A 93,095-nucleotide genomic window follows, 5' to 3' on the forward strand; every position below is an offset into this window, starting at 1 on the left:
CAGCCGCGCCGGCGTCGTGGCATAGGGAACCCACCGCGATTTCATGCGATCGATCACAGCACACAGAGCGCCCACGATGGCCCGATAGGCTGACCCGATGCGTCCCGCTCTGTCCGACTACCAGCACCTGGCCAGCGGCAAGGTTCGTGAGCTCTACCGGGTCGACGAGGGACACCTGCTGTTCGTCGCGACCGACCGCATCTCGGCCTACGACTACATCCTCGACAGTCAGATCCCGGACAAGGGCCGCATCCTCACCGCGATGAGCGTGTTCTTCTTCGACTTCCTGCCGGTACCCAACCATCTCGCCGGCCCGCCCGACGATCCGCGGATCCCCGAGGACGTGCTGGGCCGCGCGCTGCTGGTGCGCCAACTCGACATGCTGCCCGTGGAGGCCGTCGCGCGTGGCTACCTGACCGGCTCGGGGCTGATCGACTACCAGAAGACCGGCAGCGTCTGCGGGATCGACCTGCCCCCGGGTCTGATGGAGGCCAGCCGCTTCGCCGAGGCGCTGTTCACCCCGGCGACCAAGGCCGACCTGGGCGACCACGACGTCAACATCAGCTACGACGACGTCGTCGACCTCGTCGGCAGCGCACGGGCCGAGGAGCTGCGCGACCTGACCTTGCAGACCTACCGCCACGGCGCCGAGCACGCACTCACCACAGGCATCATCGTCGCCGACACCAAGTTCGAGTTCGGGGTCGACGCCGACGGTGTGCTGACCCTCGCCGACGAGGTGTTCACCCCCGACTCGTCGCGCTACTGGCGCGCCGACGACTACACCGAAGGTGCCGTGCAGAACAGTTTCGACAAGCAATTCGTCCGCAACTGGCTCACCGGCCCGGACTCGGGATGGGACCGGCACGGCGACCGACCGCCACCGCCGTTGCCGTCGGACATCGTCGAGGCGACCCGAGCACGATACATCGAAGCCTACGAACGCATTTCGGGTCGAAGCTTCGCGGACTGGATCGGAGGACAGCGGTGAAGCCGCCGGTGGCGAAACGTGTCGAGCATCGACGAGAGCACCACGGTGACGTGTTCGTCGACCCCTACGAGTGGCTGCGGGAGAAGGACAGCGCCGAGGTGATCGACCTCCTCGAAGCGGAGAACGCCTTCACCGAGCACGTCACCGCAGATCTGGCTCCGCTGCGGCAGTCGATCTTCGACGAGATCAAGGCCCGCACCAAGGAGACCGATCTGTCGGTGCCGACGCGGCGCGGCGACTGGTGGTACTACGGACGCAGCTTCGCCGGCAAGCAGTACGGCGTGCACTGCCGGTGCCCTGTCACCGATCCTGACGACTGGACGCCGCCGCACCTGACCGAAGACGCCGACATCCCGGGGGAGCAGGTCCTGCTCGACGAGAACGTTGAAGCCGAAGGGCACGACTTCTTCTCCCTCGGTGCCGCCAGCGTCAGCGTCGACGGCAACGTGCTCGCCTATTCCGTCGACGTCGTCGGGGATGAGCGATACACGTTGCGGTTCAAGGATTTACGGACCGGAGAGCGTTACGACGATGAGATCGTCGGGATCGGCGCCGGGGCCACCTGGGCTGCCGACAACAAGACCGTCTACTACGTGACCGTCGACGACGCATGGCGGCCCGACACCGTGTGGCGACACCGGCTGGGCGCCGGCCTGCCCGCCGAGAAGGTGTATCACGAACCGGACGAACGGTTCTGGGTAGCCTGCGGGCGCACACGCAGCAACCGGTACGTGATGATCGCGGCGGGCAGCGCGATCACCTCCGAGATGCGTTACGCCGACGCGGCCGACGCGGACGCGGACTTCACCATCGTGTGGCCCCGTCGCGACGGTGTCGAGTACTCCGTCGAACACGCCGTCGTCGCCGACGAGGACCGGTTCCTGATCCTGCACAACGACGGTGCGGAGAACTTCACTCTTGTCGAGGCGCCAGTCGCCGACCTGTCGGCCACGCGCACCCTGATCGAACATCGTGACGATGTCCGCCTCGATGCCGTCGACGCGTTCGCCGATCTGCTGGTGGTGAGCTACCGCAGCGAGGCGCTGCCGCGGATTCAACTGTGGCCCCTACAGGGTCGCGGCTACGGTGAGGCGCGCGAGGTGAGCTTCGACTCCGAACTGATGTCGGTGGGGCTGTCCGCCAACCCCAACTGGTCGGCGCCGCGCTTGCGGATCGGGTCGACATCGTTCGTCACGCCGGTACGGATCTACGACCTCGACCTGACCACCGGTGAGCGAGTTCTGCTGCGCGAGCAACCGGTGCTCGGCGACTACCGGCCCGAGGAGTACGTCGAACGCCGAGACTGGGCGATCGCCGAAGACGGTGCGCGCGTGCCGTTGTCGATCATCCACCGGGTCGGTGTCAGCACGCCCGCACCGCTGCTGCTCTACGGCTACGGCGCCTACGAATCGTGCGAGGACCCGCGGTTCTCGATCGCCCGGCTCTCACTGCTCGACCGCGGCATGGTGTACGCGGTCGCACACGTACGCGGCGGCGGCGAACTGGGCAGGCCGTGGTACGAGCACGGCAAGCTGCTGGAGAAGCGGAACACGTTCACCGACTTCATCTCCGCGGGAAAGCATCTCGTCGACACAGGCGTCACGACAGCCGAGACGATGGTGGCCTACGGCGGCAGCGCGGGAGGCCTGCTGATGGGCGCGGTCGCCAACATGGCGCCCGACCTGTTCGCCGGCATCCTGGCCGCCGTGCCGTTCGTCGATCCGCTCACCACGATCCTCGATCCGTCGCTACCGCTGACGGTCACCGAGTGGGACGAATGGGGCAACCCCCTCGATGATGCCGAGGTCTATCGGTACATGAAGTCCTACGCGCCGTACGAGAACGTCGAAGCCAAGCGCTATCCCGCGATCCTGGCGATGACGTCGCTCAACGACACCCGCGTCTACTACGTCGAACCCGCGAAGTGGGTGGCCGCGCTGCGTCACGCGCAGCTCGACCCCGACAGCGACGGAGCCCGCGTGCTGCTGAAGACCGAGATGAACGCCGGTCACGGAGGCATCAGCGGACGCTACGAACGCTGGAAAGAGACCGCATTCCAGTACGCGTGGATGCTCGATGTGGCGGGATTGCGGGGAGCCGACGTAGCGTCGGCTCCATGAGCATCACTGACACTGCCCTCACCACTCTCGACGGCGAAACCACCACGCTGGGTGAATTGGCCGGCGGCGCCGCGCTGGTGGTCAACGTCGCCTCCAAGTGCGGCCTCACGCCGCACTACAGCGCTCTGGAGCAACTCGTCAAGGACTACCGCGACCGCGGTCTGACGGTGATCGGGGTGCCCTGCAACCAGTTCATGGGACAGGAGCCCGGCACCGCCGAAGAGATCCAGACGTTCTGCTCGACGACGTACGGTGTGACGTTCCCGCTGCTGGCCAAGACCGACGTCAACGGGCCCGACCGGCATCCGCTCTACGCAACGCTGACCGAGACCCCCGACGGCAGCGGCGAGGCAGGTGACGTGCAGTGGAACTTCGAGAAGTTCCTGCTCGCGCCCGGCGGCGAGGTGGTCGCACGGTTCCGGCCCCGAACCGCACCCGACGCGCCGGAGGTCATCGCGGCGATCGAGCGCCTCCTCGGGTAGCCGCCATAGTTCAGCAACACGAGTCGTGGAGTTGTCCATCGTGACACCTGACGTTGCGACACTGCTGCAGTGGCAGGACAACTGATCGTCTCGATCTCCGGAGTCAGCGACCGCACCATCGACGACGTCGCGGCATTCCACGGGCAGCTCGCGCGGCGCGGCGTGCCGGCATCGTTTCTGGTGGCGCCACGGCTGAAAGGCGGGTACCGGCTCGACCGTGATCCCAGTACCGTCGAATGGCTCGGCCGGCGCCGTGACGCCGGTGACGCGATCGTGCTGCACGGCTACGACGAGGCCGCCACCAAAGCGCGGCGCGGGGAGTTCGCGACGCTGCCCGCGCACGAAGCCAACCTGAGATTGATGGCGGCCGACCGGGTCCTCGAACATCTCGGGCTGCGCACCCGATTGTTCGCCGCGCCCGGCTGGAACGTCTCCGACGGTGCCATAACCGCGTTGCCGCGCAATGGATTTCGGGTGATGGCAGGGCTGGGCGGCATCACCGATCTGGTCCGCGGTACGACGGAGCGAGGGCGAGTGCTCGGCATCGGTGAGGGATTCCTGACGGAACCGTGGTGGTGCCGCACCGTCGTGCTCGCCGCCGAGCGCACCGCCCGCCGAGGCGGCATCGTCCGGGTCGCGGTCGCCGCGCGACATCTGCGCCGGCCCGGTCCCCGGCAGGCCATGCTCGACGCCGCCGACCTGGCGTTGATGCACGGCTGCGCACCCACTGTGTACGCGTGGCGCACCCCGGAAGCGCTGTCCGACGCCGCCTGAGGGGTTCCGCTCGCTACATTGGCCGCATGGCAGATGATGCTGACGTCATCGTGGTCGGCGCCGGCCTTGCTGGTCTGGTCGCGGCATGCGAGCTGGTCGAGCGGGGCCGTCGCGTGCTCATCGTCGACCAGGAGAACGCCGCCAACGTCGGCGGCCAGGCGTTCTGGTCCTTCGGCGGGCTCTTCTTCGTCGACAGTCCCGAGCAGCGGCGCCTGGGCATCCGGGACAGTCACGAGCTGGCGCTGCAGGACTGGCTGGGCACCGCCGGCTTCGACCGCCCCGAGGACCACTGGCCGAAGCAGTGGGCGCACGCCTACGTCGACTTCGCAGCCGGCGAGAAGCGCCGCTGGTTGGGAGACCGGGGGCTCAAGGTCTTCCCGCTCGTCGGATGGGCCGAGCGCGGCGGCTACGGCGCCCAAGGCCACGGCAACTCCGTGCCCCGGTTCCACATCACCTGGGGCACCGGGCCCGGTCTGGTCGAGATCTTCGCGCACAGGCTCACCGGGCCGCGGGTGCGTTTCGCCCACCGTCACCGCGTGGACGAGCTCATCGTCGAGAACGGTGCCGTCGTCGGGGTACGCGGTGAGGTGCTGGAGTCGTCATCCGCGGTTCGTGGCGCCCCGTCGTCACGAAACAGCGTCGGCGAGTTCGCGTTTCGCGCTCAGGCGGTCATCGTCGCCAGCGGAGGCATCGGCGGCAACCACGACCTGGTGCGGGCGAACTGGCCGGCCCGGATGGGTCGGGTCCCCGAGCAGCTCCTCAGCGGTGTGCCCGAGCACGTGGACGGGCGGATGCTCGGGATCGCCACGGCGGCCGGCGCCCACATGATCAACAGCGACCGGATGTGGCACTACACCGAGGGCATCACCAACTACGACCCGATCTGGGCGCGCCACGGAATCCGCATCCTGCCCGGCCCGTCGTCGCTGTGGCTCGACGCCACTGGCCGGCGATTGCCGGTCCCGCTGTATCCGGGCTTCGACACCCTCGGCACGCTGGAGTACATCTGCCAGACCGGACAGGACTACACCTGGTTTGTCCTGAACAAGCGCATCATCGACAAGGAGTTCGGCCTCTCCGGGCAGGAGCAGAATCCGGACCTGACCGGTCGCAGCGTGCGCCTGGTCCTCGAGCGCGGTCGCAAGGGCCCCGCGCCGGTGCACGCGTTCGTCGACAAGGGCGTCGACTTCGTCACCGCCGACACGCTGGGTGAGCTGGTGGCGAAGATGAACGCGGTGCCCGACGTGGTGCCGCTGGACTTCGCGACGGTCGAGGCCGAGGTGACCGCACGCGACCGGGAGGTGACGAACAAGTTCACCAAGGACAGCCAGATCACCGCGATCCGTGGGGCGCGCGCCTACCTGCCCGACCGGGTGAGCCGCGTCGTCGCGCCGCACCGGCTGACCGACCCCAAGGCCGGCCCGCTGATCGCGGTGAAGCTGCACATTTTGACCCGAAAGTCGTTGGGCGGCCTGCAAACCGATCTCGACTCCCGGGCCCTGGGGGCGGACGGCGCCGCGGTGCCCGGGCTGTACGCCGCCGGTGAGGCCGCCGGTTTCGGCGGCGGCGGGGTGCACGGGTACCGCTCGCTGGAGGGCACGTTCCTCGGCGGCTGCGTGTTCTCCGGACGCGCCGCCGGCCGTGCCGCAGCCCGCGACGTGCGCTAGATATACGCCCTTATGCTGATGTAAAGCCCTGCACAGACGTCACACGCTGATTAGCATGAGCGCGACTGAGTGGGGCGAACCTGGCGTGACCGAGCTGCCGACCGGAACCGTGACGCTGTTGCTGGCAGACGTCGAGGGGTCGACACGGCTCTGGGAGACCCAGCCCGACCAGATCAAACCGGCGATCGCCCTGCTCGACGAGGTGCTGCGGGACCTCACCGGTGTTCATCGAGGCGTCCGACCGGTGGAGCAGGGGGAAGGTGACAGCTTCGTCCTCGCGTTCGACCGGGCCAGCGACGCCGTCGCCTGCGCGGTGGACCTCCAGCGCGCACCGCTGGCGCCGTTGCGGCTCCGCATCGGTGTGCACACCGGTGAGGTCGAACTGCGCGACGAAGGAAACTACGTCGGGCCCACCATCAATCGCACCGCCCGCCTGCGAGATCTGGCGCATGGTGGTCAGACGGTCATCTCGTCGGCAACCGAAGCGATGGTCGTCGATCACCTGCCCGCCGGTGTCTGGCTGAACGATCTGGGCACCCACCTGCTGCGCGACCTTCCTCGCCCCGAGCGGGTCATCCAGCTCTGCCACCCCGACCTGTGCAACGAGTTCGCGCCCCTGCGTGCGACCACCAGCACATCCCAGCGGCTCCCCAGACCCCTGACGACTTTTGTCGGCCGGAGTGGCGAAAAGGCAGAAGTGGTCGATCTCGTGACGAGCAACCGACTCGTCACGTTGACCGGCGCCGGCGGGGTGGGGAAGACGCGGATCGCCCTCGAGGTCGCAGCAGACGTCGTGCCGGTGTTCACCGACGGCGTGTGGTGGGTGGATCTCGCGTCGTTGACCGATTCTCGCGTTGCGCCGCTGGCGGTCGCGCGGACGGTGGGTCTACCCGATCAGCCTGGCCGCTCGGCCGCCGACACCCTCGTCACGTTCTGCGGTGAGCGACGGATACTGCTCGCCCTCGACAACTGCGAGCATCTGCTGGACGCCTGCAGCGAGTTGGTGGCCACGCTCATCGAGCGCTGCCCAGGCGTCACGGTCCTGGCCACCAGTCGCGAACCCCTCGGCTTCACCGGCGAGGTGGTGTGGCGCGTCCCCTCGTTGCCCTTCGACACCGAAGCGGTGGAGCTGTTCGTCGACCGCGCACAACGGGCGAGACCGGACTTTCGCCTCGTCGAGGGTTCGTCGGATGTGGTGACAGAGATCTGCCGCCGCCTCGACGGCATGCCACTGGCCGTGGAACTCGCGGCCGCACGTGTCCGGACACTCACTCCGATGCAGATCCGGGACGGCCTCCATGATCGGTTCCGGCTGCTGACGGGCGGCGCGCGCTCGGCGGTACGACGTCAGCAAACGTTGCGAGCGTCTGTCGAATGGTCGCATGCACTGTTGACCGATCTGGAACGCACCCTGCTGCAGCGGCTTTCGGTGTTCATGAACGGGTTCGACCTCGATGCGGCAGAGGCAGTGGGTGCGGGCGGCGGCGTCGACTCTGGCATCGAGCGCGTGCACGTGCTGGATCTGCTGTCGCTTCTGGTGGACAAGTCGCTGGTGATCGCGGAAGACAACGACGGTGCGATGCGCTATCGGCTTCTCGAGACGGTGCGCCAGTACGCACTCGAAAAGCTCGGCGAGTCCGGTGAAGCGGACAGCGTCCGGACACGGCATCGAGACCATTATTCCTCCGTGGCAAAGCATCTCGAGTCGACCGATGCCCCCGGACGCCTGCAGCTGATCGCGTGGGCGGAGCGTGAGATCGACAACCTGCGGGCGGCCTTCATGTGGAGCCGCGAGAACCACGACTTCGTCGCGAGCCTGGAACTGGTGACCTCCCTGCACGACCTGTGGTTCCGCCGCGGGCGACAGAACGAGGGGGTGGTTGCGCTGACCGCCTTGCTCGAGGACCCGCTCTGTCGGGGCGCGGTGCCCGCCGACCTGTGGGTGCGCGGCGTCGTGGATCACGCCATCTTGGCTGCCGCGGTGGCCGTGCCAGTCGACGAGGAGCGTGCATGGGAGGCGCTGGCTTGTGCGCGTGACCTCGGCAATGCCGCCCTGGTGTCACGCGCTCTGCTGGCCTGCGGGATGGTGACGTTCTACGACCTCGCGCGGGCGCACGCGTGCCTCACCGAAGCGACCGAGCTGGCCGAGATTTCTGGTCACCGAGAACAGATCGGCCCCATCCGCATCATGGAGGCCATCACCAAAGTCTTCGCAGGCGATCCCGTCGCAGCCGAAGAAGCCGCGGTGGCGGGCGCGGTGGCGGCGGAGGACGTGGGCGACCATTTCTTCGCGGCGCACGGCCGCATCTGGCTGGGGGTGGCGCTCTGGCATCAGGGCAGGCTGGCCGAGGCGCAGTCTGCGTTCGGTGAGTTCGATTCCGGTGTCGCCTGCGAGGACCCGGTCACAAAGCTCTTCTGGCTCGTCGGGCGGGCTGGGCTTGCAAGCCACGCCGGTGACCGCTACACCGCATCCGCGATCGCGGCGGAGGCGATAGCGGCGTCGCAGGACGCCGGGGGCCTCTTCGCTGACACGGTCTACACCGTGGACGCGCAGATCGCACTGCTCACCGGTGACGGTGAAAGAGCTCTGGAGGCCTGCGAAACCGCGTGGGCCAATACGAATCCACTGCGGGAGGCCTACGTTCGATCTGCCAATCCGATGCCGTTGGCTCTGCTCGCCACCGGCGACGTCACCGCCGCCCATCGGTGGGTGGATGAGGCGGTCGCCTGCGTTCCCGGCTACTTCCAGGCGCCGGCACTGCTGGGACGTGCGCTGATCGCCCTCGCGGAGGGCCGGCCGGCTAGTGCCCTCGACGACCTCTGTGCTGCACTGACCGTCGTGGCGTCGTTCCGGGCCTATCTGCGCTTACCCGACATACTGGAGTGTCTGGCCCGCGTGCTCGCCGACAACGGGGAGTCGACGGTGGCTGTCCGACTGCTGGGTGGTGCGAACGGGGCGCGTGAGCGGTCGGGAGAAGTCCGCTGGCCGCACTTTCGGCCCAACTTCGAGGGCGCCGAGCAGGCGTGTCGAGATACCTTGTCTGACAATGAGTTCGACACATTGTGGGCTGAAGGGATGGCCCTGACGCCCGATGAGATCATCGCCTATGCGTTGCGCGGTCGCGGGCGTCGCCGTCGTGCGTCGTCCGGGTGGTCGGCATTGACCCGTGCCGAAGTCGACGTGGTCCGTCTGGTCGCAGAAGGATTGACCAACAAGGACATCGGTAAGCGGCTGTTCGTGTCACCGCGCACGGTGCAGACCCATCTCACGCACGTCTACGCGAAACTGGGTGTGTCCTCGCGGGTGCAGCTCGCACAGCAGTACCGGCCGGTCACACCGGTGTCGCGCTGACCTGGTACTGCTGGATACGCCAGCCGTCGGTCCCGAGGGTCAGCGCCACACCGAGCCTCAGCGCGACCACCGTGCCGTCGGGCCGGTGGAAGTCGGCGGAGCCGTAGCCGAGCACCACCCGCTCGGCGGGGCGACGGACTTCGTCGACGCGGTAGCGGACCGTCATACCGAAGGGTTGCCCGTCGTAGTAGCGCCGCACCCCGTCGCGGCCCACCGTGTAGGGGGCCAGCCCCTGGAAGACAGCGTCCTCGGAGAACAGCGCGGCAACCCGATCGCCATCGTGTGCGTCGATCCCGGCCTGCCACTCGTCGAGGACGGCGCACAGGATGTCGTGGTCAGCGTCGTCGTCAGTGTCCGGCACTTTGTCCTCCGTCGACGTGCAGGATCTCCCCGGTGACGAATCCTGCCTTTTCCAAATACATCACGGCGTCGACCACATCGTCGAGGGTTCCGAGTCGGCCGACCGGCTGCAGCGCGGCGAGGAAGTCGTGCGTCGACGGATCGTGCATCGGTGTGTCGATGGTGCCCAGGGCCACGGCATTGACCCGGATGCTCCGCTCGGCGAACTCGATGGCCAGCGATCTGGTCGCGGCGTCCAGTCCTCCTTTCGTCAAGGACGCGAGGACCGACGGGACCTGCTTGTCGGCCTGATCGACGAGGCTCGTCGAGATGTTCACGACGTGCCCACCGTGCTCGATCATCGCCGCGACGGCGGCCCGGGTGACTTCGAAGAACCCTCGGGTGTTCACCCCGACCACCGCGTCGAAGTCGGCGTCTGTGTACTCCGTGAACGGTTTGGCAATGAAGATGCCCGCGTTGTTGACGACGGTGTCCACCCGCCCGAAACGGGCGAGTGCGGCGTCGACGAGGTCGGCCCCGACGCCCGGCTGGGCGATGTCGCCCGGCACGGCCAGGACCATGGGATCGGCACTGGGGGAGATGGTGCGCGAGTTGGCGACGACGGCGTAGCCGAGCCGGCGGTATCCGGCGACGAGCGCCGCTCCGATGCCCTGGGAGGCGCCGGTGATGACTGCTACTGGAGACGTGTTTGTCATGTCCTGCTCAACGTGGCGTCGGCGCCGTCCATGTCCTCGGGGCAGGACCGGTTTCCTCGTTGCTGAGAGGAGCTGGCTATTACGCTGCCGAAGGTGGAGCTGCGTCAGTTGCGCTACTTCGTCGCCGTGGCCGAGGAACTGAACTTCGGCAGGGCGGCCGAACGGCTGCGTATCGCGGGTCCGTCGCTCTCCCAGCAGATCAAGGCGCTCGAACGCGATCTGAGAGTCCAGCTGTTCGACCGCGACCGCCGATCCGTCGCGCTGACCCCGGCCGGCGCAGCACTCGTGGCCGACGCGCGTGCACTGATCGATCAGGCCGACGCATTACGCAGACGCGCAACAGGTTTGGCCGTGTCGGAACCGGTCCGGATCGGGTGGGTCAACTGGTGTCCGACTGACTGGGTCGAACGCGCGGCCGGTGTCGCGCAGCTGCGGGTGGACACGTGGGTGCTGCCCTCGCACACCCAGGCCGCGCGCGTGGCCGATGGCGTCCTCGACCTGGCGATCTGCTGGGTCCAGAGCGACGATCTCGCTGCGCTGTCGCTGCAGGCCCGGCTCGTCGGCATCGATCGCTTGCAGGCCCTGTGCCTCGGAACCGACGAATCGCCGGTGTCGGTCTCCGACACCGTCGTACTGGTGGACAGCGACACCGCGAGTTGGTCGTCGTGGAACCGGTACGCCGAAGAACTCGCCGAGACCACCGGCGTACGCGTCGTACGCACCGACGACGGTGGACTCACCGGCCCGACGTTCTTCGAACACGTCCGCCGTCTGCGCCGGCCCGTTCTCGTCAACCCGAGGGGGCAGCGCGATCCCGCTCCTCGAGACCTCGTGCGACGTGCGGTGATCCAGCCGACCCCGTTGTGGACGTGGTCACTGGTGTGGCGTTCGGGAGAAGACCGACCTGCAGTGCGCGCCGTCGTCGACGAATTCACCCGTGACACTGGCGATCTGACTGTCGACGAACCGGGTACGTGGGTGCCTGCCACGGAGCCACACCGCGGCGGTGGCCAGCGCGGCCGCTGACACGGTGATCGCCGACACCGCGAGCGCCGTCCGGTACCCGTCCGCCGTCAGCGGCGCCACCAGCAGCGGTCCGGCGATCTGCCCGACGGAGTAGCCGACGGTCAACAGCGCCACCGCCGAACGGATCCCCAGCAGTCGTCCCTCGGCCACCGCCAGCGTGCTCACGCCGATGAAGGTGCCACCGAACAGCAAGGCGCCGAGCAGGCTGGCCGGGCCGGTACCGAGACAGGCCAGCGCGATACCGACGGCCTGCACGGTCAGCGCGGCGGTCAGCATCGCGGGTTGGCCGAGCCGCGTTCCCAGTCGCGCCCACAGAGCCGCCGACGGGACGGCGGCCAGCCCGACCACCAGCCAGGCGCCGGCGCCGAGCGCACCGGGAGAGTGCTCGGCGACCGCAGCCACCAGGAAGGTTCCGGCGATGATGTAGCCGACGCCCTCCAACGTGTATCCGGTGAACAGGAGCAGGAATCGAGTGCTGCCGGCTCGATGCGTGTGCGCGTCCGGGTGGGCTTTGTGCGAGTCGCGCTGCGGGTGTACCGACCACCCGGCGACCCCCAACAGCGCGGCCAGGCAGGCTGCCGTCCACCAGGCGGTGTGCCAGTCGTTCGTCGGCAGGGCGAGGACCAACGCCGAGGAGAGCGCGATACCGACACCCACCCCGCCGAACCCCCACCCGGCTTTCTCCGGCAGCCGCTCCAGCAGCGCGTTGACCGCGACGACGAAGACCACCGCGCTGGCGAACCCTGCGATGGCACGTGCCGACAACCACACCAGCAGCTGCGTGGTCATCGGCATCGCGGCCAGGCTGATCACGATGGCGATCAGCCCCGTTCGGCACGCTGCCCCGGAACGCGCGAGCCGTGAGGACAGCGTGGTGGCCACTGCGCCGGCCAGATACCCGACGTAGTTGGCCGTCGCCAGGTGCCCGGCGTCCTGGGCCGTCAGACCAGCCTGCGCTGTCATCAGCGGCAGGATCGGGGTGTACACGAATCGCCCGACGCCCATGGCGGCAGCCAGCGCGGCGGCGGTGGGCAGCACCGGATTGTGCAGATGTCGTCGCATGACACCCAGCGTGGTCGCCGTGTCATCTCACGGCCAGGACCGGAATCCTCCCAGCTGGCAGGCTTTTCCTCCCACACTCAGAACTCGGTGCCGCTCTCCGGCTCGAGGACCTGGAAGTCGGCGTTCGTCATCTCCTTGAGCCGGCCGTAGAAGATCGGCCGCGCGATGGGGTCGACGATCGCCTGATGGATCGGCACCGCGTGCGTCGGATTCACTGCACGCAGATAGTCCACGGCTTCGGAGATCTTCATCCACGGCGCGGCCGCCGGGGTGGCGAGCACGTCGACCGGCTCGTCCGGAACGAACAGCGCATCACCCGGGTGCATCAACCGGGCCGCGTGCCCGTCGTCACCCACGAGATAGGAGATGTTGTCGATCACCGGGATCTCCGGGTGGATCACCGCGTGTCGACCGCCCACCCCGCGCACGCTGAGATGCCCGATCGAGAGCGTGTCCCCGACGTGCACGGCCCGCCACGGCTCGCCCAACTGCGCCGCGGTCTGCGGATCGGCGTACAGCGCGGCCTGCGGATTGGCCTCCACCAGCGCGGGCAGCCGCTCGGGGTCGGCGTGATCGGGATGCTGATGGGTGATCAGGATCGCCGACAACCCAGTGATGCCCTCGAAGCCGTGGGAGAAATTGCCCGGATCGAACAGGATCGTCGTGTCGCCACCGGGCTGAGCACCGTCAGAAAAGCTCGCCAACAGGCAGGAATGGCCGAAGTGTGTGAGCTGCATGCCTATAGTCTGGCGCGCACAGGGGAGCGGGGGTAGTGCGGATGCGGTGGATGCTCACACTGGTAGTGGCGTTCTCGGGGGTGTTCTTGGCGCCCGGCGGGGCGCATGCGGTGCCGGGATTCTGCCCGCCCACCTGCGACGCGATCCCGGATTCAGCGTGGGTCGAGCCGAGTTCGTTGCCGTTGGCCTCGATCTACCGATGGCCGACGCTGCCCGGTCTGGCGGTCACCGCCCCGGCACCCCGGTTTGAATTCGAGTCATGGTGCGTCACCCCGGACTCATCATCCGATCCGCGCCGTTACGCCGTCGCCGCGCGCGCCACGGTGCCCAATCCGGACGGTCAGTGGAACCTGCAGGTGCAGGTCCTCCACTGGCGCGGGGACACCGTCACCGGCGGCCAGACCGCACTCGAAGTGCTGGAGAAGGCGCGCATCGCCCTGGCGACCTGCGGGGATGGGGTGTCTCCGTCACTGACCACCAACGAGGTGGACCGAATCGCCGCCGTGATCAGCGAGACCGGTAGCCGAGTCATGCACCTCTACCTGCTGGCGGACCCGGCCAACAGCACCATCGTCGAGGTCGCACTATGGACCACGCTGCCCGCGCGGGTCGAGTGGCGTGCGGTGCCGGACGCGCAGGTCTTCGAGACGATGGCGGCGCCGCTGTGCGCCGCCTACCTGGGCTCGTGCCGGTGAGGCGGGCTTGAGGTCGTCGCAGGTAGAGTGACCGCGTGGCAAAAGTGGTGGTTCACGTCATGCCGAAGACCGAGATCCTCGACCCGCAGGGGCAGGCGATCGTCGGCGCCCTGGGTCGGCTCGGCTTCGACGGCATCTCAGATGTGCGGCAGGGCAAGCGCTTCGAGCTCGAGGTCGACGACGCGGTCGACGACGAGAAGCTCGCCGCGATCGCCGAATCGCTGCTCGCCAACACCGTGATCGAGGACTGGACGGTCACCCGGGAGGACGGCGCATGACCCGAGTGGGCGTGATCACGTTCCCCGGCACGCTCGACGACATCGACGCGGCCCGGGCGGTGCGCCTGGCCGGCGGCGAGGCGGTGAACCTGTGGCACGCCGACGCCGACCTCAAAGGCGTGGACGCCGTGATCGTGCCCGGCGGCTTCTCCTACGGCGACTACCTGCGATGCGGTGCGATCGCGCGCTTCGCGCCGGTGATGGGCGAGGTGGTGGCCGCAGCCGAGCGTGGGATGCCCGTCCTGGGGATCTGCAACGGCTTCCAGGTGTTGTGCGAAGCCGGCCTGCTGCCCGGTGCGCTCACCCGCAACATCGGTCTGCACTTCGTCTGCCGCGACGTGTGGCTCGAGGTCGCATCGAACACGTCCGCGTGGTCGACGCGCTACGAACAGGGCGCGGATCTGCTGGTGCCGTTGAAGTCCGGCGAAGGCCGGTACGTCGCCAGCAACGAAGTACTCGACGAACTCGAAGGTGAGGGTCGGGTGGTCTTCCGGTACCGGGAGAACATCAACGGCTCGATGCGCGACATCGCCGGTATCAGCTCGGCCAATGGCCGCGTGGTCGGCCTGATGCCGCACCCCGAGCACGCCACCGAGGCGCTGACCGGTCCGTCCGACGACGGGCTCGGCATGTTCTACTCGGCGCTGGACGCGATTCTGGTCTCCTGACCCCGGTGCCCGTCCGCTGGCGCGAACGCAGCCGATTGGTGCGCGCGGTGCGCCTGTGGCGGACGCGGAACCCACGCACGTTCCGCGAGAAGGTGCGGTACAAGATGCTGCGCGACCACCGCCCCCTGATCGTCACGTTCGCCGACAAGGCTGCGGTACGCGCATACGTCGCTGGCGTCGTGGGTGACCGCTACCTCCCGCGGGTGTACGCGATCGTCGACGATCCGGAAGCGTTGCGCGACATCGCGTTACCGAGCGCCTATGTCGTGAAACCGACCCACGGCAGCGGGGCGGCGATCGTCGTTTCCGATCGAGCGTCGCCTGCGGCACGGCTGCCGACCGAGCCGCACAGTTGGGTGTACTCGCATGTGCGGCCGGAGGCGGCGCCGCTATCCGATCTGATCCGCATTGCGACGGGCTGGTTGGCGCAGCTCTACGGCCAAGGGCCGAACCGGGAGTGGGTGTACGGGCGCGTTCCGCGGCGGGTGATCGTCGAAGAGATGCTCGCCGCTGGTGACGGCTCGGTGCCGGACGACTACAAGTTCTTCGTCTTCCACGGCGTGTGCAGGTTCGTTCAGGTGGACAGGGGCCGATTCGGTTCGCGCACCCAGGATTTCTTCACGGCAGAGTGGAAGCACCTCGCGCTACGCGGCAGCGCGCCGTGCGCTGACGTCGAGATTATTCGGCCTGTTCGTCTGTCCGAGATGATCGACGTTGCCGAAAAGCTGGGTGCGGAAACGGATTTCGTCAGGGTCGACCTGTACGACGTGGACGGACGAGTGGTGTTCGGGGAGTTGACGAGCTTTCCTGCGGGCGGAGACAGCCCGTTCGATCCCGATTCGTTCAACCTCGAGTTCGGGCGCCCGTGGACGGTTCCGCGTCGGTACTAGCGTGCACATTTCGGTGCGCGGGCACCCCTGCACTGTGCGTTAGCGTTGTTCCGTGCTGGTTGATCCAGAGGTGTTGCGGGCCTTCGCGGGACAGGTGGAGGAAGCCTCAAGCGCCATCAAAGCCGTCAACGCAGGGCACACGGCGTCTACGTCCGCGGACGGACTTCCCGGGTCGACGACGCAGTGGGCGATGCGGTTGGTGGGTGCGCACATGACGACGCTTGCGGAAGCGATTGCCACCAACGTCACGAAGATGGGAGTCGCTGTACGCGGGGCGGGCGACACGTTCCAGGTTGAGGACACCGCGTTGGCCGGCTCCTTCGACAAGCTGTTCTGATCAATGCTGCCATCCCGGTCCCGCCTTCAAGGCTGGCGCCCAGATTCGATGAGGGCGGCTGCCGACACGCTGTCGAAAGCGGGGGAGTCGGTGTACGCAGCGGTTCGCGACCTCGACGACGGCGTCGACCGCATGCCCGCTGCCGAGCAGTGGAGTGGCGCATCGCACAAGGCGGCGGCCGCGATGTTCACCCGGGCCACGGACAAGGCTTCGACGTTCAAGCACTACGCCGAGGCAGTCGCCCAGGCGTTGTCGCACGGAGCGGGAACGATCGGTACGGCCCGCACCGCGCTGCTGAACCACGCCGACGAGGTCGACCGGGGAGAGTTGTCGGTCAACGACATGTGGGTCGTGCTGATCAAACCGGCGCGTGTGTCCGCGGAGAAAGCGGCTGCGCTGCAGGCTCAGGCCAAAGCGGAGCAGGCGGCGATCAACCGTCTGTTGACGGCCGTTGGTGAGGCCGACGCGGGCACAGCCCGCAAAGTGCAATCGGCCGGTGAGCGTTTTGGCTTCGCCATGCCGGGGCCTGGTGACATGCGTCGGCTCGATCCGACATCAGGCTTTGTGGCGCCCGGTGACGAGGTGCCCAACCCCATGTCATTGACCGGGATCGTGCAGCAAGGAGTGTTGCGTGACAACGACATAGCGCAAACTGTGAGGGACTACAAAGAGTGGGAGACCGAAGACGGTCAGTACCGACGGACGCTGACGATGATGGACGGCAGCCGACACGAGATCTATGAGTGGGGCGACATGCTGCCCAGTGTCGAGGACGAATACTACGACAAGGACGGCAATCTCATCTCGAGCACCTATTCACAAGACAGGATGTCCTACGACGGAACCCAGTACACCTCCATCAAATTCAGGGACGGCACCGAGGTGACGATGACGAGATCCGCTGATGGCAAGACTTCTGGTGGCGTTACGACAGGCGATGGGCGACACGGAGTCCTGCCCGACGAGTTCTTCACCCACCCCGTCATCACCGTCACCGGAGGTGTGCTGACCGGCTTGGAGAAGCAGGCAGAGCGCGGCATTCCCATGCTGACCGAGGAGTCCGTCGAAAACCTCGGCAAGGCAGGCAAATACGGCGGCCCCGCTCTCGGGGTCGCGACCGCCCTGTATGACACGGTCACTGCGAAGACATTTCAGGATGCGTGCGTGGCTGCTATCTCGGGGACGGCGGGAATTGCCGGAGGCTATGCGACTGGTGGGGCGCTCGCCGCGGCGTCGGCCGAGGCGCCGGCGTTGGTACCGTGGGCCGCGGCCGCCGGAGACGCCATCGGTAGCTGGACGTTCGGCTATCTCGGCGGCATCATCGGCAATGTAGTGTGCCGCTGATGCATTCGCGGGGCAAAAAGATTCTTGCGTTTTCTTGGCTGGGCGGCCTCGGAGTTTTCATCTCATTCGTGGCAGTTCACTACTTTCTGGGCGGAGAGGTGCCGAGCGGGCTGGTGGCGCTGGGGGGATCGATCTTCTGCCTGGGGTTCGTCATTCCCGCTTTCAAGAACGTTCCTGGCCGGGTGAAGCCACGCGTGCACTCCGCTGGTGACGGAACGACGTTCTTGCCTGATCGAGGGATCGAGACTCCCCTACAGGTGGGTATGGCCGGTGCCCTCATGTCTTCGGTACTGATTTTGATACTTCTTCCCGCGGGGCGCCTCGCGATTCCGGTCCCACCGAACATGCGCTATGCCCTGCCCTTCACGGCGTCTTTCCTCGTGGTAGGGATCGCGCCGATGTTGTGGCGAAACCTGCGCCGCGGCAGTATGAGTCGTCTACGGCTAACCGAGCAAGGGTTCGAATTCCTGGAGGGTTGGCGCCCGCGATCGGCTGATTGGTCTTCGGTGGAGGACGTGACTTCACAAGCGCCTCAACCGAAGAAGTCCCCGCCGAGTGCGATTGTGTTCATCCTGTCGGATGGCACGGTGTTGTCGTTCACGGCCTCTGCCTACACCCCCGGCGGTGTTGCATTGCGGAATCTGGTGCAGTTCTACTGGCGCCATCCCGAGGCCCGTGAGGAATTGACCGACGGGCGCGCGGCGCAACGCCTTCGCGATCAATTGGCGCCGTCTGACTCTCTGAGCCCCCGTGAGCGTGCGCGAAATGCCACATTAGAGCGGCGTTTTGCGTGCAGACACGTACGCTCGCGGCCGGGGGTTAGTCGTCGGAGGCGGTGCCGTTTTTGCCGTCACTGCCCGACTTCGAGCCACCTTTGCCGCCGGTGCCTGGCGTGCCTGCGGCGCCCGTATCGCCACCGTCGCCGCCGTTCCCGCGTTCTCCGGCGTTACCGCCATTGCCGCCGTTGTCGCTGCCGTCGCCGCCGTCCCCACCGTCACCCGTGCGGCTTCCTCCGTGGCCGCCGGCACCGCCGGACCCTGATCCGCCGTCGCCTCGCCCGCCTCTGCCCCCGTTGCCCTGTCGGCCGGCGTCGCCGCCGTCGCCGCCGCCTCCGATGCCGAGTTCTGAATCGCCAATGCCCGCGCCGCCGAAGCCGCCGTTGCCGGACCGGGTGCCGCCGTTGCCGCCGTCGCCACCGACACCCGCGTAGATGCCACGGCCGGTGCCACCGATGCCGCCGTTGCCGACACGACCGCCGTCACCTCCGTCGCCGCCGACGGCCACCCCGTTGTCGGGGTCGACGGCGTAGGCGTTGCCCCCGTTGCCGCCGCGCCCGACACCGAGTGCGTCGCCGCCCCAACCGGCCACTGCTGTCGATGCTGCGTAGGCGTTGCCGCCACGGCCGCCCTGGCCGGACACCGAGCCGCCGCTACCGCCGTCGCCGCCGTACGCACCGTTCGCTGTCTCCGATCCGGCCGCGCCACCCTCGCCGCCGTCACCGCGAGAGCCGGCGTCGCCGCCGTCGCCTCCCGTGCCGTAGTAGCTTCCGCCTTGGCCGCCGTCGCCGCCGTTGCCTCCGAGGCGACCACCCCTGCCCCCGTTGCCGCCGGTCCCGTCATCGGCCTCGCCGGCGCTGCCGCCGTCACCCCCGGTTCCGTACAGCCCTGCATCACCGCCGTTGCCTGCGGTCGTGAAATCGTCGTTGGCGTCTCCGCCCTTGCCGCCCTTGCCCGCTAGGGTTCCGCCTCGACCGCCGTCACCACCGTTGCCCCAGAGCAGGCCGCCGGCACCACCGTTGCAGGCGTCGCCGGTGCAGTCCTGTGCGGCGTCGGCCCCGTTGCCGAACAGGCGAACTCGTTGATCGGCGGCGACGAGAGGGGCGGGGGAGCCGACCCGGTCTCGTGCTGCGGCGGACGAGCCGGAGACGCAGCCCGGGCTCCAGCAGACGCGCCCGTCACTGAAGGTCCAGAAGACCTGGCGGAGGTTGTAGCCGACGACCGACACCACATTTGAGTCTCCGGTGAGGGTCATGTGGAACCCCTGCGAGTTGATGCCGACGGAGTTGCCGTCTCCGGTGATTTGCGAGTACGAGAAGTCTCCGTTGTTCAGGACTTTATTGTTGTCGCCAGTCACGAGCACGGTCACCCTGTCGCCGATCGCGCGGACGGCATTGCCGGTCCCGTCGAGGATGACCCGGGTGCCGTCACCGTTTGCCTCGGCGCGCGAGTCGCCGCTGGAGAGCGTCGCTTCGGCTCCCAGGCCGATGGCGAGGGCGAAAGAGTCGGCACCGGTGGACACGGCAAGGGCCCGTCCTTCTTGATGCTTGACCTCACCGTTGATCGAAATCGAGAGGTTTCCCGACGTCGGCTTGGTCGGTGTGGCCGCATTCGCCACCAGTGGTGACACCACCCCCAAGCTCATCGCAGCCGCCGCAACCCCGACACGTCCCAACGATGTACGACGCACAGATTCCCCCACCTAGTCGACCCGACACTTTGCTCGCATGCGGCCTGAACCGCAGGTGTGTTCACCCGCGGTTGAGTGGTGCGAAGCTGTTCCCCCAGCTCCTTGCGCATTCAAGCAGCTGTCAAAAGCTATCAGCCACTGCGCGCGCGTGCCAGAGTTTTGGTAAACGAGTGTGCTCAGGGCTCCCTGTCGACGGGTCGCGAGCGTGCGTGAGACGCCATATTGCGGCGGCGTGTTGCGTGCAGACTCGCGCGCTCGCCGGACGGGCTATGGGGTCAGGGCGACCGAGGCTTCGGCGGTGTAGCAGAGGAACGTCAGCGTCTCCTCCAGGTACAGTTGCACCGTCTCGGCGTCGTGGGCCAGGTATCCGATCGCGACGTCGGTGCCCAGTTGCAGGTCGAAATCGCCGCCACGCGTGGACAACACGAACGCACCGTCGATCGCGGGGGCCCAGATGATGTCACCGTCGACCAGGCGGTTGATGTGCTCGAGGATCGGATAGCCGTGGGCCGTCGTCTCGGCGACCCGGGTGTACACCTCAGCCGACAGCAGCACCGCATACGGCCCGTCGACTCCCGCTAACCGCAGCGCGCTCACCGCGCGGGCGATCACGTCGGGGATCTCGCGCGGGTCCTCGGGCAGCGATAGCGCCGGATTGGAACTGCACTTGCGGATTCCGCTGATCGACGCCGCGCCGTAGCCCTCGAAGATCGCCCTGTCCTCGGCGAAGGCCAGCTTGCGGGCCGCCTCCTTGACCGGGTCCCAGTCCGAGTCCTGCGAGCCGCGCTCGACGTCGTCGACGTCGATCCGCTTGACGCTGAACGGAACTCGCAGCCGAACCAGCGGACGCGCCTCACGCAGATGCGCGATCACCCCGTCACCCGGTGTCACCACGTCGATCAGGTGGCCTGTGCTCACCGCCGCCGTCACCGCACCGCCGGGCTCGCTGACGTCCACCACGCGACGTCCCGCGATGTGCCGCTTGAACGTTCGCGTCGCCTCGTGCTCGATCTCGCCCCACGCGGCGTCGGTGATCGGAGCCAGCTCCCGGTACAGGTTGTTCATTGCGGTTGTCCTTTCAGGCTGCCGATGGCCAGAGACCCGGTGGAGCGCTCCGGTGCCGAAACAGGAAGTGGGGGTGGGTCGTCGAGGAAGTCCTGGATCGGAGTGAAGAACAGCGACCCCGTGATCGCCGTCGAGAACTCCAGGATGTGATCGGTGGTGCCGGGCGGCGAACCGATGAACATGTTGCTCAGCATGCGTTCGGTGACCGCGGCCGAGCGGGAGTATCCGATGAAGTAGGTGCCGAACTCGCCGCGCCCGATCTGCCCGAACGGCATGTTGTGCCGCACGATCTTCAGTTCGGTGCCGTCGGCGTCTTCGATCACGTTGAGCGCCACATGCGAATTCGCGGGCTTGACCGCGTCGTCGAGCTCGATGTCGTCGAGTTTGGTGCGGCCGATCACCTGCTCCTGTTCCTCGGTGGACAGCGCATTCCACGAGGCCATGTCGTGCAGGTACTTCTGAACGTGCACATAGCAACCGCCCGCGAAATCAGGGTCCTCGTCACCGATCCGCGTCGCGGAGTCAGCCAGCGGACCGTCGGGGTTCTCGGTGCCGTCGACGAATCCGAGAAGGTCACGGTTGTCGAAGAACCGGAAGCCGTGCGTCTCGTCGACAATGGTGATCGGACCCATCGCGGCGACGATCTTGGTCGCCAGCTCGAAGCAGACGTCCATCGTCTCCGCGCGGATGTGGAACAGCAGATCGCCCGGTGTGGACGGGGCCTGGTGCCGGCCTCCGTCGAGTGCGACGAACGGATGCAGTTCGGCCGGCCGGGGGCCGGAGAACAGCCGATCCCACGCCTCGGAGCCGATCGACGTGACCACCGACAGGTGCTTGCTCGGGTCGCGGAAGCCGATCGCGCGCACCAGCCCCGCGATGTCGCCCAGCGCGTCGTGCACCGCCTGCTCGCCGCCCTCGTCGATGGTCGCGACGAGAAAGATCGCCGCCGGGGTCAGCGGCGCGAGCACCGGCTGCGGGAGAGGGGCGGGCACACAGCGACCCTAGATCATGATCAGTACCGACGATCGACGAAGATGGGCAACCATGTCGGCACGTGCTGAAGACCTCTGCGCATTCATCGACGCGTCTCCGTCGCCGTTCCACGCCTGCCGGACCGCCGCCGCGCGGCTCCTCGACGCCGGTTTCACCGAACTGTCCGAGCGCGACGCGTGGACCGGCGAGGGCGACTTCTTCGTCATCCGCGCCGGGTCCCTGATCGCCTGGCGCTCGACGGGCGAACCCCACCAGCCGTTCCGCATCGTCGGCGCGCACACCGACAGCCCGAACCTGCGGGTCAAGCAGCATCCGGACCGGACCGTCGCAGGCTGCCAGGTAGTGGCGCTGCAGCCCTACGGCGGCGCATGGCTGAACTCCTGGCTAGACCGCGACCTCGGCCTCAGCGGCCGCCTCTCCGTCCGCACCGGCACCTCCGCCGAAGACGTCCTCGTGCGCATCGACGACCCGATCCTGCGTGTCCCGCAGCTGGCCATCCATCTCTCCGAGGACCGCAAGGGTGTCGAGCTGAACCCGCAGCGGCACGTGAACGCGGTCTGGGGGATCGGCGGGCCGCGCTCGTTCCTCGACTACGTCGCCGGGCAGGTCGACGTCGATGCCGACGCGGTGCTCGGCTTCGACCTGATGACCCACGACCTGACCCCCTCGCGGCTGACCGGCGTCGAGAACGAATTCGTCAGCGCGCCGCGCCTGGACAACCAGGCGACCTGTTACGCCGGGCTGGAGGCGTTTCTTGCGGCACCGGCGTCGACCGTGATCCCGGTCCTGGTGCTTTTCGACCACGAGGAGGTCGGCTCGCAATCCGATCACGGCGCGCAGTCCGATCTGCTGCTGACGGTGCTCGAGCGGATCACCCTGGCCGCCGGTGGCGGCCGGGAAGACTTCCTGCGTCGCTGCTCGACCTCGATGGTCGCCTCCGGCGACATGGCGCACGCCACCCATCCCAACTATCCGGAGCGCCACGAACCCGGCCACCTGATCGAGGTCAACGCCGGGCCCGTACTCAAGGTGCAACCCAACCTGCGCTACGCCACCGACGGACGGACCGCTGCGGCGTTCGCGCTGGCGTGCGAGCAGGCCGGGGTCCCGCTGCAGCGCTATGAGCACCGGGCCGACCTGCCCTGCGGCTCGACGATCGGACCGATGACCGCCGCGCGCACCGGCATTCCGACCGTCGACGTGGGCGCCGCGCAGTTGGCCATGCACTCGGCGCGCGAAGTCATGGGCGCCGCAGACGTCGCGGACTACTCGGCCGCGCTCGCGGCGTTCTTGTCACCCGCCTGACCTAGGGTCTGCGACATGTCACTCGATGTCGCGATGATCACCTTCGACTGTTCGGATCCCGACGCGCTGGCCGGCTGGTGGGCCCAGGCGCTCGGCAGCGAGGTGAATGCCGTTGCGCCAGGCGAATTCGTCATGGTCGCGCAGGACGACGGCCCCACCTTGGGATTCCAGAAGGTGCCCGACCCGACGCCCGGCAAGAACAGGGTGCACCTAGACCTGCACGCCGCCGACAAGGACGCCGAGGTGAAGCGCCTGGTCGAACTGGGCGCGCGGGAGACCGGGCGGCACAGCTTCGGCCCCGAGTTCGACTGGGTGGTTCTCGCCGACCCCGACGGCAACGCGTTCTGCGTCGCGGACGGGTGACCGCTGGCAAGATCGCCGTGTGCTGATCTCGCTGATCGCCTTCGCGGCGGTGTTCGCCGCATGGGCGCTCGGCGCGGGCCGGCTCGAACGGGCCCGGGTGACGGCGCCGATCGTGTTGATCCTGGCCGGCGTGGCTGCGGGCTTCACCACCTCCGACGCGCTGGCCGTCGCGCTCAACGCCGACGTCGCCCAGCACGGCGCCGAGATCATCCTCGCGGTGCTGCTGTTCGTCGATGCCACCGACGTCCGCGGCGGGCTGTTCGGCCGGGAGCCCCGCGCGGCCCTGCGCGTGCTGTTCCTCGCCATGCCCCTGAGCCTCGGATTGTCGGTGCTGCTCGGGGCGTGGATGCTGCCCGAGCTGTCCTTCGCCGTGCTGCTGGTCATCGCCTGCACGGTGGTGCCGACCGATTTCGCGCCCGCGGCGACGATCCTGCGCGACGCACGGGTGCCGGAGCGGGTGCGCAACGTCCTCAACGTCGAAGCCGGCTACAACGACGGCATCGTCGCCCCGGTGTTCATCTTCGCGCTGGCCCTGGCTGGCGGGGACCTGCGCACCGAGACACCGCTGCGCGCACTGGGGTCGGCCGTGCCCCAGGCCCTGACCGCGATCGTCGTCGGTGGCGCTGTCGGTGCGCTGCTCGCGCTCGCCATCAACGGCGCCACCCGGCGCCGCTGGATGACGGACCAGAGCGTGCGGATGATCTTGGTCACTGCGCCGATGCTGGCCTACGGGCTGAGCCTCGCGTTCGACGGCAACGGGTTCGTCTCGGCGTTCGTCTGCGGGATCGCGTTCCACTATCTGCGACACACCTCGTCCTGGCACGAGGAACTGGAGTTCGTCGACGACATCGGGTTCCTGCTCTCGGCGATCATGTGGTTCGTCGTGGGCGCCGTCGCCGTCCTCGCCGTCGAACGTGGAGTGTCCTGGCAGACGGTGGTTTTCTGTCTGCTGGCACTGACCGTGGTGCGGGTGGTTCCTGTCGCGCTGGCGATGCTGCGATCGCGGTTCTCCTGGCGGGAACGGATGATGTTGGCCTGGCTGGGTCCGCGCGGAACGTCGACCGTCGTGTTCGGCCTGCTGGCCTACAACGTGCTCGACGGGGCCGAAGAGCACGACGCGCTGGCCGTCATGGTGGTGGTGGTGCTGGGCAGCGTCGTCATCCACGGGTTGATCGCGCCGTCCGCCGCGGCACGCTTGTCGCAGGCCGCGAACTAGACTGTCGGGCGTGACGTCCGGGCTCACCCACGAAGTCGACACGGTCGACCACGCCGCTTCCACCCCCGATCAGCCGCAGCCGTTCCGCGAGCTCGGCCTCAAGGACGACGAGTACGCGCGGATCCGCGAGATCCTCGGTCGTCGCCCCACCGACGCCGAACTCGCGATGTACTCGGTGATGTGGAGTGAGCACTGCTCGTACAAGTCCTCGAAGGTGCATCTGCGGTACTTCGGGGAGACGACCACCGCGAAGATGCGCGAGGCGATGCTCGCAGGCATCGGGGAGAACGCCGGCGTCGTCGACATCGGCGACGGCTGGGCGGCGACGTTCAAGGTCGAGTCCCACAACCACCCCTCCTACATCGAGCCGTACCAGGGCGCGGCCACCGGCGTCGGAGGCATCGTCCGCGACATCATGGCGATGGGCGCCCGCCCGGTCGCGGTGATGGATCAGCTCCGCTTCGGCGCCGCCGACGCCCCCGACACGCGCCGCGTGCTCGACGGTGTGGTGCGCGGTGTCGGCGGCTACGGCAACTCGCTCGGACTGCCCAACATCGGCGGCGAGACCGTGTTCGACGCGAGCTACTCCGGCAACCCACTGGTCAACGCGCTGTGCGTCGGCGTGCTCCGGACCGAGGACCTCAAACTCGCCTTTGCCTCAGGTGCGGGCAACAAGATCATCCTGTTCGGCGCGCGCACCGGCCTCGACGGTATCGGCGGGGTGTCGGTGCTGGCGTCAGAGACCTTCGGTGGTGACGAATCCGGCGCAGGCAGGAAGAAGCTGCCCAGCGTGCAGGTGGGCGATCCGTTCACCGAGAAGGTGCTCATCGAGTGCTGCCTCGAGCTCTACGCCGCCGACCTCGTGGTGGGTATCCAGGACCTGGGCGGCGCCGGATTGTCCTGCGCGACATCGGAATTGGCGTCGGCGGGCGACGGCGGAATGCGCGTCGAGCTGGATCGGGTGCCGCTGCGTGCGGCCAACATGACCCCCGCGGAGATCCTGTCCAGCGAGTCGCAGGAACGCATGTGCGCGGTGGTGACCCCCGAGAACGTCGACGCGTTCCTCGCCGTGTGCCGCAAGTGGGACGTGCTGGCCACCGTGATCGGCGAGGTGACCGACGGCGACCGACTCGAAATCACCTGGCACGGTGCGACTGTCGTCGACGTTCCGCCGCGTACCGTCGCCCACGAGGGACCGGTCTACGAACGGCCCGTGCAGCGTCCCGACACCCAGGACGCGCTCAATGCCGACACCTCCGCGACGCTGCCGCGGCCCGCGACCGGCGACGAGCTGCGCTCGACGCTGCTGGCGATGATCGGCAGTCCGCACCTGTGCAGCCGGGCGTTCATCACCGAGCAGTACGACCGCTACGTGCGGGGCAACACCGTGCTGGCCGAGAACGCCGACGGCGGAGTGCTGCGCGTCGACGAGGAGACCGGCCGCGGAATCGCGATCTCCACCGACGCGTCCGGCCGCTACACCGCGCTCGATCCCTACGCGGGTGCCCAGCTGGCCCTGGCCGAGGCGTACCGCAACGTCGCGGTCACCGGCGCCACGCCCGTCGCCGTCACCAACTGCCTGAACTTCGGCTCACCCGAGGATCCGGGCGTGATGTGGCAGTTCTCCCAAGCTGTCCGCGGTCTCGCCGATGGCGCTGCGGCACTGGGTATTCCGGTCACGGGCGGCAACGTCAGCTTCTACAACCAGACCGGCACGACGCCGATCCTGCCGACCCCGGTCGTCGGCATCCTCGGCGTCATCGACGACGTGAAGCGGCGCATCCCCACCGGATTCGGCACCGAACCGGGCGAGTCGCTGATCCTGCTCGGCGACACCCACGACGAGTTCGACGGCTCCATCTGGGCGCAGGTCACCGCCGACCACCTCGGCGGCGTACCACCCCGTGTCGACCTCGAACGCGAACGGCTGCTGGCCGAGGTGCTGACCGCCGCCTCCCGCGACGGTCTGGTCTCGGCGGCCCATGATCTGTCGGAGGGCGGTCTGATGCAGGCGGCCGTCGAAGGCGCGCTGACCGGCGAAACCGGCTGCCGCCTCATCCTTCCCGACGGATCGGACCCATTCGTCTACCTGTTCTCCGAGTCGGCGGGCCGCGTCCTGGTGGCGGTGCCGCGCACCGAGGAGAGCAGATTCACCGCGATGTGCGAGGCCCGCGGGTTGCCGGCCACCCGCGTCGGCGTCGTCGACCAGGGCCCCGACGGCGGTGAGCCCTCCGTCGAGGTGCAAGGGCTGTTCACGGTCACCCTGCAGGAGCTGCGGCAGACGTCGGAAGGTGTGTTGCCCGGGTTGTTCGGGTGACCTCTCGGGAGTCCACCAAACACCCCCTCTACGTCTGGGCGTGGGGCCTGCTGCGGTTGGACTTCACCGGCATCGCATTCGCCGCGCTGTTCTTCTGCCTGTCGCTGACACCCTCTTTGCTGCCGCGCGACTGGCTGTTCCAAGGGCTGATCGGCGGCGTCAACGCCGCGATCGGCTACGGAATCGGAGTCTTTCTCGCGCGGATGGTGCGCCGGTTCGTCCTCGCCGGCCGCTCCTGGTGGCCGCCGTCGCTCACGGTGTCCTCGGCGCTCAAGACGGGCACTGTGGTGCTGTCGCTGCTGGCCTGCGTGCTGATGGTGATCCCGGCGGCGGGCTGGCAGCGCCAGGTGTCGGCGCTGATGGGCCTGCCCGGCCCCAGCACCGCGAGCTATCTGCGAACCCTGGTGCTCGCCGCGGTCATCGGTGGCCTCTGCGTTGCGATCACCCGCGCGCTCATCGACCTGATCCGCACGCTCGCGCGCTACCTGATCCGGCGTTGGCGCATCTCCGACGAACTCGCCCTGTTCATCGGCACCGCGATCGTCGTGGTGCTGGTGATCACGCTGGTCAACGGTGTGCTGCTGCGCGGGTTCCTGGCCGGCGCCAATCGGGTCTTCCAGCCCCAGAACGCCACCACCATGGCCGGTATCAGCCAGCCGCAGGCGCCGGAAAGATCGGGTAGCCCAGAGTCGTTCGCGCCCTGGGACACCCTGGGCTACCAGGGCCGCAGCTTCGTGGCCACCGGGCCGAGCGCCGCCGAGCTCACCGCCATCAACGGCAGGCCGGCGAGAGAACCGGTCCGGGTCTACGTCGGGCTGGAGACCGCAGACGACGACCAGGCCAGGATGGCGGTGCTGCTGAGCGAACTCGAACGCAGCGGCGCCTTCGACCGCAAAGTGCTCGTGATCGCCCCCACCACCGGCACCGGATGGATCAATCCGATCGCCGCGCGGTCGCTGGAGATGATGTACAACGGCGACACCGCGATCGTCGGATCGCAGTACTCCTTTCTGCCGAGCTGGATTTCGTTCATCGGCGATCAGCGCAAGTCGGTGGAATTCGGCCGGCTGATGATCGACGCCATCCACGACCGCTGGGCGAAACTGCCTCCGCAGCGCCGCCCGCAGCTGCTGCTGTACGGCGAAAGCCTGGGCTCGATGGCCGGTCAGGGCGCGTTCGACTGGCTGCCCGACATCTCCCGCATGGGTTTCTCGTCTGTGCTGTGGGTAGGACCGCCCAACGCGAGCTCACTGTGGCACGCGATCACGGTCCGCCGTGATCCCGGCACCCCCGAAGTGCACCCCCGCTACGACAACGGCCGCACCGTGCGGTTCTCGATGGGCAACGACGCGGCTCAGATCGCCCGCGACGCCGCCGAACCGTGGGAGGGCACCAGAGTGCTGTTCCTGCAACACCCCTCGGACCCGATCGTGTGGTGGTCGCAGGACCTCCTGTTCAGCCGGCCCGACTGGCTGGCCGAACCGCCAGGCCGAGATCGGACGGCCTCCATGCGGTGGTACCCGATCATCACGTTCTGGCAGGTCGCCGCCGATATGACCAACGCCTCCTCGGTGCCCGGCGGGCACGGCCACAACTACGGCGACTTCATCCTCGACGGGTGGGCAGCAGTGGCGCCACCTCCCGGGTGGACACCGTCGGACACCGAACGCATCCGGGCCGCGATGCAACGCACCGAGTCCGAGGATGGTCAGTGAAGGGCGAACGCCGCCAAGCACTCTCGCTCGCCGGCATACTCCTGGGGTGGAGTCTGGTGGCCCCGCGGATTCCACGGCGCTGGAATCCTGCTCCGCACCTGCTGCTCGGCACCGCCGCCGTGATGTCGACCGGCGCCCCGCTCGGTCTGCGTCCGCCCGCCCTGCTGCGCGGGCTGCGGTGGGGGAGTGCCGCGGGCGGCTTTGTCGTTGCAGCAGTCGCACTTTCGACGACACTGGCTCCGGTGCGCGTGGGAATCGCCGCGCGCACACCGCCTTCGTCGCCCGCGAGGTGGCTGCTGCTGCAGATCCCGCTCGGCACCGTGTGGTCGGAGGAGGCGGGCTACCGCGCTGCGCTGGGCTCCACGGCGGCACGTGCGTTCGGCGTCGCCGGCGGACGCTGGTTCACCGCCGCGGTGTTCGGCCTCTCCCATGTTCCGGACGCTCGCGCCGCCGGCGAATCGGTGCCTGGCACGGTGCTCATCACCGGGGCGGCGGGCTGGGTCTTCTCCTGGCTGCGGGACAGGTCGGGCAGCCTGGCGGCGCCGATGCTGGCCCACCTGGCTGTCAACGAATCCGGAGCCGTTGCGGCGGTGGTGTTTTCGCGCCAGGTCAGGGATTGATCGTGTTCTCGCCGACCTGCCTGCCCCAGACGTAGTCGACGAGCAGCGGCTGGCCCAGGTCCAGGTGGTTGTAGGGCGCCAGGTTGAAGCCGGTGTCCATCACCAGATACGGATTCGGCCACAGCTCACGGGTGATCTTCTGCCAGCAGCCGGGCCGGCCCTCGGGGCCGCCCCGCGCATTGACCCGGGGCAGATTGTCCGGGTAGACGAACGGATTACCGGCCCCGGTGATGGTGCCCGCCGAGCGCAGCGAATAGCCGTTGTCGCCGCCCAGGACCCGGGTGATCTCCGGGGCCACCTCGGCGTAGTTGCGAATCGTGCAGAACATCATGCCGCGGTAGTCGTCGAGCAGCTTCGAGGTGGGCAGCAGGTCGGCCGCGCCCCGGATCAGGTAGGGGCCGCCGCGATCGAACGCCGCGGTCGCCGGCTCCGCGAAGCCGACCGCCGCCATCAACGCGGCGTCGATGTCGGCCGACCGCGCGTTCACCGTGCGCGCGGTGGTGACTGCCGCGGTGAGCCCGTCCAACAGATCCGGCGCGGCATCGGCGTAGATGTCGGCAAGGGACATGAGGGCGCGGACATCCGAGCGCCACTGAGGCATCAGGTCGTCGAATTCCGTGAGGATGCGGTTGCCGTCCTCCAGGGACGCGCCGAAGCGGTTGCCCAGCCCGTGCAACGCCTCGGCGGTCGCGTTCAGCGTCTGGTTCAGCTTCACCGGATCGACCTGCTCGGCGATCTCGGTGACCGTCTCGAACAATGTGTTGAACTCCGTCGTCACCGCCGCGGCCTGTAGCACGCTTCCGTCGGAAAGTCGTTGTGCCGCAGGCTTTTGCGGCGACATCAGCGAGATGTACTTGTTGCCGAACACCGTCGTCGCCCTGATCTGGGCCCCCGCGTTGGCGGGGATGACGGTCATCAGGTCGGGATCGACGTCCAACGTGAGGCGGGCGCCGGCGGGATCGGGCACGATCTGCGCCACCCGGCCGATCTCCACCCCGTTGAACGTGACCTTGGCGCCGCGTTCGACGACCAGCCCGGCCCGGTCAGAGACGAGGGTGACCGTCGACGACGCCGTGAAGTCACCCCGGAACTGCAGGAAGAGCGCTGCGCCGAGGACAGCGATCGCCACGAGCATCAGCGCGCCCAGCCGCCGATAGGGCGGTGCGTCCCGGGCTACAGACACTTTGAGAACCTAGATCATGGCCGTTCGCCGTGCTGCCGATCCGGAAAAGACCCGCGCCGCCGTGGCGGCGGTGGCGCAGTGGCTGCGCGATGAGCACGCCGAAGCCCCGCCGCGCCCCCAGCTGGCGGAAGCGGTGCGCGCAACGGCCAGAACGCTCGCGGCCGTGGCGCCCGGTGCATCCGTCGAAGTCAGAGTTCCGCCGTTCGTCGCGGTCCAGTGTGTCGACGGGCCACGCCACACCCGCGGCAACCCGCCCAACATCGTCGAAACGGACCCCCGCACCTGGCTGTTGCTCGCCACCGGGCTGTGCACCCTCGACGACGCGGCCGCTGCCGGTGCGATCGCGCTGTCCGGCTCACGAGCTCGCGAGATCGCGGCGGCGCTACCGATCGTCGCGCTGCCGCAGTGACAGGGGAATCGGCGCGCGCTCAGGGTGGTTGACGTGTACGGCGCGGCGAGATTCCGCGTTTGGCCTCGGTTCACCGTAGACTGACGGCCGTCACCCACCGCCCCTAGGGAGCAGCGACGATCGTGACCGCCGAGCAGCCCGAGCAGCAAGAGAACGAGCCTCGAGAAGAGTGCGGAGTCTTCGGAGTCTGGGCACCCGGCGAGGAAGTGGCCAAACTCACGTACTACGGCCTGTATGCCCTGCAGCACAGGGGCCAGGAAGCAGCGGGCATCGCGGTGGCCGATGGCTCACAGGTGCTGGTCTTCAAGGATCTCGGTCTGGTGAGTCAGGTCTTCGACGAGCAGACGCTCGCCGCGATGCCCGGGCACGTCGCCGTCGGACACTGCCGGTACTCCACCACCGGCTCCACCACGTGGGAGAACGCCCAGCCGGTGTTCCGTAACACCGCTGCGGGTACCGGCGTCGCGCTGGGGCACAACGGCAACCTCGTCAACACCGCCGAGTTGGCCGCGCGGGCCCGCGACGAAGGCCTGATGGGCAACCGCGGCACGGTGGCGGCCACCACCGACTCCGACATCCTCGGCGCGTTGCTGGCGCACGGCGCGGCGGACTCCTCGCTCGAACAGGCCGCGCTGGAGCTGCTGCCGACGGTGCGCGGCGCCTTCTGCTTGACCTTCATGGACGAGAACACCCTGTACGCCGCGCGCGACCCTTACGGCGTGCGTCCGCTGTCTCTCGGCCGGCTCGACCGCGGCTGGGTGGTCGCCTCGGAGACCGCCGCTCTCGACATCGTCGGCGCGTCCTTCGTGCGTGACATCGAACCCGGCGAGCTGCTCGCCATCGACGCCGACGGCGTGCGGTCCGCCCGGTTCGCCAATCCCACACCCAAGGGCTGCGTGTTCGAGTACGTCTACCTGGCCCGGCCCGACAGCACCCTCGTCGGCCGCTCAGTGCACGCGACCCGCGTCGACATCGGCCGCCGGCTCGCGCGCGAGAGCGCCGTCGACGCCGACCTCGTGATCGGCGTGCCCGAGTCGGGGACGCCGGCCGCTGTCGGTTACGCCCAGGAATCCGGCATCCCCTACGGCCAGGGCCTGATGAAGAACGCCTACGTCGGCCGTACCTTCATCCAGCCGTCCCAGACCATCCGTCAGCTCGGTATCCGGCTCAAGCTCAATCCGCTCAAAGACGTGATCCGCGGTAAGCGGCTCATCGTCGTCGACGACTCCATCGTCCGCGGCAACACCCAGCGCGCCCTGATCCGGATGCTGCGCGAGGCGGGCGCCGTCGAGGTGCACGTGCGGATCGCCTCCCCGCCGGTGAAATGGCCCTGCTTCTACGGCATCGACTTCGCGACCCCGGCCGAGCTGATCGCCAACGCGGCGAACGCCGACGGCGCCGGCGAGGAGATGCTCGACGCGGTCCGCCACGCGATCGGCGCCGACACCCTGGCCTACATCTCCCAGCAGGGCATGATCTCGGCCACCGAGCAGCCCGCAACGCGTCTGTGCTCGGCCTGCTTCGACGGCAACTACCCGATCGAACTGCCCGGCGAGACCGCGCTCGGCAAGAACGTGATCGAGCACATGCTCGCCACCGCGGCGCGCAGCGGCATCCCGCTCACGCCGGAGAACGACAACGCCTCGGCGCTTCGTCGGCCTTGACGCCTCCGGCGTCGTGCTGCCGTTGACGCCTCCGGCGTCGAAAATCACTGCGGCGCAGTAACCTTACTGAAGCGCAGCAGGTGCCTGCGTCCGGTGTGATCCTCTTTCAACGCGGCCACCACGGCATCGCGGTAGGAGGTCAACCCGGCCGCCGGCGGCGGGATCACCGCGTCGATGTCCCGCTCGTGGCAGATCGCGTCGCATTCCAACGACTCCACCAAAGGACGCGCCAAGCCCGCCTTGATCGGCGTCACCAGACCCACCCACAGACTCGCGATCGTCGGCGTCAAGAACGGCAGCACCACCATCACGCGCCGGCGCAGACCCGCGACATCGGCGTAGGTCTGCATCGCATCCCCGTACTCCATGACGTCGGGCCCGCCCACATCCCACGTGCGCGACTCCGGCACATCCGCGCCGGCCGCTTCGGCGAGGTAGTACAGCACGTCGTCGATCGAGATCGGCTGGATCTTGTTGTGCACCCACTTCGGCGTCGTCATCACCGGCAACCTGTCGGTGAGGTGACGCACCATCTCGAAGGACGCCGAACCCGACCCGATCACGATGCCTGCCTGCAACACCACCGTCTCGATCGACGAGGCCAGCAGGATCTCCCCGACCTCGACCCGCGACCCCAAGTGGCGCGACAGGTCGGCACCCTCGGGATGCAGACCGCTCAGATACACAATGCGGCGCACACCCGCCTTCTCGGCCGCGGCCACCACATTGCGCGCCGATTCGGCCTCCTCGGCGACGAAATCCTTGGACGTGCCCATCGAATGCACCAGGTAGTAGACGACGTCCATCCCGTCGAACGCCGCCACCAACGATTCCCGCTTGGTCAGATCGCCCGTTACCACCTCGACCTGGCCGCGCCACGGCGCGGTGTCCAGCTTCGCCGGCTTGCGCGCCATCGCCCTCACCACATGACCCCGCCCGAGCAGCTCGGGCACCAACAGCCCGCCGATGTACCCGGTCGCACCCGTCACCAGGGACTTGATCTGCTCAGCCGACACCAGCACTCCGTTCGTCGCCGACACTCACAAGGTCTTCGGTGCCGATGCGTAGCTGGATGCCCCGTAACAGCCGAATCAACCGGAACCGGGAAGCGCGCAGCCCGGATCGGGCGCGTCGACGACGAGCGCGAGGTCCGGCGGATCCGCCGGGTTCGCGTACAGCACCCACATGACCAGCGGGTCCGGACCGTCGTTGCGGCCGGCGTGCACGTACCCCGGGCCGCTGCGCTCCGTGGTCGTCGACCCGGTGGGGTAAACCCCGTCGACCGAGCAGTCCGCGGAATAGTGGGTCAGCGTGCCGGAACGCACCACCCCGAACACGTTGCCCGGGTGGTAATGCCAGCCAGTGCCCCCACCCGGGGCGATCGTCAGCAGCTTGGCGACATAGTGGCTGCCTTCGGCCGTCGAATCCGACAGAGTGACGGCGTCGACACCGACACCGGGCGTTGCCCCCGCTGCGCCCGGAGTGACCACCACCGCGGCCAGTGCGGCGATCGCCGGCACCACCGCACACCATCGCCGCATTCGTGCCACGGTCGTCAGGGTCGCACGGCAGAGACCACCACGAGTGCAAGACCGCACACGTCGGCCGGCGACGTACCGGCCACGGTCGCCGAGCGGTAGCCTTATGGCCGATGACCGATCGCGCCGAACAACACGGCATTTCCTACGCGTCGGCAGGGGTCGACATCGAAGCAGGCGACCGCGCCGTCGAGCTGTTCAAACCCCTCGCCAAAAAGGCCACCCGACCCGAGGTCCTGGGTGGCCTCGGCGGGTTCGCCGGCCTGTTCGCCCTCCGCGGCGGCTACCGCGAACCACTGCTCGCCTCTTCGACCGACGGCGTCGGCACCAAGCTCGCCGTAGCCCAGGCGATGGACAAGCACGACACCGTGGGCATCGACCTCGTCGCGATGGTGGTCGACGACCTCGTGGTGTGCGGAGCCGAACCGCTGTTCCTGCAGGACTACATCGCCGTCGGGCGCACCGTCCCCGAACGCGTCGCCGAGCTGGTGGGCGGCATCGCGGAGGGCTGCGTCGCGGCCGGATGCGCGCTTCTCGGCGGTGAGACGGCAGAGCATCCCGGCCTGATGGCGCCGGACCACTACGACATCTCCGCGACCGGCATCGGCGTCGTCGAGGCCGACGACGTGCTGGGCCCTGACCGTGTCCGCCCCGGCGACGTGGTCATCGCGATGGCGTCGACCGGCCTGCACTCCAACGGGTACTCCCTGGCCCGGCACGTGCTGCTGGAGATCGACCACATGAACCTGGCCGGCCACGTCGAAGAGTTCGGCCGCACCCTCGGCGAAGAGCTGCTGGAGCCCACGCGCATCTACGCCAAGGACTGTCTGGCGCTGGCCGCCGAAACGCAGGTGCGCACGTTCTGCCACGTCACCGGCGGTGGACTGGCCGGAAACCTGGAACGGGTCATCCCGCCCGGTCTGGTCGCCCATCTGGACCGCGGTACCTGGACACCAGCACCCGTGTTCGCCATGATCGCCCAGCGCGGCCGCATCGAACGCGTCGAAATGGAGAAGACGTTCAACATGGGCGTCGGGATGGTGGCCGTTGTCGCGCCGGAGGACACCGACCGCGCATTGGCCGTACTGACCGCTCGTCACCTGAGCTGCTGGACCCTCGGAACTATCGAGAAGGGCAGCAAGGACGCGTCACGAGCGGTGCTCGTGGGCCAACACCCCCGATTCTGACCAGGGGCGTGGGACACACCGGCGGCTAGGGCCGCCAGTCGTCCTCGTCTACCCAGCGATCGTCCGATGGGACGTCACCGCCGAGGCGGTCGTCGTCACCACCGGCCAGCTCGCGCTGGAGCCGCTCGAAATCAGTCTGCGGTGAGCTGTACTTGAGCTCACGAGCAACCTTGGTCTGCTTTGCCTTTGCCCGGCCGCGGCCCATGGGGGAACCCCCTCGCGCAATAACGGAGCGGCCTAATTGCTAGGCGGCTCCGATCTGAGTGTGTCTATTGTCCTGCTGACACTTTACCGTGCCGAACGCCGCAGCGCTGGCAGGCCCCGTTTTGGCTCGGTCACCGCGCGGCGCCCCGCAGCCGGTCGACCGCCAACCTGCCTGCTCCCGCCACATCGGCGGCCGGCAGGGAATCGGGATCGATGGCCGCCGACACCGCCACCTCGCCGCCGGTCACCAGCTCGGTGTCCGCCGTGAGGCCACGCTTGAGCAGCGCCAGCGCGATCGGCCCCTCGTCGACGTGCTCGACCACGGTGCCCAGCCGGCCCACGGTGCGGCCACCGGCCAGCACCGGGTCGCCCGTCTCCGGCCGATCACCGGCACCGTCGAGATGCAGCAGCACGAGCATGCGCGGCGGCTTGCCGAGGTTGTGCACCCGCGCGACGGTCTCCTGGCCCCGGTAGCACCCCTTGTCCAAATGCACCGCCGATCCGATCCACCCCACCTCGTGCGGGATCGTGCGCTCGTCGGTGTCCACGCCCAGGCGCGGCTGCAGCGCCGCCACCCGATGCGCTTCGTACGCCCACACCCCGGCGCGGCGCACGCCGGCCGCCTCCAGCCGCTGCAGATACGCTGCCGCCTGATCACGCGGCACGACGAGGTCGACCTCGTCGGTGGCGCCCGGCAGCGCGCGCAGGAAGCCGCCGTCCGGCAATGCGACGGCCGTACCGGGGACCGGCAACGCCGGCACCCCGATCGCCTCGAGGACCGCTGTCTCGGCCACCGCGGGGCCCACCAGCGACAACACCGCAAGGTCCGCGGGCTCCACGACCACGTCGGCCCAGAAGACCATCCTGCGCAGGAAGGTCAACAGCGGCTCGCCACGCCACGGTTCGGTGTCGAGGATCGTGACGCCGTCGAGCTGCGTCTGCAGCCAGTGATCTTCGACACGCCCCTGCCCGTCGAGACTGAGATTCTCCGTCACCGCACCGTCGGGGAGATCGCTGACGTGCTGGCTGGAAATGGTGTGCAGCCAGCTCCTGCGCTCCGCTCCGGTGAGTTTCAGTACGGCCCGGTGCGACCGGTCCACCACGATCGCACCCTGGGCGGCCGCGCGCTGCTCACCCAGCGGATCGCCGTGATGCCAGACCGCGCCGGAATCGGGTCCGTTCTCGGGCGCGGGAACCGCGGAGGTGTGGGAAGACATACCTCAACTCTACGAGCCGGCGGTTCACGCGCGCGGCTACGCTGATGCCCCATGGCCGGACTCAGCGTGGTGGTCTCCCTCGACGCCGGCGTCGTCGATCCGTCTGCGCCGCTGCTGCACGCCGACGACCTCGCCGCGGTGCGCGGCGACGGGATCTTCGAGACGCTGCTGATCCGCGAGGGCAGACCCTGCCTGCTCGAGGCGCATCTCGCGCGACTCACGCACTCGGCGCACCTGATGGACCTGCCCGCCCCCGACCTGCCGGCGTGGAGGTCTGCGATCGACCAGGCCGTGACCCGATGGCTCACCGGCGGCGGCGACGAAGGCGTGCTGCGCCTGGTGTACAGCCGCGGCAGGGAAAGCGAGCCGACCGGAACCTCCTACGCGACCATCGGCCCGCTGGCCCCGCGTGTGGCCGAGGCTCGCCGCGCCGGCGTGGCCGCGCTGACGCTCGACCGCGGCCTCGCCTCGAACGCTGACGAGAGCATGCCGTGGCTCGTCGCCGGAGCCAAGACGCTGTCCTACGCCGTCAACATGGCCGCCCTGCGCCACGCCGAGCGGAACGGTGCCGGCGACGTCATCTTCGTCAGCACCGACGGCAACGTCCTCGAAGGCCCCCGCTCGACTGTCGTCATCGCCACGACCTCCGACGACGGCCGGCCCTGCCTGCTGACGCCACCGCCCTGGTATCCGATCCTGCGCGGCACCACGCAGCGGGCGCTGTTCGAGGTGGCGCGCACGGCCGGCTACGACTGCGACTACCAGGCCCTGAGGCCCGCCGATCTGTTGACCGCACAGGGGGTGTGGCTGGTATCGAGCATCACGCTGGCGGCGCGTGTACACACCCTGGACGGCACTGCGCTGGCTCCTGCACCGATGGCCGCCGACGTCGCTGCTCTGGTCGACGCCGCCATCCTCAGCGATCGCTGACAGAGTAATTCCCTTGTCGCGCAGCCGGAGCGCGAGTACCTTCGCCTGTACACAGGGAAGGAGGTGGTCCGACAAATTGATTGACTTATGGACATGTGAGGTGGCTGCGAGCTAGCAGCGCCGGGGAGCGCTTGACGCCTACTGCGCGCGCTGGCGAATTCCCCGCGGCCACCCGGCCCCCGAGCCCCTCGGTTGAGTCCGACCGAGGACAACGGCTCGGGGGCTGCTCCGTTTCTGGGGCCGGCTATCCACGTCAGGCGAGCAGGAGGATCAGTTCGGCCTGCAGATGTCCGAAGACGAATCCAAGGGCTGCGCCCAGCACGACGATTATCCATTCGTCGTCCTTGAACGCCGGCCGCAGAAGGTTCTCGTAGGCCTGAGAATCGAGATCCTTCATCTTCTCGATCATCGTCTCCTCCAGCGCAAGCCGCTCCCGCAGGTAACCCTCCATGTAGCTGGATGTCTCAGGCAGCGTGGCGATCACCGCGGCCGCGACGTCGCGCTTCATCTCCTGGTACTGCCGGCTCCCGACCAAGTTGATCACCCTGACCGCCGGCCCCAGTTGATTGTCGATGGTCTTACGGACCTCGCCGTCGATGATGTCGTAGAACTTGTCCGACATCGGGCCGGTCAGCATGCTCTCCATGATCGCCTGCGGGGTGAAGATCTCTCGGGCCATGAGCCCCGCGTAGCCGCGGATCACGTCGTCGCGTTCGGCCTGGAATACGCCCTGCCACTTGATGCCAGGGAAAACGGTGCGACGCTGCAGCGGACGGAAGATCATCTGCAGCGCCACATAGTCGGTCAGGCCGCCGGTGATCAGTCCGAACAGGGGCAGGGTCCAGGTCCAGCCCGTCACGCCGAAAACGACGACCTGGACCAGTCCGATGATGAAGCCGAACCACAGACCTGCGCGCACCAGAAAGCGGAACGCCGATCGGCCGATGTCCTGGAAGACGTTGTTCAGCTTGACCTTGTCGCGGACGAGGTTCGTCACGACCATGTGCTTGATATCGAAGATCTGGTCGACCCGACCGCGCAGTTCGTCGAACATGTCGCGCGCCAGCGAGGGGATGCGCTTGTCGACGTTGGCCACGATGAGGTCTTTGACCTGGTCCGGGGTGGCGCGCCAAACCTGCGGCTGCATTGCCATCATCATCGTGTCGACGATGTCGGCCGCGGTTGCATGCAGCGGCTCCGACAGCTCCGCGGCCATCTCCTCAGGATCGATCCGGTCGAACATCTCCTCCGGTTTGATGATGCCGGACGTGAGTGAATCAACCGCGACGGCAGCCATTTTCGGCGCTCGCTTTGGAATCTGCCCCTGCCAGCCGAGATAGGGCTTGATGCCTTTGAACTCGACCGGATAGAACATCATCTTGAGCGCCAGAATTTTCGTCGCCCACCCCACCAGCGCCGCGCCGAGGGGGATCATGACGTACACCCACCACGGATGGGTGAATGCGTTGTCCAACATGGCGGTCACGTCGCTGCCTCCCACAGTTCGCTGCCCAGATCGCTGATCCGGACCGTTCTGCGCAGCACCCGCGCCGAGCGGATCCCGCGTCGTGCACGGAACATCGCGGCGTTGACCGCACTGTCGGTGAGCAACATCTCGTAGTCGTCGTGCATCGCCGACCCACCCTCCGGCCCGATCTCGGCCAATCCGGCATGGACGAGGCGGGTGACGTACAACGGCGTGTGGTGGGGCAGGGCGACCCCCGCCGCGCGTCCGACTGTGGAGGCGTTCATCAGAACGACCGGGCTACTGGTACCCAGGGTCGGTTCGAAGACGTCGATCACGGGATAGGCCGTGCCATCGGACAACGCCGCCAGGATGCGTGCCTCGTCGGGCACCAGGTTCTGCAAGATCGCGATGTGAAGTGCTGTTCGGCTCTCTACGGGCCGAAGGTCTATCGACTGTGCGAGAAGCGCGCGCAGCAATGCGGATGGCGTCGTCAGCGGCTCGTCGATCGCGAGATCGGTGGCCGAGTCGGTGACGGGCGGAGGATCCAGTTCGGCGAGGTGCGCCCTCACCGCACGCACCGCAATTCGCTCGGCCTCGGTGAGCGCGTCGAGCACGGCTTCTAACATCCCTCGGGAGGCGACGGCCTGCGGCGCCCGCAACAACACCATGATTAAACCGGGGACTACCGCCACCATTTGACGCCGCCTCCCCGCATTCGTGGGATGGTAGACCACGCTGACCGCGGGAACAGGCAACTTGCGGATCGGTTGAACATCGTCATGTGTCAGCCCGCGAAATGGGTTGCGCTGAACCGGCACACGCGGCGCGACGTGCACTAAGTTGTCGTAGGCGACGAGGCGAGTGCAGCCGCGGACCGGATATCTAGCCGGCTGGACCCGGGGCCAGCGACGAACACTCCTTCATCGCGGCTTCCCACGTCGCCGGATTCACACCGGCCGGCGGGCCGGTCATCGGCCCAGGTGCGCTCGGCATCCCGTGCTGGCTCAGGCAGTACGCCAACGACCCATGCCCGACGCTGGGCGACACCGTGGTCGACGACGGGGCGGGCTGCTGCTGGGCAGGGGATGAGCACGCCGTGGAGTACGCCAAGGCCATGCCTGCCGCGCACACCGCCGCGGCCGTCGCGCGCCGCACTAACCGACGAACCGAGCCAGGCGGGCGGACAAATGCGGAACGAGGCCGCCGTCCGCGTCGACCCGCTCTTCGACATAGGCCAGATCGCCGCCGTCGACGATCCCGTACAGCCGCTTCGCGCCGCCCACGAGAATCCCGGACTTGCTCCTCGCCAACGCGTCGGTGACCAGCTCCCACGACGACTGGTTGAGCGGCCGGCCGTAGAACAACTCCACGTAGCCCGCAGAGTGCGCCAGCAGCAGCTCGATGGCCTGCGATTCACCCGGATCGCCGGGATCGTCGACGAAACGCCAGAAACCCGTCTCCCGCAGCGTCTGGCCGTCGTACTCGCCGTCGTCCGTCAGCCGCCAGGAGCGCGCTTCCCAGTTCAGGTAGTCGGCGCCGTCGTGGGACACCACGATCTGCTGTCCGAACCGGTAATCGCCGTGCGAACCGCGCCCCTCACCTTCGCCGCGCCACACCCCGACCAGAGGCAGCAGGGCCAGTAGGCGATCGTCGAGATCGGCGCCTTCACGCAGGTTGGCCGTGTCGGCGGGTACCGGAAGGTCGCCGAACGACGGAATGTTGCGCGTGGCGGTCTGCCGGGCGCGCTCGGCAGCAGCGGCGACCGCCTCGTCGCCAGAGGTCACGACTCGTCGGTGATCAGCCGGTACAGCGCATACAGCGCGAACCACGTGATCACCACGACGGCCGCGACGAGCAGAAGTTCGTAGAACAGCACCACGGGGGAGAGTCTAGCTTCCGCTCAGCGGTCAGCTGGAATCAGCTGACCTTGCTCTCCCATTCGGGGCAGAAGGCGCCGGTGGCCGCCCCGACGAAGTAACCGGCCTGATAGTCGGACCAGTCGGTGACGCTGGTCAGATCGGCGACTTCTTGCTCGAACGTGGCGCCGTTCTCCCAGTCCTGACAGACCGCGCGGCCGGTGTCGAGCACCTGCTGGGTCTTGTCCGAGGGCCAGGTGATGCCGCCCTTGCCGATCACCGTCAGGAAATCGCCTTCGGGATCCGCGAGAGCGGCAGGCGCGCTGATCAAGGCAACCGAGGCGAACGCCGCGGCCGCAGCAAAGGCGATGGTGATCTTCATTGTCGGGTCCTCGAAGGTGGTGGCCTACGCGGGTACGCGGGCAGTGCACCTATCGTCGCCGACATCAGCTAATCGCGCAGGACTTTCACAGCAAGATCAAGAGGGACTTGCCAGGGAGTCGCGCCCCGAGGGGCGCGACTCCCGTCGTCACGATCTACGCGGTGCCTGATGGCGCGACTCCTACGTCGTCACGCGACCTTGACGTCGACCTCGTGGATCCCGGCGCCCGAGGGCGCCACGGTCGCATCGCCGTTGCCGACCTTCGACAGCGCGCGCAGCGTCCATGTGCCCGGCGCGGCGAAGAACCGGAAGTCACCGGTCGCCGACGCGACGACCTCGGCGGTGAACTCGTCAGAGCTGTCGAGAAGCCGCACGAACGCTCCGCCGACGGCCTGACCCGAACCGTCCACCACACGGCCGGTGATGACCGTTTCCTTCTCCAGGTCGACGCTCGCGGGCAACGTCAGTCCTTGCTTCGGTGCAGAGCACATATCAACTTCCCAACTCGATCGGGGCGCCCACCAGGGAGCCATATTCCGTCCAACTGCCGTCGTAGTTCTTGACGTTCTTGTGGCCCAACAGTTCCTGCAGCACGAACCAGGTGTGCGACGAGCGCTCCCCGATGCGGCAGTAGGCGATGGTCTCCTTCTCGCCGTCCAGGCCGGCGTCGGCGTAGAGCTTGGTCAGGTCCTCGTCGGACTTGAAGGTGCCGTCCTCGTTGGCCGCCTTGCTCCACGGCACGTTGATGGCCGACGGGATGTGCCCGGCACGCTGGCTCTGCTCCTGCGGCAGGTGCGCCGGCGCCAGGATCTTCCCGGAGAACTCGTCAGGAGAGCGCACGTCGACCAGGTTCTTGGTGCCGATCGCGGCGATGACCTCGTCACGGAACGCGCGGATGCTCGTGTCCGGTTCCTTGGCGGTGTAGCTGGTGCTCTCGCGGGTCACCGTGTCCGTGGACAGCGGGCGGGCGTCGAGCTCCCACTTCTTGCGGCCGCCGTCGAGCAGCTTGACGTCCTCATGGCCGTACAGCTTGAAGTACCAGTAGGCGTAGGCGGCGAACCAGTTGTTGTTGCCACCATAGAGCACCACGGTGTCGTCATTGCTGATTCCCTTGTCCGACAACAGCTTCGAGAACTGCTGCTGGTCGACGAAGTCGCGCTTGACCGGATCCTGCAGATCAGTCTTCCAGTCGAGCCGGATCGCGCCCGGGATGTGCCCGGTGTCGTACGCGCTGGTGTCTTCGTCGACCTCGACGAAAACGGTGTTCGGCGCGTCGAGATTGCTCTCGGCCCAGTCTGCTGTGACCAGGACGTCGGAGCGTGCCATGGAGGAGATCCTTTCGACTACGAATGAGTGGGTATGAGGCGGAGGAACAACGGATAGAGCTGGCAGCCAAGGCAGATGCCGAAGGCTGCGTTGAGAAATGCTGCGGCCAGGGCGAACCCGGTGGCCACCAGCCCGAGCGTCGGCAGCCCGGCGACGAAGGCGGCAACACCGACTGCGGCGAATACCAGGCCAAGCGCTTGGGCGAACTTCAGCGGAGGGACCGGTTCCCGCTGCGTGACGGGTCCCAGGCGCGGTGCGACGAGACGCGCGAACAGCGCCCCGTAGGGGTGCCGCCTCGGACCGAGCGTGGCGCCAACGGCGAACGCGACCGCCTGGGCGGCGAGCAGCGCCGCGGCGAGCGTGGTGCTGACGGTCGACACGAGCAAGGTGGCGACCAGGACGGCGGTGGTGACCCACGCAACGAAGCGCGGACCGCGGACGTCGACCTGGTCCGGTACGCGGTTCTGCGTGGTGTTCGACACGTGCGACATAGAAATACTCCTGTTGTCTGGACTGGCTGGTGCGGCTCGCGACGAGACCGCCGGAGAGTGCGACGCGAAGGACCGCGCAGCTACTCAGCAGCTACGACAACAACAGCAACAACCCGCGACGCGGCACAGATCGACTGCGCGGCGCTTGGTGAGCCGGAGCTCGAAACGGGATGGCACGGCTGACAGCTTACCGAATGACAGGGTGATCAAGCCAACAGCGGCAACAGCGCGGACCGCAGGTCAGCGGCCGTCGGCACGCCGGACGCCCGATACCGCTGCCGCCCCTCGGCGTCGAACACGAACGTCGTCGGTAGAGACAGCACGGAAAGGCGGCGGGCGGCTTCGGGATTGGCGTCCATGTCGATCTCCACGTGGGCGACTTCGGGCAGTCCCGCGCACACCTGGTCGACGACGCGGCGCACCCCCGCGCACGGACCGCACCACACCGCCCCGAAGTGCACGATCGTCGGTCCGGTGCCCGAAAGACCCAACTCGCTGGTGTCCACCGCAGGCGCATCCTCGGTCGCCGTCATCACGCCCGCGCGCCGGTTGAGCAGCCGGCCGACGACGACCGCGAGGCCGATCGCAACGATCAGCACCGCGATCACGGCCATCCACGAAGAGCTCATGACAATCTGAACTCGTCAAGGGGCACCGTTACTCCCTCGGCGATGCCCTCGATGATCACGTCGGAGCCGCGGGCGCCCTCGCTGGTCGGCGCGATCCCGAACGGCAGCTTCTGTCCGGGCAGCTCGGTGGAGAACGCGGCCAGCACCGCCGCCAGCTTGTCGGCCGGGACGTCCTGATCGGCTGTGCCTGGTCCGGTCAGCACTCCGGTCGCGGTCACCGTCAACGTCGTCTTGGCGGGTCCGGTCACCGACAGGTCGACGGCGATGCTCACGCGCTCGTCGACACCCGCCTGGCGTGGGGTGCCGGTGAAGACGACGCCCTTGTTGCTGGAAATGCCGGACTCGGTCGTTCCGCCGGTCGAATCGTTGGTCTCCCGGGTGGGCGCTTCCACCAGCAGATCGGGGATTCCCATGAAACGGCCGACGTGGGTGGAGTCGATGATGATGCGGCTTTCCACCTTGCCCACGGGCAGCGTTGCGTCCGGGCCGATCAGCCAGGAATCGCCCAGATCCACCGAATGAAGGGTCGCCTCCAGCGAGGCCTTGCCGACCACGGCGTGATCAACGCCACTGGCCTTGATCTCCACTTCGCTGTAGTGGTGATCGGCCGCCTGGGTCAGGAAAGGGAAGCCGAGGATCGCCACGGAGGGGTCCCACTGGAGGTCTGCAGCCGTGCGCACGCTTCTGGCCAGGCGGTATTCGGCATAGATCGCGGTTCCGAAATCTGCTCCGAGCGCACCGAGGAGGACCACGACCAGCGTGGCGATGGCACCGACGACGAACCTGCGCACGCCGACATTGTTGCCCACGACATCGCCGTCTCCCGTTCGGCGCGGCTTAAGAGCAGGTGGCACGCTATCGTTAGGAAACCATCGGCCGAGTAACGGACGTATGTCAGACATGAATCTGGGAAGTCACCGCGCGACAAAGGCGTACCGGCGAGGTCTCAGATGATCTCCACGGCGCTGGAGGGGACAGTTGGACCTACTACTACTGACTGTTGACCCGCATCCCGAATCCGTCCTGCCCTCGTTGTCGCTTCTGGCGCACAATGTGCGGACGGCGCCCACCGAAGTGTCGTCTTTGCTGGAAGCCGGAACCGCGGATGTGGCGATCGTCGACGCCCGCACCGACCTGGCTGCCGCGCGCGGCCTGTGCCGGCTCCTCGGCACCACCGGAACGGCCGTTCCCGTCGTCGCCGTCGTCAACGAAGGCGGCCTCGTCGCCGTCAACGTGGAGTGGGGCTTGGACGAGATCCTGCTGCCCAGCACCGGCCCCGCAGAGATCGATGCCCGGTTGCGGCTGCTCGTCGGCCGCCGAGGCGGGATGGCCAACCAGGAGAACGTGGGCAAGATCAGCCTCGGGGAACTGGTGATCGACGAGGGGACGTACACGGCCCGCTTGCGTGGTCGCCCGCTCGACCTCACCTACAAGGAATTCGAGCTGCTGAAGTACCTCGCTCAGCACGCGGGCAGGGTGTTCACCCGGGCGCAGTTGCTGCAGGAAGTGTGGGGCTACGACTTCTTCGGCGGCACCCGCACGGTCGACGTGCACGTCCGACGCCTGCGCGCCAAGCTGGGCACCGAGTACGAGTCGCTGATCGGCACGGTGCGCAACGTCGGCTACAAGGCCGTCCGCCCCGCCCGGGGGCGTCCCCCGGCCGCGGATGCCGACCTGGCTGAGGACATGGACGAAGACCCCTACGACGAGGACGTCACCGACATGGACGGTCTGGATCACGCCGACGTCCCCGGAGCGCCCGCCGACGCTCTGCGCAGAACGTGACGACGGTCGGCTGGCGCGAGCGGCTCTCCGACCACCAACAGCACCTCGTCCGCGATCTCATCTCCGCGGCTGCGCAGCACGACGGGATCGCCCCCGTCGGTGATCAGGTCCTCCGCGAACTGGCCCACGATCGCACCCGGCACCTGCTCGCCGAGGACGCCGGCGGTGTGCAGGGTTATCTCAATCTGGCGCCCGCCGGCGACGACGCTCCGGCGATGGCCGAGCTCGTCGTGCACCCCGAGGCCCGGCGGCGCGGTATCGGCACGGAGATGATCGACGTCGGCCTGCCCGCCGGCGGGGAAGACACCCGCATCTGGGCCCACGGCAACCTCGCGCCGGCCCGAGCCACCGCCCACGCTCTCGACCTCGTCGTGGTGCGCGAGCTGTGGCAGATGCGACGGAGCCTGGCCGACCTGCCCCCGACGCCAGCGCCGGAAGGCGTGCGGATCACCACCTACTCCGGCCCGGCCGACGACGCCGACCTCCTGCGGGTGAACAACGCCGCGTTCGCCTGGCACCCCGAACAGGGCGGCTGGACCGACGCCGACATCGCCGAACGGCGGACCGAATCCTGGTTCGACCCGGCTGGGCTGTTCCTGGCCTACGACGAGACCAGTGGTGAACTTCTCGGATTCCATTGGACCAAAACACATTCCGACACTTTGGGGGAGGTGTACGTGGTGGGCGTCGACCCGTCCGCGCAGGGCCGCGGCCTGGGCGCCGCGCTCACCCTCACCGGCCTGCACCACCTCGCCGACCGACTGGCCGTCCCCGGCCGCGACGCCGAGGTGATGCTCTACGTCGAATCGGACAACACCGCCGCGGTGAAGACCTACCGACGATTGGGTTTCGAGGTCGCAATCGTCGATGCGGCCTACAGCCGCCGCACGGCCGATCACCTGTGAAATCGCTGTACCTGTTCACCTCTCGTTCACTCGTCATCCCCAATGCGTCAACTACCGCCGCATAGCTTCCCGAGTGAGCTCGGAGCCGCACCGGCCGCCGACACACGTGGATGACGAAAGTGGGATCAGTGAAGCGCAGGAGCATCGGCAAGACGTTCGGCACGACGGTCTCGGTCGCGGCGGTCGCCGCGATCACCCTCGCCGGATGCGGCAGCGACAACAACGCGCCGGCGGCAGGCTCGGGCTCGCAGACCGCGTCGGGAAGCAGCTCAGCCCCCGCCGACTGCGGTGGCAAGAACTCACTGACCGCCGAAGGTTCGACCGCTCAGCAGAATGCCGTCGCCCTGTTCAATCAGGTCTGGGGCCAGAAGTGCCAGGGCAAGAACCTGTCCTACAACCCGACCGGTTCCGGCGCGGGCCGTGAGCAGTTCATCGCCAAGACCGTCGACTTCGCCGGTTCGGATTCGGCGCTCTCGGGCGACCAGATCGCCGCTGCCGCGCAGCGCTGCGGTGGCAACCCGGCGTGGAACCTGCCCCTGGTGTTCGGGCCCATCGCGATGGCCTACAACCTCGACGGCGTCGACAAGCTGGTGCTCAACGGCGACACCCTGGCCAAGATCTTCCAGGGCCAGATCACCAAGTGGAACGACCCGGCGATCGCGGCGCTGAACAGCGGTGCGACCCTGCCGGACACCGCGATCACCCCGATCTACCGCTCCGACTCCTCGGGCACCACCGACAACTTCCAGAAGTACCTGAAGGCCGCCGCACCCGAGTCCTGGACCAAGGACGCCGGCAGCGAGTTCCAGGGCGGCGCCGGTGAGGGCGCCTCGAAGTCCGCGGGCGTCACGCAGGCCGTGCAGGCCACGCCCGGCTCGATCGGCTACGTCGAGAAGGGCTTCGCCCAGCAGGCGGGGCTGAAGTACGCCCAGATCGACACCGGTGCCGGCGCGGTCGAGCTGACCGACGAGACCGCAGGCAAGGCGATCGACGCCGCGAAGTTCGCCGCCGAGGGCAACGACCTGACCCTCGACCTGAACTCGCTGTACGGGACCAAGGAAGCCGGGGCCTACCCGCTGGTGCTGGCCACCTACGAGATCGTCTGCTCGGCCGGGTACGACGCGGACACCTCTGCGGCGGTCAAGTCGTTTTTGACCGTGGCCGCCAACGACGGCCAGGGCGGACTGTCGAGCGCCGGCTACGTGCCGCTGCCCGAGCAGTTCAAGGAGCGGCTGCTGACGTCCATCGACGCCATCAAGTAACCCCTGTTCGCTGGCGCGGTAACGAGTTCGAGGCGAGGATGGGTGCCAGACACCGATGACGTTCAACAGTATCGAGAAGGGTTCTGACGGAACTTCTGTGACTATCCCCAATCCGACGGGCGCGGGGTCGGGTGAGGCCCTGGCCGCACCCCACCCCGAGCCGACGCCGATCTCCACTGACCCTTCGCGCAACGGCGTGGTGCGCCTGGGCGACCGGATCTTCCGCGGACTGGCCGAGGGCTCAGGCGTTCTGATCGTCGCGATCATCGCCGCGATCGGGTTCTTCCTGCTCTGGCGGGCGATCCCCGCGCTGGCGCGCAACGAGCAGAACTTCTTCCTGTACGGCGGGAACTGGATCACCACCGACACCTCGGCCATGCAGTTCGGCATCCTGGACCTGTTGCAGGTCACCGTGTTCGTGTCGGTGTTCGCACTGGTCCTGGCCATGCCGATCGCGTTGGGTATCGCGATTTATCTGACGAACTACGCGCCCAAGCGGGTGGTCGGTCCGCTCGCCTACATGGTGGATCTGCTCGCCGCGGTGCCGTCGATCATCTACGGCGTGTGGGGCCTCTACGTGCTCGCGCCGGTGATCAGGCCGGTCGCGTTGTGGCTCAACGAAAACGTCGGGGCTTGGTTCTTCCTGTTCGGGACGGGCAACGCCTCGGTCGCCGGCGGCGGCACGATCTTCACCGCCGGAATCGTGTTGGGGGTGATGATCCTTCCGATCATCACCGCTGTCACGCGCGAGGTGTTCGTCCAGACGCCGCGCGGACAGATCGAGGCGGCGCTGGCACTCGGCGCGACGCGCTGGGAGGTGGTGCGCACCACCGTGCTTCCGTTCGGGATGTCGGGATACATCAGCGGCGCGATGCTCGGCCTGGGTCGCGCGCTCGGTGAGACGATCGCCCTGCTGATCATCCTGCGCGGCACACAGTCCGAGTTCGGCTGGACGCTGTTCGATGCCGGCTACACGTTCGCCAGCAAGATCGCCGCTGCCGCATCGGAATTCAACGACCAGTACAAGGCGGGCGCCTACATCGCGGCCGGCCTCGTGCTGTTCATCCTGACCTTCGTGGTGAATTCGCTGGCCCGCGCCGCGGTCTCCGGAAAGGACCGGTCTGCATCATGAGTTCGCCGACGCTGGACCGCCCCGTCAAAGCTCCGACGTTCCAGGGCGTCAGCACACGCCGCAAGGTCACCAACACCGTGGCGACCGTCCTGGTGACGGCCTCGGTCGTCGTGGCCCTGGTGCCGCTGCTCTGGGTGCTCTACACCGTGGTGGCCAAGGGGATCGGCGTGATCACCTCCAGCACGTGGTGGATGAACTCCCAGGCGGGCATGACAGCGTTCGCCGCCGGCGGCGGCGCCTATCACGCGATCGTCGGCAGCCTCCTGCAGGCCGCGGTGTGCGCGGTGATCTCGATCCCGATCGGCGTGTTCGTCGGTATCTATCTCGTCGAGTACGGCGGCGGCACCAGATTGGGCAAGCTCACCACGTTCATGGTCGACATCCTCACCGGTGTGCCGTCGATCGTCGCGGCGCTGTTCATCTACGCGCTGTGGGTGGCGACGTTGGGGTTCGAGCGGTCGGGTATCGCCGTGTCGCTTGCCTTGGTGCTGTTGATGATTCCGGTCATCGTGCGCTCCACCGAGGAGATGCTGCGCATCGTCCCGATGGATCTCCGCGAGGCGAGTTACGCACTGGGCGTGCCGAAATGGAAGACGATCGCGGCCATCGTGATCCCGACTGCGATGTCGGGGATCGTCACCGGCATCCTGCTGTCCCTGGCCCGCGTGATGGGTGAGACGGCTCCGCTGCTGATCCTGGTGGGCTACTCGCAGGCCATCAACTTCGACATGTTCAGCGGGTTCATGGGGTCGCTGCCCGGCATGATGTACGACCAGACCTCCGCCGGGGCCGGCGCCAATCCGGTTCCCACCGACCGAATGTGGGGCGCGGCGTTGACGTTGATCATCGTCATCGCGCTGCTCAACGTCGGCGCTCGATTCATCGCCAAGTTCTTTTCCCCCAAGAAGGTCTAGGAGACAACACCGTGGCCAAGCGTCTCGATCTGAAAGACGTCAACATCTACTACGGCGCCTTCCACGCCGTCGCCGACGTGTCGATGTCGGTGCCGCCGCGCAGCGTCACGGCGTTCATCGGACCCTCGGGCTGTGGCAAGTCGACGGTGCTGCGCACGCTCAACCGGATGCACGAAGTCATCCCGGGCGCGCGCGTCGAAGGCTCGGTCCTGCTCGACGGTGAGGACATCTACGGCGCCGGCGTCGACCCGGTCGGTGTGCGCAAGACCATCGGCATGGTGTTCCAGCGGCCGAATCCGTTCCCCACCATGTCGATTCGTGACAACGTGGTGGCGGGACTCAAGTTGCAGGGCGTGCGCAACAAGAAGACCCTCGACGAGGTGGCTGAGCGCTCCCTCAAGGGCGCGAACCTGTGGACCGAGGTGAAGGACCGGCTGGACAAGCCCGGCGGCGGGCTCTCCGGCGGGCAGCAGCAGCGGCTCTGCATCGCCCGGGCGATCGCCGTGCAGCCCGACGTGCTGCTGATGGACGAGCCGTGCTCCGCGCTGGACCCGATCTCGACGCTGGCGATCGAGGACCTCATCGCCGAGCTGAAGCAGGACTTCACGATCGTGATCGTCACCCACAACATGCAGCAGGCCGCCCGCGTGAGCGATCAGACGGCGTTCTTCAACCTCGAGGCGACGGGCAAGCCGGGCAAGCTCATCGAGATCGACGACACCGAGAAGATCTTCTCGAATCCGACGCAGAAGGCGACCGAGGACTACATCTCCGGCCGCTTCGGCTGAGGCTTGCCGGGGCCTCCTCCCGTCAGCAGACCCGGCCAACAGACACGAAATCGCCCCATCTCTCGCGAAATGGGGCGATTTTGCGTCTGCTCGCGGGGAGTACTCGCGCGGGGCCTCAGCGGGAGGCCGGCAGCTCCGCTTCGTCGGGCGACTGCCCCGTCACCTGGAAGATGACGCGGCGTGCGATCTCCACGGCGTGGTCGGCGAAGCGCTCGTAGAAGCGGCCCAACAGTGTCACGTCGACCGCCGCGGCCACGCCGTAGCGCCATTCGCGGTCCATCAGCACGGTGAACAGGTGACGATGCAGGTCGTCCATCGCGTCGTCCTCTTCGCGGATGCGCGCCGCCTTCTCCGGATCACGCGATACCAACACCTCTCGGGCGCTCTGGCCGAGTTCGACTGCGACGCGGCCCATTTCGGCGAAGTAGCCGTTGACCTCTTCGGGCAGCGCGTGCTGAGGATGACGGCGCCGGGCGATCTTGGCGACGTGGAGGGCCAGCGCACCCATCCGGTCGACGTCGGCCACGATCTGGATCGAGCTGACGATCGCGCGAAGGTCGCCGGCGACCGGGGCTTGCAGCGCCAGCAGCACGAACGCGCTCTCCTCGGCTCGCACGCTCATCGAGACGATTTGTTCGTGGTCGGTGATCACCTGCTCGGCGAGGGCGAGGTCGGCTTGCAGCAGGGCTTGCGTGGCGCGCTCCATGGCAGCACCCGCGAGTCCGCACATCTCGCCGAGCTGGGCGCTGAGGCCTTCGAGCTGCTCGTGGTAAGCGGTACGCATGACCAAAAGCCTACGGGTTACCTGCACAGATCGTCACGAGCCGCGGGGTGAACGCCAGGTGAATGCCGCCTGCTATTCGCAGGATGTGTCCGCGGCGTTGGTCACGGTCAGGTCCTCGGGCAGCGCGCTGGCGGTGTTCTTGGACCCGCGCAGTACGTGCACCTTGACGGTGGCGCCGCTGGGAATCGGCGCGCCGACAGACGAGTAGTCCTTGCCCAGGACGACCTGTACGACGTCGCCGAGTCCGCTGGATCGCTCGATCGTCGGGTCGGGGAACGACGATGCCACGGTCGCAGCCGCCTCCTCGTTACCGGGGGAGAAGAACACGGTGGTGTGGTCGAGCGGGCCGGGATAGTCGTCGGGATCGGTGATGACGAAGCCGTGGGTCCGCAGCGCGTCCGCGGCGTCGGAGGCCAGACCGGTTTCGGAGGTCGAGTTCGACACCCGCACGGTCACGTCGGCGGGGTTGGTCGCCACGGCCTCGACGACCTCGCCATCCGTCGGCGCCGGCGCTGCGGGTGCGCCGTTGGTCGGCGACGCTGGAGCGCCGGGGACCGGGGTGTTGTCGGCGTTGCGTTCCTCGGGCAGCGGGTCGTCGTTGATGATGGCGTCGAACAACGCGCGCATGTCATCGGTGCGGGGGATCTCGTTGCCGTACTCGTCGGGGTAGCCGACCGTCGGCACGGTGACGAACGTGATCCGGCCCGCGTTGACGCCCTGCACGGACTGACCGAGGTCGACCAGGTCCTTGGTGTCGAGGTTGTCGACGTAACTGTCGTTGATGAACATGTTCACGACGTTGTTGAGCTTCGACAAGGAGAAGAACGTGTCCTTGGAGATCAGCGACCGCAGCAACGACGACAGGAACCGCTGCTGGCGTTTGATGCGCCCGTAGTCACCGTTGGTCTCGGTGGTCACCTGCCGGGCTCGCACGTAGTTCAGGGCCGTGTGCCCGTCGACGACTTGGCGGCCCGCGGTGGCCAGCACCGTGCCCAGCTCGTAGTCCTCGATCGGCGTCGAACTGCACACCTCGACACCGCCGAGCGCGTCGACCATCTTGGAGAAGCCGGCGAAGTCGACGGCCATGAACCGGTTGACGTGCAGACCCGACAGCTTCTGGATGACCTTCACCAGGCATTTGGGTCCGCCGACGGCGAATGCGGAGTTCAGCTTGTATTCGGTGTACGCCTCTTCGGGACCCCAGGATTCGGTGTCCTCGTCGTAGATCGGCCCGTACTGGCGGGTCTCGGGATTCCAGACCTCGCACTTCATCGGTTCGATCTTCAGGTCGCGGGGGAAGGACACCGCGACCACGCGCTTACGGTTCGCCGGGATGTTGACCAGCATCACCGTGTCCGAGCGGGCCCCGGCAGCGTCTTCGGTGGTGCCTGCGCCCATCTCGCTGTTGTCGCCGATGCGCGTGTCGGTGCCGACGATCAGGAAATTCTCGTCGCCGAACTGCGCATTGGGGTCGACGATGTCGCGGGAGTCCGGGTCGAGCGCCGAGACCCGGTTGAGCAGGTTGTTCTTGGACGACTGCCACTGCCAGGCGCCGCCCGTCAGCACCAGGGCCAGCACCGCGACCAGCGCTGCGACGACCCGCCCGGCGATGACGCTGCGGTTGTGCCGTGGCCGGTCTGCCGTCGGGTCCTCGGGCGCCGCCGCCGGTGTGGCCGTCAGGTTCGGCAGCTCCGAGGGCCTGGGGTCCAGGGCGGGCAGGATCGTGGTGTCGAACTCGTCGGCGGGGTAGGGCTCGGGTTCGAGTTCCGGCTCCGGCTCGGGTTCCGGCTCGGCCTCTGGCTCGGCGCGGTGGCGGCGGGTGGGCTCCGGGATCGGCGCGTCTTCGCCGTGGATCTTGGCGATCAGGTCGGCGACGGTGATCGGCGCGGATTCGTCGTCCCGGCGAGGGGTCGCGGTGTCCTCGTCAGCGGGATCGGTTCCGCGCTCCCACGGCGCGGCGCCTGGTGCGGGCCGCGACGATCGGGTAAGCCATTCGTTGTCGCGGTCGGGATCGTCGGAATCCGGGCGGCCGGGAGTGGCGTGATCACCGTCACTCATCGTCTACCGGCCTTTCAGCTCCCACTGCTCCGCGGGCGTCTCGATGGCGGCGACACACACCTCGGGTGAGCGCCATCCCCAACTCAATACACACTGGTCCCGCCCCCGTGTTCGGGGCCGGGCACATTGGCATCTCATCGTACTGAGACATCCTGAGAGAGAGCTAGCCGACGGAGGGCGTCAGCCGACGATCGATATCCACTCGAGACACATGTCAAGCAGCCGGTCAGCCGCCTGAATGCATCACGTCGGCGCCGATGGGGACCGCGCAGTCGTCGGGATCGTCGAGCCAGTTCTGCGGCAGTGACACCGATGCCGCCGACCCCTGGCGCCCGCGCGGGCCATTTGCGGCGGCGGGGAAGGGCACGTCGGGATCGAGCTCGCCGAGCAGGTCGTCCAGCTCGGCGATGGTCTTGACCAGCGCCAACGACCGGCGCAGGTCGGCTCCCGCGGGGAACCCGTGCAGATACCACGCCACGTGTTTGCGCATGTCGCGCATCCCTTTGTCCTCTCCGAAGTGCGCAGCGAGCAGCTCGCCGTGTCGACGAATGATCGACGCCACCTCGCCCAGGGTGGGCGGGGTCGCCGGTGTCTCGTCGTTGAAGGCGGCGGACAACTCGGCGAACAGCCATGGCCGCCCCAGGCAGCCCCGGCCGATCACGACACCGTCGCAGCCTGTCGCGGCCATCATGGCCAGCGCGTCACGAGCGTCGAAGATATCACCGTTTCCGAGCACCGGAATACCGGTGACGTGCGCTTTGAGCGCGGTGATCTGTTCCCAGTCGGCGGTCCCGGAGTAGCGCTGCGCGGCTGTGCGGGCGTGCAGCGCGACGGCTGCAGCGCCCTCCTCGGCGGCGATCCGCCCGGCATCGAGGTGGGTGTGGTGCTCGTCGTCGATGCCGATGCGGAACTTGACGGTGACGGGAACGTCGGTGCCTTCGGTGGCTTTGACCGCGGCTGCGACGATCTGACCGAACAGCCGCCGCTTGTAGGGCAGGGCGGCGCCGCCGCCGCGGCGGGTCACCTTGGGGACCGGGCAGCCGAAGTTCATGTCGATGTGGTCGGCGAGGTTCTCGTCGACGATCATCTTGGCCGCGGCATAGGTGTTGACCGGGTCGACGGTGTAGAGCTGCAGCGACCGCGGCGATTCCGCGGGCGCGAATGTGGTCATGTGCATCGTGACCGGATGCCGCTCGACGAGCGCGCGGGCGGTCACCATCTCGCAGACGTACAGTCCGCTGACGGTGCCGGCGCGGGCGAGCTCGAGTTCTCGGCAGAGCGTCCGGAAGGCGACGTTGGTCACCCCAGCCATCGGGGCGAGGACGACCGGGCTGCGAAGGTCGAACGGCCCGATCCGCAGGGACCGGGCCGCTCGGGACGAGTTGGGTGCTACGACGTCGATGATCCCACCAGCTGAGCCTTGGCGGCCTTCTTCTCCGCCATCTGACGCAGCCGCTCCTCGCGACGCTGTTTGGCGACCTCGAACTTGTCGACGGCCTCCTGCAGTTCCTCGACGAGAAGGCCGAGATCGTCACGCATCTTGGCGCTCTCGCCGTTGAAGTCCTCACGCTCGAAGATGCGCCACTTCTTGAGCACCGGCATCACGATGTCCTCGAGGTGGATACGCGGGTCGTAGACACCGCCGGAGGCAATGGTGACCGCGCGCCGGCGGAAGTCGGGGATCGTGTATCCGGGCATCTTGAAGTTGCGCAGCACCTTGTGCAGCGACTTCATCGCCTGGTCGGGGGCGATCTCGAAGCCGGCTTCGGAGACGTCGCGGTAGAAGATCATGTGCAGGTTCTCGTCGGCGGAGACGCGCTGCAGCAGCTGATCGGCGATCGGGTCGTCGCAGGCCTTGCCGGTGTTGCGGTGCGAGACGCGGGTGGCGAGCTCCTGGAACGTCACGTAGATGACCGAGTCGAACAGGCTCTCGGCGAACAGCTCGAGACCGCCCTGCTGGTTCTGGCCGGGGGAGAAGCCGCGGGTCATCTGCTCGACGCGCAGCATCTCCAGCTCGACGGGGTCGACGTTGCGGGTGACGACGAGGTAGTCGCGCAGCGCGATGCCGTGCCGGTTCTCCTCAGCGGTCCACCGGTTGACCCAGAAGCCCCACGGCCCGTCCATGCTGAAGTTCATCGCGATCTCGCGGTGATAAGACGGCAGGTTGTCCTCGGTGAGCAGGTTCGTCAGCATCGCGACCCGCGCCACTTCGGAGAGCTTCGACTGTTCGATGTCCCAGTCCTGGCCGCCGAGGGCGTAGTAGTTCTTGCCGTCGGACCACGGGATGAAGTCGTGGGGGTTCCAGTCCTTCTTCATCTTCATGTGCCGGTTGACCAGGGGCTCGACGACGGGCTCCAGTTCGGTCAGCAGCTGCAGATCTGTCAGATCCTTGGCCATGACACCTCCGATTATCTGTACCTCGTAGTTGCACTCAATATATCTGTGTACGCCGGTGACATTCAAGTCGCCGCGCCGGAGCTCACACGCGCAGCGATTCAGCGCGTGGCGGCCTGCAGCAGCAGCTCCGCGCAATGGTCGATGAACTGCTCCCGCGTGGCGGAGAGACGGCCGTCCAGGTACGCGGTGAACAGAGCAGTGAGTGCCCCGATCAGCCCGGTGGCAACCATCGCCTGGGTGGTCGGGTCCGTGATGCGGGTCAGGTTCTGCTGCAGCAGCTCGATGAAGTTCGGCATCCACCGCGCTCCCGAGCGGGCCAGCACCGGCTCGGCTTCCGGGGCGAGCAGCAGGACGCGGCCCCGCGCCGGATCGTCGACCATCATCGCGACGAATCGCTCGACCGCGTCCCGCATGCTCTCCGATTTCGCCAGCGTCGCCATCGCCGCGCTGCCGACCTCGTCGTACACCGCGGCGACGTAGTCGTCCCGATCGGTGAAGCTCTCGTAGAAGTAGCGCTCGGTCAGTCCCGCGGCGCGGCATGCAGCCCGCACCGTGAGGTTCGGACCGCCCGGGCTGCCCAGCAGCTCGATGCCGGCGGCGATCAGATCGTCGCGGCGCAGCGCGGGGCGCTCCCGTACGGGAACGCCCGACCATCTGCCCCGCCGTTGACCGGACGACACGGTCCTCCTAGACTCCGTTTTGACAACGCATGTAGTCAGAATTGGGGTAGCGCGAACAGTGACTCAAGATACGTCCGCCACTTGCCCGGTGACCAGCGAGTCCGCTGCCGACACACCGGTCGCCACCGGCTGCCCGGTCACCGGCGGCTACGACGACCTGCCTGCAGCACTGGGCCCCGACTCGCTGACGTGGAAGTACTTCGGGCAGTGGACGGGCATGCTGCAGGGCCCGTGGGCGGGCTCCATGCAGAACATGCATCCGCAGCTCGGCGCCGCGGTGGCGCAGCACTCGATCTTCTTCCTCGAGCGCATGCCCCGGCTGTTCCGGTCGGTGTACCCCATCGGCGGGGTGGTCTTCGACGGAGACCGGGCGCCGCGCACCGGGGCGGAGGTCCGCGATTACCACATCGGCATCAAGGGCGTCGACGAGCAGGGCCGGCGGTACAGCGCGCTGAACCCTGACGTCTTCTACTGGGCGCACGCCACGTTCTTCAAGTCCACGCTGCTGGCGGCCGAATGGGTCGGCGGCGGACTGACCGACGCGCAGAAGCGTCAGCTCTTCGACGAGCACGTCACCTGGTACCGGATGTACGGCATGAGCATGCGGCCGGTGCCCGCAAGCTGGGAGGACTTCGAGCGGTACTGGGACCACATGTGCCGCAACGTGTTGGAGGACAACTGGGCTTCCCGCGAGGTGATGGACCTCTCGACGATGCCCAAGCACCCGTCGCTCGACTGGCTGCCGGACGGGCTGTGGCGGCTCAACATCGCCGTGATGCAGCGGTTCTTCAACTTCGCGACGGTCGGCCTCTACGACCCGCCGGTGCGCGAGTTGATGGGGTACTCGTGGTCGCCCCGGCAGGAGCGGCTGCACAGACTCTTCGGTCGCGCGGTCTACCTGAGCACCCGGCTGATGCCGAAGCGGATGTTGATGCACCCGCGTAAACGCTCGGCGTGGGATCGCGCGCGTGGCCGCCTGCCCGTCGACGCGCCGCTGGTGGAGACGCCGGCGCGCAACCTTCCGCCGGTCGAGTACCGCGACGACCCGCACTTCTACTGCCCGAAGGTCTGAGCGCGCGTACGTTCGACGGTGTGCTGGGCAAACTGACGGTCGCTCCGCTGCTGATGATCCTGGCGACCGGCACCGCCGGCGGTGCCGCAGCCGGACCCCCCGGCGACGCGTCGGCGCAGCGCATCGTCGTCAGCGCGCCGGAACCGGATTCGCCCGTCGGGGAGCTGACGACCTACGAGCGGGTCGACGGACGCTGGCGCGTGGTGCTGGGCCCCACGCCTGCCGATCTCGGCCGGCTCGGGGTCGGCGCCCCGGCAGACGACGTGTTCCGGACCCCGGTGGGCACGTTCCCGCTCGGGCAGGCGTTCGGGCGCAGCGAGAACCCCGGCACCCGCATGCCGTACTTCGTGGCGACCGACGAGGACTGGTGGGACGAGGACGTGGATTCGCCGACGTACAACACCCACGTACACGCCGCCGAGATCGACTCCGAGGACGCGGAAAACCTTTACGACTCCGGGGAGATCTACGACTACGCGGTGCTGATCGACCACAACCCGGAGCGTGTGCCCGGCCGCTCCGCGGGCATCTTCCTGCACGTCACCGACGGTGAGCCGACGTGGGGCTGCGTCGCGATCGGCCGTGATCAGATGCGGTCGGTACTGCAGTGGCTCGACCCCGCGCAGCACCCGGAGATCACCATCGCGGTGGGAGCGCCCGCACCGGCATGACGGCCCAGTGGGCGGGCGGGAAGCGGCCGTAGATGCCATGCGGATCGCCGGCCAGCGTCAACTGGTGTTCGTAGTCGGCGCGGGCGCGCAACCCGGCGTCACGGATGACGGCCGCCTTCTTGCGGCGGCGCATCGCGACGAGGAACACCGCGCCGGTGACGAAAATCACCGCGGGGTACCACCCCAGCCACAACCACCAGAGGGCCAGTGCGGCAGCCGACATCGTCAGCACGGGATGGCGCCGGAACCAGGGCCGCTGCGATCGTGGGGTGAGCATCGACGCCGATCCTACGAGGGGCTCGTCGCGGCCGCGTCAGGTTTGCGTCGGCGCCGTACCGGCTAGCTTGAAAAGCATGCACGCGCCGGAGGTTCTGGGCGGTCGCTACGAGCTGCGAGGCATTCTCGGCCGTGGTGGCATGGCCGAAGTGCGCGATGCCTGGGACCTGCGGCTGGGCCGTCCGGTGGCGATCAAGCTCCTGTATCCGTCGGTGAGCGAGCAGCCCGACACCCGCCGTCGATTCGCCACCGAGGCCCGCGCAGCGGCCGTCGTCGACCATCCTCACGTCGTCGCCGTGCACGACACCGGTGTCCACCGCGGCCGGCACTACATCGTTCTGGAGCGCCTGCCGGGGCGCAGCGTGGCCGATGCGCTGGCCCGCGGGGGTCCGATGCCGGCGCAGCACGTCCGGGGCATCCTCCGCGACGTCCTCGACGCGCTCGGCGCCGCGCACCGAAGCGGTGTCCTGCACCGCGACATCAAGCCGGCCAACCTGCTCTACACATGGTTCGGAACCGTGAAAGTCGCCGACTTCGGGGTGGCCAAGAGTGCAGATACGCCGCAGACGCTGACCAACCGGGTCTTCGGGACGATGGCCTACATGCCGGCGGACCGGATCGCGGGTCGGCCCGCAGTGCCCGGCGACGACCTGTACGCGCTCGGAGTCGTGGCCTACGAGGCGCTCACCGGCCGCCGGGCCTACCCCCAGGAGACGCTGACCGGGTTGGCCGATGCGATCGCAGCCGGGGCGATCACACCGCTGTCGGTGCTGCGGCCCGATCTCGATCCCGCGTTGGTGGCCACCATCGAGCGCGCGATGTCTCCGGACCCGCGGTGGCGCTTCGCGACGGCCGAGCAGATGCGGGCCTGTCTGGACGGGGCGGCGCACGCGTCGCAGCGCGTCGTGGCGCTGCTCGCGGGAGCGGCGGCAGTGCTCGCGGTGCTGGTGGCGGCGCTGGTGCTGATCGCCGGGTGACGTGGTGCCCCCACCAGGGCTCGAACCTGGGACCTGCGGATTAAAAGTCCGTAGCTCTACCGACTGAGCTATAGGGGCGTGGCGTGTGTGCCTGCAAAAGGATACTGCGGGGGTGGCCGTTTGAAGATCCGGGTGCCGGTACCCTAAGCTATCGAAGCTCCCAACGAACTTGGTTGTGAGTACCCCGGAGGAATTCGGACTTGGCCCCCATCGTCTAGTGGCCTAGGACGCCGCCCTTTCACGGCGGTAGCACGGGTTCGAATCCCGTTGGGGGTACGCGCAACGCGAGTTGGTCGGGTTGCACAAGTAAGGCCCTGTGGCGCAGTTGGTTAGCGCGCCGCCCTGTCACGGCGGAGGTCGCGGGTTCGAGTCCCGTCAGGGTCGCAATATTGCGGCGTGAGGCTGGCCCGGTCGAGAGACCGGCGCCTTCCGGCCAGGTAGCTCAGTTGGTACGAGCGTCCGCCTGAAAAGCGGAAGGTCGCCGGTTCGATCCCGGCCCTGGCCACTCAAAGTTTGTGAAGTTCAGACGACTTCACTCCCCACTTCGCCTTGACCCTGAGTCGATCCGTGCAGTGCCTATAGGGCCAACATAGGGCCAGATCTCGCGGCGGTGGAGGGTCCGACGATGGCCGACAATGATGTGGTGGTGTCGCCAGCAGCGCGGTTGACGCCCGTCGGCCGAATGCTCAGGTCAGGTCGGCAGTACAGAAACCGGCCATCAAGGGTCAATGCCGCGGCGGCGCCGGCTTTTCTCGGGATCGCCTCTCGTTCCGGACGGCCCCATCCCGGAAGGCCGACCAGAAGGAAAAGGGTCGCTCCCGCGTCCTTGACGAACGTTTCTGGGACGGTCATCTCCTCGTTGAGCGCAGTCTCCAAGACCGTCTTGGTGAGGTGCTTGAGCAACCCGTACAGGCCCTGTCAGCGCCAGGCCCTGTCCTTGTGCCAGCCGGACCAGCTCGACCGCAGCCTGCTGCTCAGCCTTCCTCTTGGTCACATCATCCCGTGTCGTCATCACGGCGACCTTTCTCGAGCATCGCTCAGCGTGTTAGGCCGAAAACATCGCTAGATCCACAGTCCTTTTTCGATCGTTCAGGTGCTTGCAGTGACGGCGCCGGGGTGACTGAAGCGTGCGGCCCTTCGGTGGATACGATGTGCGCGGCCGCGGGTTCGCTGCGGCTTTGCGGTTAGGCCATCGCCGGGAACGAGTTCGGTGACGTCGAGTGCGGCGAACGCGCCGTCGCGGCGCACGGTCGCGGTGTGGCGAACACTGGTGTGCAGCGCCGCGGCTGCTTTTCGGCGCGGAATTCACTGACAAAGCCGAGACCGATACTGGGGCCAAGATCACGCCGATGATGATGGCCTGCACGCTGTCCCAGGAAGTACGAGACAACAGCCGTGGCTGGACCGTAGTACTTCAGCCGCTCAGACGCCTGCGCGCTGGACGACCCCTGCGCGGAACTATCCAGCCAACTGAAGACCTCGTCTACCGGAGCCGCCGCGACCTGCTCGGCGGTCAGCATCGCCGGCCGCGCCGCGCCGTGGGGGGCGCCTTCGGCGTCATCCACATCGCAGCTGTCCCGAGGATCGGTTCGCGAACGCGGCTATGTAAACCAGCACGTTGTTCGTCTCCGCGCGAACTGGACCCACATCGAACGACCAGCGCGACGATGGTCCGGCGTTCACCCCGACGCGATCTGAAGGCGAAATTGTTCTCGCCAAGTTACTTTCGACTGGACCTCGCGTAACGGGCTCCGGGTCGTGGTCGTTGTGGACCGCCGGCGGCGGCTGCGCTCACTCGGAGGCGGCGGTGTCGGCGTATGCGGGCTTGGCCAGTCTGTCCGCGAGTTGGTCAAGCTGTGTCTGCAGATTCCGCCGGTCATCGGCCGTGCCCTTCGTAACGCCGTCGTCCGTTCGGCGCCGCGCATGCACCACCTTCTCGACGTATTTGTTCGCGTTATCAATCGCGGAGTCGATTGTTCTGAGGACTTCCTCGATTTCGGCAGGGCGTGCGACCGCCTCAATCTTGTCAGGGTGGTTCTCTGTTCCGATTATGGTGACTTGATGCCCGCGAACGGTCTGGAGGAAGCAATCCGTCCAGGCAAAGGGGGGTAGGGGCAGGATCTGAAGTCGAATGACAACCTCCTGGAGGGTTTCACCGACTTCGAGCATCGGCGTGCCGATTCTGGAGATGCCCCATTTCTCTGACATAGCTTGTCCTTTCTGCAGTGAAGTGTCGCCATTGGTGGTGTGCCTGGTCCGCTCGTCGTGGCCGATCGAGGGAGTCAGGTCGATGAGGCATTGAGCGCGTGTCGCATTCGTGGGCAAGATCGGCGGCGTGGGCCCATTTCGTGTCATCGTGAAGCCCCACGTGTTCGCCAACCGGCGCAGAAATCGCCAGACGCACTCAACCGTTCGGTATGGCGGCCATGGCGAACTCACGACAAAGGGTTCGCCAGCTTCCTAGCCCTGGTAATCGATGATGCGTTGCTCGCTACGGAAGTGACATCAGGAGTCGCTCGAGTTTCGTCGTCTTCTCGAGCTGTGTGATCGCGGGTTCGGGTGTCTGGATCCATCTTGTCGGCGCGCTCGAACGTCTCGTTCACTTTGTCGCGGGCCGCGTTTGCGTCGTTGCGACGTATCTCCGCTTCGTGGTGCAGGGCCGCCGCGCGGGCTGCTTTGCCGTCTGCCTCCGCTTGCGCTGCGCGGGCCTTCGCCGCGGTCTCGTCGGCGAGTGCTTCACGTTGACCCACTTTGTGAGATTCATCGGTGGCTTTGCTGCGGATGCCGGCGGCTTCGAGACGACGATGCTGGGCGTGTTTGTTTCGCGCCACCAACGCGATTGCAGAGATAAGCGCAAGTGCGACGGCCACGATGACGAAGATCAGAACGGTGGTGGTGGAAGTCATGTCGGTTCCTTGAATTGGTTGAATGGTTCGATAGTCGGGATCGCTGCCGTCGAGCAGCGCGGCATCGTGAATTCATTTGAGGCAGAGGGTGATTGATTAGTACAGGATTGATCAACGCCCCGTGATTCCGTGGTCCGGCGACCATGACGTCCGGGGAATTCCACCGTCGAGTTTTGACGTCGCGGTGGGCCGTTGCGCCCGATCAGTAGTAGTGACGTCGACCGCCCACGGCGCGTCCCATCCGCCCCATGACCATGAGCAGCAGGCCGACCACCAGGAGGATGACTCCGAGGACCAGAACAATGTGCGCGAACGCGAATGTGGGCACGAGGCTGGGCAGGAGCAACCCCAGCACGATGAGGATGATTCCGAGGACGATCATGACGTTTACCTGATTCGATGCTGTGGGTTATGGCGTCGGGGGCGGTCGTGTCACGGTTTGAAGGCGTCGACGATTTTGTCTCTTGCCTGTTTGGTATTGGCCTTGAGCTGATCGACGCCGCCCTCGGTGCGCAGCCGGTTGTTGCCGGTGGCGCGCCCGAGGTACTTCTTGGTGGCGCCCTTGGCGGCCTGGGCCCTATGGGCGAACTTTTTTCCGATGCTCATATCTGAGTCCTTTTCAGAGACGAAAAACCGTTATGGATCAACAGAATTCGAACGGTTCTGAGTGGCTACCGGCGCCCGGCCGCAGGTCCGGTCTCGGTTGGCTGTCTGTCACGCGAGAAGCGACTAAGCAAGCGAACCCTGCCCCGGGGGGTCCGCGCCGGTGGGCGGTTCGTATCCGAGTCGGTCGTTGCGTCGATCGACCGCCGTTCGACGCGATGGTCGCGTTCCTGGTTGAGAAACGTCGTTTCGCGCTGCGACCTGGCGAGTTCGTGGCGGGCGTCGCGTCCGCGGCCGGCGGTGCGGCGCGCACCCGCGAGCAACACCGAAAGGCCGAGCATCGCCACAATGCCGACCACAATGCCGAAGAGGAACAACGTCCCGGTCGAGCCGGTGACGTGATAGCCGAGCACGGAGAAGTTCTCGGTCAACGGATGCGCAGCCCCCGCGTTGGCCAGTACGCCGGTGAACCCCACGAACACCGCGACGAGCAGAACAATCAATCCAACGATGACAATCATGCTGAGGCCTCGGATCTTCGGTGTAGGCCTCCAGTCCACGCCGCATCATTGTCGCTGTCAACAGTGTGAACACACCGTTGACGTATGCCGTTAACATGTAGTGTGGACCCGCCTCGACAGGGACTCGACGACGAGGGGGAAGCTGAAAGGAACTGCGACGGCAATGACAACCTCGCCGGGAGAGCCAGCCGCAAGCACTGGCGATGGTGGACAACCCGATGCGGGCGCTCGAGACAACGATCAGCTCACCCGGTCGCTGATCTTGCAGACCGCGCTGGCGATCGTCGACCGTGACGGCGTGGACCGATTGTCCATGCGCCGCCTCAGCGAGGCATTGGGCCGAGATCCGGTGATGATCTATAGACACGTCCCCAACAAAGCCGCGGTCCTCGACGGGGTCGCCGAGATCGTCCTCGCGAAGTTATCGGTAGACACCGCGGACCCTGACTGGGCCGGTCAACTACGCAACGTCGCGCACGCTTTCCGACAGTTGGCCCTGACCCATCCCAACGTGGTGCCGCTGCTGGTGACTCGGCCGCTGGCGACCCCGCTTGGACAGCGACCGCCAGGCATGCTGCGCCCGCTCGAAGACGTTCTCGCACTGCTCATCTCCGCCGGGTTCGCGGGCGACGACGCGCTCCACATCTACCGGCTGCTGTTCGGCTTCCTCTACGGCCACATCCTCAATGAGTTACAGGAGGTCGTCGAGCGACCCGAGGAAACCGACCACGTCCTGCGTCTCGGTCTGCACCGGTTGGCGATCACCGAATTTCCGCTCGTGCGCGCCCTGGCACCCGCCCTCGCCGCCTACGACGGAACTGCCGAATTGGACCGCTTCCTCAAGCTACTTCTCGAGGGGCTCGCAGTGAATCTCATCCCGGGCGGTTAATGGATCGAGATGCCTGTGAGCCAACTCAGCCGACCCGCCAACGGTGACCGGTATGGCGACTCAGCCTGATGCATCCTCGTCATTACGGCTAACACCTGGCGGCGAGGCAATTGACGTTCGGCCTGACGGCCGCGCCCCGGGCACTCAACTCCCTAGGATCGTCCGTCGTTGGGGCCGGGTGCTGACCCGCTACGGGATCGCGCGCCTGCGCTGGCTGGACCGCCCCACCGGCAGGTCGTTCGACGGATCAACACCACCGCAATCGCCATTTGGTGTGCGGCTATCGCTTTCTGTACACCGCGATAGATGCACACTCACGACTGGTCTACAGCGAACTGCTCACCGATGAACGCAAAGACACTGCGGCAGCGTTCTGGACCCGGGCCGCCAACCACTGGTTTCACGAATGTGGCGTCAGGGTGCGAAAAGTACTCACCGACAACGGATCCTGTTTCCGATCCCATACCTTCCGCGACGCCCTCGGTGGCATCGAACATCGCCACACGCGACCCTACCGGCCGCAAACCAACGGCAAGGTAGACAGATTTCACTGCACGTTGGCTGATCCACCGCGTTCCGGAAAGGTCGACGAACACATGGCTGCCGGCGTCGACGCCTGCGGTGTCACGGGCGCGCGCGAGTGCCGGTTACCATAAATCCCCATGAACATCCGTGGTGCGGTCGTAGCGTGCGCCGCCGGTCTGGCGGTGACCCTGGTCCCAGGGCTCTCCCCGGTCGCCGCAGCGCAACCCACGCACACCGTGACGGACCTCGTCGACGCCGCGGTGCGCCGCCTGCAGATCGCCGAACCGGTCGCAGCCAACAAGTTCCACACCCGCACCGCCGTCGTCGACGCAGCGCGCGAGCAACAGGTGCTCGACAACGTCGCCGGCCAGGCGCTCGACTTCCAGATCGACCCCGCATACGTCACCACCGCGTTCCGCGATCAGCTCGACGCCACCGTCGGCATCGAGTACCAGCGGTTGGCCCAGTGGACGTTCGATCCCGCCGCGGCGCCCGCCGACGCACCCGACCTGGCCAGGTCGAGGGAGATCATCGACGCGCTCAACCGCGAGATGGTGACACTGATGGCCGAGGAGTGGCCCAAACTGCACTCGCCGCAGTGCCCTGCCGAACTCGACGCGGCGAAGTCGTCGGTGACGACAACACGCGGCCTCGACCCGCTGTACCGCCAAGCCCTCGATTTCGCGACCCGCAACTACTGCCGTTGACATGAGCGACTTCCGCCAGCGGTTGCTGGACGGTCTGGAGGCGTCGATCGCCGAGCAGGGCTACGCCAAGACCACCGTCGCGGAGATCGTACGGAGGGCCCGGACATCCCGGCGTACGTTCTACGAGCAGTTCACCAGCCGCGACGAGTGTTTCGTCGCGCTGCTGTCGGAGGCCAATGCCGATCAGATCCAGCAGATCCGCGCCGCGGTCGATCCTGCTGCGCCGTGGCAGAAGCAGGTGCGGCAAGCCATCGAGGCGTGGATCGCCTCGGCTGAGGCGCGATCGGCGTTGATGCACAGTTGGATTCGTGACGTCCCGGCGCTGGGCAGCGCCGCCCGCGGACTGCAGCGGGAGGCGTTCGACCACTTCATCGACATGGTCGACGCGCTGAGCGACAGTGCCGAATTCCGTTCGGCCGGTATCGGTCCCGTGCCCCGGCGGCGCACCATCATGCTGCTCGGCGGCCTTCGTGAACTGACCGCGATCACCGTCGAGGAGGGCGGCCGCCTCAGTCACATCACCGACGAGGCAGTAGAGGCCTCCATCGCCCTGGTGGGGCACCGGGATCAGCGCGGCGCTGCGGCCTGCTCGTAGAGCGTCGGGTCGTGGGCGCAGACGATCATCAGGTCCGGTTCGTTGCGGCGCTGCAGCTCGATGAGCCGGGAGTGGTTGTCCGCCACCTGTTTTCGATTCTCCGCGACCGCCTGCTCGAAGGCCGTCAGCGCCCGTACCCGGGGCTTTCCCTCGAGCGTCCCGGCCTGGAAGAACGCGTCCCCGGCGTGAAGTATCCAGCGGTCGCCGGCGTCGACGGCCACACACGCGTGCCCGCGGGTGTGTCCGGGCAGCGAGATGAGCACGAAGCCCGGGCCGATGTCGGTGAGCTCCCGGGCGGCCGCGAACCCCCGCCACGCTTCCCCCGTTACGTCGTACTCGACGAGATCGGGGCCGTGGGCCCACTGTTCGGCGCGGTACCGGACTCGATCGGGCGTCGCGGGTGAGCGCATCGCCTGGTCCACCTCGGTCCTGGTGACGTGGACCTTGGCGTCGGGGAAGTCGGCCAGACCGCCGATGTGGTCGGCGTCGAAATGCGTGGTGATGATGTGCCGCACGTCGCCGCGGTGGTAGCCGAGTGCCTCGACCTGGTTCACCGCTGCTTCGGCCATGTCGAAGGACGGCCGGAAGAAGTAGGGCCGGAACCGGCCGAAGCGCGCAGGTCGCCGGCAGTCCAATGTGCCGAACCCGGTGTCGACGAGCACCAACCCGCTGTCGGCCTCGACCAGCAGCACATGGCACACCAGAGTGCCTGCACCCCATGGCCGCATCGTGCCGCAATTCAGATGGTGGACCTTCACCAGTCGTCGCCCCCCGCGTCGTGACCGATGTGAATTACTCACATTGTCGGGCAACCATAGCGTGTGTGCAGGACCGCGCCCGGGGCAACGTGCCGCGGCGGCCGGTCGGGAAGCGCCGCGCTTGGGGTACTTTACCGACATGGTCCGGCCTGCCCAGACGGCGCGCAGTGAGCGCACGAGGGAGGCGCTCCGGCAGGCCGCGGCGGTGCGCTTCCTGGCTCAGGGGGTGGAGGAGACCTCGGCCGAGCAGATCGCCGCCGATGCTGGCGTCTCACTTCGGACGTTCTACCGGCACTTCTCGTCCAAGCACGATCTGCTGTTCGCCGACTACGACGCCGGACTGCACTGGTTCCGTGCGGCTCTGTCCGCGCGATCGCCGGACGAGCCCATCATCGAATCGGTGCAGTCGGCGATCTCGGCCGCTCCGTACGACGACTCCGCCGTCACCCAGATCGCGGCGATGCGGGCTCAGGACCTCGACCCCGGCCGGATCGTGCGGCACATCCGGCAGGTGGAGGCGGACTTCGCGGAGGCCATCGAAGAGCGCATGGCCGCCAAGGATCCGCAGGCACCCGGCACAGAAGAGCGCATGCGCATCACGGTGACCGCGCGGTGCATCGCCGCGGCGGTCTTCGGTGCGATGGAGGTCTGGATGTTGGGGGAGGACCGCTCTCTGCCCGAGTTGGACAGGCTGTGTCGCGAGGCGCTGGCGCTGCTGCAGACGGGGGTCGGAAACCCCGGCTGATCCATGTTTCGTCAATATTGACAAAACCTGAGGGTGCGTGTCAGCCTCAGGCGATGACGGACTTCGACGTGATCGTCGTCGGCGCGGGGCACAACGGCTTGACCGCCGCCGCACTGCTGCAACGGGCCGGCCTGCGCACGCTCTGTCTTGAAGCCAAGCTCTACGCCGGCGGTATGGCCTCGACGGTGGAGCTCTTCGATGGCTTCCGGTTCGAGATCGCCGGTTCGGTACAGGTGCCCACCTCCGCCGTCGTCAGCGAGGCGCTGGGGCTCGACTCTCTGCCCACCGTCGACCTCGACGTGATGAGCGTGCAACTGCGCGGGGTCGGCGACGACCCGGTCATCTACTACACCGATCCGATGAGGCTGCTGACCCACCTCAACGAGGTACACGGCGCCGAGGCCGTCAACGGAATGGCCGGTCTGATGGCGTGGTGTCAGGCGCCGACGCGGGCCCTGGGGCGCTTCGATGCGTCGCACTCGCCGAAAACACTGGATGAGATGTATGCCTGTGCGACAAGTGAATTCGAGCGCCAGGCGATCAGCGACATGCTGTTCGGATCGGTCAGCGACGTCCTCGACCGCCACCTGCCGGACCGGGAGAAGCACGGGGCATTGCGCGGCATGCTGGCCTTCCTGGCCGTCAACACCACCTTCCGAGGTCCCGAGACACCGGGCAGCGCTGCGGCCCTGGCGTTCGGGCTGGCGGTGCCCGACGAGAACGCCACGCTGATCAAGAAGTTCCGCGGCGGCATGGGCGCCGTCACCGAGCATCTCCTGGCGATGTTCACCGACGCAGGTGGCGAACTCCGGTTGCGGAGCAAGGTCGCCGAGGTGCTGACCGCGGACGGGCGCGCGGGCGGCGTTCGCCTGGAGGACGGCTCGACGCTCACCGCTCCCGTCGTCGTCTCCACCCTCGCCCCCGACCTGACCGTCAACGGACTCCTCGACCCCGCCGTGGTGCCCGCCGACATCAGGGAGCGATACGCCCGCATCGACCACCGCGGCAGCTATCTCCAGATGCACTTCGCGCTGGACGGACCACTCGAATTCGCAGCGCCCTACGAGGTCCTCAACGACCCCGAGTATCAATCGGCCATCGGCATTTTCAGCACCCCTGAGGAACTGCAGCGGCAGTGGGAGGACGCCAGACGTGGCGTCGTCCCTGCCGATCCGGCCATCGCACTGCAGATTCCCTCGGCCAACGACCCCACCCTGGCTCCGCCGGGCAAGCATGCGGCATCTGCGTTTTCGCTGTGGTTCCCCCTCACCGAGGAAACCGCGAGCTACGGCGACCGCAAGACCGAGATGGGCCAGCGAGTAATCGAGAAGATCACCCGGCTCGCGCCCAATTTCGAAGAGCTCATCCTGCGTCACACCACGTTCACGCCCAAACACATGGGCACGATGTTCGGCGCGCCCGGCGGGGACTACTGCCACGGCCTGATCCACCCCGAGCAGATGGGGCCGAACCGGCCGGGGCCGAAAGGTCATGTGGATCAACCGCTTCCGACCGACGGCCTGTACCTCGCCGGTGCCGGTTGCCATGGCGGGCCCGGTATCACGTTCATCCCGGGCTACAACGCCGCGCAGGAGATACTCGCCCGGCGCTGACCTAGGTGGCCGGTGCCGGCCCGCCGGACGTCGCGCCGCCTTCGTCGGACCAGTCGACGCGGTCGTCGTCGGCGCCCTTGGACGGGTCGCTCATCACGTCGTCGTCTGCCTCGTCGGCGCCGGCGTCTGTATCAGTGGTGCGGGGATCTGTGCTCACCTGCCAGGACTACCCCGGCGCGAGCATTCCATTCACTCGCGGCGCGCCTGCAGCTGCGCCATCCAATCCGCGGGGACACGTCCTCGCGGACCCGGCACCGTCTCGTCGACGGGCCGACTCTGCGGCGCCGCGAGCTCGGGTCCGTCGTAGTAGGCCTGAGACGAGTAGTCCCAGAACCAGTCTTCGCCCGGTTCGAAGGACCGGATGATCGGATGGCCGCTCGCGCGCCAGTGCGCGGATGCGTGCCGCTGCGGCGAGTCGTCACAGCAGCCGATGTGGCCGCACGCTGCACACCGTCGCAGATGCACCCACCAGCCGCCTGCGGCGTCGCACTCGACGCATCCGGTACCGCTGGGCGGCGCCGCGGGGTCGATGTCACTGCTCACAGTCGACGAGCCTACGGGCCTGCTCCGGTGATCTCGACCGAACATCAGCTTCGGTGTTCTAGGGTTCCCCCGTGGCCACCAAGGATTCGCGCGAAGTCGTGATCGAAGCAACGCCGGAACAGATCCTCGACGTCATCGCCGACGTCGAAGCGACCCCGACCTGGTCGCCGCAGTACGAGAAGGCCGAAGTGCTGGAGCGGTTCGACGACGGCAGGCCCAAACAGGTGAAGATGGTGGTCAAGGCTGCCGGGCTGACCGACGAGCAGATCGTCGAATACACCTGGAGTGACAACGAAGTCAGCTGGACGCTCGTGTCGGCGGGCCAGCTCAAGGCGCAGGACGCCAGCTACACGCTGACCCCGGACGGCGACAAGACGCGGGTGCGTTTCGACATCGCGGTCGACCTGTCGGTTCCGCTGCCCGGCTTCATCGTGAAACGCGCGATCAAAGGCGGCGTCGAGACGGCAACCGAGGGGCTGCGCAAGCAGGTGCTCAAAGTCATCAAAGGCTAGGCGAGCCGGTCGAGCGCATCGGGCTCGGCGATCGTCAGCACGGCGTCGACGATGGTCGGCTCCGCCTGCAACCTGTTCTCCAGATCTCGCAGCGTCTCGGCGATCCGCGATTCCGCGGCGTCGCCCACCAAGTCGACGCTGGCCACCAGGAACAGCTGTTTGGGTCCGACGAACACCAGCCGGATGAAGCGCACGGAAGCCACCTCCGGCATCCGCTCGATCTGGGCGATCGCGGCCTGACGCAACCGCGGGCTGGCTGATTCGCCGACGAGGAAGCGGCGGTTGCGATCGATGAGGATCACTGCGACGACGCCGAGTAGCAGGCCGACCAGGATGGAACCGATCGCATCCCAGATCGCGTTGCCGGTGAGCTGGTGCAGGCCGATGCCGGCCAACGCGATCAGGATCCCGATGAGAGCCGCGGTGTCCTCGGCGAACACCGCACGCGTGGTCGGATCCGACGTGTCGAGCACGTGGGAGAGCAACTCCCTGTCGTAAACGCTGGCTTCCGAGCGCAATTGGCGGAACGCCTGCAGCAGCGACGAACCCTCGAGGACGAATGCGACGCCGAGCACGATGTAGGCCACCAGATAGTTCTCCGGGCCTGATTCCCCATGCACGATCTCGGTGATGCCGTGCCACACCGACAACGTGCCGCCGACGACGAAGAGCCCCACCGCGGCGAGCAGCGACCAGACATAGGCCTCGCGCCCGTAACCCAGCGGCCGCTCGCCGTCCGGCGGGCGGGAACTGCGCCGGTTGGCGATGATCAGGAAGCACTGATTCGCGGTGTCGGCCCACGAGTGGGTCGCTTCGGCGGTCATCGAGGCCGATCCGGAGATGACCGCAGCGACGGTCTTGGCGATGGCGACGGCGAAGTTCGCGGCGAGTGCGACGACCACCGTGAGCGCGCTCTCCCCGCCGCCCGGTGAGTCGAGGTGGGCCTCGGTGTGGGCAGGGTCGGGCCCGGTGTCGGGCGCAGCGCTCATGGCAGCGTGCATTGCCCGCCGCGAGCGGGCACAAACGTGGCGGTCCGCGCCATATTAAGAACCGTCATAAAATTAGCTGGACAATCTCCTGCACATGTTCGGGACGGCGGTTATGCTTTGCCGCATGGCAGTCCGTGCTTCCAGCGAGGTGGTGATCGAGGCGCCGCCCGAGGTCATCCTCGACGCGTTGGCCGACATCGAGGCCGTCGCGTCCTGGTCGTCGCTGCACAAGGCCGCAGAAGTCATCGACCGTCACCCCGACGGCCGGCCCCACCACGTCAAGGCGACGGTGAAGATCATGGGGATGAGTGACAAAGAGTTGCTGGAGTACCACTGGGGCGACGACTGGGTGGTGTGGGACGCGCAGCAGACGTCGCGGCAGCGCTGCCAGCACGGCGAATACAACCTGGTGCAGGAAGGTGAGGAACGCACGCGGGTGCGCTTCGACCTGATCCTCGATCTCGCGGCGCCCTATCCGGCGTTCCTGGTCAAGCGGGCCAAGCGACTGGTCCTCGACGTCGCGCTGGAGAACCTGCGCCAGCGGGTGATGGCCGGCGCGCGCTAGGAACGCAGCGCTAGGAACGCAGCGCGCCCAGCCGGCGGATCGCCTCGTCGAGCGTCTCATCGCGTTTACAGAACGCGAACCGGACCAGCGGCTTCCAGTCGCCGGCATGGGACGCGACCGGATCGCAGAACGCCGACATCGGAATGGCCGCCACCCCCACCCGCTCGATCAGCTCGGTGCAGAACGCCCTGCCGTCGTCGAAGCCCAGCGGTCGCGGGTCGGCGGTCAGGAAGTAGGTCCCGAAGCTGTCGAACACGTCGAAGCCGATCTCGCGCAGCGCGTCGGCCAGCCGGTCACGTCGGGCCTCGAACGAGCGACACAGGGCATCCACCCACTCGTCGCCGCTGTCGAGCGCCGAGGCGACGGCGGGCTGGAACGGCGCCCCGCCCACATAGCTCAGGTACTGCTTGGCCGCCCGCAGTCCCGCGATCAGATGGCTCGGCCCGCATGCCCACCCGATCTTCCAGCCGGTGACGTTGAACATCTTGCCGGCGCTCGAGATCGTGATGGTGCGCTCTGCCATGCCCGGATAGCCGGCCAGGGGACGGTGTCTGCGGCCGTCGAAGACGAGGTGCTCGTAGACCTCGTCGGTGATCACCAGCAGGTCGGCGTCGACGGCGAGTTCGGCCAGAGCCTTCAGCTCGTCGTCACCGGCCACTGCGCCGGTCGGGTTGTGCGGCGAATTCACAATGATGGCAGCAGTTTTCGGGGTGATGGCCGCGCGCAGCGCCGCCACGTCGATGGTGAAGCGTCCGCCGTCGCGGCGCATCGGTATCGCGCGCCGATGGCATCCCGCCATCGCGATGACGGGGGAGTAGGAGTCGTAGAAGGGTTCGATCAGCAGTACCTCGGAGCCTGGTTCGACGAGACCGAGGATCGACGCGGCGATCGCCTCGGTGGCGCCGACGGTGACCAGCACCTCGGTGTCGGGGTCGTAGGAGGTTCCGTAGCGTCGCAGGCGCTGATCGGCGATGGCCTGCCGCAGTGGTGCGATCCCCAGGCCAGGCGGGTACTGGTTGTCGCCGTCGGCGATCGCCTTCTCCGCCACCGCGAGCATGTCCTCGGGCCCGGCTTCGTCGGGGAACCCCTGACCGAGGTTGACCGCCCCGAGTTCGGCGGCACGCGCCGACATCTCGGCGAAGATCGTCACCGCGTACGGGCGCAGCCGCTCAACCGTCATTCTCCCGAGGCTAGTTGCTCACCCAGCGTCTGAGTCAGTTGCCATGCGGGTCAGCGGAGTTGAGCGCCGCCTCGGCGTACTTCATGGCGTACTTCATGGCGTGCTCCGCGTGCGTGCCCGACGTGCGCCGAGATCGACGAAATGGCGAGCTCGTCTCGGCTTTATCCGCCCAAACGTCGGTTTGGGCGGAGGCGGCGTCAGAGATGACGGGGTGGGGCGATCGGTTGCTCGGGCCACGCAGCCAAGTCGCGGGCCACTGAGGCCGTGGCATCGAGAAAGCTGCGGAGCAATGCTGCGGGATTGTCCGCCGTGCGCACGGTCCGATACGGCAGCACGAACTCGCCGAGTGCGGAGTCGAAGTAGGCGCCCTCGACGCCGAGATCGGCTTCGGCGTAACCATCGGGCTGCGGATAGGCATACGAGTAGAACGCACCCTCCTCGGCGCCGCCCGGCCAGTAACCGGCGCTGGACACCTCGGCGTTGTAGGCCTCCGTCATCACCCAGTCAGGACAGTTGGGAACGCCGCCCGGGTGCGGCGGCGCCTGCCGCCCGGAGAACCGGGTGACGGCGAGATCGAAAGCGCCCCAGAAGAAGTGGACCGGGCTGGTCTTACCGGTGAAATCGGCCCGGAACTCGGTCATCACGCGATCGGCGCTGACCAGCGAGGTCCAGAAGTTGGTCATCGCGGCCGGGTCGTAGCTGGCGTGCGCGGTGTCCTCGGCGAAGGGGATGACCTCCGGGAGTTCCACCGGCGTCGGAGCGATCGGGACGTCCAGCCCCAGATCGTCGAGGTGGCGGCGAAACTCCGCATAGAAGTCGGCGACCGACCTCGGGTGCAGCGCCATGGACCGCGACGTGCCGTCGGTCAGGCGGATGTGCAGCGCATGCTCGACGAAATCGAAACTGATGTCGAACGCCTTCTGTTTCCAGCTCATCAGCGACGTGGTCAGTCCTCGCGCATCGACGTAGAGGGCCACGTTCCACCAGTGGTTCACGATCGGCGTCGCCGCCAACTTCACTTTTCCGACGATCTGGGTCCACAGATGGACCGTGTCCCGGGTGTCCTGCCAATCCGCCACCACCAGTGCCGGCCAACCCTGTGTATTCGTCATCTGACCATCATCGACGATGACGGCGGGAATGGATCCGACTCCGGGTGCGCTGTAGACCAGCATGACGATCACCCTCGGCGCGGATGCGGCGCTGCGTAAGCCCCTTCAGATCGGCGGCCTCTCCACCGAGAACCGAATCTTCATGGCGCCGTTGACCAGATCGCGCGCCGATGCCGATGGCACGCCGTCGGCGCTGGCTGCGGAGTACTACGCGCAGCGGGCGCAGGCCGGTTTGATCATCAGCGAGGCCACCGCGGTCTGCGAGCAGGCCAACGGTGCCTACCTGAACACGCCGGGCATCTACACCGACCGTCAGCAGGACCGGTGGTCGGAGATCGCGTCGGCCGTACATCGCGCGGGCGGGAAGATGTTCGTCCAGCTCTGGCACGTCGGTCGGATGGCCCATCCGGAGATCAGCGGCTTCGAAGCGGTGGCGCCGTCGCCGATCGCCGCCGACATGGTGACCCACACGCCCACCGGCAAGAAGCCGCTGCCGGTCCCGCGGGCGCTGACGGTCGACGAGATCACCTCGATCGTCGGGCAGTTCCGCTCTGCTGCTCGCCGCGCCGTGGACGCCGGTATGGACGGCGTCGAAATCCATTCCGCCAACGGCTATCTGCTGCACGAGTTTCTCTCCGATGTGGTGAACCAGCGCACCGACGCCTACGGTGGGTCTGCGCAGAACAGGGCTCGCTTCACCGCCGAGGTCGTGGAGGCCGTTGCCGACGAGATCGGCGCCGACCGCGTGGGGTTGCGGATCTCTCCGGGAAACACCGCCGGCGACATGTCGGAGATCGACCAGATCAGCGCCTACGAGGCGTTGCTGTGCCGGATCAAGTCGCTGAACATCGGTTACCTGCACCTCGTCACCCTGCCGTCCTCCGAGCCGTTCGCGGCCCTGCGGACGCAGTGGGAGGGCACCCTGGTGCTGAACACGCCGCGCACGGTCGAGACCGATTTCGCGACGCTGGAAAACCTCGCCGCGTGGGGCGTGATCAGCGCTGCCGCCGTGGGGCGTGCGTTCCTGGCGAACCCCGACCTGGTGACGCGTCTGGAGTCGGGAGCAGAGCTCAACGAGCCCGACGTCGCGACGTTCTACGCCCCCGGGCCGGCCGGCTACATCGACTACCCGACCCTGGACGAATTGGTGACGTCCCAGTCGGCGTAGGTGTGAACACGGCGGGTGAGGGAATCAGGCCGCCATGGCTACCTACCGTGTGCTCAACCCCAAGGGTGACGTCGTCGACACGAAGGACATCGAAAGCGCGGAGGACGCGCACGCCTGGTTCGTCGACCAGAAAGCGGACAACTCCGAGTTGGGGTGGCGCATGGAGGTCGAACACGACGGCGAGTGGTCCTTCTTCGACGACACCGAAGGCACCCCCGACTAACCCCCTTCCCGCGAACAGACGCGAACTCGTGCCATCTGGGCCCAGATGGCACGAGTTCGCGTCTGCTCGGCCGGGGGTGGTGACCCCTCACTCCAGGGCCCAACCAAGCGGTTGGGCGAGGCTGCTAGCATGCCGCTAGAGGAGCAGCCTCCCCGCGGCGTCCGTCATGGATGCGCCGCGGATTCCGATTTGAACAGGACCTGGAGACCACATGTCCGAAGAAGCCTTCATCTATGAGGCGATTCGTACCCCGCGCGGCAAGCAGCGCGGCGGATCGCTGAACGAGATCAAGCCCGTCAACCTCGTCGTCGGCCTGATCGACGAGATCCGCACGCGCTACCCCGACCTCGACGAGAACCTGATCAGCGACCTGATCCTCGGCGTCGTCTCCCCGGTCGGCGACCAGGGCGGCGACATCGCGCGCACTGCCGGCCTGGTGGCGGGCCTGCCGGAGACCACCGGCGGGTTCCAGCTCAACCGCTTCTGCGCCTCGGGCCTCGAGGCTGTCAACCTGGGCGCCCAGAAGGTGCGCTCTGGATGGGACGACCTGGTGTTGGCCGGCGGCGTCGAGTCGATGAGCCGCGTGCCCATGGGGTCTGACGGCGGCGCCTGGGCGGGCGATCCCGAGACCAACTACCGCATCGGCTTCGTGCCGCAGGGCATCGGTGCCGATCTGATCGCCACCATCGAGGGCTTCTCCCGCGAGGACGTCGACGCCTACGCCGCGCGGTCGCAGGAGCGTGCCGCGGCCGCGTGGTCGGGGGGCTACTTCGCTAAGTCCGTGGTTCCGGTCAAGGATCAGAACGGTCTGGTCGTGCTCGACCACGACGAGCACATGCGGCCCGGCACCACCCTGGAGAGCCTGGGCAAGCTCAAGTCCGCGTTCGAAGGGCTGGGCGCGATGGGCGGCTTCGACGATGTCGCGCTGCAGAAGTACCACTACGTCGAGAAGATCAACCATGTCCACACCGGCGGCAACAGCTCGGGCATCGTCGACGGCGCCGCGCTGGTGCTCATCGGCTCCGAGGCCGCGGGCAAGGCCCAGGGGCTGACCCCGCGGGCGCGCGTGGTCGCCACCGCCACCAGCGGAGCGGACCCCGTGATCATGCTGACCGGCCCGACGCCGGCCACCAAGAAGGTGCTCGACCGCGCGGGCCTGACGGTCGACGACATCGACCTGTTCGAGCTGAACGAGGCGTTCGCCTCGGTGGTGCTGAAGTTCCAGAAGGACCTCAACATCCCCGACGAGAAGCTGAACGTCAACGGTGGTGCCATCGCGATGGGTCACCCGCTGGGCGCCACCGGCGCCATGATCACCGGAACCATGGTCGACGAGCTCGAGCGCCGCGGCGCGCGGCGTGCACTGATCACGCTGTGCATCGGCGGCGGCATGGGCGTGGCCACCATCATCGAGCGAGTCTAGGAAGGCCTGAACAACCATGGCAGAGAACACCATTCAGTGGGACAAGGATGCCGACGGCATCGTCACCCTGACGCTGGACGATCCCACGGGTTCGGCCAACGTGATGAACGAGCACTACAAGGAGTCCATGCACAACGCCGTGGAGCGTCTTGTGCAGGAGAAGGATTCGATCACCGGCGTGGTGATCGCCAGTGCAAAGAAGACGTTCTTCGCCGGCGGTGATCTCAAGGGCATGATGAAGGTCGGCCCGGAGAATGCCGCGGAGTCGTTCGCCGAGGTCGAGTTCATCAAGGCCGACCTGCGCCGGCTCGAGACCCTTGGTGTGCCCGTGGTCGCCGCGATCAACGGCGCCGCACTCGGCGGCGGCCTGGAGATCGCGCTGGCCTGCCACCACCGGATCGCCGCCGACACCAAGGGCGTCGTCATCGGCCTGCCCGAGGTCACCCTGGGCCTGCTGCCCGGTGGTGGTGGCGTGGCCCGCACGGTGCGGATGTTCGGCATCCAGAAGGCGTTCATGGAGATCCTTTCCCAGGGGACGCGTTTCAAGCCCGGCAAGGCCAAGGACGTCGGCCTGGTCGACGAATTGGTCGGCAGCGTCGAGGAATTGGTCCCGGCCGCCAAGGCGTGGATCAAAGCCAATCCTGAAGCCCACACGCAGCCGTGGGATCAGAAGGGCTACAAGATGCCCGGCGGCACGCCGTCGCATCCCGCACTCGCCGCGATCCTGCCGTCGTTCCCGGCCCTGCTCAAGAAGCAGCTCAAGGGTGCGCCGATGCCGGCGCCGCGCGCCATCCTGGACGCGGCCGTCGAGGGTGCACAGGTCGACTTCGACACCGCCACCCGCATCGAGAGCCGCTACTTCGTCTCGTTGGTGACCGGTCAGACCGCCAAGAACATGATCCAGGCGTTCTTCCTCGACTTGCAGGCCATCAACGGCGGCGCCTCGCGGCCCGACGGCATCGCCAAGCAGGAGATCCGCAAGATCGGTGTCCTGGGCGCGGGCATGATGGGCGCGGGCATCGCCTATGTCTCGGCCAAGGCCGGCTACGAGGTCGTGCTCAAGGACGTGTCGCAGGAAGCGGCCGACAAGGGCAAGAACTACTCCGAGAAGATCGAAGCCAAGGCGCTCGAGCGTGGCCGCAACACCAAGGAGCGCTCTGACGCGCTGCTGGCGCGGATCACCCCGACCGCCGATGCGGCCGACCTCAAGGGCGTCGACTTCGTGATCGAGGCCGTCTTCGAGAACCAGGACCTCAAGCACAAGGTGTTCCAGGAGATCGAGGACATCGTCGAGCCCAACGCGCTGCTGGGTTCCAACACCTCCACGCTGCCCATCACCGGTCTCGCGACCGGGGTGAAGCGTCAGGAGGACTTCATCGGCATCCACTTCTTCTCACCCGTGGACAAGATGCCGCTGGTGGAGATCATCAAGGGCGAGAAGACCTCTGACGAGGCGCTGGCCCGGGTGTTCGACTACACGCTGGCCATCGGCAAGACCCCGATCGTGGTCAACGACAGCCGCGGCTTCTTCACCTCGCGCGTGATCGGCACCTTCGTCAACGAGGCGCTGGCGATGCTGGGTGAGGGTGTTTCTGCGGCGAGCATCGAGCAGGCCGGTTCGCAGGCCGGGTACCCGGCAGCCCCGCTGCAGCTCTCCGATGAGCTCAACCTGGAGCTCATGCAGAAGATCGCCAACGAGACGCGCAAGGCGACCGAGGCGGCCGGCGGCACCTACGAGGCGCACCCGGGCGAAGAGGTCGTCAACAAGATGATCGAGATCGGTCGTCCGTCGCGGCTCAAGGGCGCCGGCTTCTATGAGTATGTCGACGGAAAGCGGGCGGGCTTGTGGCCCGGACTGGCCGACACGTTCGGTGCAGGCAAGGCCGATATCCCGTTGCAGGACATGATCGACCGGATGCTGTTCGCCGAGGCACTCGAGACGCAGAAGTGTCTCGACGAGGGCGTGCTGACCTCGACTGCCGATGCGAACATCGGCTCGATCATGGGCATCGGCTACCCGCCCTACACGGGTGGGTCGGCGCAGTTCATCGTCGGCTACCAGGGTGCTGGCGGTGTCGGCAAGGAGGCGTTCGTCGCTCGCGCCAAGGAGTTGGCCGCCAAGTACGGCGAGCGGTTCACCCCGCCGGCGTCGCTGACCAGCTAGGCATAACGAGTCGAATCCCCCGGAGCCGCAACAGCTCCGGGGGATTCTTCGTTGATCTCTAGAACGACCCCATGTCCGCCGAAAGCCAGTGCCGAGGCTGCATGACTACGGCGACGTGGTCGCCCAGGTTGCGGCGCGCGAACTCCAGATAGCGTTCGGCGGCATCAGCCGGCAGGTATCGATGGGCGAGTTCGGCCATCTGCGCATCCGTGCCGGGCTCGGTCCTGACCACGGGGCCCTCAACGGTGACGTAGCGCGTCGTCGGTTCGGTACGGTCGACCATCAGCGAGAACCGCCCCGCGGCCGCGATGAGTTCGGCTTTGCGGGAGTCGGTGCCCGTCAGGATCCAGACCTCGCCGCCGGGACGGTACTGGTACCAGATCGGCACGGTCAGCGGAGCGCGCCCGTCACCAGCGGACACCGACAGCGCCGCGACGTGCGGTTCGGCGAGGAACTGTTCTCGATCTCTCTCGGACAGAGGCATGGACTCAGCGTAGAGACGGGCCCCGACAGCTTCGGGCGGACGACGTGGGCGCGGGCGTGACGCCGTGCGCGACGCCGTGACCCGCGTGGATACCGGCGACGAACTCTCGAAATAGGCGGAAGAGCCGATGGTCGCGAAGGCGGGGCGGTCGTTTGTAGAACATGATCCCAATCCTGCGGCGGAGGCATCCCCGCCAACAGTGGCCCGGGTGCCGCTATTCGCTAAGATAGCGCCATGCACACCGTTGCGATCTTGGCCTACGACGGCATGACCGGATTCGAGTCGGGCCTGGCCGCCGAGATCTTCGGAATCACCGAACTCAACGAGAGGTTCTCCGCGGGCATCGCCGAGCCGTGGTACGCGGTCCGGCTGTGCGGCGAGGCGCCCGAGGTGCGCCTCCTCGGCGGTGCGACGGTGCGGCTGTCCTACGGGCTCGCCGAGCTGGCGGACGCCGATACCGTCATCATCCCCAGCGTGGGTGATATCGACGCGCCCGTGTCACCGCAGCTCGTCGCGGCGCTGCACGCCGCGGACCAGCGGGGCGCGCGCCTGGTCTCCATCTGTTCCGGCGCATTCGCATTGGCCGAAGCGGGCGTGCTCGACGGCCGGTCGGCGACCACGCACTGGCTGTATGCCGACACCCTGGCGCAGCGCTATCCGAACATCGAGATCGACCCCGCGCCCCTCTACGTCGACAACGGGCGCGTGCTCACCAGCGCCGGCTGCGCCGCCGGCCTGGACCTCTGCCTGCACATCGTGCGGTCCGACCACGGTGTGGCCGTCGCCAACGACGTAGCGAGGCGGCTGGTCATCGCGCCTCACCGGGCCGGCGGCCAGGCGCAGTACATAGAGACACCGGTTCCCGAACCGTCTTCCGACGGCCGGATCGCCTCTGCCATGGCGTGGGCGCTGGAACATCTCGACACGGCGATCTCCCTTGACGACATGGCGGCTCAGAGCGCGATGTCTCGACGCAATTTCCTGCGGCAGTTCGCAAAGGCCACCGGAAGTACGCCGATCAAATGGCTGATCGAGCAGCGGGTTCAGGCCAGCCTGCCGCTGCTCGAAGGCTCTGCCCTGTCGGTGGAGCAGATCGCCGCACGCGTCGGCTTCGAATCCGCCGTGACCTACCGCTACCACTTCGTCCGGCATATGCACACGACACCGAGCGAGTACCGCAGCTGCTTCGCGGGCTCGTCCGCGTCATAGCCCGCTGCGCCTAGAGTCGGGGTATGCGCTTCGGATTGTTCATCCCGCAAGGCTGGCGACTCGACCTGGTCGGCATCGACCCCGGGGATCAGTGGCAGGTGATGCGCGATCTGGCCGCCTATGTCGACGGCGGCCAGAGCTGGGACTCGCTGTGGGTGTACGACCATTTCCACACCGTTCCGGTGCCGACGTCCGAAGCCACCCATGAGGCGTGGTCGCTGATGGCCGCGTACGCGGCCACCACGTCGCGGATCAAGCTGGGCCAGATGTGCACCGCGATGAGCTACCGGAATCCGGTGTACCTGGCCAAGGTCGCGGCCACGTGCGACGTCATCTCCGGCGGCCGGATTCAGATGGGCATCGGCGGTGGCTGGTACGAACACGAATGGCGGGCCTACGGTTACGGATTCCCGTCCGCGGGCGTGCGGCTCGCACGCCTCGACGAGGGCGTGCAGGTCATGGCCGATGCATGGCGTGAGGGAGCGGTCAGCTTCTCCGGCAAGCACTATCAGGTCGACGGCGCGATCGTCGCGCCGAAACCGTTGCAGCACGGCGGAATTCCACTGTGGATCGCCGGCGGCGGAGAGAAGGTCACGTTGCGCATCGCGGCGAAGTATGCCCAATACACGAACTTCACCTCCGAGCCGGAGGGTTTCGCGCACAAGTCGAAAGTGCTTGCCGCGCATTGCCGAGACGTCGGCACCGAGTTCGATGCCATCGTCCGCTCGGCCAATCTCAACATGATCGTCGGCGCCACCGAGGCCGAGGTCGCCGACCGTCGCGACGCGGTCCGTGCCCGGATCGCCGCGCTGGCGGGCGATTCCGCCGCCGACGCCATGGTCGGTTCGATGAGCACCCCGCAATCGGGCAGTGGTACCCCAGAGCAGATAGTCCACGCGCTGCAGAACCTTCGCGATCTCGGCTGCGAGTACGTCATCTGCTATTTCCCCGAGGCGGCCTATGACCGCTCGGGGATCGAGCTGTTCGAGCGCGAGGTCATGCCCGCGTTGGCCTGAGCGCTACTGCGTCGGGAACAACGGCGGCGGTGGCGGGGACACCACCGGCACGTACGGCTTCGGCGCGTTCGGGTCCGGCGGCGGCGGTGGCGGCGGCACACCCCACTCGTATCCCGGCGGCATCGGGCCGCTGACGGGGAAGTACCCGGGAGGCAATGCCGGTCCACCGGCTGCAGGGGCGGTCGCGGGCGTCTCCGACCCCGGCGCGTTGAGGGACTTGTAGCCCGGCGGTAGCGGCGGTGGCGGGCCGGCGCCCGGCGGCGGAGCGCCGGCGGGCGGCATGTTCGGCATGTCGGCGGTCCCCATGAAGCCGTAGGGATCGCGGGCCTGATGCCAGGCGTCGCGCAGGAAGCCCAGCGGACCGTCGCCGGAGCCGTACTGAGCGTTGGGGATCTGGGGCACCATCGGCGGGCCGGCCGGCGGGGGCGGCGGCGCCGCGACCGCGGGATCGACCGGCACAGCCATCGGCTGACCCGGCGCAGCGGGCGCGCCGTCCGGCCCGGGAACCGGGGTCGGGACCGGCTGAGCGCCGGCCAGGGCGGCCGGCGCGAGCACACCGAACGTCACCGCGGCGGCGACGCTGGCGGCGCAGCGCAGCGTTCTGGCGCGCTGGACGCGCCTGTCTGTCGTCATGGGTTCCTTCGTCATGCCTCGAGCTCGTCCCGACTCGAGGATTGAGGCTAGCCGGTTCGCGGCCGACGCGCGCCCGGTCAGGTCGAACCGGGGCGATGGGACAGCACATTCACAACGTTGCCCGTGGCGTCTTCGAAGAAGTACCGCCGTACGCCCCACTCCTCGTCGCCGAGCGGATGAACGATGCGGATACCCGCCTCCACTGCGCTGCGGTACGCCGCGTCGACGTCGTCGACCTCGATCGACACCGTCGGGTTGACCTGCGCTGTTGCGTCCTTGGTCAGCAGGCTGAGCTGGTGGCGATGCTCGGCGTCGGCGAGCGTCACGATCCAGCCGTGGTCCATCACGACGTCGAGGCCGAGCACCGCACGGTACTGCGCGACGGCGGCAGGAAGATCCGTCACCGTGAGGATCGGGACCACCCGCCCCACCGTCATATCGCCGGCCCCAGCAGGTCGTCGGCGTCCTTGATCACGTAGCCGTAGCCCTGCTCGGCGAGGAAGCGCTGCCGGTGGGCGGCGTACTCGGCGTCGAGGCTGTCCCGCGACACCACGGAGTAGAACACTGCTCCGCCACCGTCGGCTTTCGGGCGCAGCAGACGCCCCAGCCGCTGGGCTTCCTCCTGGCGGGAGCCGAACGTGCCCGACACCTGCACGGCGACACTGGCTTCGGGCAGGTCGATGGAGAAGTTGGCCACCTTGGACACCACCAGCGTGCGGATCTCGCCGGTACGGAACGCGTCGAACAGCTGCTCCCGCTCGGCGGTCTTCGTCGACCCCTGGATCACCGGGGCGTCCAGCTCGGCGCCGAGTTCGTCGAGCTGATCGAGGTAGGCGCCGATCACCAACGTCGGCTCATCGGGATGCCGATCCAGGATGGACTTCACCACGTTGATCTTGGTGTGTGCGGTCGCGCAGAGCTTGTAGCGCTCCTCCGGTTCGGCGGTCGCGTAGAGCATGCGCTCGTTGTCGGTCATCGTGACGCGGACCTCGATGCACTCGGCGGGCGCGATCCAGCCCTGCGCCTCGATGTCCTTCCACGGCGCGTCGTAGCGCTTCGGGCCGATCAGCGAGAACACGTCGCCCTCCCGGCCGTCCTCGCGGATCAACGTCGCGGTCAACCCGAGCCGCCGGCGGGACTGCAGATCGGCCGTCATGCGGAACACCGGCGCAGGCAGCAGGTGCACCTCGTCGTAGACGATCAGCCCCCAGTCCCGACTGTCGAACAACTCGAGGTGCTTGTACTCGCCCTTGGTGCGGCGCGTGATCACCTGGTAGGTCGCGATCGTGACCGGACGGATCTCCTTCTTCTCCCCGGAGTACTCGCCGATCTCCTCCTCGGTCAGGGAGGTCCGGGCGATCAGCTCGCGCTTCCACTGGCGGCCGGCGACGGTGTTGGTGACCAGGATCAGCGTCGTCGCACCGGCTTTCGCCATCGCCGCTGCCCCGACCAGGGTCTTGCCCGCACCGCAGGGGAGCACGACGACGCCCGATCCGCCGTCCCAGAAGGAGTCGGCGGCCATCTGCTGGTAGTCGCGCAGCTCCCAGCCGTCCTGCTCCAGCGTGATCGGATGCGCTTCGCCGTCGACGTAGCCCGCGAGATCCTCCGCCGGCCATCCGATCTTGAGCAGCATCTGCTTCACCCGGCCGCGCTCGCTGTTGTGCACGATCACGGTGTCGTCGTCGAGGCGGGCGCCGAGCATCGGGGCGATCTTCTTGTTGCGCAGTACCTCCTCGAGCACCGCGCGATCCAGGCTCACCAGAGTCAGGCCGTGCGCGGGGTGCTTGACCAGCTGCAGCCGCCCGTAGCGCGCCATGGTGTCGACGATGTCGACGAGCAACGGCTGGGGCACTGCATAGCGCGAGAACGACACCAGCGCGTCGACGACCTGTTCGGCGTCGTGACCGGCGGCTCGGGCGTTCCACAGCGCCAGCGGTGTGATGCGGTAGGTGTGGATGTGTTCGGGGGCGCGCTCGAGCTCGGCGAACGGCGCGATCGCTGCCCGCGCAGCGCCGGCCTGGGCGTGGTCGACCTCGAGCAGCACAGTCTTGTCCGACTGCACGATCAAAGGGCCGTCGGTCATGCGCGGCCTCGGTAGAAAGTCATCCTGCCCATTATCCGCACGATTACGACAGGCGGCCCTACCGTCCGCTCCGGCAAAGCCTGTGGACGGGACGAACAACACAGTCGGTGAATGGCGTCCCGCGTTGCGTGATCTACCGAGCTCGGTGCGAACGAGCTTCGGCGAGGCAGGTCGACACGCCCGGCGCAGACTTCCAGGCCCGTGGAAGTACTGTTCATGGGCTATTTTTCGGTCGCCGTACAGGTTCCCCGGGCGACTTTCACAGAAACCGTAGTCGTGCGCGTCAATTTGCCCTACTGTTCGCTGCGCGGGGTAGACGGCCACGAACCAGCACGGCCTATGCCCAGCGATGTGGTCGGGGGGCGAACAGTCACGGGGGACTGGACGTGGTACGGAGGCCGGGCGCATGAGTGGGAAACCTGTCGGACATCGGACGTCGCGGAGCGCAGTCGGAGGACAGTTCTGGACGGCTGCGCGGCTCCTCGAGGACTCAGGGCCGCGCCGTTCTGCCCGACACCGCGCCGAGCAGCAGTGGTCGGCGATCGCCGTCGGGCGGGTGGGCGCGCTCGCCGTCTCCCTGGGTATCGGGTTGGCGGTCGCGCACGCCGCGACAGGCGTCGCCGCAGCCAGCGACGGTGAGACCGACACGACCGTCTCCTCGCCTGGTGGCGCCACGCAGGACACGCCGCGCAGCGGCAAGGACACGACGTCCGGCGTGAAGGCGGGCGCGGGGAAGAGCCGCGGCGCCAACAATGCCGACAGCGCCGAGGATGCCGACGACGCCGAGGATGCGGATGCCGCCGCGGCCGGGCCGCGCCGGTGGCACCTGAAGTTCGACGGTCCCCGGCGCGGCAAGCATGCCGACGTCGACGAGAGTCGGGATGTCGAGGCTGCCAGCGCACCCGATCTCGACCCCGCCGAACAGAGTTCGGATGACGACGTGACGGCTGCAACGCCGGTTGCGACCGCGCCCAGGAAGCGCATCTTCGCTCGGGTGTCGGACCCGGCGCCGCAGGCCGCACCTGTCGAGGTGGTGAGTCTGGCCGAACCGGCGACGGCCAGGGACGTCGCTCCGCTCTCCGACTCGACGGCGCCGGCATCCTCGCCCGTCGACGACGCCCTGCTGGCCTACGTGCGCCGGCTGATCACCCACACGTTGTTCAACAAGACGCCGGTGGTGCGATCGGTGACCACCGAGCAACTCGTCACCGGCCAGGTCGTCGTCCGGATCGACGCCTACGACCCCAACGACGACCCGCTCACCTACGACATCGTGCAACCGGTCAGCGGTGGCCTGGTCGTGCGCAACCCGCTCGACGGAACCTTCCTCTACACGCCGACGACACCGGTCATCGGGAATCCGCGGCCGGTCGAATTCACCGTCGTGGTGAGCGACGACTCCGTCGACCTCCCGGGACTGCTGAGCGTGGTGCACACCATCACGCGCCTGATCGGCTTGGCGCAGACCGATACTCTCCGCCAGACAGTGACGTTCACGGTGGATCCACTGATCCAGCTTCCGCCGTCGCTGGTCGCCACCTCCGGGCTGCCGTACGTGGTCAAGAGCGGTCCGGCCGCGCTGCTGTCCGCGGCCGCCATCATCGATCCCGATTCCACGCGCCTGCAGAGCGTCACGGTGGCGATCGTCGGGGGCAAGCAGAGCGGTGACGCGCTTGGATACAGCGCGCCGTCGGGTGTGACCATCGCCCCGGCGTTCAGCGACGACAACCGCACACTCACCCTCAGCGGGCTGGCCTCCCTGGCCGATTACGAGGCAGCGCTGAAAGCCATCACGTTCAGCGCCACCAAGCTCGGTCTCGCGGGCCGCTCCGTCGAGATCACGCTCACCGACGAGCAGGGAGTCCAGAGCCTGCTGCCCGCCGTGGTGCTGCTGGGTCTGCTTCCGGCCGTGCAGGTGCCGCCGTCCCTGTTGGCCCTCGGAGGCGGACCGTTCCAGTTGGGCGGTGACCCGGTGAAGCTGGTGTCGGTCGCCGAGATCACCGACCTCGATTCGTCGTCGCTGACCTCGGTCACCGTGTCCCTCGGAGGCGACAAGCAGACCGGCGACCTGTTGTACTACACCCAGCCGAACGGCAGCCAGATCGCGGCGAGTTTCAGCGACGACAACCGTTCGGTGACGCTGACCGGACCGGGCACGCTCGCCGAGTTCGAGGCGGCGCTGAAGAACATCACGTTCAGCGCAACGGCATTCGGGCTCGGTCTGCGCACGGTGAACGTCAGCCTGACCGACGAGGACGGCGTCGACAACGTCCTCCCCGCGACGTTCGTGATCGGGGTGCTGCCTGCGATCGTCGTCGAACTCCCGTTGACGGTGACCCCGATCGGAGCGCCGATCCACACCATCGGCAAGCCGCCGGTGAAACTGCTGTCCTCGGTGCTGGTCGCCAACGCCGACGGCGGAAACCTGACCGGTGCAACGATTGTCATCGGAGCGGGGCGGTTGACCGGGGACAAGCTCACCTACACCGCTCCGGCGGGTTCCACGATCCAGGTGAGCCGGCCCAACGACTGGACCGTCGAGCTGACGGGCCTGGCCAGTGTCGAGCAGTACACCGCCGCGCTGGAGGCGATCTCGTTCAGCGCCACGCAGGTGGGCCTCACCCGCTCGGTCACGATCAGCGTCACCGAGCAGGACGGCGACACCAGTCCCGTTCCGGGCGTGGTGTTCGCCAACACCATCGCGCCGGTTCGGCCCCTGGTGACCGTGCTCTCGCTGCCGCCTACGTACACACTGGGCAAGCCCGGGGTCAAGGTCGCATCCAACGTCGAGATCGGCGACCTCGACTCGACCACACTCACCGGTGCGACGGTGACGATCACCGGTGGTCTGGAGGACGGCGATCTGCTGAGCTTCACCCAGATCGGCGGCAACCCCGTGTCGGCGACGTGGAACGGAACCGACACGCTGACCCTGTCCGGGGCGGGCACGCTGGCCCAGTACGAAGCCGCGCTCGAAGCCGTGACGTTCACCGCCACCGGCGGCGTGGGTCTGCTCGAAACGCGCACGCTCACCATCGATGTCGTCGACGACTCCGGCGTCGGCACACTCCTGCCCGCGGCCGTGCTCGTGGGCGTGAAGAACCCGGACCGGCCGACGATCGCCACGGTCGGCGCGACGATCGTGAAGGTCAACAACACGGTCAAACCCATCACCTCGGCCACGATCATCGACAGTGACTCGACGATGCTCTCCGGTGCGTCGGTGGCGATCACCGCAGGTCTCCGCACCGGTGACACGCTCGCCTTCGGCGGGATCAGCGGCAACCCGGTGACGGCCCTCTACAACTCGGGCACCGGTGTCTTGACGCTGTCCGGGGCGGCCACGATCGCTCAGTACAAGCAGGCGCTGGAGGCGGTCACCTTCAAGGCGACGCAACTCGGGGTCCTGCCGACCCGCACCATCACGGTGAACGTCGTGGACGACTCCGGTCTGTCGGCACTGGTCGCCGGACTGGTGCTGACCACGGTGTCGCTGATCTAACCCGGATCTGCCGACACCACCGATGTCACCCGGTGGATGGCGAATTCGCGCACCCGGCCCGAGGCGGGGTCATACGCCGTCAGCTGCCCACCGCGTACGTTGATCGGCGCGACCACGCGTTGGCTGGCGACACCGGCGGGGTCGACGTAGCCGATCACCACCGACTCCTGATGGTGTGCGGCGTACTGCAATTCGGAGATCGCGACCGCCGGATCGAGCCGCAGACCCGAGGCCGGCGTCGCGGCGACCTTGCGCAGCACCGCGACGATCGCGCCCAGCGTCTGATCGGTCGGCGTGCTGCCTGGCCGGAAGGTGCGCCGCCGGCCCAGAGCCGGAACGCGGGAGCCGCGGCTGCGTAGATCGACGATCGCCCCCGTCGAATCCTCGGCCGCCGGCGCGAACCCGGCGGTGCGCAACGCGGTGAGCACTTCGGAGATCGGGGCCTGCGACACCGCGACCGTCGGCGCGAGAAGGCGCAATTCGACCACTTCCGTGGCGGGGGCCGACACGGCCGCGGTCAGCAGCGCCGCGTCCTCACAGCGCACGAACGACGCCGCCATGCCCACCCGCAACTGTCCGTGCCGGCGCGCGACGTCGTCGATGAGATAGGTGAGTGCCTGCGGCACAGGGGTTCTCGAGTGCCGGGCGAACAGCGCGTGGAGCTCGCCTGCGGTCTTGCCGGTGTCCAGAGCGCGCCGCACCGACGCCTCGTTGATGCGGTACACCATTGCTGCGCCGGCTGATTCGACGGCGGCGACCGCACCCAGTTGGTCAGCGAGGTCCCGCTCCAGGGGGCCCGGAACGACGACGGTCAGGTCGGCCTGCACCAGGAAGTGGTCGATCGGCGAGGGCAGCGTCTTGTCCATCGAGGCGATCACGGCCTGGTCGTCCTCGCCGGCGAGCAGTTTGCGCAGCGGCCCGGCCAGCGCCCCACGGCCGACGACGCCGACGGCGTGCGCTTCGGTCAACAGATCTGCCACCGGCTCGGGCTGCAGGCGCGCCGACCAGCGCGGCCGCTGCCACATCATGGCACGCGATGCGCTCGCGGCGTCGACGCCTGACCCCGGTGGGAGGCCTGCGAGCATCGTCAGCAAGAGTCGGCGATCCAGCGGCGCAGCCGTCGAGAACAGTGAATCCGACAGCGCCGCATAGGGTTTCCCATCGGGGCCGCGGCTGCCGACCAGGCTCGGGCGGCCCGGCAGGTCCAGCCACGCCGTCGCCAGGAGGTGCCACTTGACCGCGGTGGGGGATTCGATGAACCGGTCGGCGGCCACCGTCGGCGCCCAGTACGAACCGGTGTCGGGCGGTTCAGGCTCGGGAACGCCCGCCGCGATCAGTCCCGCGGCGAGCGCCACCTCGAGTATCAGGCCCAGCCGGCGCTCGTCGATACCGGTCGACTTGGTCAGTCGTTTGACCTCGCGCACCCCGAGGCCACCGCTGCGGAGCTCGGGAACCGGTGTCGCGCTGAGGTTCTCGAGAACCACGTCGACGTCGCGCAGCAGGTCGATCGCAGCGCCCGCCGCGACGGCGTCGACGTCGGCGGTCGACGTCGTCGTCACGGTCGGATCGGGCCGGGTCAGGCTCACCGGGCCTGGCGTCTCACCGCGCAGCACCTGCCCCACCAGTCGCGGCAGGATCACGGTGTCGGCGTCGAGCCGGCGCAGCAACCCGGCGGCCAACAGCCGTTGCACGGGCCGGTCCGGGGGAGCGTCGGGTAGCGCGTCGCGGGTGCGCCCGATCGGGGAGCCCTCGAGCAGCTTGTCGAGCAGATCGCGCGCGGCATCGTCGAGCGCGTCGAGGGCCCCGGAGACCTCCGTGGCGGACAGGGCCTGCGGTTCGAGTGTCGCCTGGCCCGGGTACCAGGGCAGCACGTTCGCGGCCTCGGCGACGACCCGCAGGGCGCCCTCTCCCGTGGTGTCGCCCCACACCAGCGCACGCGCGGTCAGGTCGTCGACGGCGGCGCGAACGGAGGCCTCATCGGTGCGTTCGCCCAGCGCCGCAGCGAGCTCGCCGAACGTGACCGCCGTCGTCTCCGCGTGCACGGTCAGCAGCGCGTCGAGCACCGTGAGGTGCAGGAAGTCGAGGTCGTCGGTGGCCGCCTTGACCGACTGCCGCGCTGTGGCACGTGCTGCCAACGCAGAGATCGTGCCCGGCGGCGGCTGGGTGAGGTCGGGGCGCAGCCGTAGCAGCGTGATCAGTGCCTCGTCGTCGCGTTCGGCCAACCACACGCCCAACGGCACACCGGGGCTCTTGGCGCTCACCTGACCAGCGTAAAGCAGCCGCCCACCCTCGCCAGCCGGCGATCGGCCTGCCACAATGTCATCCGTGGCTGATGACAAGAAGAAATACGTCGATCCGGGTTGGCCCACGAGCGACGCCGACGACCACGCCGTCAGTGAGCTCGCCGCCGACCGCACCGGGGCACTGTCGCCGTTCGGCGACATCACGTTCCCCCTGCCGGCCGAGGAGCTTCCGTTCGTCCAGTCCTCGACCGTCATCAACAAGTAGCGATGGCGGATCGCCTCTCGCACCTCGACGAGACCGGCGCCGCCCACATGGTCGACGTCACCGCCAAGGACGTCACGAAGCGCGTCGCGGTGGCACATGGCACGGTGCGCACCCGTGCCGACGTGATCGACCTGATCAGTACCCACGGTCTCCCCAAGGGAGATGCGCTGGCGACGGCCCGCGTCGCGGGGATCCTGGCGGCCAAGCGCACCAGTGACCTGGTGCCGCTGTGCCATCCGTTGGCGATCACCGGGGTCGACATCGACTTCGACGTCGCCGGCGAGGAAGTCGGCATCACCGCGACGGTCCGCACCACCGACCGCACCGGGGTCGAGATGGAGGCGCTGACGGCGGTCAGCGTGGCCGCTCTGACGGTGTACGACATGATCAAGGCCGTCGACCGCGCCGCGTCGATCGACGGTATCCGCGTGCTGCACAAGGAGGGCGGCAAGACGGGCCCGTGGTCGAGGTGACTACATCGTCTTCCCGGCCGCGGTCCGGATGGGTCCTCATCGCCTCCACCCGCGCCGCGTCCGACGTCTACACCGACCGCTGCGGTCCGGTGATCGTCGAATGGCTCAACGCGCGCACGGTCCTCACGCCGCCGGCCGTGGTGGTCGCCGACGGCGACTCGGTCGGTGCGGCTCTGAGGGCTGCGCTGCAGCGCAGCCCAGACGTCATCGTCACCTCCGGCGGCACCGGGATCTCGCCCACCGATGCGACGCCGCAGCAGACGGCAGCCCTGCTCGACTACGAGGTCCCCGGATTGGCCGACGCGATCCGCCGCTCGGGGCTACCGAAGGTGCCGACGTCGGTGCTGTCCCGCGGAGTGTGCGGGGTCGCCGGGCGGACGTTGATCGTCAACCTTCCCGGTTCCCTCGGTGGCGTGCGCGACGGCCTCGGTGTCCTCGACGACGTTCTCGACCATGCTCTCGACCAGCTGCGGGGCGGAGATCACCGACCGTGACCGAGATCGTCCGGGCAGAGCTGACCGAGCATCCGATCGATGCCGTCGAACACGAGGCCCTCGTCGCGCACCATGCCGCAGGCGCTGTGGTGTCGTTCGCGGGATTGGTACGCAACCACGACGGCGGACGGTCGGTGACCCGGCTGGAGTATTCGGCGCATCCGTCGGCGGCCCAGGTGCTCGCCGACGTCGCCGCGGAAGTGGCCGCAGAGTCCAGCGGGGTACGGGCTCTCGCCGTCAGCCACCGCGTGGGCCCCCTGCGGATCGGTGACGCAGCGCTGATCGCCGTCGTGGCCGCAGACCACCGAGGCGCGGCGTTTCAGACATGCGCGCGGCTGGTGGACCGCGTCAAGGAACTGCTACCGGTGTGGAAGCACCAGTTCTTCGTCGACGGCACCGACGAGTGGGTCAACTCCGCGTAGCGGAGCTCAGGCGGGCGGCAGGACCGGAGCCGGCGGAACCGGGGCACCCGGGGCGGGCGGCGCCGCGGCCGGATCGACCGGTGCACCCGGAAGCGGAGCGCCCGGAGCGAGCGGCTCGAGGGCGGCGGGACCGCTGGTCAGCGGACGCTGCGTGAGCGCGAGCAGCGCGTCCTTGCCCGAGATCTCCTGCGTCTGGATGGCGTGCCAGATGTCCTTGAGATAGGTGACGTTCGGGCTCGGGTCGGCCACCGCGTTCGGATCGGCCGTGGTGCCGGGCGGGAGATTCGTCGGGCTGGCCAGGTGCGGCATCCCGTCGGGCATCGGCAGATCCCCAGAGATGGCCTGGTTGGCGACGTCGTAGGCCGGCGCGGGAACCGGAACCGCATTGAGCGGAGCCAGCGGGTCCGGGGCGGGCGCTGCCACGGCAGCGGGAGCCGGGACGGGCGGGGGAACGGGAGCTGCGGGGGCGGGCTGCAGCGGCAGATCGCCGGGGTGCAGGGCCCATACCTGCGGCTGGTCTGCCGGTGCAGGGGTCTGCGCAGCGTCCCAGTCGGCGGCGTTGACCACCGGCTGGGCCGGCGGCGGCGGTGCCATCGGGTCGGCCGGCGCGATGTTCGCGACATCGACCACCGCGGGTGCAGGCGGCGCGGGCAGCGGGGCGTCGAGCGGTGCGGCATCGACCGGAGCCGGGGCCGGGAGCGGCGGGGCGATCGGGTCAGCCGGGGGAGGCAGCGGGGCGTCGAGCGGTGCGGCATCGACCGGAGCCGGGGCCGGGAGCGGCGGGGCGATCGGGTCAGCCGGGGGCGG

General features: G+C 67.8%; 96 protein-coding genes, 4 tRNA genes and 4 pseudogenes (1 of these 104 cut by a window edge). 54 read left to right on the top strand and 50 right to left on the bottom strand.

Annotation, left to right across the window (positions count from 1 at the left end):
* Window positions 1-45, bottom strand: the 5' end (the start) of a protein-coding gene (locus ACZYYX_RS13290; protein ID WP_463814993.1) for a hypothetical protein. The gene continues 588 nt to the left of window position 1, outside the view; only the first 45 of its 633 coding nucleotides appear in the window; it begins with the start codon at window positions 43-45; its stop codon lies beyond the left edge, outside the window.
* A gap of 52 nt (window positions 46-97) precedes the next feature.
* Between ACZYYX_RS13290 and ACZYYX_RS13295 the strand changes: the two genes are divergently transcribed.
* The 6 genes from ACZYYX_RS13295 (at window position 98) to ACZYYX_RS13320 (ending at window position 9,386) form a co-directional block, all read left to right on the top strand.
* Complete coding sequence (locus ACZYYX_RS13295; protein ID WP_463814995.1) at window positions 98-991, top strand: phosphoribosylaminoimidazolesuccinocarboxamide synthase; 894 nt, start codon at window positions 98-100, stop codon at window positions 989-991.
* Window positions 988-3,111 carry a S9 family peptidase gene (locus ACZYYX_RS13300; protein WP_463814996.1) on the top strand — a complete coding sequence of 708 codons (2,124 nt, stop codon included), beginning with the start codon at window positions 988-990 and terminating at the stop codon, window positions 3,109-3,111. Before ACZYYX_RS13295 ends, ACZYYX_RS13300 begins: the two co-directional genes overlap by 4 nt.
* Complete coding sequence (locus tag ACZYYX_RS13305; RefSeq protein WP_463814997.1) at window positions 3,108-3,593, top strand: glutathione peroxidase; 486 nt, start codon at window positions 3,108-3,110, stop codon at window positions 3,591-3,593. Before ACZYYX_RS13300 ends, ACZYYX_RS13305 begins: the two co-directional genes overlap by 4 nt.
* Window positions 3,594-3,662: 69 nt before the next feature.
* Window positions 3,663-4,367, top strand: coding sequence for a DUF2334 domain-containing protein (locus tag ACZYYX_RS13310; protein WP_463814998.1), 705 nt, complete (start codon window positions 3,663-3,665; stop codon window positions 4,365-4,367).
* A gap of 26 nt (window positions 4,368-4,393) precedes the next feature.
* On the top strand, window positions 4,394-6,034 hold the full coding sequence (locus tag ACZYYX_RS13315) for an FAD-binding dehydrogenase (RefSeq protein ID WP_463814999.1): 1,641 nt from the start codon (window positions 4,394-4,396) through the stop codon (window positions 6,032-6,034).
* Window positions 6,035-6,089: 55 nt separating this feature from the next.
* Entirely contained in the window at window positions 6,090-9,386 is a 3,297-nt protein-coding gene (locus ACZYYX_RS13320) for a helix-turn-helix transcriptional regulator (protein ID WP_463815000.1), read from the top strand.
* On the opposite strand, the gene ACZYYX_RS13325 is transcribed toward ACZYYX_RS13320, so the two are convergent.
* Together ACZYYX_RS13325 and ACZYYX_RS13330 are read right to left on the bottom strand one after the other, a co-directional pair.
* On the bottom strand, window positions 9,367-9,747 hold the full coding sequence (locus ACZYYX_RS13325) for a YybH family protein (protein WP_463815001.1): 381 nt from the start codon (window positions 9,745-9,747) through the stop codon (window positions 9,367-9,369). The genes ACZYYX_RS13320 and ACZYYX_RS13325 overlap by 20 nt on opposite strands.
* A complete protein-coding gene (locus tag ACZYYX_RS13330) occupies window positions 9,734-10,441 on the bottom strand; it encodes an SDR family NAD(P)-dependent oxidoreductase (RefSeq protein ID WP_463815002.1) in 708 nt (235 codons plus the stop codon). The genes ACZYYX_RS13325 and ACZYYX_RS13330 overlap by 14 nt, the downstream gene beginning before the upstream one ends.
* Window positions 10,442-10,534: 93 nt before the next feature.
* On the opposite strand from ACZYYX_RS13330, the gene ACZYYX_RS13335 reads away from it, so the two are divergent.
* Window positions 10,535-11,467: a LysR family transcriptional regulator gene (locus ACZYYX_RS13335; RefSeq protein WP_463815003.1), complete on the top strand. Its 933-nt coding sequence runs from the start codon at window positions 10,535-10,537 to the stop codon at window positions 11,465-11,467.
* Between the two features lie 30 nt (window positions 11,468-11,497).
* Here ACZYYX_RS13335 and ACZYYX_RS13340 read toward each other — a convergent pair.
* Both ACZYYX_RS13340 and ACZYYX_RS13345 read right to left on the bottom strand, forming a co-directional pair.
* Window positions 11,498-12,529, bottom strand: a pseudogene (locus ACZYYX_RS13340) (YbfB/YjiJ family MFS transporter); the annotation flags it as partial.
* A gap of 77 nt (window positions 12,530-12,606) precedes the next feature.
* Window positions 12,607-13,266, bottom strand: coding sequence for an MBL fold metallo-hydrolase (locus ACZYYX_RS13345; protein WP_463815004.1), 660 nt, complete (start codon window positions 13,264-13,266; stop codon window positions 12,607-12,609).
* A 41-nt stretch (window positions 13,267-13,307) separates the two neighbouring features.
* Here ACZYYX_RS13345 and ACZYYX_RS13350 point away from each other — a divergent pair, with 41 nt between their 5' ends.
* Genes ACZYYX_RS13350 through ACZYYX_RS13375 form a run of 6 tightly spaced genes read left to right on the top strand, consistent with a single transcriptional unit; the run spans window position 13,308 to window position 17,478 of the window.
* Entirely contained in the window at window positions 13,308-13,961 is a 654-nt protein-coding gene (locus tag ACZYYX_RS13350) for an ATPase (RefSeq protein WP_463815005.1), read from the top strand.
* Window positions 13,962-13,996: 35 nt separating this feature from the next.
* Window positions 13,997-14,239, top strand: coding sequence for a phosphoribosylformylglycinamidine synthase subunit PurS (gene purS, locus ACZYYX_RS13355; RefSeq protein WP_463815006.1), 243 nt, complete (start codon window positions 13,997-13,999; stop codon window positions 14,237-14,239).
* Complete coding sequence (purQ, locus tag ACZYYX_RS13360) at window positions 14,236-14,907, top strand: phosphoribosylformylglycinamidine synthase subunit PurQ (protein ID WP_463815008.1); 672 nt, start codon at window positions 14,236-14,238, stop codon at window positions 14,905-14,907. The genes purS and purQ overlap by 4 nt, the downstream gene beginning before the upstream one ends.
* A gap of 5 nt (window positions 14,908-14,912) precedes the next feature.
* Entirely contained in the window at window positions 14,913-15,797 is an 885-nt protein-coding gene (locus tag ACZYYX_RS13365) for an ATP-grasp fold amidoligase family protein (protein ID WP_463815010.1), read from the top strand.
* Window positions 15,798-15,849: 52 nt separating this feature from the next.
* Window positions 15,850-16,134: a type VII secretion target gene (locus ACZYYX_RS13370; protein WP_463815011.1), complete on the top strand. Its 285-nt coding sequence runs from the start codon at window positions 15,850-15,852 to the stop codon at window positions 16,132-16,134.
* A 48-nt stretch (window positions 16,135-16,182) separates the two neighbouring features.
* A complete protein-coding gene (locus tag ACZYYX_RS13375; RefSeq protein ID WP_463815012.1) occupies window positions 16,183-17,478 on the top strand; it encodes a WXG100 family type VII secretion target in 1,296 nt (431 codons plus the stop codon).
* Window positions 17,479-18,297: 819 nt separating this feature from the next.
* Here the strand turns inward: ACZYYX_RS13375 and ACZYYX_RS13380 are convergent.
* The 3 genes from ACZYYX_RS13380 to ACZYYX_RS13390 form a co-directional block, all read right to left on the bottom strand.
* Window positions 18,298-19,899, bottom strand: a complete 1,602-nt coding sequence (locus tag ACZYYX_RS13380) for a PGRS repeat-containing protein (RefSeq protein WP_463815013.1) — start codon at window positions 19,897-19,899, stop codon at window positions 18,298-18,300.
* A gap of 312 nt (window positions 19,900-20,211) precedes the next feature.
* The gene (locus ACZYYX_RS13385; RefSeq protein ID WP_463815014.1) at window positions 20,212-21,009 is read right to left on the bottom strand and encodes a family 1 encapsulin nanocompartment shell protein; all 798 of its coding nucleotides are present in this window, start codon (window positions 21,007-21,009) and stop codon (window positions 20,212-20,214) included.
* A complete protein-coding gene (locus ACZYYX_RS13390; RefSeq protein WP_463815015.1) occupies window positions 21,006-22,001 on the bottom strand; it encodes a Dyp-type peroxidase in 996 nt (331 codons plus the stop codon). The genes ACZYYX_RS13385 and ACZYYX_RS13390 overlap by 4 nt, the downstream gene beginning before the upstream one ends.
* Before the next feature lie 52 nt (window positions 22,002-22,053).
* Here ACZYYX_RS13390 and ACZYYX_RS13395 point away from each other — a divergent pair, with 52 nt between their 5' ends.
* Genes ACZYYX_RS13395 through ACZYYX_RS13420 form a run of 6 tightly spaced genes read left to right on the top strand, consistent with a single transcriptional unit; the run spans window position 22,054 to window position 29,538 of the window.
* Window positions 22,054-23,307 carry a M18 family aminopeptidase gene (locus ACZYYX_RS13395; RefSeq protein WP_463815016.1) on the top strand — a complete coding sequence of 418 codons (1,254 nt, stop codon included), beginning with the start codon at window positions 22,054-22,056 and terminating at the stop codon, window positions 23,305-23,307.
* Between the two features lie 15 nt (window positions 23,308-23,322).
* Window positions 23,323-23,670, top strand: a complete 348-nt coding sequence (locus tag ACZYYX_RS13400; RefSeq protein ID WP_463815017.1) for a VOC family protein — start codon at window positions 23,323-23,325, stop codon at window positions 23,668-23,670.
* 19 nt (window positions 23,671-23,689) lie between these two features.
* A complete protein-coding gene (locus tag ACZYYX_RS13405) occupies window positions 23,690-24,886 on the top strand; it encodes a cation:proton antiporter (RefSeq protein ID WP_463815018.1) in 1,197 nt (398 codons plus the stop codon).
* A gap of 10 nt (window positions 24,887-24,896) precedes the next feature.
* The gene (gene purL / locus ACZYYX_RS13410; protein ID WP_463815019.1) at window positions 24,897-27,203 is read left to right on the top strand and encodes a phosphoribosylformylglycinamidine synthase subunit PurL; all 2,307 of its coding nucleotides are present in this window, start codon (window positions 24,897-24,899) and stop codon (window positions 27,201-27,203) included.
* Window positions 27,200-28,918, top strand: a complete 1,719-nt coding sequence (locus ACZYYX_RS13415; RefSeq protein WP_463815020.1) for an alpha/beta hydrolase — start codon at window positions 27,200-27,202, stop codon at window positions 28,916-28,918. The genes purL and ACZYYX_RS13415 overlap by 4 nt, the downstream gene beginning before the upstream one ends.
* Window positions 28,915-29,538 (top strand): Rv0804 family intramembrane glutamic endopeptidase, encoded by a 624-nt coding sequence (locus ACZYYX_RS13420; RefSeq protein ID WP_463815021.1) that lies wholly within the window; start codon window positions 28,915-28,917, stop codon window positions 29,536-29,538. Before ACZYYX_RS13415 ends, ACZYYX_RS13420 begins: the two co-directional genes overlap by 4 nt.
* On the opposite strand, the gene ACZYYX_RS13425 is transcribed toward ACZYYX_RS13420, so the two are convergent.
* Window positions 29,528-30,721 carry an MCE family protein gene (locus ACZYYX_RS13425; protein WP_463815022.1) on the bottom strand — a complete coding sequence of 398 codons (1,194 nt, stop codon included), beginning with the start codon at window positions 30,719-30,721 and terminating at the stop codon, window positions 29,528-29,530. The genes ACZYYX_RS13420 and ACZYYX_RS13425 overlap by 11 nt on opposite strands.
* Before the next feature lie 16 nt (window positions 30,722-30,737).
* Between ACZYYX_RS13425 and ACZYYX_RS13430 the strand changes: the two genes are divergently transcribed.
* On the top strand, window positions 30,738-31,130 hold the full coding sequence (locus ACZYYX_RS13430) for a sterol carrier family protein (protein WP_463815023.1): 393 nt from the start codon (window positions 30,738-30,740) through the stop codon (window positions 31,128-31,130).
* Between the two features lie 122 nt (window positions 31,131-31,252).
* Window positions 31,253-32,794, top strand: coding sequence for an amidophosphoribosyltransferase (gene purF, locus ACZYYX_RS13435; RefSeq protein ID WP_463815024.1), 1,542 nt, complete (start codon window positions 31,253-31,255; stop codon window positions 32,792-32,794).
* Between the two features lie 44 nt (window positions 32,795-32,838).
* On the opposite strand, the gene ACZYYX_RS13440 is transcribed toward purF, so the two are convergent.
* Both ACZYYX_RS13440 and ACZYYX_RS13445 read right to left on the bottom strand, forming a co-directional pair.
* Window positions 32,839-33,810 (bottom strand): NAD(P)H-binding protein, encoded by a 972-nt coding sequence (locus ACZYYX_RS13440; protein WP_463815026.1) that lies wholly within the window; start codon window positions 33,808-33,810, stop codon window positions 32,839-32,841.
* Window positions 33,811-33,885: 75 nt separating this feature from the next.
* A complete protein-coding gene (locus ACZYYX_RS13445; RefSeq protein WP_463815786.1) occupies window positions 33,886-34,335 on the bottom strand; it encodes a cupin domain-containing protein in 450 nt (149 codons plus the stop codon).
* 110 nt (window positions 34,336-34,445) lie between these two features.
* On the opposite strand from ACZYYX_RS13445, the gene purM reads away from it, so the two are divergent.
* Entirely contained in the window at window positions 34,446-35,519 is a 1,074-nt protein-coding gene (gene purM / locus ACZYYX_RS13450; protein WP_463815028.1) for a phosphoribosylformylglycinamidine cyclo-ligase, read from the top strand.
* Window positions 35,520-35,544: 25 nt separating this feature from the next.
* Here purM and ACZYYX_RS13455 read toward each other — a convergent pair whose 3' ends face one another.
* Window positions 35,545-35,724: a DUF3073 domain-containing protein gene (locus ACZYYX_RS13455; RefSeq protein WP_335332929.1), complete on the bottom strand. Its 180-nt coding sequence runs from the start codon at window positions 35,722-35,724 to the stop codon at window positions 35,545-35,547.
* A gap of 130 nt (window positions 35,725-35,854) precedes the next feature.
* A complete protein-coding gene (gene ygfZ / locus ACZYYX_RS13460) occupies window positions 35,855-36,940 on the bottom strand; it encodes a CAF17-like 4Fe-4S cluster assembly/insertion protein YgfZ (protein WP_463815029.1) in 1,086 nt (361 codons plus the stop codon).
* Between the two features lie 51 nt (window positions 36,941-36,991).
* On the opposite strand from ygfZ, the gene ACZYYX_RS13465 reads away from it, so the two are divergent.
* Window positions 36,992-37,870 carry an aminodeoxychorismate lyase gene (locus ACZYYX_RS13465; RefSeq protein ID WP_463815030.1) on the top strand — a complete coding sequence of 293 codons (879 nt, stop codon included), beginning with the start codon at window positions 36,992-36,994 and terminating at the stop codon, window positions 37,868-37,870.
* A gap of 253 nt (window positions 37,871-38,123) precedes the next feature.
* On the opposite strand, the gene ACZYYX_RS13470 is transcribed toward ACZYYX_RS13465, so the two are convergent.
* From ACZYYX_RS13470 to lmeA, 11 genes are all read right to left on the bottom strand, one after another.
* On the bottom strand, window positions 38,124-39,356 hold the full coding sequence (locus tag ACZYYX_RS13470) for a DUF445 domain-containing protein (protein ID WP_463815031.1): 1,233 nt from the start codon (window positions 39,354-39,356) through the stop codon (window positions 38,124-38,126).
* Window positions 39,353-40,006: an Abi-alpha family protein gene (locus tag ACZYYX_RS13475; RefSeq protein ID WP_463815032.1), complete on the bottom strand. Its 654-nt coding sequence runs from the start codon at window positions 40,004-40,006 to the stop codon at window positions 39,353-39,355. Before ACZYYX_RS13475 ends, ACZYYX_RS13470 begins: the two co-directional genes overlap by 4 nt.
* A 214-nt stretch (window positions 40,007-40,220) precedes the next feature.
* Window positions 40,221-40,493 carry a hypothetical protein gene (locus ACZYYX_RS13480; protein ID WP_463815033.1) on the bottom strand — a complete coding sequence of 91 codons (273 nt, stop codon included), beginning with the start codon at window positions 40,491-40,493 and terminating at the stop codon, window positions 40,221-40,223.
* Complete coding sequence (locus ACZYYX_RS13485) at window positions 40,493-41,122, bottom strand: heme-binding beta-barrel domain-containing protein (protein WP_463815034.1); 630 nt, start codon at window positions 41,120-41,122, stop codon at window positions 40,493-40,495. Before ACZYYX_RS13485 ends, ACZYYX_RS13480 begins: the two co-directional genes overlap by 1 nt.
* Before the next feature lie 133 nt (window positions 41,123-41,255).
* On the bottom strand, window positions 41,256-41,576 hold the full coding sequence (locus ACZYYX_RS13490; protein WP_463815035.1) for a DUF732 domain-containing protein: 321 nt from the start codon (window positions 41,574-41,576) through the stop codon (window positions 41,256-41,258).
* A gap of 188 nt (window positions 41,577-41,764) precedes the next feature.
* Window positions 41,765-42,067, bottom strand: a complete 303-nt coding sequence (locus ACZYYX_RS13495) for a DUF1416 domain-containing protein (RefSeq protein WP_335332926.1) — start codon at window positions 42,065-42,067, stop codon at window positions 41,765-41,767.
* Between the two features lies 1 nt (window position 42,068).
* Entirely contained in the window at window positions 42,069-42,902 is an 834-nt protein-coding gene (locus ACZYYX_RS13500) for a sulfurtransferase (protein WP_463815036.1), read from the bottom strand.
* Between the two features lie 17 nt (window positions 42,903-42,919).
* Window positions 42,920-43,393 (bottom strand): DUF4395 domain-containing protein, encoded by a 474-nt coding sequence (locus tag ACZYYX_RS13505; protein WP_463815037.1) that lies wholly within the window; start codon window positions 43,391-43,393, stop codon window positions 42,920-42,922.
* 84 nt (window positions 43,394-43,477) lie between these two features.
* Window positions 43,478-43,570 carry an Ms5788A family Cys-rich leader peptide gene (locus ACZYYX_RS13510; protein ID WP_463815038.1) on the bottom strand — a complete coding sequence of 31 codons (93 nt, stop codon included), beginning with the start codon at window positions 43,568-43,570 and terminating at the stop codon, window positions 43,478-43,480.
* A 29-nt stretch (window positions 43,571-43,599) separates the two neighbouring features.
* Entirely contained in the window at window positions 43,600-44,022 is a 423-nt protein-coding gene (locus ACZYYX_RS13515) for a thioredoxin family protein (protein ID WP_463815039.1), read from the bottom strand.
* Window positions 44,019-44,831, bottom strand: coding sequence for a mannan chain length control protein LmeA (gene lmeA / locus ACZYYX_RS13520; protein ID WP_463815040.1), 813 nt, complete (start codon window positions 44,829-44,831; stop codon window positions 44,019-44,021). Before lmeA ends, ACZYYX_RS13515 begins: the two co-directional genes overlap by 4 nt.
* A 169-nt stretch (window positions 44,832-45,000) precedes the next feature.
* Here lmeA and ACZYYX_RS13525 point away from each other — a divergent pair, with 169 nt between their 5' ends.
* The 6 genes from ACZYYX_RS13525 (at window position 45,001) to pstB (ending at window position 50,808) form a co-directional block, all read left to right on the top strand.
* Entirely contained in the window at window positions 45,001-45,807 is an 807-nt protein-coding gene (locus ACZYYX_RS13525; protein ID WP_463815041.1) for a winged helix-turn-helix transcriptional regulator, read from the top strand.
* Window positions 45,804-46,712, top strand: a complete 909-nt coding sequence (gene mshD / locus ACZYYX_RS13530; protein ID WP_463815042.1) for a mycothiol synthase — start codon at window positions 45,804-45,806, stop codon at window positions 46,710-46,712. The genes ACZYYX_RS13525 and mshD overlap by 4 nt, the downstream gene beginning before the upstream one ends.
* Before the next feature lie 128 nt (window positions 46,713-46,840).
* On the top strand, window positions 46,841-47,974 hold the full coding sequence (gene pstS, locus ACZYYX_RS13535) for a phosphate ABC transporter substrate-binding protein PstS (RefSeq protein WP_463815043.1): 1,134 nt from the start codon (window positions 46,841-46,843) through the stop codon (window positions 47,972-47,974).
* 55 nt (window positions 47,975-48,029) lie between these two features.
* Entirely contained in the window at window positions 48,030-49,106 is a 1,077-nt protein-coding gene (pstC, locus tag ACZYYX_RS13540; RefSeq protein ID WP_463815044.1) for a phosphate ABC transporter permease subunit PstC, read from the top strand.
* Window positions 49,103-50,020, top strand: coding sequence for a phosphate ABC transporter permease PstA (gene pstA, locus ACZYYX_RS13545; RefSeq protein ID WP_463815045.1), 918 nt, complete (start codon window positions 49,103-49,105; stop codon window positions 50,018-50,020). The genes pstC and pstA overlap by 4 nt, the downstream gene beginning before the upstream one ends.
* 11 nt (window positions 50,021-50,031) lie before the next feature.
* Complete coding sequence (gene pstB, locus ACZYYX_RS13550) at window positions 50,032-50,808, top strand: phosphate ABC transporter ATP-binding protein PstB (protein WP_463815046.1); 777 nt, start codon at window positions 50,032-50,034, stop codon at window positions 50,806-50,808.
* A gap of 115 nt (window positions 50,809-50,923) precedes the next feature.
* Here the strand turns inward: pstB and phoU are convergent, their stop codons facing one another.
* The 5 genes from phoU to ACZYYX_RS13575 form a co-directional block, all read right to left on the bottom strand.
* Window positions 50,924-51,592, bottom strand: a complete 669-nt coding sequence (gene phoU, locus ACZYYX_RS13555) for a phosphate signaling complex protein PhoU (RefSeq protein WP_463815047.1) — start codon at window positions 51,590-51,592, stop codon at window positions 50,924-50,926.
* A gap of 72 nt (window positions 51,593-51,664) precedes the next feature.
* Entirely contained in the window at window positions 51,665-53,650 is a 1,986-nt protein-coding gene (locus ACZYYX_RS13560) for an LCP family protein (RefSeq protein WP_463815048.1), read from the bottom strand.
* A gap of 226 nt (window positions 53,651-53,876) precedes the next feature.
* Window positions 53,877-55,052 (bottom strand): tRNA dihydrouridine synthase DusB, encoded by a 1,176-nt coding sequence (dusB, locus tag ACZYYX_RS13565; protein ID WP_463815787.1) that lies wholly within the window; start codon window positions 55,050-55,052, stop codon window positions 53,877-53,879.
* Complete coding sequence (locus ACZYYX_RS13570; RefSeq protein WP_463815049.1) at window positions 55,040-56,047, bottom strand: acyl-ACP desaturase; 1,008 nt, start codon at window positions 56,045-56,047, stop codon at window positions 55,040-55,042. Before ACZYYX_RS13570 ends, dusB begins: the two co-directional genes overlap by 13 nt.
* Before the next feature lie 98 nt (window positions 56,048-56,145).
* The gene (locus tag ACZYYX_RS13575) at window positions 56,146-56,727 is read right to left on the bottom strand and encodes a TetR/AcrR family transcriptional regulator (protein WP_463815050.1); all 582 of its coding nucleotides are present in this window, start codon (window positions 56,725-56,727) and stop codon (window positions 56,146-56,148) included.
* 58 nt (window positions 56,728-56,785) lie between these two features.
* Between ACZYYX_RS13575 and ACZYYX_RS13580 the strand changes: the two genes are divergently transcribed.
* Both ACZYYX_RS13580 and ACZYYX_RS13585 read left to right on the top strand, forming a co-directional pair.
* Window positions 56,786-57,799: an oxygenase MpaB family protein gene (locus ACZYYX_RS13580; RefSeq protein ID WP_463815051.1), complete on the top strand. Its 1,014-nt coding sequence runs from the start codon at window positions 56,786-56,788 to the stop codon at window positions 57,797-57,799.
* A 20-nt stretch (window positions 57,800-57,819) separates the two neighbouring features.
* Window positions 57,820-58,470 carry a L,D-transpeptidase family protein gene (locus tag ACZYYX_RS13585; protein ID WP_463815052.1) on the top strand — a complete coding sequence of 217 codons (651 nt, stop codon included), beginning with the start codon at window positions 57,820-57,822 and terminating at the stop codon, window positions 58,468-58,470.
* Here the strand turns inward: ACZYYX_RS13585 and ACZYYX_RS13590 are convergent.
* Window positions 58,436-58,747 carry a DUF2510 domain-containing protein gene (locus tag ACZYYX_RS13590; protein ID WP_463815053.1) on the bottom strand — a complete coding sequence of 104 codons (312 nt, stop codon included), beginning with the start codon at window positions 58,745-58,747 and terminating at the stop codon, window positions 58,436-58,438. The two genes, ACZYYX_RS13585 and ACZYYX_RS13590, sit on opposite strands and share 35 nt — an antisense overlap.
* Before the next feature lie 76 nt (window positions 58,748-58,823).
* Here ACZYYX_RS13590 and ACZYYX_RS13595 point away from each other — a divergent pair, with 76 nt between their 5' ends.
* Entirely contained in the window at window positions 58,824-59,723 is a 900-nt protein-coding gene (locus ACZYYX_RS13595; RefSeq protein ID WP_463815054.1) for a serine/threonine-protein kinase, read from the top strand.
* Window positions 59,724-59,725: 2 nt separating this feature from the next.
* On the opposite strand, the gene ACZYYX_RS13600 is transcribed toward ACZYYX_RS13595, so the two are convergent.
* Window positions 59,726-59,801, bottom strand: a tRNA-Lys gene (locus ACZYYX_RS13600).
* Between the two features lie 125 nt (window positions 59,802-59,926).
* Here ACZYYX_RS13600 and ACZYYX_RS13605 point away from each other — a divergent pair.
* The 3 genes from ACZYYX_RS13605 to ACZYYX_RS13615 all read left to right on the top strand — a co-directional run bounded on the left by ACZYYX_RS13605 (window position 59,927) and on the right by ACZYYX_RS13615 (window position 60,228).
* A tRNA-Glu gene (locus tag ACZYYX_RS13605) sits at window positions 59,927-59,999 on the top strand.
* Window positions 60,000-60,033: 34 nt separating this feature from the next.
* Window positions 60,034-60,107 (top strand) — tRNA-Asp (locus ACZYYX_RS13610).
* Between the two features lie 47 nt (window positions 60,108-60,154).
* Window positions 60,155-60,228, top strand: a tRNA-Phe gene (locus tag ACZYYX_RS13615).
* Window positions 60,229-60,569: 341 nt separating this feature from the next.
* Here ACZYYX_RS13615 and ACZYYX_RS13620 read toward each other — a convergent pair.
* The 7 genes and pseudogenes from ACZYYX_RS13620 to ACZYYX_RS13650 form a co-directional block, all read right to left on the bottom strand.
* Window positions 60,570-60,738 (bottom strand): annotated as a pseudogene (locus ACZYYX_RS13620) (IS256 family transposase); the annotation flags it as partial.
* A 169-nt stretch (window positions 60,739-60,907) separates the two neighbouring features.
* Window positions 60,908-61,288 carry a hypothetical protein gene (locus ACZYYX_RS13625; protein WP_463815055.1) on the bottom strand — a complete coding sequence of 127 codons (381 nt, stop codon included), beginning with the start codon at window positions 61,286-61,288 and terminating at the stop codon, window positions 60,908-60,910.
* Between the two features lie 226 nt (window positions 61,289-61,514).
* Window positions 61,515-61,931 (bottom strand): hypothetical protein, encoded by a 417-nt coding sequence (locus ACZYYX_RS13630; RefSeq protein ID WP_463815056.1) that lies wholly within the window; start codon window positions 61,929-61,931, stop codon window positions 61,515-61,517.
* A gap of 227 nt (window positions 61,932-62,158) precedes the next feature.
* Window positions 62,159-62,629 carry a hypothetical protein gene (locus ACZYYX_RS13635; RefSeq protein ID WP_463815057.1) on the bottom strand — a complete coding sequence of 157 codons (471 nt, stop codon included), beginning with the start codon at window positions 62,627-62,629 and terminating at the stop codon, window positions 62,159-62,161.
* A 202-nt stretch (window positions 62,630-62,831) separates the two neighbouring features.
* A complete protein-coding gene (locus tag ACZYYX_RS13640; protein ID WP_463815058.1) occupies window positions 62,832-63,011 on the bottom strand; it encodes a DUF6131 family protein in 180 nt (59 codons plus the stop codon).
* Window positions 63,012-63,061: 50 nt separating this feature from the next.
* Entirely contained in the window at window positions 63,062-63,235 is a 174-nt protein-coding gene (locus ACZYYX_RS13645; protein ID WP_463815059.1) for a CsbD family protein, read from the bottom strand.
* A 65-nt stretch (window positions 63,236-63,300) separates the two neighbouring features.
* Window positions 63,301-63,753 carry a hypothetical protein gene (locus ACZYYX_RS13650; protein WP_463815060.1) on the bottom strand — a complete coding sequence of 151 codons (453 nt, stop codon included), beginning with the start codon at window positions 63,751-63,753 and terminating at the stop codon, window positions 63,301-63,303.
* 163 nt (window positions 63,754-63,916) lie between these two features.
* On the opposite strand from ACZYYX_RS13650, the gene ACZYYX_RS13655 reads away from it, so the two are divergent.
* The 4 genes and pseudogenes from ACZYYX_RS13655 to ACZYYX_RS13670 all read left to right on the top strand — a co-directional run bounded on the left by ACZYYX_RS13655 (window position 63,917) and on the right by ACZYYX_RS13670 (window position 66,469).
* Window positions 63,917-64,642: a TetR/AcrR family transcriptional regulator C-terminal domain-containing protein gene (locus tag ACZYYX_RS13655; RefSeq protein WP_463815061.1), complete on the top strand. Its 726-nt coding sequence runs from the start codon at window positions 63,917-63,919 to the stop codon at window positions 64,640-64,642.
* A 154-nt stretch (window positions 64,643-64,796) separates the two neighbouring features.
* Window positions 64,797-65,208: pseudogene (locus ACZYYX_RS13660) on the top strand (DDE-type integrase/transposase/recombinase); the annotation flags it as partial.
* A 96-nt stretch (window positions 65,209-65,304) separates the two neighbouring features.
* A complete protein-coding gene (locus ACZYYX_RS13665) occupies window positions 65,305-65,874 on the top strand; it encodes a chorismate mutase (RefSeq protein ID WP_463815062.1) in 570 nt (189 codons plus the stop codon).
* 1 nt (window position 65,875) lies between these two features.
* Complete coding sequence (locus ACZYYX_RS13670) at window positions 65,876-66,469, top strand: TetR/AcrR family transcriptional regulator (RefSeq protein ID WP_463815063.1); 594 nt, start codon at window positions 65,876-65,878, stop codon at window positions 66,467-66,469.
* Here ACZYYX_RS13670 and ACZYYX_RS13675 read toward each other — a convergent pair.
* Entirely contained in the window at window positions 66,442-67,227 is a 786-nt protein-coding gene (locus tag ACZYYX_RS13675) for an MBL fold metallo-hydrolase (protein WP_463815064.1), read from the bottom strand. The two genes, ACZYYX_RS13670 and ACZYYX_RS13675, sit on opposite strands and share 28 nt — an antisense overlap.
* A 139-nt stretch (window positions 67,228-67,366) precedes the next feature.
* Between ACZYYX_RS13675 and ACZYYX_RS13680 the strand changes: the two genes are divergently transcribed.
* Window positions 67,367-67,972, top strand: coding sequence for a TetR/AcrR family transcriptional regulator (locus ACZYYX_RS13680; RefSeq protein ID WP_463815065.1), 606 nt, complete (start codon window positions 67,367-67,369; stop codon window positions 67,970-67,972).
* Window positions 67,973-68,025: 53 nt separating this feature from the next.
* Window positions 68,026-69,585: a phytoene desaturase family protein gene (locus ACZYYX_RS13685; RefSeq protein WP_463815066.1), complete on the top strand. Its 1,560-nt coding sequence runs from the start codon at window positions 68,026-68,028 to the stop codon at window positions 69,583-69,585.
* Between the two features lies 1 nt (window position 69,586).
* Here ACZYYX_RS13685 and ACZYYX_RS13690 read toward each other — a convergent pair whose 3' ends face one another.
* Together ACZYYX_RS13690 and ACZYYX_RS13695 are read right to left on the bottom strand one after the other, a co-directional pair.
* A complete protein-coding gene (locus ACZYYX_RS13690) occupies window positions 69,587-69,742 on the bottom strand; it encodes a hypothetical protein (protein ID WP_335332902.1) in 156 nt (51 codons plus the stop codon).
* Between the two features lie 32 nt (window positions 69,743-69,774).
* Window positions 69,775-70,128, bottom strand: a complete 354-nt coding sequence (locus ACZYYX_RS13695; RefSeq protein WP_463815067.1) for a UBP-type zinc finger domain-containing protein — start codon at window positions 70,126-70,128, stop codon at window positions 69,775-69,777.
* A 71-nt stretch (window positions 70,129-70,199) separates the two neighbouring features.
* On the opposite strand from ACZYYX_RS13695, the gene ACZYYX_RS13700 reads away from it, so the two are divergent.
* Window positions 70,200-70,640, top strand: a complete 441-nt coding sequence (locus ACZYYX_RS13700) for an SRPBCC family protein (protein WP_463815068.1) — start codon at window positions 70,200-70,202, stop codon at window positions 70,638-70,640.
* Here ACZYYX_RS13700 and ACZYYX_RS13705 read toward each other — a convergent pair.
* On the bottom strand, window positions 70,637-71,629 hold the full coding sequence (locus ACZYYX_RS13705) for a cation diffusion facilitator family transporter (protein WP_463815069.1): 993 nt from the start codon (window positions 71,627-71,629) through the stop codon (window positions 70,637-70,639). The two genes, ACZYYX_RS13700 and ACZYYX_RS13705, sit on opposite strands and share 4 nt — an antisense overlap.
* A 124-nt stretch (window positions 71,630-71,753) precedes the next feature.
* On the opposite strand from ACZYYX_RS13705, the gene ACZYYX_RS13710 reads away from it, so the two are divergent.
* A complete protein-coding gene (locus tag ACZYYX_RS13710) occupies window positions 71,754-72,194 on the top strand; it encodes an SRPBCC family protein (protein WP_463815070.1) in 441 nt (146 codons plus the stop codon).
* 10 nt (window positions 72,195-72,204) lie between these two features.
* Here the strand turns inward: ACZYYX_RS13710 and ACZYYX_RS13715 are convergent, their stop codons facing one another.
* Window positions 72,205-73,374, bottom strand: a complete 1,170-nt coding sequence (locus ACZYYX_RS13715) for a pyridoxal phosphate-dependent aminotransferase (protein WP_463815071.1) — start codon at window positions 73,372-73,374, stop codon at window positions 72,205-72,207.
* Window positions 73,375-73,571: 197 nt separating this feature from the next.
* Entirely contained in the window at window positions 73,572-74,486 is a 915-nt protein-coding gene (locus tag ACZYYX_RS13720; protein ID WP_463815788.1) for a DUF5996 family protein, read from the bottom strand.
* A 61-nt stretch (window positions 74,487-74,547) separates the two neighbouring features.
* Here ACZYYX_RS13720 and ACZYYX_RS13725 point away from each other — a divergent pair, with 61 nt between their 5' ends.
* From ACZYYX_RS13725 to ACZYYX_RS13740, 4 genes are all read left to right on the top strand, one after another.
* The gene (locus tag ACZYYX_RS13725; RefSeq protein WP_463815072.1) at window positions 74,548-75,654 is read left to right on the top strand and encodes an alkene reductase; all 1,107 of its coding nucleotides are present in this window, start codon (window positions 74,548-74,550) and stop codon (window positions 75,652-75,654) included.
* A gap of 34 nt (window positions 75,655-75,688) precedes the next feature.
* Window positions 75,689-75,877 carry a hypothetical protein gene (locus ACZYYX_RS13730; RefSeq protein ID WP_463815073.1) on the top strand — a complete coding sequence of 63 codons (189 nt, stop codon included), beginning with the start codon at window positions 75,689-75,691 and terminating at the stop codon, window positions 75,875-75,877.
* Window positions 75,878-76,088: 211 nt separating this feature from the next.
* Window positions 76,089-77,300: an acetyl-CoA C-acetyltransferase gene (locus tag ACZYYX_RS13735; RefSeq protein ID WP_463815074.1), complete on the top strand. Its 1,212-nt coding sequence runs from the start codon at window positions 76,089-76,091 to the stop codon at window positions 77,298-77,300.
* A 16-nt stretch (window positions 77,301-77,316) separates the two neighbouring features.
* Window positions 77,317-79,464, top strand: a complete 2,148-nt coding sequence (locus ACZYYX_RS13740) for a 3-hydroxyacyl-CoA dehydrogenase NAD-binding domain-containing protein (RefSeq protein WP_463815075.1) — start codon at window positions 77,317-77,319, stop codon at window positions 79,462-79,464.
* 58 nt (window positions 79,465-79,522) lie between these two features.
* On the opposite strand, the gene ACZYYX_RS13745 is transcribed toward ACZYYX_RS13740, so the two are convergent.
* Window positions 79,523-79,948 carry a pyridoxamine 5'-phosphate oxidase family protein gene (locus ACZYYX_RS13745; RefSeq protein WP_463815076.1) on the bottom strand — a complete coding sequence of 142 codons (426 nt, stop codon included), beginning with the start codon at window positions 79,946-79,948 and terminating at the stop codon, window positions 79,523-79,525.
* Window positions 79,949-80,182: 234 nt separating this feature from the next.
* Here ACZYYX_RS13745 and ACZYYX_RS13750 point away from each other — a divergent pair, with 234 nt between their 5' ends.
* Both ACZYYX_RS13750 and ACZYYX_RS13755 read left to right on the top strand, forming a co-directional pair.
* Window positions 80,183-81,157: a helix-turn-helix domain-containing protein gene (locus ACZYYX_RS13750; RefSeq protein WP_463815077.1), complete on the top strand. Its 975-nt coding sequence runs from the start codon at window positions 80,183-80,185 to the stop codon at window positions 81,155-81,157.
* 23 nt (window positions 81,158-81,180) lie between these two features.
* Complete coding sequence (locus ACZYYX_RS13755) at window positions 81,181-82,173, top strand: LLM class F420-dependent oxidoreductase (protein WP_463815079.1); 993 nt, start codon at window positions 81,181-81,183, stop codon at window positions 82,171-82,173.
* A 3-nt stretch (window positions 82,174-82,176) separates the two neighbouring features.
* On the opposite strand, the gene ACZYYX_RS13760 is transcribed toward ACZYYX_RS13755, so the two are convergent.
* The 3 genes from ACZYYX_RS13760 to ACZYYX_RS13770 form a co-directional block, all read right to left on the bottom strand.
* The gene (locus ACZYYX_RS13760; protein WP_463815080.1) at window positions 82,177-82,806 is read right to left on the bottom strand and encodes a hypothetical protein; all 630 of its coding nucleotides are present in this window, start codon (window positions 82,804-82,806) and stop codon (window positions 82,177-82,179) included.
* Window positions 82,807-82,883: 77 nt separating this feature from the next.
* Window positions 82,884-83,243 carry a VOC family protein gene (locus tag ACZYYX_RS13765; RefSeq protein ID WP_463815081.1) on the bottom strand — a complete coding sequence of 120 codons (360 nt, stop codon included), beginning with the start codon at window positions 83,241-83,243 and terminating at the stop codon, window positions 82,884-82,886.
* Window positions 83,240-84,889, bottom strand: coding sequence for a DNA repair helicase XPB (locus ACZYYX_RS13770; protein ID WP_463815082.1), 1,650 nt, complete (start codon window positions 84,887-84,889; stop codon window positions 83,240-83,242). The genes ACZYYX_RS13765 and ACZYYX_RS13770 overlap by 4 nt, the downstream gene beginning before the upstream one ends.
* 406 nt (window positions 84,890-85,295) lie before the next feature.
* On the opposite strand from ACZYYX_RS13770, the gene ACZYYX_RS13775 reads away from it, so the two are divergent.
* The gene (locus ACZYYX_RS13775) at window positions 85,296-88,391 is read left to right on the top strand and encodes a hypothetical protein (RefSeq protein WP_463815083.1); all 3,096 of its coding nucleotides are present in this window, start codon (window positions 85,296-85,298) and stop codon (window positions 88,389-88,391) included.
* Here the strand turns inward: ACZYYX_RS13775 and ACZYYX_RS13780 are convergent.
* Window positions 88,388-90,652, bottom strand: a complete 2,265-nt coding sequence (locus tag ACZYYX_RS13780) for a helicase-associated domain-containing protein (RefSeq protein WP_463815084.1) — start codon at window positions 90,650-90,652, stop codon at window positions 88,388-88,390. The two genes, ACZYYX_RS13775 and ACZYYX_RS13780, sit on opposite strands and share 4 nt — an antisense overlap.
* A gap of 55 nt (window positions 90,653-90,707) precedes the next feature.
* Between ACZYYX_RS13780 and ACZYYX_RS13785 the strand changes: the two genes are divergently transcribed.
* Genes ACZYYX_RS13785 through ACZYYX_RS13800 form a run of 4 tightly spaced genes read left to right on the top strand, consistent with a single transcriptional unit; the run spans window position 90,708 to window position 92,288 of the window.
* Window positions 90,708-90,899 carry a hypothetical protein gene (locus ACZYYX_RS13785; protein ID WP_463815086.1) on the top strand — a complete coding sequence of 64 codons (192 nt, stop codon included), beginning with the start codon at window positions 90,708-90,710 and terminating at the stop codon, window positions 90,897-90,899.
* Window positions 90,900-90,901: 2 nt separating this feature from the next.
* Window positions 90,902-91,372 carry a cyclic pyranopterin monophosphate synthase MoaC gene (gene moaC / locus ACZYYX_RS13790; protein WP_463815087.1) on the top strand — a complete coding sequence of 157 codons (471 nt, stop codon included), beginning with the start codon at window positions 90,902-90,904 and terminating at the stop codon, window positions 91,370-91,372.
* Window positions 91,360-91,866 (top strand): MogA/MoaB family molybdenum cofactor biosynthesis protein, encoded by a 507-nt coding sequence (locus ACZYYX_RS13795; RefSeq protein WP_463815088.1) that lies wholly within the window; start codon window positions 91,360-91,362, stop codon window positions 91,864-91,866. Before moaC ends, ACZYYX_RS13795 begins: the two co-directional genes overlap by 13 nt.
* On the top strand, window positions 91,863-92,288 hold the full coding sequence (locus ACZYYX_RS13800) for a molybdenum cofactor biosynthesis protein MoaE (RefSeq protein WP_463815089.1): 426 nt from the start codon (window positions 91,863-91,865) through the stop codon (window positions 92,286-92,288). Before ACZYYX_RS13795 ends, ACZYYX_RS13800 begins: the two co-directional genes overlap by 4 nt.
* A gap of 6 nt (window positions 92,289-92,294) precedes the next feature.
* Here the strand turns inward: ACZYYX_RS13800 and ACZYYX_RS13805 are convergent.
* Window positions 92,295-93,095: pseudogene (locus ACZYYX_RS13805) on the bottom strand (transglycosylase family protein); the annotation flags it as partial.

This window comes from Mycobacterium sp. IDUB_1 (assembly GCF_055419625.1).

Coding starts and splice junctions, on each gene's coding strand:
- ACZYYX_RS13705 (WP_463815069.1), bottom strand. CDS start 71,629: ATGAGCGCTGCGCCCGACACCGGGCCCGACCCTGCCCACACCGAGGCC.
- ACZYYX_RS13455 (WP_335332929.1), bottom strand. CDS start 35,724: ATGGGCCGCGGCCGGGCAAAGGCAAAGCAGACCAAGGTTGCTCGTGAG.
- ACZYYX_RS13680 (WP_463815065.1), top strand. CDS start 67,367: ATGGTCCGGCCTGCCCAGACGGCGCGCAGTGAGCGCACGAGGGAGGCG.
- ACZYYX_RS13765 (WP_463815081.1), bottom strand. CDS start 83,243: ATGACGGTGGGGCGGGTGGTCCCGATCCTCACGGTGACGGATCTTCCT.
- ACZYYX_RS13685 (WP_463815066.1), top strand. CDS start 68,026: ATGACGGACTTCGACGTGATCGTCGTCGGCGCGGGGCACAACGGCTTG.
- ACZYYX_RS13515 (WP_463815039.1), bottom strand. CDS start 44,022: ATGAGCTCTTCGTGGATGGCCGTGATCGCGGTGCTGATCGTTGCGATC.
- ACZYYX_RS13645 (WP_463815059.1), bottom strand. CDS start 63,235: ATGAGCATCGGAAAAAAGTTCGCCCATAGGGCCCAGGCCGCCAAGGGC.
- ACZYYX_RS13400 (WP_463815017.1), top strand. CDS start 23,323: ATGTCACTCGATGTCGCGATGATCACCTTCGACTGTTCGGATCCCGAC.
- ACZYYX_RS13775 (WP_463815083.1), top strand. CDS start 85,296: ATGAGTGGGAAACCTGTCGGACATCGGACGTCGCGGAGCGCAGTCGGA.
- ACZYYX_RS13345 (WP_463815004.1), bottom strand. CDS start 13,266: ATGCAGCTCACACACTTCGGCCATTCCTGCCTGTTGGCGAGCTTTTCT.
- ACZYYX_RS13475 (WP_463815032.1), bottom strand. CDS start 40,006: ATGGTGTTGTTGCGGGCGCCGCAGGCCGTCGCCTCCCGAGGGATGTTA.
- ACZYYX_RS13505 (WP_463815037.1), bottom strand. CDS start 43,393: ATGTCGCACGTGTCGAACACCACGCAGAACCGCGTACCGGACCAGGTC.
- ACZYYX_RS13785 (WP_463815086.1), top strand. CDS start 90,708: ATGTCATCCGTGGCTGATGACAAGAAGAAATACGTCGATCCGGGTTGG.
- ACZYYX_RS13445 (WP_463815786.1), bottom strand. CDS start 34,335: ATGCGGCGATGGTGTGCGGTGGTGCCGGCGATCGCCGCACTGGCCGCG.
- ACZYYX_RS13635 (WP_463815057.1), bottom strand. CDS start 62,629: ATGACTTCCACCACCACCGTTCTGATCTTCGTCATCGTGGCCGTCGCA.
- ACZYYX_RS13495 (WP_335332926.1), bottom strand. CDS start 42,067: ATGTGCTCTGCACCGAAGCAAGGACTGACGTTGCCCGCGAGCGTCGAC.
- ACZYYX_RS13655 (WP_463815061.1), top strand. CDS start 63,917: ATGACAACCTCGCCGGGAGAGCCAGCCGCAAGCACTGGCGATGGTGGA.
- ACZYYX_RS13665 (WP_463815062.1), top strand. CDS start 65,305: ATGAACATCCGTGGTGCGGTCGTAGCGTGCGCCGCCGGTCTGGCGGTG.
- moaC (WP_463815087.1), top strand. CDS start 90,902: ATGGCGGATCGCCTCTCGCACCTCGACGAGACCGGCGCCGCCCACATG.
- ACZYYX_RS13490 (WP_463815035.1), bottom strand. CDS start 41,576: ATGAAGATCACCATCGCCTTTGCTGCGGCCGCGGCGTTCGCCTCGGTT.
- ACZYYX_RS13350 (WP_463815005.1), top strand. CDS start 13,308: ATGCGGTGGATGCTCACACTGGTAGTGGCGTTCTCGGGGGTGTTCTTG.
- ACZYYX_RS13670 (WP_463815063.1), top strand. CDS start 65,876: ATGAGCGACTTCCGCCAGCGGTTGCTGGACGGTCTGGAGGCGTCGATC.
- ACZYYX_RS13395 (WP_463815016.1), top strand. CDS start 22,054: ATGTCGGCACGTGCTGAAGACCTCTGCGCATTCATCGACGCGTCTCCG.
- ACZYYX_RS13465 (WP_463815030.1), top strand. CDS start 36,992: ATGGCCGGACTCAGCGTGGTGGTCTCCCTCGACGCCGGCGTCGTCGAT.
- ACZYYX_RS13770 (WP_463815082.1), bottom strand. CDS start 84,889: ATGACCGACGGCCCTTTGATCGTGCAGTCGGACAAGACTGTGCTGCTC.
- ACZYYX_RS13630 (WP_463815056.1), bottom strand. CDS start 61,931: ATGTCAGAGAAATGGGGCATCTCCAGAATCGGCACGCCGATGCTCGAA.
- ACZYYX_RS13640 (WP_463815058.1), bottom strand. CDS start 63,011: ATGATCGTCCTCGGAATCATCCTCATCGTGCTGGGGTTGCTCCTGCCC.
- ACZYYX_RS13430 (WP_463815023.1), top strand. CDS start 30,738: ATGGCCGTTCGCCGTGCTGCCGATCCGGAAAAGACCCGCGCCGCCGTG.
- ACZYYX_RS13725 (WP_463815072.1), top strand. CDS start 74,548: ATGACGATCACCCTCGGCGCGGATGCGGCGCTGCGTAAGCCCCTTCAG.
- ACZYYX_RS13730 (WP_463815073.1), top strand. CDS start 75,689: ATGGCTACCTACCGTGTGCTCAACCCCAAGGGTGACGTCGTCGACACG.
- purM (WP_463815028.1), top strand. CDS start 34,446: ATGACCGATCGCGCCGAACAACACGGCATTTCCTACGCGTCGGCAGGG.
- purQ (WP_463815008.1), top strand. CDS start 14,236: ATGACCCGAGTGGGCGTGATCACGTTCCCCGGCACGCTCGACGACATC.
- ACZYYX_RS13315 (WP_463814999.1), top strand. CDS start 4,394: ATGGCAGATGATGCTGACGTCATCGTGGTCGGCGCCGGCCTTGCTGGT.
- pstA (WP_463815045.1), top strand. CDS start 49,103: ATGAGTTCGCCGACGCTGGACCGCCCCGTCAAAGCTCCGACGTTCCAG.
- ACZYYX_RS13735 (WP_463815074.1), top strand. CDS start 76,089: ATGTCCGAAGAAGCCTTCATCTATGAGGCGATTCGTACCCCGCGCGGC.
- ACZYYX_RS13755 (WP_463815079.1), top strand. CDS start 81,181: ATGCGCTTCGGATTGTTCATCCCGCAAGGCTGGCGACTCGACCTGGTC.
- pstC (WP_463815044.1), top strand. CDS start 48,030: ATGACGTTCAACAGTATCGAGAAGGGTTCTGACGGAACTTCTGTGACT.
- ACZYYX_RS13710 (WP_463815070.1), top strand. CDS start 71,754: ATGGCAGTCCGTGCTTCCAGCGAGGTGGTGATCGAGGCGCCGCCCGAG.
- ACZYYX_RS13570 (WP_463815049.1), bottom strand. CDS start 56,047: ATGGCCAAGGATCTGACAGATCTGCAGCTGCTGACCGAACTGGAGCCC.
- ACZYYX_RS13750 (WP_463815077.1), top strand. CDS start 80,183: ATGCACACCGTTGCGATCTTGGCCTACGACGGCATGACCGGATTCGAG.
- ygfZ (WP_463815029.1), bottom strand. CDS start 36,940: ATGTCTTCCCACACCTCCGCGGTTCCCGCGCCCGAGAACGGACCCGAT.
- ACZYYX_RS13380 (WP_463815013.1), bottom strand. CDS start 19,899: ATGAGCTTGGGGGTGGTGTCACCACTGGTGGCGAATGCGGCCACACCG.
- ACZYYX_RS13560 (WP_463815048.1), bottom strand. CDS start 53,650: ATGAGTGACGGTGATCACGCCACTCCCGGCCGCCCGGATTCCGACGAT.
- ACZYYX_RS13650 (WP_463815060.1), bottom strand. CDS start 63,753: ATGATTGTCATCGTTGGATTGATTGTTCTGCTCGTCGCGGTGTTCGTG.
- ACZYYX_RS13385 (WP_463815014.1), bottom strand. CDS start 21,009: ATGAACAACCTGTACCGGGAGCTGGCTCCGATCACCGACGCCGCGTGG.
- ACZYYX_RS13715 (WP_463815071.1), bottom strand. CDS start 73,374: ATGACGGTTGAGCGGCTGCGCCCGTACGCGGTGACGATCTTCGCCGAG.
- ACZYYX_RS13305 (WP_463814997.1), top strand. CDS start 3,108: ATGAGCATCACTGACACTGCCCTCACCACTCTCGACGGCGAAACCACC.
- ACZYYX_RS13590 (WP_463815053.1), bottom strand. CDS start 58,747: ATGCTCACCCCACGATCGCAGCGGCCCTGGTTCCGGCGCCATCCCGTG.
- ACZYYX_RS13375 (WP_463815012.1), top strand. CDS start 16,183: ATGAGGGCGGCTGCCGACACGCTGTCGAAAGCGGGGGAGTCGGTGTAC.
- ACZYYX_RS13330 (WP_463815002.1), bottom strand. CDS start 10,441: ATGACAAACACGTCTCCAGTAGCAGTCATCACCGGCGCCTCCCAGGGC.
- ACZYYX_RS13320 (WP_463815000.1), top strand. CDS start 6,090: ATGAGCGCGACTGAGTGGGGCGAACCTGGCGTGACCGAGCTGCCGACC.
- ACZYYX_RS13595 (WP_463815054.1), top strand. CDS start 58,824: ATGCACGCGCCGGAGGTTCTGGGCGGTCGCTACGAGCTGCGAGGCATT.
- ACZYYX_RS13500 (WP_463815036.1), bottom strand. CDS start 42,902: ATGGCACGCTCCGACGTCCTGGTCACAGCAGACTGGGCCGAGAGCAAT.
- phoU (WP_463815047.1), bottom strand. CDS start 51,592: ATGCGTACCGCTTACCACGAGCAGCTCGAAGGCCTCAGCGCCCAGCTC.
- ACZYYX_RS13745 (WP_463815076.1), bottom strand. CDS start 79,948: ATGCCTCTGTCCGAGAGAGATCGAGAACAGTTCCTCGCCGAACCGCAC.
- ACZYYX_RS13295 (WP_463814995.1), top strand. CDS start 98: ATGCGTCCCGCTCTGTCCGACTACCAGCACCTGGCCAGCGGCAAGGTT.
- ACZYYX_RS13720 (WP_463815788.1), bottom strand. CDS start 74,486: ATGACGAATACACAGGGTTGGCCGGCACTGGTGGTGGCGGATTGGCAG.
- ACZYYX_RS13760 (WP_463815080.1), bottom strand. CDS start 82,806: ATGACGACAGACAGGCGCGTCCAGCGCGCCAGAACGCTGCGCTGCGCC.
- ACZYYX_RS13740 (WP_463815075.1), top strand. CDS start 77,317: ATGGCAGAGAACACCATTCAGTGGGACAAGGATGCCGACGGCATCGTC.